Origin of the sequence: Oceanobacillus alkalisoli, assembly GCF_021556485.1 — a bacterium.
Lineage (GTDB): Bacteria > Bacillota > Bacilli > Bacillales > Amphibacillaceae > Oceanobacillus > Oceanobacillus alkalisoli.
The window spans coordinates 1-115,343 of the sequence record NZ_JAKGBW010000006.1 but is presented as its reverse complement, the minus strand read 5'-3'; the positions used below and the strand labels follow the sequence as shown (position 1 = coordinate 115,343).

Here is a 115,343-nt window from a genome sequence, read left to right as displayed (position 1 = left end):
GGTGGCAGTGGGGACTTATTGCTTTAGTAATTTTACTGATTTTCTACGTACTGTATAAGTATCGTTTCAGTATAAAAACGAAGCTCCTAGCCATGAAGCTTAATCATAATCAGAGTCAGAAAGCATTTCAAGAGGCGTATCTACACTTACTTAAAGTTCTGGACCATGAAGGAAATGAAAGGAAAAACGATCAGACATTACGTGAATATGCGAAACGTGTGGATGCCCATTATGGAACAGGTGAAATGCGGACGCTCACAGTCTATTATGAGCGGATGCTTTACCGCAATGAATTCGAACCGGAAAAAATGGACAAATTGAAAAATATTTGGAAAAAGTTGCTGAAAACAATTATCAGGCATTAACAGTCTGTAAATCCCCTACTGTAAATATGAGGAAAACCCGAAAATGTGAAGGTGGGGGAGGGAAGGAACCCCCCTGTATGAAGTTTTACTTTATGGGTTGACCTGAATTCTATTGGTTAGTAAAATGAGAATATTAGATAGCAGACAGGAGCAATCATAATGAAACCAAATGAATTGAATGCAGAAGAGTTTATCGCACAAGAAGTGCAAAAAATTAAAGAGCAAGTTGGGGATCAGAGAGTGCTTTGTGCCTTAAGCGGCGGAGTTGATTCCTCAGTTGCTGCAGCACTTGTGCATAAAGCAATCGGCGACCAGCTGACATGTATCTTCGTCGATCATGGCTTATTGCGTAAAAATGAAGCAGATGAAGTGATGGAAGTTTTCGCAGAAGATTTCCATATGAATATTATTAAAGTCGATGCGAAAGACCGTTTCCTATCTAAATTAGCAGGCGTCACAGATCCTGAACAGAAGCGAAAAATTATTGGAAATGAGTTCATCTATGTATTCGATGATGAAGCTGCGAAATTAAAGAATATCGGTTTCCTTGCCCAAGGAACGGTTTACACCGATATTATGGAAAGCGGCACGGAAGGTTCGAAAACAATCAAGTCTCATCATAACGTTGGCGGTCTGCCGGAAGACATGGAATTCGAATTAATCGAACCGCTTAAAACATTATTCAAACAGCAAGTCCGCGCTGTCGGAACAGCCCTTGGCATCCCAGACCACATCGTTTGGAGACAGCCATTCCCAGGACCAGGACTTGGTATCCGTGTTCTCGGTGAAGTGACGGATGAGAAGCTTGAGATTGTGAGGGAGTCTGATGCAATCTTAAGAGAAGAAATTGCAAAAGCAGGCCTTGACCGTGAAATCTGGCAATATTTTACCGTCCTGCCTAATATCCGCAGTGTCGGGGTGAAAGATGGTGGACGCTCATACGTTCATACGGTCGGCATTCGCGCTGTGAATTCGGTTGATGGTGTGACATCAGACTGGGCGAGAATTCCTTGGGACGTGCTGGAGAAGATTTCGAGTAGAATTGTGACGGAGATAGATGAGGTTAACCGTGTGGTTTATGATGTGACGAGTAAGCCGCCATCGACGATAGAGTGGGAATAATTCACTAGAGGCATTTGAAGTGAAAACGTTGATTTGACTGCATTTCGATGGTACGTAAAATGGATAAAACAATTAGAAATGAATAGGTGCTCCGCCAAGATTCCGCCAGAGGAAACGGAGAAAATTGAGGGATATTGTGTAAAAGCAGTATCTCTTTTTTGTTTTCTAAGATATTTTCAGGTTAATGTGTATAAGCTTTTTACACAGATTAGTTATAAGAAAGTGAAATGGTATATTACTAAATAAATGAGAACACTTAATCGACTTTTTAAGAATTTTCTCCGCCAAAGGGTAGTTTTTTAGTTGTGTCTAAATTTTGGAGTAGTATAGATGATATATAACATTATTGTTCAATTGTAGTGATACAAACAAAGTGAAGAACAGGATCTAGTAGATAGTCATATTGGAGAAATAAAGATAGTATTTTTTATAAAAGTTCTTCTCCATGCTTTGTGAAGTTTTACAAGTATGAATGCAAGGAAAAAAAGAAAATGGAAAAGGATACCAGGATAAAAAGTGTGCATAATAAGTAATTTACCCAATTTTCTTGAGCTTATAATATAAGTCATTATACTTAAAGTAATGAAGCTATCGGAGGAGGGAATATATGCAACAAACAGACTATATTTATTGGTGGAAGACAACAAAGGAAGATGATTTCGAAGAAGTGAAATCAACATTTATGGATTTATTTACTAAGGTTGATTTTTTACCATCTATTTATCATCCTATTTTATATAAATACATTAAAAACTCTCAAATGAAACATTGGAATAATGAGATATATGATTTCTCTAGAAATAAAATAAGAGAAATTGAAGGTGCTATTGGTAAAGAAGCAATGCTATCTACACTATTAAGAAATTTTCAGCTCCTAGTTTACACTTATGAAAGTCTTCTAAATTTAGAAGATAGAATTATATTGATGAATAGGTTTAAAGGAAGTGAAGAACTTAAAGCAAAGATATTTAGTATTAATATATTTAATGAGCTGTTAAATAGTGCCTTCAGTAACACCTTAAAGCTCTTTATTGAATTCCAAAGTATTATTGAAGGGAAAAATTTATACCAAAAGAATCTAACTCCACAAATTCAATGTTTATCTAGTTCCAAAAGAAACTATAGTAAAATTACAGATCTAGCAGATTCAAATATACGTAATGCAATGTCACATGGTGGAGTACGGGTGAGTGGTACCAAAATGATTTTTTCTTATATAGAACATGGAAAGCATTTGCAAAAAGAACTAACTGTTTATGAGTTTAAAGATGCTTTATTGCAATTATTCGATGGTGTTAGCGCTAACTTATTGGCCTGGTTTGAATATCTATGTGAAGAAAATATATCCTATAACGAAATTTACGAAAATGAAAGTGTTCATGAAGATACTTCTTCATTCTTTGAAAGGTTATCTTTATCTACTTTATTAACCACTTGTGATAATGTATGGGAACATGAAATTAATAATCAAAAAACAGAGAGTAAGATTGTGAAAATTGAGTTTTCTGGGATAGATCTAGATATTAATTCTAGGATGTTTATTGGTTTATTTACAGCTGAAAGGATTTTTCAACTAAGAAAATTGGAAACAAAAGATTCAATAATGGTTTCTTTCCATTCCCCTAAAGTTGTAAGTTCCTTTTTCGTAATTGAGTGTTCAGTGGTCAATGATCTATCAAAAGGAATAATAGACATTGAAGAAGCAAGTAGAATTGTGTGGGGTAGTGGAAATATTTTTATGTTTCCAATAAATGATGAGGATAGAAATGAATTTGAAGATTCATTTAGGTATTATCCTGATTTTGAAAATAAGGACTTTTATATTACTGAAATTGAAGATATTAGTAACGAAAGAGAAAAAAGATTAAAGGCAGTTGTATATTTGAAAAGAGCTAAGAGAAAAAGACATGTTCAAAAAGCGGTAGAAGCTATTCTAGATAGATTAAGAACATTAGAGAACCATGGTTTTTCTTCTCATAAGGTTAAGCATGGTAAGATGGAGGCAGATATAATATATCTCACTTTGTATAAAAAAGAGGTTCGCCGAGGTCAGGACAGAGCTTTACTGCCAAATAATGATAATTTTATTGCTCAAGTCCAGTACGATATAAATATGAAGTTTCCTATCCACAATAATTTTATAGATAGATATTTGAAAAAAAGACGTGAAAAAACAATAGAATATAACTGGAATCCAAATTTTTGAAATTGAGTAGCAGAAAAGGCTACACATGAAATATATTTGTGAACTTGATATTTTAATAACTAAAGTGATTAGTGAAAGGGTCAAAGGAAACTGGGAGAAGTACCTAGCAATCCTTGAGGTACTTGTTAATACTTGAAAAGATTTATCAAATGAGGATATTTGGCTTTCAACTTATAGAATGAAGAGCCACTGTAACAAATGCGGTTTTATTATTTTTTATGTATGTTCAATCGACTTTATACATGTCATGGTGTAGTCAAGGTCAAAGGATTAAAATATATAAAGTTAGGGGTGATTGATAAGATGGAGCAAATCAATACTGTTGATGATTATTTAAAAAAGCTGTCGAGGTATGATATTTATAATAATGTCTTTTATAGAGGTCAATTAGAAGTATATAAAAGTATTACATCAAGTATTTCTAGAAATGCAGGATATACAAGTAATGAAAACCTCATCTACGAAGAAGCTATTAATATGAAATCTGTAGAATTTGCTGATTTAATATCGCCGATTGAACGCCTGTCAAAAATGCAACATTATGGTATTCCAACAAGACTCGTAGATTTAACAGTTGACCCATTAATTGCGCTTTTCTTTGCTGTACAAAATTTTGATGACAAATCGCATGGTAATGTATATGTTTTTGTTCAGCCAGAGCATAACCTAAACGATAAAAGGATTAAACTGTTGTCTCTTCTTGCAACATTAGATTCACATAATCTTGATGTAATTAAAAGTTCATATTTAGAATGCTATTCTGAAGAAATAACAGAGGATGAAATATTAGAATTTGCCTCGGAAGGAGCATTTATAAAGTACTCTGATGACCTTCAAAAATCTAATGAAAGGTTATTCTGCCAGAAAGGCTCCTTTGCAATATGTGGTAATGAAACAATTGGAAAGGAAATAAAAAAATCTATATTACCCCTCGATTCAATTGAACCAACAATGGTAATACGGATTCCTTTTGAACATAAACAAGCAGTTAAGAAGGAACTTGATGAAAAATATAATATTAACGAAACTACTATATATCCAGAGTTCCCGTCGGTTGCTGATTACCTGAAGGAGAAATACAGAAAAGCAGATTTTGATCTGGATGGTGCATATAACATTCTTCAAGTGCAAGATGTTTCTCATGCAGGTGCTAGAAGATGTTCTATTGTAGCAGTATTAAATAAAGTTCTGCGTATTGAAGAAGTAAAGCATATTGGAATTCAGATCATTGATCAATACAAAAGGACAAATGATGTTGTATGGGTTTATATTGCAAAGAATGGCGATGACTTTATTATGAAAAACTGGATAATAAGAGGGCAATGGATTAAAGAAACATTAGATCCTAGGTTCAAGCCACTTCTTATTGGGGAAGCAGATGAATTAGGCTATGTATGGCGCTTTGAAAAATCCTATAGTACGCTGGCAGATTATTATGATGAATATGCCTTTGTTGATGATAAAATTCTTTATACTCAAAACATGAAGACATTTGAAGAATTTGAACTCTACTATAAATATATGTTAAGTGCCTTTGAGAGTGGAGATATAAAGGGTTTAGAAGAGTATGCTTTTGATAATGAAATTGTGATTAATAAGCTTTTTCTAAAGTTCGGTGATTATGGGCGCTCAAGAAATGATGAATTTAATAAATACTTGAACAATTTTCAAGAAGTAGCCTTGCATCTAGATAATGTGATTTTGTGGCTAAAAAAGGAAGAATTAAATTCGCGTGCTAAAAAATACCAGATTTCAAATTGTTTTAGGGATGCTAAGTTACATTTTGATAGAATAAAGGATCAAGCAATATATTGGAAAAAGGCCATTGATCTTTCAGATGACGAGTATAATGAAATTGATCCTGAAAAAATAAAAAGAAAAGAATATCAATATAAACAAACAATACCACTAAACCCGAATGGTTTGGATGTTACTTTTAACCTTGATATTTCCTTAAACAGAGACAATACAATGAATATAAGGGGAACGACTAATCTCTTTGATAAGGCATCACTGATGATTTCCTTGAGAAATTCTAATAATTTGCTATTGGCACAGAATAAGTCATTAGTGAAAAATAAACGATTTGATTTTGGTAGACTTGGAAAAGAAGACGTTGGGTTCGATAAAGGAATGTATAGCATAGATATTTCTCTTGCTATTCCTTCAGTGCAAGATAAAGAATTTGTGTTAAAAGCAGGGAGTGAATATGAGAACTTAAAAGGTAAGTATGTTGATAGAACTGGTATGGGCCCAACTGTTAATTATACCGAGAAATTCGAAGTTTGATTGATATTGTGGTGATCAAATGTTAAGTATGAGGAGTTATCACCTTAAGAAAGAAGAGGGAAAAATATTATTTTTCGTTAGTTTAATATAGTAAATGAGGAGAATGTATATAAATTTTTTAGTATCAAAGTAGTAAGAGTAATTTAATAAGTGCGAGAATGAAGAAGTATTGTGTAAAAGCAATATTTCTTTTTTATTTCTTTCTTCTTTCCATGTCATAGTTTATTGCTATGACGTTTTTTTATATTCACTAAAATAATAAGGAGGATTTTCCATGAGAAGATATCGTATCCGCTCTCCCAGTGCTGAAAAATCTTAAACAACTTATTTATTCAAAAAAATTTTTATAGAAAGGAAAATCATTATGGAACTAAAATATGTTATTCCGAACATGGAAAAAACATTTGGTAATTTAGAATATGCTGGAGAAGGTAAGGTGGAACAGCGCCGTATTAATGGGCGCATGACAATATTGTCACGTAGTTATAATTTGTATTCCGATATTCAACGTGCAGATGATATTGAGGTGCTCTTGCCCCAAGAAGCAGGAGAGAAATTCTTTGAACATGAGGAAAAAGTGAAGTTAGTCAATGCTAGAATTACCGCAGAAGGTTATAAAATTGGTGATCGTGGTTTTACAAAATACATTTTACATGCTGATGACATGGTTAGAGCATAGGGAGGAAAAAACATGAGATTAGCAGAAGGAATTGTCATTGATAAAGATAAGACATTCGGATTATTAAAGTTTTCGTCATTACGTCGGGAAGTGTTTTTGCAAAATGAAGATGGTACGGTATCAACAGTAGTAAAAGAACGCACCTATGATTTAAAGTCTCGTGAACAAGGGCGCATGATTCAAGTCAGTATTCCTGCTTCCGTTCCATTAAAAGACTTTGATTATAATGCAGAAGTAGAACTAATTAATCCTGTCGCAGATACAGTCGCAAATGCAACTTTTCGTGGTGCTGATGTGGATTGGTATATCAAGGCAGATGACTTGGTTTTAAAAGGGAAAACAGCGACACCAAGCAATAACAATCAAAAATCTACACCTAACAAAGATAAATAATGAAATTTTACCGAAAAAGAGGGAAACGAATCCGACCAAGTAACGCATCTCTCTTTTTTCAATTTATCTTCTTTGGATTGTTTGGTGTATGGCTCGTTTTCTTTATTCCTTTTCATGTAAAATTTTTACTTTCGACAACGTGGGAACTTGATCCATTTCAAACTCATTTTGTAAGTAGATATGGATTCACTTCATTAATCATTAGTTTGGTAAAGATGGTAATATGTGCTTTTGTTTATTATCGGTATCGTTATAACCATCTAAAACAGTTGATGCATCGACAAAAGCTCGCAAAAATGATTTTAGACAATCAGTGGTATGAAACAAAACAAGTGATGAATGAAGGATTTTTCAAAGATATACCATCTAGTAAGGCGAAAGAAAAAATTAGTCATTTTCCAAAGATGTATTATCGGTATGAAAAAGGTATGATTCATATTCAAGTAGAAATAACGCTTGGTAAATATCAAGAGCCACTGTTAAATTTGGAGAAAAAGTTGGAAAGTGGCTTGTATTGTGAATTAGTATCAAAGGAATTACATGATTCCTATGTAAAATACGTTCTTTTTTATGATATGATTGCGAATCGTATTTCAATTGATGAAGTCATTGCGCAAAACGGTAGTTTAAAGCTCATGAAATCGATGGATTGGGAATATGATAAGCTGCCACATATGTTGATTGCTGGCGGAACAGGTGGTGGAAAAACGTATTTTATTCTTACGTTGATTGAAGCACTGTTAAAAACCAATGCGAAGTTATATATCTTAGATCCGAAAAATGCAGATTTAGCCGATCTAAGTACTGTCATGCCTGATGTATATTATAAAAAGAAAGACATGATGGCAAGTATTGATCAATTTTATGAAGATATGATGGCTCGAAGTGAAGAAATAAAACAGATGGAAGAGTATAAAACAGGGGAAAACTATGCTTATTTGGGCTTAGCTCCTCATTTTTTAGTTTTTGACGAATACGTAGCTTTTATGGAAATGCTTGCTTCTAAAGAAAGTACAGCTGTATTAACGAAACTAAAACAGATTGTGATGTTAGGACGTCAAGCTGGATTCTTTCTTATTCTCGCTTGTCAGCGGCCAGATGCAAAATATTTAGGCGATGGGATCCGTGATCAATTTAATTTTCGTGTTGCTTTAGGAAGAATGTCTGAACTAGGGTATGGCATGATGTTTGGAGTGCGCCCGTATGGGCATGTAATGAATGTGTATTGACAACACACTAGGGTTGAAGATACGAAAAGTTTTACCCTATTAACAACCAACTTATCTGGAATGGAAACTGAACAGGGAGTGTAGCATGTTGGTAAAGCCATAAGTTAGATGAACTATCCATCTAAGACTGAATCGGCAAGTTAAAACTGTGAAAACGAGGATGAAAGCTATACTGCTTGAATGGTAGTCTGTCGGGGGCAATCATCCCTATAACGGAACGATAGATATATACGTTATATCGAAATGGATAGAATCGGTAGAGCCAAAGTCGATTCTATACGTATCTCCATTTCTTCGACCACGGTATAAGTGGCATACAGATGAAACACACATCCGACATTTTACAAAGTCAGTCATTACATGTACTAAACGGGGATTGCCTAAGTCAGAACGCTTGAAACAAGCTATGTGCAATCCTGTAAAACAGGGATAAATTTCAAGAGTAAAATCAAGAAAGATGGCACTGAATATCTGATAAGGTAACGGAGATTCCATAGTAGTCAGAGCTGGGGAAAGCCTAGTACAGGGCGAAGGGAATCAGCTTATTCTGTTTAAAATGACAAAGGAAGGAGCGTGAGGTTTCATGAGAAGTCCTGAAATTATTTTGGACAATCTAATGAAATGTGCAAAGAAAGAAGATTACAAGTTTGAAAGACTCTACCGAAACTTGTACAACCCGAAATTCTATTTAATGGCGTACAGCAAGTTAGCGCCTAATAGTGGAAATTTAACGGAGGGTGTCAATTCAGAAACAATAGATGGATTCAGCATGGAACGGGTTGATAAATTGATTCAGCAATTAAAAAATGAAAAATACCAACCTCACCCTGCTCGAAGGGTCTATATTCCAAAGAAAAATGGAAAGCAACGCCCGTTAGGAATTCCATCTTTCAATGACAAACTAGTACAAGAAGTGATTCGCTTACTATTGGAAGCAATCTATGAGCCGAATTTTCAAACTACTTCACATGGCTTTAGACCGAACCGCAGTTGTCATACAGCACTTACAGAAATATCTACAACATTCACGAGTAGTAGATGGTTTATTGAAGGAGATATCCGTGGTTTCTTCGATAATATAGACCATCAAATAATGATTCGGTTGTTGGAGAAGAAAATCGATGACGATAAGTTCATTCGTTTAATATGGAAATTTCTTAAAGCGGGTTACGTAGAAGACTGGAAGTTTCACAAAACGTATAGTGGAACACCTCAAGGCGGTATCATTTCTCCTGTACTTTCTAACATTTACCTCCATGAATTAGATACGTATATAGAGAAATATAAATCTAAATTTAATATCGGAAAGGTAAAGAAAAAAAGTCTAGAATATAAAAGACTTGAGGGCAGAATGTACTGGTGGAGAAGGAAAATGAAAACGCTAGAACTTCAATCGGATGAGAGAAAACACATTACATTAAAACTCAAAGAAATGAGTAAGCAACTCACTTCTCTCCCCTATTCAGAACCGATGGACCCTAAATATAAACGATTGAAATATGTAAGATACTGTGATGACTTCATTATTGGAATCGTTGGTTCTAAAGAAGACGCACAAACAGTCAAAAATGACTTAGAACAGTTCCTGCGGAAAGAATTAAAAATTGAACTATCAAGAGAAAAGACATTAATTACACACACCAATAAGTTCGCCAAATTTCTAGGATATAACATTACAATTTCAAGAGATCAAACACTTCGTAAAGACTCAAAAGGAGTTAAAAAGCGATACTACTCTTATAATTGTAGGCTCTATACGCCCAAAAACGCTTGGGTCGATAAATTAAAGTCACTAGGTGCATTGCGAATCAAAAAAGACGGTACATGGCAACCAATGCATAGACCTGAATTGTTATATCTTAGCGATTTAGAGATACTAAGTATTTATAATGCGGAGATTCGAGGATTATATAATTATTATGCTCTCTCCTATAATACGAATGTTTTCAATAAGTTTATTTATGTAATGAAATATAGTATGTACAAGACTTTTGCGAACAAATACAAATCCTCTATTAGCAAAATTTTAAAGAAATATAAGAGGAATGGTGTGTTTACAGTTCAATATGAAACGAAAGCAGGAACACAATCGAGAGTACTGTACAATGAAGTTTTTTCACGCAAAAAGTCAATCGAGATTTCCCGTCAAGTAGACAATCTTCCAGAAGTCAATATTTACAGAGGAAGAACAGAATTGACACAGAGACTATTAGCCAATCAATGTGAATGGTGTGGAACGAAACAAGGAAGTATGGAAGTTCACCACATCAAGAAATTAAAAGATTTAAAAGGTAAGGCTAAGTGGGAGAAAAATATGATTGCACGGCGTAGAAAAACTTTAGTATTATGCCATGAATGTCATGTGAAGTTGCACAAAGGACAATTAGATTGAATAAGTGGAAAGCCGTATACATCGAGAGGTGTACGTACGGTTTGGAGGGGAGTATTTGGAAACCTACCATAGTAATATGGCAAGGCGCTGGGTGCTTACCCTACAGCGACGTCCAAAAACAATTTTTCTTAAAACAGATCAAAGGACGTGGCTATGTCGATAAAGGAGATAACGTCATTACCGAATTTTACACACCACTTGTGCCTAAGGATCATGACTTTTTAAATGAGATAGAGAAACTAGCTCCATAAAGGCTGCCCAGTGCGGCGGCGTGCGAAGCGAAAGCTGCTGTGCTGGGCAAAGCCTGCGTGGCGACAGCCACGCTTTACCCCCCGTTTCTAACAGGGGGGTAGAAAAACAATAGAAACTGCTTCAAAAGTCTAAAGACCCTTGTGCATCAAGGGTTTAGGGCATATTACGAAGATGTCAACTTTTATCCTTTAGTTGACATCTTTTTTGTGTTGGGAGGAATGCACATGAATGAAGTACCTTGGTATCAACAATTAAAAGAAAAACGATTGGCATACGGCGTGTCGCAAAATAAATTAGCGGTACATGTAGGAATTTCAAGACAGTATATTAGTGAGATTGAAACAGGAAAAATTACACCGACTCAAACGTTACAACATGCGATGTTCGATATTTTAGAACAATTTAATCCAGAAGCACCTTTGGAAATTTTATTTGATTATGTGCGAATACGTTTTTTAACAACGAACCCAAAGCCTGTTATCGAAGAAATTTTACGGTTGAAAATGGAGTATATGATCCATGAAGATTATGCGTTTTATTCTTACATGGAACAATATGTTTTTGGCGACATTGTTGTCATGGTTTCGCCCGATGAAGATAAAGGTTGTCTGCTAGAACTCAAAGGCAAGGGTTGCCGTCAATTTGAAAACTTTTTATTAACCCAACAGCGTACATGGTTTGATTTTTTCATGGATGTATTTCGAGTAAGTGGAGTATTTAAACGAGTTGACCTAGCGATAAATGATAAGACAGGCAAATTGGATATTCCATTTTTGACGAACAAATGTCGAAATGAAGAATGTATCTCCGTTTTTCGTAGCTTTAAAAGTTATCGTTCTGGCGAATTGGTTCATGGGGAAGAAAAACGAGATATGGGAAATACACTGTATATTGGTTCGTTGAAAAGTGATGTGTATTTTTGTGTGTATGAAAAGGATTATGAACAATACGTGAAACACGGAGCATCACTTGAAGATACAGACATTAAAAATCGTTTTGAAATTCGATTAAAAAATGATCGTGCGTACCATGCGGTTGTTGATTTAATGACGTATGAGGATGCGGGACGAACAGCTTTTTCTATTATTAATCGATATATTCGATTTGTCGATAAAGATGAGAAAAAACGACGAAGTAGTTGGCCAATGAATGCGGAGTGGCAACGTTTTTTAGATTTAGGTGAAAACAGAAAAATTTATTTAACAACAAAACCTGAACCTTACACATTCGATAAAACACTTAGATGGTTGGCTCGACAAGTGGCTCCTACTTGGAAACTGGCAACTAAACTGGATGAAATCAATCAAACAACCGTGATTAAAGATATGTTAGATCAAGCGAAATTAACCAAACGTCATCAACAAATATTGATGCAACAGGCACTTGAAACAGAAGATGTTATTAAATGATAGATCGGAGGTTTCCGTGAAACTATTAAAATACATTTTCATTACTATCATGGGCGGCTTCGTTTTATGGTTTATCGAATGCATGCGGCAAGTGACAAAATATTAGAAGGTGAAAGGAGAAATGTAAGATGAACTTTGGGCAGAATTTGTATAACTGGTTTTTAAGTAATGCGCAGTCTTTAGTGTTAATGGCGATTGTAGTAATCGGCATTTACTTAGGATTTAAGCGTGAGTTTTCTAAACTGATTGGATTTCTAATTGTTGCGTTAATCGCAGTGGGATTAGTCTTTAATGCAAGTGGAGTGAAGGATGTATTGTTGAATCTGTTTAATAGAATTATTGGTATTTAATGTTACCATTATAGTAAGTTAGGGAGGGTTTATATGGACAATCTAGCGAAAGAGAAATTAATAAGAATTTATCAAGGAATATCTAATAAGAAGCCTGAGCATTGTTTAAAATTCCATTATGTTTACAATGGGGTGAATGTGAACCTTTATTTTGATTATTTTGATAAGAAAAGTATGTCATTGAGTTTGATATTGGTAGCGGATAAAGTGTTTTATTTTACACCACTAAATATTCTTAATAAAGGGTTGAATAAAGAATATTTACCAAAAATGCCATTTGAGATATTAAGCAAAATTTTACAAGATGGGAAGTTAGATGATTTTTATAGAAATATGGAAACTCATATTTTGCAGGATAATCCTCATATTAATTATTATTCAAAAGACAAAATATTTACTAATACACTTAAATTTAAAAAGGGTAATATTGATTTACCTTTTTGGAAGACAGTTAGAAGGATAAGAATGCCAGAAAATACACTTATCAATTTGAGTCATAGGGCGGATATATCCATTGAAGTACTTCGAAAAGTACAAAACAACAATCTAACCCTAGTTAGAACAGCGAAGCCAGAAGAAAGACGTGAATTAACATTGATTTTAAGTGAACATAATATTAATTTATAATAGTTTGAGCAAGGCAACCTTCTTTTTAAAAGAAGGCTTTTTTTATGTCTAATTTAATTGAAAGGGTGTGAAAAATCAATGGACATGCAAGTTTATATTGCCAATCTCGGAAAATATAACGAGGGAGAATTGGTTGGGGATTGGTTTACACCACCGATTGATATAGAAGATGTGAAAGAACGAATTGGCTTAAATAGTGAATATGAAGAATACGCCATACATGATTACGAATTACCATTTGATGTTGGCGAATACACCCCAATTTCTGAAATTAACCGATTATGTTCGATGGTAGAAGAATTAGAAGGATCACCAATCTATAATGAGCTATCCGAAATTCAAGGATACTGGTTTGATAGTTTGGAAGAATTGCTGGAACATCAAGAAGATATTATTTGTTATGAAGATTGTGAAGATATGGAAGATGTCGCTCGTTATTATGTAGAAGAAACAGGCGTGCTTGGTGAAGTACCAACTAATTTACAGAATTATATCGATTACCAAGCACTTGGAAGAGATTTAGAAATAAACGGTAATTTCCTCGTTACATCACATGGTGTATTTGAATATCTTGGATAAGTAAATATTAAAAATTATGAAACAGTCTGTGCATGCAGGCTGTTTTCATTTTGAAAGGAGAACCTATGAAAAAGTTAAAAAGTTATACACGTATTTGGTCGGTTGAAAAAGTGATTTATGCGATTAATGATTTTCGTTTGCCCTTCCCAGTCACATTTAATCAAATGTCGTGGTTTGTCCTTTCGCTTCTGTTTGTCATGTTACTAGGTAATCTTCCACCACTCTCATTGATTAATGGGGCGTTATTAAAATATGTGGGAATTCCCGTTGGCTTAACATGGTTTATGAGTCAAAAAACATTTGATGGCAAAAAGCCATATAGCTTTCTGAAATCCGTCATTACTTACTTTTTTCGTTCCAAAGTGACTTATGCAGGGAAACCAATCAAGTTACAACGAGTGAAAGTGAATGAAAGTATTACAGCTGTGAGGAGTGAAGCCCATGCGTTATCCGATTAAATATATGGAAAATAATCTTGTCTTTAACCATGATGGGGAGTGCTTTGCATATTATGAATTACTTCCCTATAATTATTCCTTTTTATCACCAGACGAAAAAATACAAGTACACGATCATTTTCGCCAATTGATTGCACAAAATCAAGACGGAAAAATTCATGCCCTACAAATTAGTACCGCTAGTAGTATTCGTTCTGTTCAAGAGCGAAGTAAAGAATTAGTTACTGGTCGATTAAAAGACGTTGCTTATGCACGAATTGATGATCAAACCGAAGCGCTTGTTTCGATGATTGGGGAACATCAAGTAGACTATCGTTTTTTTATTGGTTTTAAACTGCTCTTGAATGAAGAAGAAGTTAGTATGAAATCCATGGGAAAATCGATTAAAAATTTACTATCTTCCTTTGTTCGTGATGTGAACCATCATTTAATGGGGGATTTTGTTTCCATGCCTCATGATGAAATGAGACGCTTCTCTAAAATGGAGTCTTTACTGCAAAACAAAATTTCAAGACGTTTCAAAATACGTCCTTTAGATAAAAATGATTTTGGTTATTTAATTGAACATCTTCATGGTCAATCAGATACTGCTTATGAGGAATATGACTACGTGCTTCGCCTGAAAAAAATAAAGCATGAAACTTTAGTGAAGCGTTATGACATCATCAAACCCACACGTTGTCTTATTGAAGAAAATCAGCGTTATTTAAAAATTGAACAAGAAGAACAAACAACATATGTTGCTTATTTTACCATCAATTCGATTGTTGGTGATTTGGAGTTTCCATCAGATGAAATCTTTTATTATCAACAACAACAATTCACTTTCCCCATTGATACATCCATGAATGTGGAAATTGTGACGAATAAAAAAGCATTATCGACTGTGCGGAATAAGAAAAAAGAACTGAAAGATTTAGATAATCATGCTTGGGAATCCAACAATGAAACAGGAAGTAATGTGCTAGAAGCGTTGGAACAAGTGAATGAACTAGAAGATGTACTCGATCAAAGTAAGGAGTCGATGTACAAGTTAAGTTTTGTCATTCGAGTTTCTGCCTCTAATTTAGACGAACTCAAACAGCGATGTAATGAGGTGAAAGATTTTTATGACGATTTAAACGTGAAACTTGTTCGCCCATTTGGAGATATGATTGGTTTACACAGTGAGTTTATTCCCGCTAGTAAACGGTATATGAATGATTATATTCAGTACGTTACATCCGACTTTTTAGCGGGGCTTGGATTTGGTGCTACACAAATGCTTGGTGAAACGGAAGGTATCTATATTGGATATAACTTAGATACAGGCCGTAATGTCTATTTGAATCCGAGTTTAGCAAGTCAAGGGGTGAAAGGTTCTGTTACGAATGCGCTTGCCTCCGCATTTCTAGGTTCACTTGGTGGTGGAAAATCATTCTCAAATAATTTGCTCGTTTATTATGCCGTGCTATTTGGCGGACAAGCACTGATCGTTGATCCAAAAGCAGAACGAGGTAATTGGAAAGAAACATTGCCAGAAATGGCACATGAAATTAACGTGGTGAATTTAACAAGTGATGACAAGAATAAGGGGTTACTTGATCCTTATGTCATTATGAAAAAGAAAAAGGATTCGGAAAGTCTTGCGATTGATATTCTTACCTTTCTTACGGGTATCTCTAGTCGTGATGGTGAAAAGTTTCCTGTGTTACGTCGAGCGATTCGTGCGGTCAGTCAACAAGAGGAACGAGGGTTACTTCTTGTCATCCAGGAACTTAGAAGTGATCCGAATCCATTAGCACGTCCCATTGCAGATCATATTGAAAGTTTTACGGATTATGACTTCGCTCACCTTCTGTTTTCGGATGGAACGGTAAAAAATTCGATTAGTTTAGAGAAACAGTTAAACATTATTCAAGTGGCTGATTTAGTATTACCTGATGCGGAAACGAGTTTTGAGGAATATACGACGATGGAACTACTAAGTGTCGCGATGCTGATTGTGATTTCTACCTTTGCATTAGACTTTATCCATTCTGATCGAAGCATATTTAAAATTGTTGATTTGGATGAAGCTTGGTCGTTCCTGCAAGTTGCACAAGGGAAAACACTCTCAAATAAATTGGTTCGTGCAGGACGTGCGATGAATGCTGGTGTATATTTTGTGACGCAAAACGCAGATGATTTAACCGATGAGAAGTTAAAAAATAATATTGGTGTGAAGTTTGCCTTTCGTTCTAGGGATATTAATGAAATTAAAAAAACATTGGAGTTTTTTGGAGTAGACAAGGAAGATGAAGGCAATCAAAGGCGACTTCGGGAGCTAGAAAACGGCCAATGTTTGATCCAAGATTTATATGGATGTGTTGGGATTATTCAAGTCCATCCTGTTTTTGAAGATTTATTTGATGCTTTTGATACTCGGCCACCTACAAATGAGAAAGAGACGAGGTGATCATGTGAAGAAGCGACAATTGAAAAAAGTGATCTTAACGGTAGTACTAATTGGTGCTGCCGTTTTTCTATGTCTTCTATCACTTGGCACTTTTGCACATGCAGCTGGATTAGTCGATGATACGGTATCGGAAGATAACTTGTATTCTATTTATCCATTAGATCATTACCAACTGGATTTTTATGTTGATACAGGTTGGGATTGGCTGCCGTGGAATTGGAATGATGGGATTGGTAAACAGGTCATGTATGGACTTTACACAATTACCAATTTCATTTGGATTATCAGTTTGTATTTGTCAAATGCCACAGGCTACTTAATCCAACAAGCTTACTCTCTTGATTTCATTTCCCAAACAGCAGATGCGATTGGGAAGAATATGCAAACATTAGCGGGGATTACGGCAAGTGGTTTCAGTAGTTCAGGATTTTATGTCGGTTTTTTGCTTCTGTTTATTTTAGTCATTGGGATCTACGTGGCTTATACAGGTCTAATGAAACGAGAAACAACAAAAGCGATTCGAGCGATTATGAATTTTTTAGTCGTGTTTCTGTTATCAGCTTCTTTTATCGCTTACGCACCAACATACATTACAAAAATTAATGATTTTTCTGCTGATATTAGTCAAGCAAGTTTAGACTTAGGAACAAAAATCTTAATGCCAAGCTCTACTAGTCAAGGAAAAGATGGTGTGGATATGATACGAAATAATCTCTTTTCTATTCAAGTAGAACAGCCATGGATGTTGTTACAATTTGATGATTCAGACAAAGAAACAATTGGTGAAGATCGCGTAGACACATTGGTTTCGATTAGTCCAGATGCCAATAACGGAAAAGATCGTGAAGATGCGGTTAAAGCAGAAATTGAAGATCATGACAATAAAAATTTAACGATTACGAAGACCACAACACGTTTAGGCATGGTCTTCTTTTTATTTCTATTTAACATTGGGATTTCCATTTTTGTGTTCCTATTATCGGGCATTATGATTTTCTCGCAAATTCTATTTATTATTTATGCGATGTTTTTACCGATTAGTTTTCTATTATCCATGATTCCAACTTTTGAAAACATGGGGAAACAAGCGATTATGAAGTTATTTAATGTGATTATGCTTCGTGCGGGTATCACGTTAATTATTACAGTTGCATTCAGTATTTCATCCATGCTTTACAGTTTAACAACGAGTTATCCTTTTTTCTTAATTGCCTTTTTGCAGATTGTCACGTTTGCGGGCATTTACATGAAACTTGGTGACATCATGAGTATGTTCAGCTTACAAAGTAATGATTCACAAAATGTTGGCCGTAAAGTGATGCGTCGACCTTATCGCATGTTTAATCGTGGTGGTCGCCGCTTACAACGTAATATTACTCGTACACTTGCAGGTGCAACAGCAGGGGCGACGGCTGGCGCATTAGTTGGTCAGTCTAAAAAAACAAAAGGGAGTTCATCGTCACTTCGCCCATTACAACGACTCACATCTTCACCAAAAAAGAATCAGGAAAAGATGTATGAACAGGCGAATCTAACTTCCTTAAGTCAGAAATTTGGTCAAGTAACTGGGAAAGTACTTGGTGCAAAAAGCCAAGTTCGTGCAAATATCAAACACCGAAAAGAACAATTGGTTGATTTACCAACAAGTACTAAATATGCAGTGATGCAAGGAAAAGAACAATTGAAAAAGCCTGTTCATGATTTTAAAGAAGGTGTTGTGCGAGCGAAAGAACAAAGAGAAAAAGCAGCAATAGAACGCACAGTGAAATATCGACAAACAATTGCAGATAAACGACGAGCATTGGATAAAAAGCGTGCATCTTCTCGTAATCAGTTTACTCATACACGACCAGTTACCCAAAGAGAACCGATTGTGGGCACATTCATACAACAACCAAAAACATCACCAAGTGCACAAGAATATTTAACCCATGGGATGCAGGACCAATTCAAACGGTCGAAGTTGAATAGAAAAATATCAGTTTATAAAGAACGGCCAGAAGTGGAACGTAAACAAAAAGTGATGAAGCATCCAGATAAACCAATCAAAGTAATGATGAAGAGACAGCTTCAGAAACGTTCTATACCTCCAAATAGGAGGGAACGTCAATGAAGGTCATAAGATTAAAAATAATGCTCATAACGTATGGAGTAGGCTTTCTACTCTTTTTTGGATTGTTGGTTTTTGTGGCACTCTTTATTTCTAATGAAGATGATTCATCAGGAGAAAATTATTCGGGTATTGATGGCGGGGGAAGTGTTTCTGTGTCAGCAGATGTATTAAAGCACCGACCAATGGTAGAGAAATATGCAAAAGAATATGGCGTTAGTGAATATGTGTCAACATTACTCGCAATTATGGAGGTGGAAAGTGGTGGAAGGTTAATCGATGTGATGCAATCGAGTGAGTCAATGGGATTACCACCTAATACTTTAGATTCGGAAGAAGCATCTATAGAGCAAGGAGTAAAATATTTTGCGGATTTAATTCAATCAGCAGAATCTAAAGGGGTAGATGGAAATACGGTCATACAAGCGTATAACTATGGCGGTGGTTTCATTGATTATGTCGCACAAAGAGGAAAAAAATATAGTTTTGACTTAGCACAAAGTTTTGCGAAAGAACATTCAGGTGGAAGTAAAACGACTTATACCAACCCAATTGCGGTAAAAAAGAACGGGGGTTGGCGTTATCTTTATGGCAATATGTTTTATGTCGATCTAGTCAACCAGTATTTTCATGTTCCGCAATTTGATGGTGACATTGTACAACTAGTGATGGATGAAGCGTTGAAGTATGAAGGCTATCCTTATGTATTTGGTGGAGATAACCCGAACACTTCTTTTGATTGTAGTGGACTGACGCAGTGGAGTTATCAAAAGGCTGGAATTAATTTACCAAGAACAGCACAACAACAATATGACGTCACCGAACATATTCCTTTATCTGAAGCAAAGCCCGGTGATTTAGTGTTTTTCCATTCAACGTATAATGCTGGAACGTATGTTACCCATGTCGGTATTTATCTTGGAGACAATCAAATGTATAACGCAGGTGATCCGATTGGCTATGCAGATTTAACGACTGCTTATTGGCAAAAACATTTAATTGGAGCAGGGCGCATTAAACAATAGAAAGGGTTGGAATAGATGAAAAACGTTTTTAGAAAAATTAAAAAACAAACAGTGGAAACAAAGTCATCGAAAACAAAAGTAAAAAGTGTTGGAACGCGTAAGAAATCAGTGACTGTTTTGTGGATTGTATTAATCAGTAGCCTTGTCTTTGGGATATATAAGAACTTTACAGCTATTGATCAACATACAGTTCATGAAAAAGAAGTAATTGAAACAAAACTTGTGGACACTAGTGCAATTGAAAGCTTTACGAAAAGCTTCGTGAAGAATTACTATACGTGGCAAAATAATAAAGAATCGATTGAACAACGTGAGGAAAAGTTAAGCCATTATCTAACAGAGGAATTACAAGCTTTAAATAGTGAGACCATACGATTAGATATTCCCACCAGTTCGAGTGTGAGTGATATTGATATTTGGTCGGTGTCACAAGAGAAAGATGATACCTATTCGGTAGTTTATTCAGTAGAGCAAAAAATTGCAGAAGATAAGAATAGCGATAAGGTTCGCTCCACATATCGGATTTTGCTTCATCAGGATAAAGTAGGAAATTTAGTTATTACACAAAATCCTACTTTATGGAGTATACCGAATAAATCAGATTATGAACCACAACAACCTGAGAGTAATGGCACAGTCAACTCTGATACAGCGCAAGAAGTGACAGAGTTTTTGGAGACATTCTTTATGTTTTACCCGACTGCGACAGAGAAAGAGCTTGCTTATTACGTGAAAAACAATGCATTACCAGTAATCGGAAAGGATTATACATTTTCAGAACTTAGTAATCCAGTATTTCAGACAGTAGATCATCAAATAAAAGTATGGGTTGCTGTTAAATATATTGACGAAGTAACGAAATCTGTACAGTTTTCACAATATATACTCACGTTAGAAAAGGATACAAATTGGATGATTGTAGAATAAATATATCAGTTTTATCGATACAGTGTTTTGACGAGAAGTAAGTTTTATACTATTGCAGACTGTCTCAAATATTATGTCCTAGACATAATAACGTTTGATTAGTAGGGTAACCCTTTTTAAGGTAGCCCTACTTTATTTGTTACTTTGAAAAAAGTTTGATAAAAATAATCCTTTAAGATAGTATTTTCGTAAATGGATAATTTTGCATTCATAAGGTACAGATAAAGTCATTGTAGTTTAATTGTACTTTTACACAACAAATCACTGTAAATACCTGTGTAAAAGTACAATAATAAAAATCTTACGAATTGTTCATGTGAAAAATCAACATATCTTATAAATATATTTTGGTTTCACATCTAGAGATACAAAACAAGGGAAATCTAAAGAAGTAAAATATTATTTCAGACGAACAAAAGGTTGGATATGCAGAAGGGCTTTTTCTTTTATGCAAAAGGAATTAAAATTGCAAAGCTGAAAATAGCAGTAATGGATTCGAGCATGGAGCCAAAATTACTATTAAACCAATTCTTATTACGTTTAATTACTTGCTAACCCTGTTTAACTAAATAAAAACAAGGAGAAATATATATGAATATAAGTTCAGGAATTGGAGATCCATATTTTTATGAATGGACTGTTGGATTAGACAAAATCACTTCAATGCTTATACCCGAAGAAGAGATAAAGTCGGTTACTCTTCAAGCTAGTATTGATACGCTAGATGATGTGGTCTGTGAATATTGTGAAAAAATTGAATATATACAAGTGAAACATACGAGGGTTGATGAAAAAATAGGATTTTCTTTTTTACTAACCAGGGACAAAAAATCTGATTCCCTCCTTATGAAAATTGCTAAAAGCTGGATGAAAGAAAAAAGCGAAAGCGATAAAGATTGCTATGCCACTTTGCTTACCAATAGAGAACCTGTTACAAGTGCTACTTCTATAAGTAGAGGGGATGTAAAAATAGGGGTTCCTTCATTTAAAGAATTCTTTACTTGGTTCCAACAAACTAGCAGTTCAATCCAGTCGATAAATACCCTTAGGGAGCGTCTTCCGAATAAGGAATGGGCTAATGTACTTGAAGCTTGGCTTGAGGAAATCGATGTATTCGAGGATGAAAATGAAACAGTTGAATTTATTCAGAAATTCAAAATAGAGATAGAACACCCTAATACTCTAGAACTAGATAAAAAGATATTGGAAAAAATCATAAATATTTTTTCAGTTAGCCAAGAGACCGGTTTAGAGTTATATAAGTCACTCTTTTATTCTTTGAAAAAATGGGCATCTTCAACTAGGGAAAAGGAAAAAATTACTGTAGAAGAAGTGTACTCTAGTTTAGCTATAAAAGAAGAACGGTATCCACAGCATCTTTTATTACCACCAAGTCCTTTTTTTGAGAGTAGAAAAAATTTGATTTCATATATTGAAGAGCGCTCTAAAAATAAGTCACAGAAAATGCTATTTTTGTACGGTAAACCAGGAATTGGGAAAACGAGCTTAGTTAATTTTTTGGCTAATAAGCCTGATACAATTGTAGATTTACGGTACCATGCTTATATCCCAGTAACTCCAGAATACAAATATGTTAATTTGGATTTTGATAAGTCTATTACAGAAGAAATGATGTGGGGTTCGTTATTAAATCAACTACGCGAACTTTTTCGGGGTAAATTGTATAAGTATAAAGTACCTATTAGAAATCAGTTTCTGTCAAAAGAGGAACTTAGAGAGACAGTTCTGCGTTTGGCATCAGAGTTTGGGAAAATCCATAACAAAAATACAGTAATTGTAATTGATGGTATTGACCATGCCGCAAGATCTGGTTCAAAAGAAACTTTTTTAAGATCATTAATTAGTCCTGAAATAGTACCTGATAATATATTTTTTATTCTTTGTGGTCAACCAGCGGAGGATTATGAAGATTATCCAATTTGGCTGAATTCAGCTTCTGAAAGTTTAGACAAAGTCGAGCTAACAGGAATAACTTTAGACGATATAAAAGTTCTTTTGAGAAAAATAAATCCTAATATAGATGATTTTAATTCTGCAGCGAAAATTATATATGAGATTTCGAAAGGTAACACACTTTCGGCAACATTTGCCGCATACGAATCAAAGAATATTAAAGAAAGTACAGCACTATTTACTTATTTGAATGAAAAGAATTTAAGCTCTAACATAATCGAATACTACGATTCTATTTGGAATTCTCTTGATGAAAAAGTATTTAAAAATGGTTACCAAATTAAAGATTTATTAGCAACTCTTTTTTCTATTACAATTGAAAAAGTTTCAATTGATGATATTTTAGAGATTTTTAAAAGTAATGAAATAAGTAAAGTGGAATGGCAACAAATATTAAACTTTTATTCACCACTAGTGATAGAAAATGAAGGTAAATACGCACTTTATCATAATGATATTAGGGTATATTTAAAGAATAAACTTCGGAAAAACTCAAATATTATTACATATGTTGCGGGAAAGATAGCGACTTATTACCTCAATTTCTCTAAGAAAATAGAAATAAAACATCGAGATATTTTCCGGTTACTAGATTTGGCGAATAGGTCTTCCGAAAAACTTGATGTATTTTCAATGGATTATGTTAATGAAGCTATAACACTTGGGCAAGAAATAGATGGTTTACTATATCAATTTAAAGAAGTAGTTCAACAAAGTAAGATAGATTATGATTTTGAAAAAATACAGAACATTTCTTTAACTGCTATATACCTAAACCAATATATAAGGATTATGGATTATTATGAAGACCTAAAGCCAACAATAAAAATACCGAATTTACTGTATTCCGAATATGAAAGAATCAACCTAAATTCAGTTAAAATCAAGGATATAAAAATTGTAGTGGATGATATTAATACTCTTGTGAATGATAACCAATCTTACAGAGCAAAGGCACTTTTTGATAGGTGGTTCGGAGATTTTCAATCAGTAATTACTCATGTTAGCGTTAATGAATTATGGCATCAAGATCAAGGGCTATCACGAGGTACTTCTGATACCTTAACTCAAATTGGCTACTTATCTAAGATCCTGAATAGCAATATCTATATTGACTCTATTGAAATAAAAAACCAAATTAAAAGTCTAATTATATATGGACAATTAGAAGGATTAGCGAATAATACTAACACCACAATACTTCAATTTGCTAGATTTTTTAATAAAAACATACGTAAACTAAGCATTAATCAGCTTGAAGATCTTTTAGATAAATTGTTTCAGAATCAGGAATGGCTTAAACTGTCATATGTGCTTTCGAAAATTAAAAAGAATAAGGATTGGTCGTATAATTCGTTAGATATAAAAATCCTTTTTTTAAACACACTTATAGTGAGAAAAAAAAGTACAGATCCAATTTATAATGATGTTAAATTGAAAGGTTTTAAAGCTCTTAGTAATCAAGACTATCATTATAATAATAAACTTAATATGTACTCCGCCTACTCTTTTATTTTGGGGTATCTTGGGGATTTTGGATCTAAAGAGTTACAAATTAATGAGGGTATCCATGAATACTATTTAAAATATGGTGATGATCGGGGACGACCTTATTTAAAAAGATTAATCAGGATATCTTTTGAACTCGGAAATATTTTCGAGACAAAAAAATATATCGCTTTCTCTGATTTTAGAATATATCTAGATTATTTGTTTGATGAATGTATGACCCCTTTTTTAAATGGAATTTATGGAGTAGCTAATCAACTAAGTAAGTTTATATTTTATCTTATTGAGAATTCAAATGATGGGGTGTTGGAGTCAAAACTTACAAGTTATCTTTTGAATAGAACAAAAGGCTATGATTATCGTTCTAACTATTCAGTGACATTAACATGGGAATATTTAGCCACACGAGGGTATTATAATGAATTAGAAAACTGGTTCGAGTATTGGTTAGGAGTGAAAGGAAGAGCCTGGAACTCATCTCTTCAAGATAGTATTTCAACATATAATCTTTTTTCTGAACTTATGTTGAAATATGAGGTCAATAAAGGGATGGTCGACAAAGCAAGAAAAAGATTATACGAAAATTTGCTTGGTTTTATCGAACATAAAGATGGCGTACTTCACTATCCGTATGAAGTTTTCAAACGTGTTGTTGAAGATGATTTATCATATTGGAGCAGTAAGGGCTTGGATTTATATAATTTGTCTTTGTTAGCTAGTGAGAAGGGAGATAATTTACTTGCGTCCTCTATCGAGGATCTATTTTTTGAATCAGCAATATTATCGGGTTCTCAAGAATTTTATAGATTATTAAATAATGATTTTTTCGAGAAAAAACTCATTACAAAAATAAATCACATTATTTATTTTTTCAAAGAGAATTGGAAAACTTTAGACTTTGAAGAAGAAGATTTACTTGGTTTGTGGTGTTTAATAGAAGCAACATCCAGCAAAATATCTAATAATGATAATGCCCGAAAAATTGAATTTAGTAATCAAATTATAGAGAAGTTATCGAATGATAATGAGAGATTTTTAAAGGAAAGAACGGATGTATTGAAAAAGGTATATATTGAAAATTTATATACTAAAGATGATCCTCCAAAAGGTGTTCTTAAATATTATGAATTACCAATTGATAAACTAGTAAGTGAATTTTTAAATGACGTAGAACAGTTGGAATATAAATCTCATGCATGGGAAAGATTTGAAATTATTGCAAGTAGAATAGGTAACTATAGAACAAAAGATTTTACTAGTTATAGAGATGCACTTTTTTCATTCTTTATTAATAGAGAAAATCATTACAGTTGGGAATCAGATAATGCAAATGTTGCAGCAGAGAGTTTAATCCCTTTACTGTCCCCCCATCAAATAAAGGAAATGTATGCTGATATAATTGATAGCACACTTGTGTCGAGGGAACCTTCATATTGGTTAAGTAGCTTTACCGATGATGTGAATAACTATGTACTTTATATGATAAAAGCCTACTATCCAAATAAATTGATCCCTTTTTTTGAACAGCAAATTTCTATGTTGTCTTCATGGCATAATAGTAATTTTAGGAAAGTGACTTTGCCATCTATAAAAAAAGAAAAAATTTGTTGGTTAGATATATTTGAACAGTTGTTATGGTTATTATTTTCAACCGAGAATATCGAAAGAACTATGAATTCTCTTAATGGAATGTATTATTTTATGAAAAATTTAATTCATCGATTTGATTTTGTAAGACTACCTTCCCAAGGGTCAGTTAAACAAAAGTATTTTATTCTACTTTTATTAGAGAAATTGGCTAGGGAAAAACAGGATATTACTGTAGCAGAGCCCTTTTTAAATTATTGTATAAACGATAGTAAATTATTGAATTTGCGTCTTCAAAGTTCTTTGGTTTTAGCTTATAAAAATCAAGATATGAACAAACTTGAAAATCCTCTAAACAGAAAATCTGTCGAGAAAATTTTAACACAGCCTAAATCAGAATCTATTGAAATTCCATTTTTAATTCAGAGAAATGAAAAATTATTAGGTATGGAATTGGTAAGTGCATATTTGGAATCCTATCTATCACTTGAGAGGGAGTATTTAAAGATAAAGGAAATTGATTTAAGGGAAGACCGAATATTAAAGTTTATGGGTTCTGATAAGGAAGATTTTATCGTTCAAAGATTTTTAAATAATAAATTTGAGCATTTAAATACTTCCATCAGTACACTGTGTCAGCTATGTTTACCTATTGATGAACCAGATATTATTTTATTTAATCCAGCTTACTATGAGGAACTTGATAATTTCTGTAATAACCAGTTGGAGGAGCAATTAATTATTCAAAGCGGAAATAAAATATTAAATGCAAATATTCCAGAGAATGAAGTATTAGTGGCTGGTACAATTTCTTTCTATCCATCAAAAGAAAGTAAAATTATGGCTTTTTCAAAGAAAATAGTTAGTCCATATTATAATTCTGACGAAGAAATTGGGAAAATGTTTGGAGGAAGACAATTTCTAAGAAATTTAGCTGTTACTGAATCAGATTCAAACGAAAATTGTACATTATTTAACTTAACATATGGTTATTGTTATTTTGTTAATGAGTATTACAAAATGTCGCCATCCAATCTGTTTGTTTCGATTCAAGAATGGTTAGGGAAAAAGTATGAAATTCGTTTTGAATTATCATATGGAAAAGGTGAAGAATTTTATATGGATATGGCGACATTTAGGCAGCCAACGATGCAAAGGTGGATCATGAAGAAAGCTGATGTAGAAGAACTGCAAAAAGAATTAGGAATTTTATTAGTGGAAGCTAATGAGATTGGTAATCTTTAAGTTGAGTACTACATGATAAGTATTTCTATGCATAATCTCTGAGATGAGCAAAGAAATACTTATTGGGGTATTTCTGAAAATCCACTTGATTGTTTATATTCTTAGCTTGTGAAAGATGTCTTAATTTTCGAAGTTTGATTGAAAAATTAGAGTAAGGCGTTCTATTAGCTTATTATGTAGTTGTTTTTCAGAAAGAATTTACGAAAGATAACACAGTGAAGTTGTAAATCAAAAATATACTAAAAATATTTCAATACCAGTTGACTACAATAGATGCAATCAGTTTTGTGATATTATGATGTAAGCGGTTACTAAAAAGGATGGATAAATATGCTTAAAATTGAAGAATATATTTCCATGCGAAAAAGAAAAGAGAAAATAAATGAATTCGATTTTACCAAACACTCGGATAACATGGGTAAGATTATTCAGTTCGTCTCTGAATATTTCAATGACTACCTGAATCCAGAAGATTATAATTATGAATTAATTAAGCTTCAACAGACAATTGAAAAATCGAAAAAAACGCTAATAAACCAATACCCAAATACACATGGTTTCATTGAGGAATATTATTTAAATAAGAAAAAAAGAATAGATACTTTTATAAAGAAAGTTTGTGATGCTCAAAAAGACATTGATATTTTCTATAAGGAAAATGAATTTTTAGAGATTGCAAAAGAAGTATCTCATAGATTATCGGACTGCGAACTTTCTGATGATGACTTTTCCAAAGTAGTACTAGCAGTTAAAGATTATTGGAAATATAATATTTCAAAACCAAATCGTTCGGAAATGAAAGGATTAGATAATAATATTGTAAAATGGGTAATGGATTCTTATAGAGAATTCGGGGTTAACATAGCAAGTTATGCTTTTAATATTGCCTGGAAATGGTCGGATAAGTATGTAGAGCATAAATATTCTAGGCAGTATGATGAACATTATTATATTAATAGTTATGATTATCGTTATCAAGACAACCCTTTTGATATAGAAGAAGAGTACGAAAAACATCAAGATAAACCTTTTATGCAGGGGAAGAGAGATTATTTTGAGATGTTGGTGATGTATTCTTGGCTTTTTGATGTTCTGGAGGATACGTCTTATTGGCCAGAATACGAAAAATTATGTGTGAAGACTCGAAATGTGGATTTGAAAACACAACGTAGAGTTTTGGTACCAATAAGTAATGGAAGCCAAAAATATCCGGAAGAAATACAAAGTGGAATAGAGTATATAGAATCAAAAAATGGATTAATAAAAAATAAACAAAAGGATCAATATATAATCTCTATTTTAAATGAAAAAACAACGGATAATATTTGGACAAATAATTCTGTAAAAGCTCAAGTAGTAAATAATATAAAGAAAACAGTTGAAAAATATGGGAAACCAAAACTAATTGAATTTAGATCTCCACTTAAATCTCCGGTTTTTGGTATGAAAGAATTAATAGATAAGTATTTAGAGATTGAAAAGGACTTAAAAACACTAGGGAAAATATCCATTGCTATCAAAACCAATTCTATTCGAACAAGTAAAGAACCAGTGGTTCATGATATGGATGATATCATGGAACTACATCATGTCGTTGAAAAAATGAAATTAAAATTAAAAATAATCATTGACCTTGTAGACACAAATAATCGTAATGTACTAAAAAAAGGAATGGAAGATTTAATTAATTCTCTTGCTTCAAAACCTAAGAGTTTTATAGGATTTCATATAAATAAGATTGATGAATGGGGAAAAATATATGGTTTTACTGAACGAGGTTATAAGATTGATCGCAATTCCTATCCGTCATTTTCGGATTTTATGCTAGGTCTGTCAACAATATTACAAGGTACCACACCTAAACTGTTAATTCCTGAAAAAGTAAAATCGGAAGAAGATCTGGAAAAGCTTGTAGATACTTTATATAAATGTGGATGTGAATTTGAAAGTGGTGTAAACAATGACTGATAATACCCGGAAGTATAACCTTGATAATATAGATAATGAAAAAGAGTTTACTCAGTGGGTAAGGTCGCTAAAATCAATTAAGTCTACAAATTTGCATGCTTTAATTCTTGAATACGATCAAATCGAAAAAAAGAGAGAACAAAATGAAAAATATAGCTATATTGAAGAACTTCCATTTAGTTTGCAATTCGAAGAGAAGCAAAAAGTCAATTATGAGGATATTCAAGATAAAACAATTTTAGACATACATGTTTCTCCTTTAAAAAGAAAATTAGCATATACGTTTGTTAATAGGTTGCTAACAGGCATTGAATTGTTAGGAGGACAAGTTTACGTCGGATATGAAAAGGATTATAATACTGAATTGCAATTACCTTACGTAAGTTGGAAAATACTGCTCTTTGAGAGAAAATTAAGAGGAAACACAGAAGGGACTATGCAACCGATATATAGAAAAAACTATTCAGGATCCTTACAACTTGAATTAATAAATTTAGAAAATAAAAAGAAGTTAATTTTTACTGATGAACAGAAAAGTTTGCTCAATCAGCTTGAAGCGATTTTTTTAGATTTAAGGATAGAATACCTGTTGATACGAGATAAAAAGCGTGAAGAAAGAAGAAAAAGTGAAGCGGAACAAGAATTAATAAGAGCTCGTCATGAAACTGAGAAACTTGCTAAAGAACAAGAAAAATTAAAAGCACAGATTGATGAAAATAGAAATGTTCAAAAAGAAGAGATCTTTGATCATATAGAGTATTTGGAGAAAATCAAAAAAGTAGAAAGATATCTTCACACTTTACAATCAATACCTTGTGATGATGAAGAAAGTAAGAAAATCTTACAAGACTATGTTGAAAAAGTTCAAAGTTTATATAATCTGAACAAATTTACCAACATCATTGAACTGTGGAATTCAAAATTTGGTTAGCATTTTTGAATGATTTTTTATGAAAAAAGAAGATTTATTGATCCTCAAATACAGCATTTAATTATTAGGGATTGTAAACTAAACTGTGCAAGTGAGAGAGCATACGGCTCTTGCTTCGCCGTTTAGTTTTTTTATTGATAAAATAAAACTACATCTTTATGCAAAATATATTTTAAATTATTCGTTTTAATACAGCAACACTAAAAGGATCTTTATTTTACGGCAATTAACCATAAAAAAACCTCCTGTATAATAGTGTCATGCCCTGTTTACATGCAGCTTTCATTACACAAGAGGTTATTCTATTTATCGTGATGGCTCTCCAGTCCGCAAGAGGTGGCTCTTTTTTCCGCAATGACCGGCTCAAAAGTACGCACATGTGGCTCAATTCATCTGCAATATTCAGTTGATAAGTAAACAGGGCGTTCATGTCGCTTTTGATGTTGCGGGCCGCGTGTTGCTTACATCCATCGAGTTAACTGGAATTAGCGAGTAATTACCAATGAGCTCAGTTCCAACATGGTTTATCGCTAGTATATTTCTATACGGCAAAATATTTATACTCAGTACTTAGGCTATTTCTTTCTTACTAATTTTATTCTTCGACGGTAATTCCAGCAGCTTTGAAGTGTCCATAGGCAACGATTTTACTAAATTGTGATGAAACTTCTTCCACAGGAAGGGGCAAATCGTTTTTGATCCACCAAATGATGACCCCCATAAAAGCTGATACGAGATATTCGAGTAGCAATTCTTTCGATATTTTTAAAGTAGATTTCCCATGAGAAGAAGTCCAGCCCTCATTTAACTTATCTTTAATAATCTTCTCCATTTTTGACTGAAACAAATAAATTTTATTCTCTCCAACTAACATCGCTTGATAATAAGAGGTATTATGCGAAATGTGTTCCAATATAGTCTGCATGACGGTCTCAAGTGTAGAAATACTAAAAGGTCTCATGCTGATAGGACATTGAACGATGGCGTTTTTTATTTCCTCCAATAACTCTTCCACACATCTATCTAATAAATCAGGCTTATCTTGGTAATGGAGATAGAAAGTGTTTCGATTGATCATTGCGCGATCGGCAATATCCTGGATCGTTATGGCTTCATAGCCTTTTTCCTGAATAAGTTCATAAAATGCCTTTCGAATCGATTGGTTCGTCCGCAATACCCTTAGATCGGTTTTCTTATTCATTTTTTCGTCCCCTCTCAAAAAAAATTTAGATCGTTAAGCGACAAATTTCTACGAATTGTATGTTATCCATCAAAAACAAAAATATTGGATATTGTATATGGTATTTCCTCTTATTATAATGGGCATTAGATAAATAAACAACATATTGTTCATTATTTATCTAATGCCTATAAATTTGAAGGAGGGGAAATAAAGTAAAAGTTAATAGTTAGGAATTGGTCAATCAGGGATTATACTTATCTAACTTAAATAATGTGAAATTTAATAAATACGGAGGTTTTTGAAATGACAATAAATACTAAAAATGAGCTTGTTCTTAAAGCAATCGCAGTCATAGAAAGTTTAGAGAACGGTAATCCTGAAGCTATTACAGCTTATATTAATCCAGACAAATATATTCAGCACAATCAGTCCTTACTCGATGGTCGTGATGCCATGCTTGGCGCACTTGATCATTTAAAGGAAATAGGTACAAAGGTAAGTGTTAAGCGTGCGTTAGTCGACGGAAATTATGTTGCACTTCATTCTGAATATGATTTTTTCGGCCCCAAAATCGTTTTTGATATATTTCGTTTTGAGAATGGACTGATCATTGAACATTGGGATAATTTGCAAGAAAAGGTAGAAAAGACACCAAGCAATCATACGATGATTGATGGACCGACCACAATTAAGGATATAGACAAGACTGATGTAAACAAAGAATATGTTAAAAGTTTTGTGGAGAATATCTTAATTGGGAAGAACCTAGATCTGCTTACCTCTTACTTTGATGGGGATAACTACATTCAGCATAGTCCACATATTGCAGATGGCCTTTCCGGTCTTCACGCTGCAATGCAGGAGCTCGAGGAGAAAGGTATTAAATTTCAATACACTCAAGTTCATCAGATTATCGGACAAGGTGATTTTGTTCTTGTGGTGAGTGAAGGTATATTTAATGGTCAACAAACTGCTTTCTATGATTTGTTCCGCGTAGAGGATGGAAAAATCGCCGAGCATTGGGACGTAATCGAAACCATATTGCCGGAAGAGGAGCGAAAAAATTCGAACAGTAGATTTTGAAGTTTGTCTAGCGGAATCGCAGAAAAACATCGCCACATTAAATGACGGCGATGTTTTTCGTATCACAGACATATCTGAGCGATAAATTAATCATCAAAGAAATAAAAGAGCGTTGCTTCAACAATGCTTAACTAAAGAAATGAGGTGTCTCTTAATGCAAACCAATCATAGAATTCAAAGGAATAATGAAGAGTTGTTATTAGGCGTTCTTGTCTTTACGCTCATTATCGCCGTCATGAATTTAACCATGTTTAATGTTGTACTTCCAGATATCAGTAAACAGTTTCAGCTTTCACTATCACAAGCAGGCTGGATCGTCACGAGTTATATGATTGTCTATGCAATTGGTTCGGTAACTTATGGAAAATTGTCAGACACATATAGTTTAAAGAATTTGTTGACCTTTGGTCTATTAATTTTTGCAATTGGATCAGTTGTTGGTTTGGTGGCTATTAAATTTTGGATGCTTATTGTGGGACGAATTGTACAGGCAGCTGGTGCATCGGTCATTCCTGCGATTTCAATGATCGTTCCGGTCCGTTACTTTTCACCCGAAAAGCGTGGACGTGCTTTGGGTACCGTTGCAATCGGGTTCGCGCTAGGTTCGGCATTAGGTCCGATTATTGCCGGGGTGACAAGCAGTACGTGGAACTGGAGAGTTTTATTTGTTGTTTCCCTTCTATCGTTGCTGACGTTGCCAATGTATCGTAAATATTTAAATGATGAAAAGCGGAGTGCCGGCAAAATGGATTTTATCGGCGGAACACTTTTGGCAGGTACAGTAGCCACCCTGTTACTGGCTTTAACAAATGGGAATATATGGTTTGTTACGACTGGGACCATTTTCTTTATTTTGTTCTTATTACGTATTTTCTACGCTTCAGCGCCATTTATAGATCCGGCTATATTTCGAAACAAATCGTTTTCATTCAGTCTTATCATTGCTTTCGTAATGATTGGAGTTAGCTTTGCTATTCCATTTATTACACCTCAGTTACTCTCTTCTATAAACCAATTGTCAGCGGCTTTCATTGGAATTGTTATGTCGCCGGCAGCCCTTGTGGCTGCATTATTGGGACGGAGGGGAGGACAGTTGGCTGATGAAAAGGGAAATCCGTTTCTTGTGTATACTGCAGCAACACTTCTTATTATCGGTTTTATCTGTTTGTCTTCAGTCGTCGGCATGTCGCCAGTCCTTATTGCAATCTTTCTTATTTTTGCTGTCTTAGGTCAGTCGTTCATGCTAATCGCTATGTCGAACACTGTTTCACAAACGCTATCAAGAAAATATGCGGGAGTAGGGATGGGGTTGTTTACCATGATCACTTTTATTTCAGCAGCTGTATCAACAGCTGCGATCGGCAAGGTACTTGATTTTGGCACATCGGCCATTCGCTTAAATCCGCTAAATCAAAATAGCGCTTCTTTTATATATAGCAACATTTTTCTAGCACTAGCCATTCTAGTTGTTGTGACGGTCACATTTTATTATGTACAATTTGGGCGTAAAAAGGCTAAGGTCAAAAAATTCTTAAGGGAGAAAGTTGAATAAACAAAAATAAGAGCCACTTCAGAGTAAGGAGTGGCCCATTCATCTATGTTGATAAATATCTTTTTGTAGTTCGATGATGTTTTGTGTTTTGATACTGTACAGTGAATCGTACCACAAGTAGGTTAATTCAATTCTCAATAATCACGAGGGCTCACCAACCCACCATTAAAATGGTTATCTCTTTGGAATTAATAATCTATATAAATGCTAATATACAAGCAGCAATATTGAAAATTAAATACTTCAAAATCCGTTGTTGCCCTACTAAAAGCAAGATTAGATAGGTGAATTAAGCTCATTTTATTTAACGAAAAAGCAAAAAAAGAGTATGTTTTCGTGTTTGTTTATACATATTCTGATTTAAAAGGACTTATAGTTCTAGAGATTATTACGGTTGCAATCTATTTACATAATAAATTATCTGATAACATCCAATTTTTTCTCAACTGACTTAAAACTAGTTGAGCTTTTTTTCATTTACGTCAATATTTTTTCGAAAAAATTGCTTCTATTTTCGGCATTTAGAAAAAGCGCTTGTTGAGGGCTATGAAGGGGGAAATCATCACTCGCCTTTGCGGTTGCGAAGGGAGGTGAACAAATGGAACCTACTCGTACCCAATGGCAAGTGCGATGTGCTTTTAATGGCTTTTGTAAAAAGGTGTTGAAGAATGAAGCAATTAATGCCTATAACCAAAGGCGGCAACGACAGTCACAAGAAGTGACCTTTTCCGATCTCACGCCACAGGAAGAAAATCAACTCTATACTTTAGACCAGCATTATGAAGGTGAGGAAACACAAGGTTTTCAAGTAGCAGGAAAGAGAATTACTCCTAAACTTCTTGCCAAAGCGATGCATACCTTGCCAGATGAGAAGCGAACCGCCGTCCTACTATACTACTTCTTTAACATGTCTGATGTGGAAATCAGCCAACTACTCAATATTCCACGCAGCACCGTGCAGTATAGGCGGACAAGCTCTTTTGAACTGTTAAAACAGTTTTTGGAGGTGCATGCAGATGAATGGGATGGCTAATACCAACACAGAAAACAACGAGTGTGGCTTGTTGCCGTATCCAATTATTTTAGCTGCAAACAAGGGTGAACCAGAAGCAATGAAAATAGTTGTCCAGCATTATGGAAGTTACGTGGCAAGTCTATCTATGCGCAAGCTTCGTGATGAGCGTGGAAACACTTATTGGGGCATAGATGAGGATGTACGTGATCGCTTGCACTCAAAGCTCATGCAGTCCGTTTTGGCTTTCAAAGTTTGAGTAGAAAAATAGTTGTCATTCCCCTTTCACTATATTATTTTCTTCATTTTAATTTTGTTCATTGACAAAGAAAGCACGGAAGATAACACCGTGCAGTATAAACAAAAATCAGATACGTTCTGTTGATGATAAGCCACCTGACAAGTACGCCAAGACTTCCAAAACGAACGAGCGAAACATACTTTGTTTAATGCAATCGTGGTGGATTGCTGGCGATAACCCATCAGCAGGATAGTGATACTCCCCTATCGTCATTGTTCGAGCGTTGGAAGCGTCGCAGGCAATGAGTAGGGCTGGAAGCAATACTTGCAGGGGTGAAATTCCCGTGGAGCTGTACCAACAGCCGTCTGATTTTTTATTACTAGTTAAGTAAGTTAAAGAATCGTTGTTTCTAGTATGTATTCCTCTGTTAGTGGAAGGGAGGTATATGTTAATGAAGGAACTGATTACAAAAGATGATTTAATTCAACTTGGATATCCGAAATATACTTCGATACGAATTATTAGACAAGCCAAACAAATCATGGTACAAAAAGGGTATCCATTTTATAATAATAAACGCTTAGGGCGTGTACCAAAAATGACAGTCGAATCGATTCTAGGTTGTGAACTAGAATTGGAGGAAGACAGTCATGGCTAAAACCAAATATGTAGGGGTTTATATTGATAACAATGGACAATATTTTTATGAAACGGAGTTAGGAACGGATCGCATTACTGGAAAGCGGCTTCGAAAAAAAGGACGTACGAACCAACAAGGACGAAAGTTTACTTCTGCTTTGCAAGCATATAAAGAACTGGTACGAGTGAAAAATGAATACCATCAAGTAAATGGCTATGGAAATTACCATATGACTTATGGTCAGTTCATGAATACCGTGTATATTCCCGCATATGAAACGGAAGTAGAAGAAAGTACCTTTTATGTTCGTAAACGAACGTTAGAAAGTATGAGAGACCGTTTTGCAAATATTGAGCTTCGTTCTTTAGCAGTAGAAGATGTCCAACGTTATCGAACCTGGTTACTTTCTGATAAAGGAGCTGGGTATTCTCAGGCATATGCAAGTTTGGTATTTGGTATGTTTCGTAAAAGTCTAGATATGGCAGTTGATATGCAATATCTAGAAGTGAATGTTTCTAAAAAAGTGAAAGCAATCGCCAAAGGAAAAGCAGTTGTTCCTTATTGGACAAAAACAGAATTTGAGAAGGTTATCTCGGCTATTTGTCTGGATGATTTTTATGAACATTTATGTTTTGTGATGTTGTGGACGTATTTCATGACAGGGATACGTGTTAGTGAAGGAACAGCCTTATGGTGGGATGATGTGGATTTTAAAAACAAACGACTTCGTGTCCATCATTCCTTGTATTTACGAAATAAAAGCAATTGGACACGAAAAGATTATACAAAAACAGAGGATGGCAAACGGATTATCTCTTTGGATGAAGATACGATACAAGTGTTGCAAGAATGGAAACAACGACAATCAAAAATAGGGATTAATGATTTTGTTTTTAGTTATGATGGAACACCAATGATTAAATCGACGCTTGCAAGAATCATTCAACGTTATGCAAAGCTCGCAAACGTTCATCGTATCCAAGCCAAAGGGCTCCGACATTCGCATGCTTCCTATCTGATTAATGAATTTAACGTTTCAGTTTTGATTTTATCAAAGCGGATGGGACATTCCAGTCCAGAAATTACGTTAAAGCATTATTCACATATGTGGTCAGGGGTGGATGAACTGATTGCGGAAGAGATGACAGGCAACATTAACATACAGACCGCAAAAAAATCAGGTGTATCATTTAATGGTAATCAAGCAGTAAAAAAATAAGTTCCGCCAGAATCCCCGCCAAAACAATTTGAAGATGCGATAAACGTTGTTATAACAGCGTTTTGTCGTCACCTGCAAACTTGGAGTGGGAGTAGTAGAAGGAGAGCTGAAACCCCTTTGTTTATAAGGGTTTCGGCTCTTTACTCTATATTCATCGCATTGTTATTGCATTATTTGTTTCTAATCCTTTACGTAGGTAACGAGCAGTGAACTGATTTTTAGGTGAAGTATCTTCATTTTGTGTTGCTGTTTGGTAAGACATAATACCTTCTAATTTATGGGCTACCTCAAAGTTACTGTTAGGATACAAATGTCCGTAAGTGACGAGTGTCGTTTCAATATCTTCATGCCCTAGACGGTCTTTAATGATTAATGGGTTTTCACCCATGCTAATAAGCAATGAAGCATGAGAGTGTCTTAAAGCATGTAATCTAATTCGATGAACCCCAGCTTTTTTTGAAAAACGTGTAATGGCATTCGCCAACGTATGTTTTTGTGTAGGAACACCATTATAGCTCATCACATAATTGGTTTGAATGACAGCTTGCTGCACGTTCTGCCATTCACGGAAGTTAAAGTATCCCCGTCTAATGCAATTTGGCGCACACTAGCCTTTGTTTTTGGTTCTACAAAAGAGTAATTATCTAAATTCTTATAGTAAAGTGTTTTATCAATAGATAACACGCCAGAATCAAAGTCAATATCTTCCCATTGAATTGCAGTGGCTTCTCCAATCCGCATCCCAGTCATAAATAAAAACCACAATGAGATAAATAAAAAGTGTTGATAGTAGTCTTCCTTATAAAAAAGAGAGATGACTTTTTCAAATTCTTCTTTGGTCCAAAAATCTATTTTTGTCTTTGTCTTTTTTACATTTCCAACAATTTTAGATGGATTACTTTCAGCTAAACCTAAAACAACCGCTCGATCCATCGCCATGGAAAATAACCCTTGAACATTTCTAATATAAGAAGAACGATACTTCTTTTTAGATAATGCTAATTGCCATTTTTGCACATGAATCGGGGTAATTTCGGTAGTGATTAAACTATTAAAAAAAGTGAAATGTTTTCTGACGGCCGGTAATCGATTTTCGTACGTTCTTTCTTTTACTTGTGTTTTATACCAAGGTAAAAAAATATCTTCAATAAACTGTTGGAACAGAATGTCATCTTGCTTTTCTTCTAATTCATCTGATTTTGTAAGCAGTAACCTCGAATATTCTTCCCTTGCTTCTTTTTTAGTTTTAAAACCACTACGGTATTTCTGAATTTGCTTGCCAGTGATCGGGTGATACCCTAAATTAGCACGAAAATAATATGTTCCGTTCTTTGCCTTTTTGACGATATCTTTAGTCATGATTTCACTCCTTACGCAATTAGTGCAAGAAGTACAAATCACACATCTAAAGTTATCCCTAATACTTCTTCAACAGCTTCTTTAGGAACACGATCTAACTTTTTAGATTGATAATACGCATGTCCTTTTGAAATCATTAGTTTTTTACATTCTCTAATGATATCAGCTGAAAAAGAGGGACCATAACCTAGTGCTATCAAGTCTTTTTTAGTGACTGTGACCATATGAACTCCTTTCCATAGACTAGGATATGCTATTTGATATCTGTCTATTATTATATCGCTTCTATAAAACTAATTCTAATACGTTGCGTGAATTTGGCTCTTGCACTAAAATAAAAAGGATTTAATGTCATAACTTGATAGTTACTTTAACCTATCTTGCTAAATTGAATATCAAAAATCAGACGGCTGCTGGTGCAGCTCCACGGGAATTTCACCCCTGCAAGTATTTCTTCCAGCCCTACTCATAGCTTGCGACGGTTCAAACGCTCGAACCATGACGATAGGGGAGTATCATTATCCTAACTGATGGGTTATCGCCAGCAATCCACCACGATTACATTAGACTCATAGATTATCGCTCGTTTCTAACGAAAGTCATGGCGTATGAATCAATTGGCTCATCATCAGTAGAACGTATCTGATTTTTTGCTTATACTGCACGGCGTAATCTTCCGTGCTTTCTTTGTCAAAGAACAAATATATGATGAATGAAAGGGAAAACCTAACCATTCTGTATTCAAATTTTGAAAGTTAAAACAGATTGCATAAGCTTCGCTCGTAAGCGTTCGCGTGTATCTTCATCGATGCCTCAATAAGTGTTTCCTTGTTCATCACGGAGCTTACGCATGGATAAACTTGTCATATAGCTTCTATAATGTAGAACAACTACTTTCATTGCTTCTAGCTCACCCTTATTTGCAGCTAAAATGATTGGATACGGCAAAAAGCCACGCTCATTGATTTCCGTATTAGTATTAATCATCCCATTCATCTGCATGCTCCTCCAAAAAACGTCTTGATGATTTCCCCTTTCATTACCTTCAACAAGTTTTTTTGTAAAATGCCAAAAATCAGAGAAAAAGTTTTTAAAAAACAATAACCCAACTGAATATTAACAGTTAGGTAGAATCATTTTTAATATTAAATATTAAGGACCAAAACAAGAAATACTTTAAATGTCAAACTCTATTTTATTACAATTCACATAAAAACTGATCGAACATAATAATGAATAATACAAAATAAAGTTTTTTAAATCGTGGTATTAATAGAACAATTTTTGAAAAAATCGATCAAAATATAATAAAAACCTGGTTATAGCTATTTTCAATTAATGCACTTACTATTGGCTATATTATTTAATATTTCTTAAGCCTTACGATAAACATTATTCTACTTGAACACCTTTAATTTGATACTATTTTCCGATTAACCAATTTCTTTAACCCCACCATTATACTTATAAATGATAATAATTTCTGATTTTTGGAAAGTGGATGATGACCTTCGTATATTTCCCATCTTCTGAATGAATGGAAAGGTCATGTCCTAATTTAAGAGCCATTTCTTTTGCAAGGTAGAGACCTAAACCGGTAGATTTGGCATGACTTCTCCCAATAAATCCTGTAAATCCTTTTTCAAATACTCGGCTGATATCCTCTGGCTTAATTCCAATGCCTGTATCTTGAATCTGTAGCCGCTTTTCTTTTCGATCTTCCTCAAATTGTACGGAGATTTCCCCGCCTTCACCTGTATATTTTAAAGAATTTGAAAAAACTTGATCCATAATAAAACCAAGCCATTTACTGTCGGTATGGACAACCTGTTCAATATTGTTCATATGAAAACGAATTTGCTTGTTAATAAAAGATTTGGCATATTTCTTTACACTGTTTTTAGCGACTTGATCCAACACTACCTCGGAAATAAAATAATCTTTGGAAAAAGAATCAATGCGAGAATAATAAAGAGCCTGCTCTACGTAATTTTCTATTCTATCCAACTCATCTTCAAACTTGTCCACAAGGTATTCAACAGTTCTTCCATTACTGTTTTCCATAAGCAAGCGACCTGCCGCAATCGGAACCTTGACTTCATGAATCCAAGATGTAATAAAGTCTTTATGATCCATTTTTTCGTTATACAACTTTTGTAATTGATCGCCATGCACACTATTTACTTTTTTTAATAACTCAAGATATAACAATTGTTCATCGTTTCGCGGTTTAGGCAGAGTTGCGAGAAATTCTTCATGGTTACTTTCAATCAAATCATTTAATTCCCGATAAAATTCTCTATTGTAATAGTATTCGATGATTACGTATATAGCTACAATAAAAAAGATAACCATATTGATATAGACGATATTACTTACAGCGTTTCTGGAATCTGTGCTCACAATCATCATCAAAGAAACAAAGAACATAATGATCATGTTTAATATAAAGAAATTCCGTTTATCTTTTAAGTAATGAAAGAAATTCATTGAATTATATAACCTTGTCCTTTCTTAGTTGTAATAAAGTGTTCTTTTCCAAGCTCAACAAGTTTTTTACGCAGGCGAGCAATATTAACCGTCAATGTATTTTCGTCCACGAAATTTTCATTCTTCCAAAGGCTACGCATTATTTTCGTACGACTGACGATGATTCCTTTATTTTTCATAAGAATTTTTAAAATATGAAATTCTGTTTTCGTGAGCTCCGATTTTCGATCTCCATGTAAGATCTCTCCGTTTTCAAGATTTAATATAATTCCATCATGTTCCATTGTCTGAGACTGTGTTTCCATATAGGAATACGTTCTGCGGAGGAGTGCATTAATTTTTGCAATCAATACATCCATATGGAAAGGTTTTTGAATATAATCATCTCCTCCCATGTTCATCGACATCACTATATCCATTGGTGTATCACGGGAAGAGAGAAAGATCATAGGGACCTTTGAAATTTCTCTGATTTTACTACACCAGTAAAATCCGTCAAACGATGGCAAATTGATATCCATGATGACTAGGTGAGGATCATGATTAAGAAATACCTGCATGATTTGGTCAAAGTCTTCAATCTTAACGGTTTCAAAACCCCACTTTTCTAATGTTTCCCCTACCATATCACGAATGGTCAAATCATCTTCCACAATCATGATTTTCATTCCTCTTCCCTCCAAACAATCATCCTTCTGTAACATCATATTAATTGAATATCGACCAATATACAAAGAAAACATAATGTTTAAAGATACTTTTTATCAATGTGACGAAAATGTAAGGTTACGAGATCAAGCTGTAAGTTTATATTAAGGTTTCCTATTGTACAATTAAATTGTAGAAAAAACAGCTCTGAATGGAGGATTTATATATGAATATTGTAGTCGAAGCAAAACAAATAAAAAAAGTCTATGGTGCAAAGGGAAATATATTTTCAGCTTTGGAGGATATAGACTTAACGGTCATGGAAGGTGAATTCGTCGGTATTATGGGACCCTCGGGTGCTGGTAAATCAACTTTACTAAATATATTGGCAACTATTGACGACCCGACTACGGGTAACATCGTGGTTGACGGAATCAATTTGACAAAGATGAATGAAGAACAATTATCTGCCTTTCGCCGTGACAAACTTGGTTTCCTTTTCCAAGACTATAATTTATTAGATACTTTAACTGTGAAAGAAAATATTATCTTGCCGTTAGCCTTGGCAAAATTGAACATTAAAGAATTGGAACGAAGAGCAGATGAAGTGGCAGATAAATTTGGAATTCGCGACATTTTAAATAAGTACCCGTATCAAATTTCTGGTGGACAAAAGCAACGCACGGCAGCTTCTCGAGCGATTATTTCAAAGCCAAGCCTAATATTGGCAGATGAACCAACAGGTGCGTTGGATTCGAAATCAGCAACAGACTTGTTAGAAAGTTTAAAGGATCTAAATGAACAAGACAAGGCAACCATTTTAATGGTTACCCATGATGCTTATGCGGCAAGTTATTGTAATCGCGTCCTATTTATTAAAGACGGTAAAATCTTCACAGAACTTGTGAAAGGGAAAAGATCCCGCAAAGAATTTTTCAACAAGGTGTTGGATGTTCTATCCGCACTGGGGGGTGGAGCAAATGACGTTATTTAGTTTAGCAAGGAAAAATATTAAAGGTAATTTCAATAATTATTTTGTCTATTTTGTTACGCTCGTATTCAGCATGGTTATTTATTATACGTTCACTTCCTTGCAATATAGCGAAAAAATTCAGGAAAGCATTGAATTGTCGGATACAATGAGTTTCATGTTTGGGGTATCATCAATTATCTTAATTTTATTCGTCGCAATCTTTATTTTGTACTCCAATTCATTCTTCACAAGAAAAAGGAAGAAAGAAGTCGGATTGTACGCCATACTTGGTTTACGCAAGAAAACCATTGCAAAAATGTTGTTTTATGAAAATTTGGTTATAGGAATCATTGCATTAGTCATTGGAATTATTCTTGGAACCTTACTTTCCAAATTATTTGCAATGATTTTAATAAAACTTATGGGTTCAATTACCGATGTAGACTTCGGTATTTCCTTCCTAGCGATTACCCAAACGGTCATAGTCTTTATGGTCATTATTTTATTCACTTCCGTTCAAGGTTACCGTTTGATTTATCGTTTTAAATTAATCGAATTATTCTATGCTGAGAAAAAAGGAGAACAAATTCCAAAGGTTTCACTTATTTCGGCTGTTATCGGAGTTTTATTGCTTGTAGTTAGTTACTGGCTGATATTAAAGCCATTTCCTGACGAATTTACTACGGAATATTTAATAAAAAATTATGGTATTGCCTTTGTTGCTCTCTTCATTGGAACCCATTTATTTTTCCGATCTGTAACAGTCTATTTATTAAGATTATCACAAAGAAATAAATCACGTTATTACAGAGGAACTAGAATAATTGAAACATCTCGCTTACTGTTTCGTATTAGAGGGAATGCGCGTACCTTTACAGTCATTGCATTGTTGAGTTCTGCAACGATCTGTTTCTTAGGTGCAACTTACAGTGGTTATTACAGCAACGAAAAAAGAACTGAGGAAGTTGTTCCATTCAGCTATTCGCATTTGTCAAAAGGTCCAGAATTTGATTCCCAGGTGGAGAGCATAATAAAAGCAGATCATCGACATCCAATAAAAGCCCAACTAGACATACCCGTCATTCAGGTAAAAGGAATACTCTCATTTCAACTGGATTATGACATAAATCCTGTGCAATTAATCTCAGAAAGTACATTTAATAAAGCAGCGAATGCTTTAAATAAGGATGAAACAGTCTCACTATCAAGAAATAAAGCAGCAGTAATCCAGCCAAGGTTTACTGAATATACGAAGTCGGTTTTTAAAGGAGAAAATATAACGATTCAATTGCCTCAAGAAAGCAGCAAACTGCCATTTGTTCATATGGTTGAAAGTAATGTGCTACCTTTCGATTATCCCGATTTCTTTCTCGTAGTCAGTAACGAAATGTTTGCTGAGATAGCCAAAAAAGAGGCTCCATTAACTTATAAAGTGTATGAAGTGGAAAATGAAGTAACGGCACAAGCCACATCAAAGAAAGTAAATAAACTGGTTGGAAACGATTTTCAAGTTTCTTCATCATTTTATACGGAGTATAAGCAAGGTAAAGAAGGAAACGCAATTACTCTCTTTATTTTTGGTTTTTTGGGGCTAGTATTTTTAGCAGCAACTGGAAGTATCATTTATTTCAAACAGTTAACAGAAGCGAATGAAGCAAAAGGACACTATGAAATCCTTCGTAAAATCGGTGTCAGTAGAAAGGATATACGTAAATCCATCAAAAAGCAGTCATTATTTGTGTTCGGATTGCCACTAACCGTAGGAATATTGCACAGTTGTGTGACATTGTACTTTACCAGCAACTTTATGTCTAATCTCATTGGAATCAATCTCATTGTCCCTATTCTAACGGCTATAGTCTTTTTTGTTATCATCTATGCAGTCTATTACGTATTAACCGTTAATACGTACAATCGCATTGTAAATAAATAAGAGCGAAACATCTCTCGAATGTTCGGTTCGAGAGGTGTTTTGTCATGTATTCCTTTGTTAAAAAAATCCTCATTACTCTGGAATCTAGACCGATTATATTGTTGAAGTTCAAATTGAACATCCTTAAATCTTCTAACAACAAAAAAATCGAATGATTGGAAATATGATAACTCCCATACAAAATGTATCGCCAATAGAAACACAATTAAGCCTGTACTATCAAAAATGATGCCATATTTTTTCATTAATTTATTTTGAACCATGTAATATTCTTTCTCGGTAATTATTTACGGGTTAGCAGTTGTTTTAACAGCAATTTGCATACCATAAGTAATCAAGTTCTGTTTCAAAAAGCACCCCCCCTTTTAATTAATCAATTAAAATCAGACGGCTGTTGGTACAGCTCCACGGGAATTTCACCCCTGCAAGTATTTCTTCCAGCACTATTCATAGCTTGCGACGCTTTGAACGCTCGAACCATGACGATAAAGGAGTATCATTATCCAATCTGATGAGTTATCGCCAACAATCTACCACGACTGTTTTAGACTCATAGATAATCGCTCGTTTCTATCGAAAGTCATGGCGTATGAGTCAAGTGGCTCACCATCAGAAGAATGTATCTGATTTTTTGTTTATACTGCGCGGCGTTATCTTCCGTGCTTTCTTTGTCAAAGAACAATATATATGAAAGGGAAAACCTAACCATACAACTAACAATGTACAAAAACGATTGGATAAGAATGTACAGTTTTGATTATAGTGCTTTAAAAACTTTATATGGAGAAGTGGACATGATAGCCTGATAGCTATGCCAGACTCTGTAGGGCCTGGCTTCCTGGCATGTCAATCATGTCCACAGGGGCTCCATGTAAAGTTCGCATATTGATTGACAAATCATTAAAAGTCATTTCTGTACATCATTTTACAATCAAAAGTGTACATATTTAAAACATCATTTATGGTTATCGTCGTATCCTCTTTTTTCTTTAAAACTCACCATCCCTAAAGAATCTTTGACACAAAGGGAATCTGCCTAATTATATAACCTAACAAGAAGCAAAGTGGTATCGTGATCAGAATCATAGCTAGAAACATGAAGGATGGTGGAAAGTGGATGACCTTCAATCCAGCAATAACAATAGCGATAATCGGTATATGAATGATGTAAATCACGAAGGAATGGGTTGACAAGAAGCTCCAACCTTTTCCTTGATGAAAAACTCTTCTCCGAAAGAATATGATTAATCCGAGAATGATGCCAACACAAAATAGAGCTTCCCAAAGAGAATAAACCAAAGATGTCCAGTTCCAGCCGCCAGAAAACTGTAATCCGTCTACCCCAAATATCAAGACTAAGGGAAGGAGAAGAATCGATGCTCCAATTGCAATTCCAAAACCCGCTCTACCCATAGAATCAGGAGTATTTCGAAACCAATTGCGTTGGTAAGCGATGATGCCTAAAATGAATAGCCCGACATATTGTGGGAGATCATAGCCGCTTGCTGTAAAAAGTCCAACAAATGATTGAACCCCGGGAGATCCACCGGGTAAATCAAGAGCAGGGACCCACAGTCTTATAATGAAGTATCCTACTGCTAATATCATGACAAAGACTGTAAACATCCTGTAGGTGGGTGGCGTACTCTGACGAACTACTGATAGCTTATTTTTACTCATAAACTTCGCCCAGACTGCGTATAAACAAACGAATACGAAAAGTAGCTCGACGTACCACATCGGGCCATAGGTTAAATTTGAAAAATAGGTTTGCCATGTAAATGGCTCCTGGTTAAGCATATAGACTTCAATTGATTGAACTTGGCTAAGAATGAGAACGTAGAAGATAAACGGGACTAGGAACCGGAAGAATCTATCTTTGATAAATCGGGTCGCTCCATTACGTTCAAAAGATGAAGGAACAAAATATCCGGAAATAAGAAAAAACGTCCCCATGAAAAAAGTCTGATTAAAAGCAAGGAATAGAAGGCCTATAACAACCCCAATAGACCCTTGTGATAATACTTCGTTATAGATGGAAAAATACACTAAATGATGTAGCACTACTAACATTGTAAGAGCTGCCCTTAGGTTATCAATAAAGTATAACCGACCTTCCTTTTGGAGAGACGAGCTCCCTATATGTCTTGAATTCATAATAATTTTCATGTTCCCCCTACCCCCCTATTAATATTTAAAAATATATCTCAACGGAGCATCCGCCAAGCTGGACGGCTATGTATAATCCGTCCTATTTGCTCTATATTTTAATTTTCTCCTTTAGTTGTTCCGCCTATTTTCCAAGAGGCTAAACTTATGACCCCACCAACTACAATAAAAATAATGTTCATAACAATTTCAAATCCCTGAAACGCATCAATATAATTTACCAAAAACCAACTTTTTCCACCATTAGTCAAATGATTGATTAATCCGCCTACTCCCTGTATAACGAAAAGTAGACCAAGTCCACTGATAATTTCTTTCATGATGAACACCTCATTAATAATTTTTTAATTTAATATGCCTCTAAGACCGATATTAAAAAAACCGCACCTACTACTCCTATCGCTACCAAGAGTGAGGAAATCGGAGCTTCATTTAATTTTGATCTAATTTTATTTAGAAATAGTTGCAGTCTTTCTTTAAACATAATATTAACCCCTAACAAAAAAAGAGAAGGAAGCACCATTACAAGATTGTAGCCAATTATAATAAAGATAGAAGAGGAAGGCTCAATTGTTAGGTGATTCATTAACAAAATTGAATAAAAGTAAGGCAAAGCAGTTACAAATTCAATTAGAAAAACAATGATACCTAACATGATCATCCCTTTCATCGTTGTTTTTTGGGGTATAAATGAAATTAAACGTTTTTTTGTATTATCATTTGGTTTACAGAAGCTAATTAGAGCCATAACTGCTCCAAAAAGGAGATAAAACCAATTGATAAAGTCAAATTCAGATAATTTTCCGATTCCTTTCAATAGTGAATCTCCACCAAAGTATAGTAATAAGCCCACCAGAAGATAGCCAAACTGCGTAATAAACAAAAAAACAAGCAAACGAGAAGATAATTGATTAGGCTGTGTCAATAATAAATAGGCTGTTACAGCAAATACACCAGGACTTAATATATCAATTAATGCGCAAATAGAAATAATTAGCAAAGCTATCGATGTGTCTATTGTTGAAGAAGGCATTAATGCTTCAATACTTTCGATCAAATATAGAGTCCCTCCTTTTTATATGTTATAATTTAAATAACACAGTGTGCTAAAATTATAATAACACACTGTGTTAAGGAAAGGAAGTGATTTTTTATGCCAAGGATTGTTGATCATGAAAAAAAGAGGAAGTCAATTGCTGAGGTCGCTTGGAATATTATTAAGAAAGAGGGAATCGAAAAGGCATCTATAAGAAGAGTTGCTATTGAAGCAGGCATGTCTGCTGGAGCGTTAAGACATTATTTTTCAACTAAGGATGAAATGTTATTATTTATCATGGATTATTACCTGGAAGAAGGGAAAAAACGTTCTCAAAGTAAAAGTTGGTCAGACAATCCATTGCAGGCAGTCGCAGAAGTTTTATTGGAGCTTGTACCAATTGATGAAGAAAAGAAAATCGAAACGAGCGTTTGGTTGATCCTTGCACTTCAGTCACTTACAAGTGATACATTAAAAGAAAAAAAAGATGAAATGACTAACGGTATGTATGAATTAGCAAATTCAATGATTGAGATATTAGTTCTACAAGGGATTTTATCTGATTCAACTAATGTAAAATTAGAAAAAAGTAGGCTAGCGGCATTAATTGATGGATTGTCCATTCATGCTCTGTTAAGACCTGATGTCTACACTCCAGAAAAGGTGAAGGAAGTAATCCGTTATCATTTAGAAACACTCTGCGATGAAAGTAAATTGAGTTAATTGATAATGTATCTGAAGTTATAGTCCATTTGGGTTATAACGAGATGCACTTCAAAGGGGCATTTTGTGAACAGTTGCATGAAGTAGGCTTTAGTATATTACAGCTTTTCCTTCCATTACAGGCATAGCCGTCATATTTTTAGTAAAAATACAGTTCACGGATAAGCTTGTAACTTAATGAATTTCATAATACGTATTTAATGCTTCACCATCACCATATGTAGTTGAGTTGGTTCGTTCCCAACTACATATGGTGATGGAAAAGCCGACTTTGGTAATTATGAAATTCATTCAACTAAGTTAAAAATAAATAATTTTAGAATGGCAGTAAATTAGATGGAAAATTCACATTTTTAATCATAGGTTTAAAAAATACCTGGTTAAGTCCCATCTATGATCAGATGCGAGAACATCTCCTGAAAAAGGATATTTTGCATGCGGATGAGACGAGCCTTCAGGTCTTTTCGGAACCCGATCGGCCAGCCACTTCCAAATCTTATATGTGGCTTTATCGTACAGGTCGGATGAGTCCTGCAATCATCTTGTATGATTACCAGCGTACTCGTGCAGCCAAACATCCTTCCCGATTTCTGAAGGATTTCCAGGGATATATCCAAGTGGATGGCTATGCAGGTTACAATGGTATAGCTTTCGTTACCCTGGTTGGTTGTTTGGCGCATGCCAGACGTAAATTCACGGAAGCCCTTCAGGCTCTTCCTGAATCGGCGAAAACAACCCACGTTAAGGCGAAGGAAGGTCTAGCATTCTGTAACCAACTTTTCGCTATTGAATGTGAATTGAAGGACGCCAGTCCTGAAGAACGCTATAAAGAACGCTTAGAACGCAGCCAGCCCATTTTGGATGCTTTTTCAGCATGGCTCCGTGAACAACCCCCCGGGTATTGCCGAAATATTCATAGTCATATCTCGAGACTAAAGGATTCAAGGGCTACATAATTTATTAAATACAATAAAAGTAACGGAACCATTATTGGTTAGCTATGGGGGAAAACCATTCAGTAACTACAATGCTTTCAAATGGAATTATTGATAAATCTCTCTATTGCCCCTTAATATCTTGGCATCGTATATGTAACAGACGGGTACAAAAACGGAATAAAGTATAATCTCCAAAATTCCATTATCGTACAAGCTTGTGGTATATGGCTTATGGGGTTCCGGGCGAAGAAAGTTCATGTGAAATAGACCCATTGATGTCCTTACATTCTCTTTGATTCAGCTTCCATCTTCTATTTGAATAATTGTATTCAAGTTCCACATACTACTGACAAGAAGTGCGGTAAAGAGGGTGTGCAGGGATGCGACTTAAAAGAAATAACTCCAAAAAGTCTTTGATCAATCAGGAAAATCTCTCCATAGAGAACATCAAACTTCAATTAAATCATACTAGCGATTTAAAGGAACGGGAAATACATAGTGATAAGCAAACCTATATAATCCTTTACATCAATTCATTAGTTGACCAGGAAAAGTTTGAATCAAAGATAATTAAACCCCTTACAAAAATGGAGAACAACGATATTTCAAATGAACTATATAGCCAGGAAATCAGCACTACTAAAAGTAATAAAACAGCCATCAACGGATTATTAGACGGATATTGTCTGCTAATGGAAAAAGGCGGCAGTAGTGAGGGATTCCTCCTAAAGGCTAACGCATCAACCGATAGAGAAGTTGCAGAGCCTGTCGTAGAAAAAACAATCCTTGGGGCAAAAGTAGGTTTTGTGGAAAGCTTAGATAAAAACGTCTTTTTACTCCGTGCTGTAACGAAATCACCCGATTTCACAGTTAAAAATTATACATTGGGTTCCTCAACAACAACGAATGTATCGCTGATTTATTTGGATCATATGACAGATCCGGAAATCGTCAAAAAGGTCGATCAACGTATAAAAAGTATTACACTTGATTCCATTCGATCAGTAGGAGATATTCAGGATTGCATTGAAGATCACACCGTTACTCCATTTCCCCAGCTTTTACTTACGGAACGGCCAGATAAAGCTTCCGCAAATTTAAAGGACGGGAGGGTTGCTTTAATTTTAGACGGGAGTCCTTCCGTAATTATCTTGCCAGCGACATTTATGACATTCTTTCAAACACCGGATGACTATATTACTCGTTGGTGGTTAGGTTCATTTTTTAGATTTATCCGTCTATTCAGCTATATCATTGCACTTATCCTGCCGGCATCCTATGTTGCTTTCGTTTCATTCCATTATGAAGTAATTCCTTTGGAGCTTGTTTATTCGTTACAGTCTTCGTTGAGTTATGTACCATTTCGGCCATTTATAGAGTTGATGATTATGCAGCTTTCCTTTGAGTTGTTAAGAGAAGCGTCCATTCGACTGCCACCTTCTGTTGCCACGACTTTTGGAATTGTTGGAGGGCTAGTCGTAGGAACAGCAATGGTTGAAGCAGGGATTGTTTCCTATGGTGGGCTTATAGTTGTTGCCTTAACATCCGTTGCATCATTTGTTCAGCCAAACATAGAAATGAGCAGCTCGATTCGTGTCTTAGGATTTCCTTTAATGCTATTGGCATCTATATTTGGCTTTTCTGGTATCGTCATCGGAGTGTTATGTGTGTTAATTCACTTGTCACGCCTTACTTCATTCGGTTTTCCATACTTTTCACCGTTTGTTCCGTTGAATATAAAGGATTTCAAAGATACGATTCTTCGTGTTCCTTCATGGATGATGTATAAACAGCCTAAAGATTCCCCCCATTTCAAGCGGGAAATACAATCAAGGAAGTGGAAACAAGATGAAAGTGAAGGGCCGTATTAGTTCTGTACATTTATTTTACGTGCTGGTGCAATCGGTGATAGGGGTAGGCTTGTTATCATTACCTCACCAAACGCATCAAAAAGCGGGCAGTGACGGATGGATTTCTATTTTAATTACCGGATTTTTTATTCACCTAATTGTACTGATGATTTGGTTGCTATGCAGAAAGTTCCCGAATCTTACTTTATTTGATTTTTCTAAAGTAATCTTGGGGAAAACGGTTGGAACGGTATTAAATTTTTTGTTTATTATGTATCTGCTGACCATCATTTGTTATATCTTCATTATATACACAGATACTTTAAAACGATGGATACTCCCTGAAACTCCTGGATGGATTTTACTTTTGATATTATTCGTTCTGCTTATATACGGGAGTATTTGTTCAATAAGAAATATGTTATCTTTGTTTTCTTTCCTATTCTTGTTCAACCTGCTTTTATTCTGCATTACATTTTTTGTTTATAAGGATCCATCTTTGGATGTCCGCTATCTCTTCCCTATTGGTTCTAATGGTGGCTGGAATATTCTTAGAAGTACAGAGGATACCTTTGTATCTTTCATAGGGTTTGAAACGTTACTCATTTATTTCGCTTTTATGAAGCAGTCTAAAAGTATTTCGGCACTGAAAGGGGCATTTTCGGCAATATTTTTTATTACAACTTTTTTAATGTATATCGTAATGATAAGCACGGTGATGCTTAGTCCAGAAGAAATGAAAATCACACAGGAACCGGTTCTATACATACTGAGTGCAGTGGAGATAAGAGTGCTAAGCCGATTAGATTTAATATTTCTCTCTTTCTGGGGTCTGGTAGTTTTTACTACTATTATCAGCTACTCCTTTTCAGCAAGTTTGGGGATAAGTAATTTATTCCGTATTAAACATAAGTTTGCTGTGATGCTAGCTGGAACATTCGTGTTTATCGTTTCAATCATATTTTATTATATGGAGATCACCTTAATTGAAGAATGGTTAAAGCATATAAGTTTAATTTTCGCCGTTATTATCCCTGTCTTACTGCTTTTCATAACAATTATTTTCAAAAGAGAGGCGGCATCGACCTATGAGGAAAAGGAAAACTGAGCTCGTCTTGCTCTTCTTTATTCTTCCATTACTAGCTGGGTGCTGGGATGAAAGACTGCTAAAGAATACCCGTACGGTGTATTTATCAGGTTTTGACCTAGTGGAGGAGGGGGATTATCAAATAACTTCAATTCTTAGAGATATGAATATTAGTGAGTCAAGCAGGGGGGAAATATCTATATCGAATAAACTGGTAACCGGAAATGGAAGTTCCATAAAAGAGGCAAGCGTGACAATTGACAGGAGCGTAGCCGGTAATTACGATCCAGCAAAAGGAAGAGTTTTAATCTTAGGAATCGACGTTGCCAAAGGTGATATTTATAATGTGCTGGATGCTCTTTACCGGGACCCGAGGGTGGATTTAAACGCCAAAATTGCTGTGACAGATAACAGTGCAAATGAGATAATCACCCATTTATCCAAAAATGAAGTTGAAAAAGGGGAGTACTTATACGAATTGATTCACAGCAGTGAAATCAATTCGAAAATTCAGGATATAACACTACGATCGATTCGCACCTATTTGTTTGATGAAGGAAAAGATTTCATGCTTCCTTATTTGAGCAAGGACGAGTCGGACGATGAAGTCAAAATAAATGGGGCTGCTCTTTTTCATAACAACAGCTTTACCGGACAGTTTCTTTCCCCTGCTGAAAGTACTTTTCTATTGTTGTTTATGGGAAAACAATCTAAAAAGGCACTTTTAACAGAAAGGTTGGACGAAGAAGCTAGCGTATCCGTCAGCTATAATGTAAAAAACGTATCAAGAGAACTTAAGCTGAAAAAAGAGGAAAAAGTACATGCTGATATTATGCTGCAATTGGATGTGGAGATTGTTGACTATCCTCCAAACCATTTATATAAGCAAGAAGTGATCGATTCTTTGGAAAGTCAATTATCCATGATTCTTACTGAAAAAGCGGATACTCTGTTTAAAAAACTTGCAGAGAATCAAAGTGACGTACTTGGATTAGGCAGAGAACTCGTTGCCTTTCATCCCTCTATCTGGAAAGAAATAAAGGGAGAAAATTATTATGAGCATATCCTTGTTCATCCAAAGGTAAAAGTCAATATTAGAAATGGTAAAATCATGTTCTGATTTCTTAACTGAAAATCTACAGGGCAAGTTCACAACTTATATTATTTACTGTTCTTAATAAGTGGGAGGGAAAGACCGTACAGCCTTTAGAATTCTATTGGAATCAATAAAATCCAAGACATGATGGTACAACAAACTAAAACTTAAATCGGAGGAAAAATCTTTGGAAGAAGTTAATATTGGTTTACTGACGATTAAAGTCATCGTGGGTTTTGCCACTTTATTTTTTATCATTATCATAACGGGCAGAACATCCATCTATCAGTTAACCCCGTTTCACTTAGTTTTTGTTCTAGGACTAGGACATTTTTTAGGAAGTTCCATTTATGAGGATAAGATAGGGGTTTTTTATTTTTTATATGCCGTCGGATTGTGGACGTTTCTTATGTTGGGAGTAGAGTTTATGACTCTCAAAATTAAATCGACTCGTTCTCTCCTACTAGGCAATCCTAACATAATCATTCGAGATGGTATTATAGACAGAAAGTTACTTACAAAGAACAGACTGGATGTAAATCAAGTATTGAGTCTACTCCGTCAAAATAATGTCTTTTCAGTTCGCGAAGTCAAATACGGGATATTAGAAGCTAATGGGCAAATAAGTATATTATTGAAATCCAGGTATCAAATACCAGACAAGCAAGCTCTACGTCTTATAGAAACTCCAGTACATCTCCCAACATCGTTAATTATAGATGGGGAAGTTTTATGGGACAATGTGCATGAACTCGGATTTGATCAACAGTGGTTAAATGAGCAGTTGACTACCAATGGATATGATTATGTAAAGCGTATACTCTACGCAGATTGGCGAGAGGGTGAAGGCATACATGTAAGTCCTAAATAAAACGAGGTTTTTTATAATCATAATCAATTTAATGAATTTCATAATAAGGATTTACCGCTCCTTCGCCACAACATGTAGTTGCGTAGAAGCTTTCTTAATTACATGATGTGGCGAAGAAGCCGTTTTTGGTAATTATGAAATTCATTCAATTGTTAACAATTACAGTTGAATTCAATTCAATATATGGTAACCAGTTTCCTTCTCCATTCCTAAAAGGTATAACAAGGAACCAAAGAGTAAAACTCATAGTAAGTCATAAAATAAAAGGAGAATTAATCATATGACACCTTACGAGGGTTTGAATAAAAATTATATATCTGGAAAATGGCGTGATGGTAAAGGGGAAACCACTTATAAAGTGAAAAACCCCTATAATGACGAAGTTCTGCAAGAAATAAAAACAGCGAGTAAGGAAGATGTTGACGAAGCTTATCAATCCGCTGAACAGACCAAAAACGAATGGTTAAATTATAATCCATTTGAAAGATCTTCCATTATGGAAAAGGCAGTGCAGATTGTTGAAGCTAGAAGAGAAGAGTTTGTTGGACATTTGATTAGGGAAGGTGGTTCATCACATCTAAAGGCCAACGTCGAAATTGACTTTGTCATCGCAATTATGAGGGAAGCTGCTTCTTTTCCACTTAGAATGAATGGGGAGATTGTGCCTTCCCTTGTTCCAGGAAAGGAAAATAGAATTTACCGAAAGCCTTTAGGGGTAGTTGGAGTAATCGGGCCATTCAACTTTCCAATGTATCTTGCAATGCGTTCAGTTGCACCTGCACTGGCTGTCGGTAACGGGGTCGTATTGAAACCTGATGAGCAAACAGCGGTAACCGGCGGAATATTACTTGCAAAAGTATTTGAAGAGGCGGGATTGCCGAAAGGAATATTTAACGTTGTTGTTCCAAAATTAGAAGAAATAGGCGATGCATTTGTGGAACATCCAATTCCACGGTTAATTTCGTTTACTGGGTCCACGCCGGCAGGGAGGCATATTGGTGAAATTTGTGGAAGAAATATTAAGAAAGTTGCACTCGAGTTGGGAGGAAACAACCCGCTTGTCGTGCTTGGTGATGCGCAAGTAGAAGGTGCGGTAAATTCTGCACTATTCGGTAAATTTATGCATAATGGACAAATATGTATGGCTATTAATCGAATCATAGTTCATCAAGATTTATATGAGGAATTTATTGAGAGGTTTGTGGAAAAGACGAAAAAAATTAAGGTGGGCGACCCAAGCGAAAAGGATAATTTAATCGGTCCATTGATCAATCGAAAAGCAATTGATCGGATACTTGAACAAATTGAAATGGCTAAGAAACAAGGAGCTAAAGTTGTACTGGAAGGAAAAGTGGAAGGCAATGTCATGCATCCTTATATATTAACTGGTACCAATGAGGTGGCGACAGCTAAAAACGAAATGTTTGGCCCAGTTGCTACTATTATCTCTGCAGAAAGTGATGAAGAAGCAATCCGTATTGCAAATGATACCCCATTTGGTCTAAGTGGGGCAATTCATTCGGGTTCCCCAGAAAGAGGGGTAGAAGCAGCGAAACAGATTACTTCCGGCATGGTTCATGTGAATGACCAAAGTGTAAACGATGAGCCGTTGATTGCCTTCGGAGGCGAGAAAGATTCTGGACTGGGTCGCTTTGGAGGGGAATGGTCATTAGAAGAGTTTACTACCGTCCAATGGGTTTCTGTACAAACTGAAGAGAGGGAAAGTCCTTTTCATACGAATTATCTCGAATAAAATAATTTTAGAGACAGAGGGGTTATAAAATTCGAAGCGTTCTATCTCATCGATCCCCCTTTACGCTATCTGATTTTAATAATCGTAAATAGAAAGGCTATTTATCATTAAACCGCATTTGATTAAGTTCCACACTTAAATCAATTGCGGTTTTTATTTTAATGAATTTCATAATACGTATTTAATGCTTCACCATTATCATATGTAGTTGAGTTGGTTCGTTCCAACTACATATGATGATGGAAAAGCCGACTTTGGTAATTATGAAATTCAATCATTTATTAAAATATTGGAGTCAAGGAAAAAGAAGATGGATTATCAAAATTTAAAGGGTACTCAAGATTTTTTTACCGAATGCGGAGGGAGTAAGAAGAACATTAGAAGACGTTTTTATTCCATACGGTTGCAAACCTCCGGCAACATTTTCCTGAAACCCCAACTGCAATCGTTGCAAGACTCCGTAATAAAGAACTTGAAATTAAGGCTCCCTATGGATTAAAGGATTTGTTTGAAATGAAGGTGAGACCTACATATAGGATAAAGATTTTTATTCAATATATGATGAACGTATTAAGAAGAAAAAATGTGAAGAAATATGGAGAAGTTTATCTATAGAACTTTAAAATTAAATATATATGCTCTTATTCAACTATAGGGTGCGATAGTTCAAGAAGGATTATCGCCTTTTTTGTATGTGCCAGGCATGGCAACTATCTAGGTGGTGAAAGTCCACTGTGGGGGTACATATCGACCAACCACTAGAGAAGCGCAAGGTACTTATCGTGAGGTAAGGGCTGAAGGAAGCGCGTATCAAAAGCTTGACTTGACGAATAGAAATCTAATACAAAGGCTCGATAGGTGGACGAGGCTCCACAACAAGCCAAAATCCTAAAGATGTGCGTAACCCTATAGAGTAGATTAGACGAGTAAAAGCGGAAAGATAGATGCCTTACCCTGGGAGGTCTCACGGACGGCTCAGGAGTCCCCTATTAAGAAAGCCGCCAACAGAGTGCTTGCCTCCATTACAACATTTATCGAGAAGAAATTAGGACTCATCGTGAATGCCGAAAAGAGTCGCATCTCCCGCCCTAGTAATACGAAATTCTTGGGGTTTGGTTTCTACTATGATTCAAACAAGGGCTTAAAGAAACAATCAAATAGGGGACCTAAAAAAGAATTAAGTATCGATCAAATTGTAGATGCTGCAGTCGCTATTGCTGATAAAGAAGGACTTTCATCTGTATCGATGAATCGAGTTGCATCTTCTCTTGGATTGACACCAATGTACTTTACCGATATATTCCTAGCAAAGATGATTTACTTATCCTGATGCAAAATAGTGTTTGTGATATTCCTAATCCAATTCATGAGGGAGACCCAGATTGGCGTGAACCAATGGTTGCTTTATAAAATCTACGCAGATTATTCGAATTTTTATATGGAATACACAAAAAATTTTTTGCTGAAATTTACACAGGTTGCATTAATCAGCAGATTCGCACGCGGTCCGAGAATTAGCGCACGATAATCGTACATACTTGCACGCCCCTTGGTAATCGCGCACGATCCTCGTGCAAACTCGCACACCACCCGATAATCTGGCACGATAACCACGCAACCTCGCTCGCCGCCCCAGAATCCCACACCATAACCGTACGAACTCGCATGCTCATTCAAGAATCCCGCACAAACTAAGCATGCGATTTATTTCATTCAACTGATATAGTAAAAGAATAATACGTCAGATGGTCTATTGACAGGAGGAAACGTAAAGATATATTATTTAAATAATTACGGGGAAATTACAAGTATATGCATTTTACCTACAAAAATTTAATAATTGGAGGAGATTCCCTATGAAACACACTAGGCTTTTAACCTTGTTTTCTATCATATTGCTCTTGTTGATAACAGGGTGTTCGCAAGACAACGATAATGTGTCAGAAACTGCAACTGCACAACCAACAGAGGCTGAGGAAGAAACAACAGCTGATAACGATTCAAATGGCTCGGAGAATGCAGAAGAATCTAATGATCTCTATCATGAAATCGGAGAACCATTCGTCATGACCACATACTATTCGGATGCAGATGCAGAAGTAACTGTCAATAAAGTATGGACAGAACCTGCTCAGGATCATTCAGAATTTGTGGAGCAACGAGTCTCTTCACCGGATGAAAATACGAATGTTACGTTTATTGATTATACTGTGACAAATTTAAGTGATGAAGAAATTGGGTTGCCCGATCTGTTGCCCGAATATACAGCAGCCAATACAGAAGTGGATGTATCTTATCCGGAAAACGACCAGTTTGCAGATGAATTTGAATCCTTCGATTATGCACTTGAGCCCAACGAAACACTGGATTTAGTAGGTGCGGTCGTCACGGAGAAAAATGATGAATATACATCGGCATTTTTATGGAACATTACACAAGATATACCTGAAGTTGTATTTTTCACTCCGCAATCAGAACAGGAGAGTAAAATTGGTATATATGAAATGGGAGAGCCAATTTATTTACTAGATTATGAAGATAATGGAAGCCTCCAGGTTACGATCGATGATGTGAGCATTGAAGAAAATCCTGACCTTGAACAAGGGAATGTGGATTTAAGTGATATGTCAGCGCTAGTACTAGACATAACGATTGAAAATACAATCGATGAAATTCAAACCATTGAACAAGCTCTGCCAAAGCCTGTTGTAGATGGAGAAGCAGTGATACATACATTTAATGTTAACATCGATGGAAATTGGATAGATTTATACGATTTGGAAGGGAAATTAGAAAAAGGGGACTCGATAACAGGTAAAGCTTATATTAGTGTGGAAAAAGACAAGATCGACGATGTCCAATTGTATTATTTCCATCCGGAACTCCTTTTATTTCCTGATTATTCTAAAGTGCTGAACTATAATATTTGATCATTCGCTACCAAATTATGAGTTTTTCTTGGTTATTTGATGAACGAGAAGGAAGATTTTTCCGTATAGTGTAATCTTTTTTACCTGAACAGACAGAAATGTGTGAATGACGCTTGGTGCTTTGGTTAATGACTAAATGAATGACTGGATAACCACCTTAAGAAAGGACACAATTTAGTTCTGACAGTCATGCAACCACCAAGAATAGCTAAGTAATTGGTAAAGTATATAAAGATCGAAGAATACGATAATAAATGGTAAGAGGATCAATATCTTTCTTTGTATGGAGATAAAAGAAGGGGCAGATTGTGATTACGGAAGAAATTCTTTCCACCCTAATTGTGGTTGTTGGTTTTGTTGGTATTATTTTTATTGTTTATATTTTAAGCAAAATTCCTGGTGCTGGTCTTATCTTTGGCTTACTGCGAAGACTCTTCGTGTTATTATGGGGTGTCGTTGTTCTAGCTCTAACCTTCTTTATGTTTTTCATGGTTGGTTATATGGCGATCGTATATTTCACTTTTACTGGAAGTGAAGAGGGGATTCTTTATCAAGGAGAGCCGATAAATTTTCTTCTTGATGATGGCAGGAGAGAATCGGTATTTTTTACTCTGCTATATGCGGGATTTTGTCTTGTGTCAGTATATATTACTTCTTTTTTTGTGATGCTTGGTTGGAAAGTTACTCGTATAAGAAGCAGATTTAATGCTGAAATTATTTTAGTTATGATGCTTCTTTTGGTGTTTACTGTATTTCCGATGGTTGTCGAAGAAATACTGCCAGACATTGAAGTGGGGCGTTTTGGAAGATATGTACTTGGGATTTTACCGCTCGTGATGTATGTTGAAGGGCAAATAAAAAGATCCAGGGAACGATCAGACACACGTTATCTTTCTTCCAAGGAAAGGTTTTATCGGAATTTAAGTGAAGAAAAATCGAATAGAACAAGAAAATAATAGGACACATTCACTGCATGCTTTGTTGAGTAATTCAAAGGGAGTGGAAATGGGCAAATCTATATAAAAGAAACATCATATACACATTTCTTCATACTATATCCTGGAGGTGAAGAAATGGCGAGAGTAGCTTATCGGGAAGCGGACGTTGATTTAATGGCAAGGATGATGAGAGCGGAAGCTGAGGGTGAAGGCGTTCAAGGAATGTTGTATGTCGGAAATGTAATTGTGAACCGTGCAGTAGCAAATTGTTTAGACTTTATTGATGTTAGAACGATTGAAGATGTAATATTTCAAGTCCAAGGGGGAAATTTCTCTTTTGAAGCTGTTCAGAAGGGCAATGTGTTTTATCAGGGAGCAAGAGATAAGGAGAGGAGATTAGCAAGACGAAATTTAGAATCATGGCGGGATCATCCCGCGAAATTTGCTTTGTGGTACTTTAATCCATATGCTCCGTGTCCGCCAACATGGTACGGTCAGCCTTTTACGGGTCAATTCAAACTGCATTGTTTTTATGAACCACAGCCAGGAACATGTGAAAGTGTTTATATGAGGTAGGAGTTTATGGGCATTGATTCATCTTGAAATCAACTGTGTGCCTGTTATGTACCAACGTACTTGAAACTAGTAATTTTTACACAGCCAGCTTTGTTTTGGTGTACCTTTAATCCATGAATCATAAAAGGGAACTTTCTGTTTAGCAGGAGTTCCCTATTTAAGTGGAGATTTACGTAGCAGTATTCCGATGGGGAACCGAGAGCGTTATCGCTTTTAGAGAGTATGCGCATAAAGGGCAAGTGCCAGGCGTGAAAAAAGCAAGCTGGTAATAAGAGCACCTGACTTTTTGATGATTGGTTACCATTTATTTTTTATTTAAAGCTTATTGAAGTCCGATAACTTAGCTGTTATTCGGACTCTTTTTGTATTTTTAGCAGTAAAAAAGCAGGAGGCAAGCTCTGTCAACGCACCTAGAGTAGATAAAATAAGCAAAAATGAAAAGGGTAGCCACAAAATACCACAAGAGGAAAAGGAGAAATAGAAGAGATATAGTATAAAAACAGGGTCTCATTTTTTTATTTCTTTGCACATACGAATGAATTTCATAATTACCAAAGTCGGCTTTTTCATCACCATATGTAGTTGGGAACGAGCCAACTCAACTACATATGGATGGTGATGCATTAAATACGTATTATGAAATTCATTAATAGTGATAAGAAAATAAAGCTTCAATCAAATTCGTAAAAATGTTCAATATTTGTTACGATCAAATGGAAAGTATTTGTAATGTTTAAAGATAGAAGGAAAGTGGTAACGTTGGTGAGGCAGAAGGATCTTTTCATGGCTTTTTTTCGGGCGGGCATGCTCGGCTATGGTGGTGGCTTGTCGGCCATTCCGCTGATGCAAAGGGAAGTGGTTACGAAATTTAAATGGATGACGGATGAAGAATTTGCAGACGTATTGGCACTTGCCAACACGTTGCCGGGGCCTGTTAATACGAAAATTGCCGGGTATGTCGGCTGGAGGATTGATCGATGGCGCGGGATGCTGAATGCACTCCTTGCGACAATTTTACCGACATTGGTTTTAATGATCTTATTATTAACAGTTTTAAACGCTTATAAAGATCTTCCATGGGTCCAAGGAATGACGAAAGCTGTTATTCCGGTTGCTGGTGTGATGATTGGTGTGTTGGCTTGGGATTTTATTAAGTTCTCCCAGCGAACAATGGGGTGGCTGCCAACCATTATGCTAACAATCATCAGTTTAGTCGTTATGGAAATGCTCGGTATTCATCCAGCCATATTAATATTGGTTCTCATTATTTCTGCATTGCTTTCCAGAGGAAAAAAAGAAAGGCGAGTTGATGAGAATTGATATATTGGGAAATTTTTAAAGCTAATTTTATCGCGAATATATTAGGCTATGGTGGGGGGCCAGCGACCATACCATTATTGGAACATGAAGTGGTTCATAAATATGAATGGTTTACGGTAACTGAATTTAGTGAAATGGTGGCATTGGGAAATGGTTTGCCAGGTCCGATTGCGACAAAGCTTTCAGGCTATATCGGTTATGAAATGGGTGGTGTGTTAGGCTCTTTTATCGGTGTCTTTGCAGCCGTTGCACCATCGATGATTTTAATGATTGCTTTGTTAGGCTTATTATTAAAGTTTAAAGATTCCCCGAAAGTGAAGCGATTGACACAATATATTCGCCCGACCATTGCTGTTTTGTTAGGTGTGATGACCTTCAACTTTTTCATGAATGCTTATGAGACATCGGGAATTTATCATACAATCATCATTGCAGTTTTAAGTTTTCTTGCCCTTGAGCGATTTAGGGTTAGTCCTGTATTTGTTGTTTTGGGAGCCCTTGTCTATGGAGCAGTTTTCATCGCGTAAGTTATAACGGAGAAAGTTATCGATATACTGTACGGAGAAAAGAGGAATAAGAATGAAAGTCCGGAAATTTTTATTACTTTTTATCATGATTTTCCTAGCTGCTTGTGGTGACAATATAGAAACAAATATGTCTGAACCGATGGTGGACTTTGAATTCGTGACACAAGACGGGAAAATGTTACATTCGGATGAACTTCAAGACGAGTGGTGGGTAGCTAATTTCATGTACACGAATTGTCGGACGGTTTGTCCAAGAACAACAGCGAATCTGGCTGAAGTACAAGGGAAATTGAAAGAGGATGGTCTAAGTCCGCAAATTGTTTCCTTTAGTGTTGATCCAGCATACGATACACCTGAAGTATTGAAAGAATATGCCGCAGGGTATGATGCAGACTTAGAGACATGGAGCTTTTTAACTGGCTATGATTTTGAAACGATTCAAGAAATATCGGAGCATACATTTAAAGCTGTACTTGAAGAAGGAGTTATTGGGCAAAGGGCTCATGGAGTCGGATTTTACTTGATTGATCCTAAGGGAAACATTGTAAAAAAATATGATGGAACAAGCACGGTTGAGCTTGACGAACTTGTTAAAGATTTAAAGTCCGTATTATAGAAAAATTATAGTCTTAGCCGACCTAACTGCATTGTTTTATATAAAAACACCTCCGAATCGTGTACGTTTCGCACGAGTGATTCGAAGGAGTTTTTTAATTACATAGGAGATAATGAATTTCATAATACGTATTTAATGCATCACCATATGTAGTTGAGTTGGTTCGTTCCCAACTACATACGGTGATGGCAAAGCCGACTTTGGTAATGATGAAATTCATTCAGGAGACTATAAATAGTTAAAATACTGTAAGTAACTATTAGTTACTGGCACGAGCCACGTCCGCTCTGCGCCCAGCAACTATCAAACTTCACACTCCTCCAATCGATAAAGAAGACTTAGCCGTTCGGTCTTTGTGAGGCTTAGGCGCACTTATACCCTTGTGGTGAAAGTCGACATCGGCTCATAACGAAAGGAGGGCCGTTTAAATTCGGGCTAAAGCCCAACTCATGTCTCCCCCTAAAGGGACATGTTTCCTTTATCTAATAGGAGGTTCGATTAAGTTCGCCCCTTCCTGGGGCAACATCGAACTACCTCTCATCCTGGGAGGCACAGTTTGTACGTCGCTGCGACTACTGGATGTGCTAGTGCAGGTGTTGCGAAGACGATCGCGTTTTTAACCTGCAAGGGCGCTTCCGCCTTTGTTCAATAAGTAATTAAGCTTGTTTATCCGATGTTTCTTCCCTAACTTCTAAGTCGCTTGTGTCTTCCTCTTTCTTTTCGTCTTCACTCACCAATTCGTTAGCCGAGGTTTTAAACTCTTTGAGCGTTTCTCCGGCTGCTTTTCCAATTTCAGGCAGTTTCTTTGGACCGAAAATAATTAGAGCTAGTACAACAATAAGAATCAAGCCTGGAATACCAATATTAGCTATACCCATAATATTCACCTACTTTTCTTTTAAGCCATTTTATGTGTCTTCGTTTTCTTTTCGGCAAGTAATCCACCTTTTTTGAGGTATTCCTCTACACCTTCCGCAGCACGATAAGCTAAAGCGCCGATTGTTCCGGTCGGGTGATAATCGGAGAAGTGTGGAAACGCGGATCCGCCTGTGACAAACAGGTTTTCCATATCCCACATTTGCAAGTAATTATTGACTGCAGAAGTTTCCGGATCGGCACCCATCGCTACTCCACCAGCATAATGCCCACCGCTGTAGATATGGTCAAATTTTTCTGGCACTTCATCTTCATCAATAATATCTGCGCCCATTTCTTCCATAATCTTTTTAGTTACTTCGATGCCGTACTTCGCAATATTAATATCTTGGTCCGTTAACTTATTTGTTATACGCAGTAACGGATCTCCAAAAGCATCTTTATAAGTCGGATCTAAGCTTGTATAGTTGTGCCACCATGGCATAACCCCTGGTACAAACCAAACATGCAGCATACTGTTTGCATATTTGACAGAGTTGTTTTTGAACTCGGCACCCCAGCTAGGCGTATCACTTGGAACAGCAAGACTCTGAATTGGTCCCAATCCATACTGTCTGATTTCTGGGTGTCCGCCATGCAAGAAGTTTTTACCCTCGATATCAATATGTTCCACAGTAAAGTCTCTTAATGTTGCACCAAGCGCACCTGCTCCTCCGTACATATTGAATTTCTTGTCATTGAAAAAGCCTCGAACCCCAAGGAACGTATTATTGAATTGGCCGACGAAGTTTCTTCCAATTACACCTTCTCTTGTTTCCGGATTATAAGGTTTACCAATTTCAGAGAGTAGTAATAAACGTGTATTTGTAAAGGTGAATCCCCCTAAAACGACTACATCTGCCGGCTGTTCGTATTCCAGTCCCGTTTTCATATCTACATATATCACACCAGTGGCTTTTTCACCATTATGTACCACACGACGGGCATAGGAATGAGGACGAAGCTCGTAGTTCCCTGTTTTTTGCGCTGTCGGAATAACAGTTACGACAGGATCCGATTTTGCTCCGAAATCACACCCGTAATGCGAGCAGAAGGAACAAAATTGACATTGGCTCAGTTTTTCTCCATCCGGGTTTTCATACGCTTCACTCATATTACCTGCGGGAATCATATATGGATGGTATCCGAGATTCTCTGCTGCCTCTTTAAATAAGTTGATTGCAGGCGAGCTTTTGAGTGGCGGGTTTGGGTAAGGATTCGAACGAGGTGGTGCTAATGGATCGTCTTCTCCTGATGTCCCAGCTGTTTTTTCGAAGCGGTCATAGTACTTTTCAAATTCATCATAGGTGATACCCCAGTCTTGCAAGGTCATTCCCTCTGGAATCTTGTCTTCCCCATATTTTTCAACCGTCTTACTGTACACTTCAAAGTCAAATGGATTATTACGGAACGTACAGCCTGCCCAGTGTGCACTGCCTCCACCTACATCATTACCAACCATCATTTCACCTTGTGTTCGGACTGGCTGAGCTTCTTCGTCCATTTCACTGCGAGAAGTAATTGTTTCCTTTGATAAATCCTGCATCATATCATAACGCTGTGTAAATCTAAGTTCATCTTTACTTCCCAAATAGTCATTGACTGATTTTTCTTTTCCTCGTTCCAGTCCAACAACTTTATAGCCAGCTTTGGCAAGCTCGGCGGATACAATACCACCTGACCAACCAGTACCAACTACTACAACATCTACTTTATCCAGCTTTATTGCCATGAAATCTTCCTCCTGTTTTGTTTACGCTTATGATTGTTGATAGTCTTTCAAACCGAGCGGATCCATTTTGATAAATTCTTCTTCTTCAATAATATCGATGAAGCCTGGACGTGGACCTGGATATTCTACCATTCTCCAGCCATCCATGTTTTTATTTCCGCCATAGAGTGGATCGGCAAAGGCACCTTCGATCGTCATTTTTCGAAGTATGCTAAAGAATTGCTGCGAACTTACACCAGTCAATTCAACTTCTCCATTATCGAATGATTGTAAGATCTCGTCTTGCTGCTCTCCGTCGATGTTAACGAAATTTTCACCGAACTGTTCTTCACTTACCGCATCAATTTTCCTCAGGCCTTCGATGATGATTTGCCCTCTGTTTAGTGGTGTTTCATAACGCATCACATCTTCAGAATCACCATTGACCTTAAATGGATTTTGCATATACTCTTTCGCATTCGTTCCCCATGAGCCTGCTAATTGCTTATCAATGAAATATGGCACGCCTAGCGCAACTGCCCCTGGTCCATTGTCATCTTCCGGATAGATACGCTCTACTGCAGCTCTTAGAATTACAAAGTCTTCAAAGCGGTCAAAAAATATACGCGCTTCTTGGAAATCCTCGGCTGATTCTACTGCAGGCTGCGATGACTCTGATTCTTCTTTTAGAAACGGATTCGATAATATCCCTCCGAGGATAGATCCACCTACTATACCACCAGTAAATATCCCAGCATTTTTCATAAATATCCTGCGATTCATTGTTTTTTTATTATTAGCGTTTTCATTAGCCAAGATAGTACCCCCTTCAAATGTATATATGTACTTAAAAAACAACGTACGATTTAAGATTATACGCTTATATAACTCTAATGTCTATCAACTTTATTATACCCAAGTTTGTAGGTAATATAACATTTTCACAGTCAAATTTATGCAATACTAAAATATTACTAATGGTGAGAGAAGAATCCCGCGAAAATTGCTATTGCTTTCATCATTCTTTAACATTAGATACGTACGATAAGAGTGAAAAGAGTACATTTGTGGTTAAACTATCTTACTATAATGATATCTTGATACTAATAGGAGGAGTTTATGTTGCGTTATGTAATTATCGGAGGTGTCGCTGCTGGTATGAGTGCGGCAATGGAAATAATCCGCACCGATGACTCGGCACAGGTGACGGTTCTTGAACGTGGTGATGACTACTCATACGGACAGTGCGGTTTGCCTTATGTTATAAGTGGTGTCGTTCCATCTGTAGAAGCCGTCGTTGCACGAACCGCTGAAGCGTTCAGGGAAAAGTATAAGATCGATGCCCGAGTGAATACGGAGGTAACGAATATAGATGCCGAACAACAAATCGTTTATGGAACGGATGCAAAAGCAAACAAAGATTTTCAATTAAATTATGATCGGCTGCTGATCGCATCAGGTTCCGACCCACTCGTTCCGGAATGGAAGGGCATGGAACTGGAGGGGATCCATACATTAAAAACAATAACCGATACAGAAGCGATTCTGAAAGATTTAGACGAGAATATAAAACACGTTACGATTGTCGGTGGTGGCTACATTGGTTTGGAAGTAGCGGAGAGCTTCAGAAGCCTTGGGAAAGAAGTCACCCTTATCCAACGCGGTAAACAAATTGCATCGATATTTGATCAAGACATGGCTGAACTGATTCAGGAAGAAGCTAGAGAAAATGGGATTCAGCTTGTACTTGGCGAATCGGTTGAAGCATTTGCAGGTGACGAGCGGGTTGAAACGGTGATCACGGACAAACAAGCACATCATACAGATCTTGTTTTACTAGGAATGGGCGTTAGACCCAATACGGGATTTTTAAAAAATACAAACCTTCAGATGACGAGGCAAGGAGCAATCCATGTTAATGCTTATATGGAAACCAACCTTGAACATATTTATGCTGCTGGTGATTGTGCGACACAGTACCATATCGTGAAACGGCTGGATGACCATATTCCGCTCGGGACGACATCAAATAAACAAGGCCGAATTGCCGGAGCCAATATGGCCGGGAATCCGTTACCTTTCAAAGGAATTGTCGGGACATCCATCATTAAGTTTTTTGGTTTAACGTTAGGTCGTACAGGTATAACCGAAAAAGAGGCAAGCAGACTTCGTATTCCCTATGAGGTGCTGACAAGGAAGGCAAACTCGCATGCAGGCTATTATCCTGGCGGAGAAATCTTGCATCTGAAATTGCTGTATCATGGCAAAACGAATGAACTGCTTGGAGGACAGATTATCGGTAAAGAGGGCGTTGATAAACGTATCGATGTACTTGCCACTGCGCTTTACAATCAGATGACGATCCAGCAACTGGCTGATTTAGACCTTAGTTATGCACCTCCATATAACGGGGTATGGGATCCGCTTCAACAAATGGCAAGGAAGACATTTTAAAATATTGGAACAAAAGGGAACAATGAGCAGGTTTATTTTGCTCGCTATTCTTTTTTTAACTTGTTAGAAGGCCTTGAGCGAATTTGTCCCGCTGTAACCGTCCGTAACATTCCTCAAGAATTCAGGTTATGTCGAGAAAGGTTAGGTGGGAAGAAACGTGAGCTAACACCTCAGATTCGTTCAACCAGCAATCAGTGGGGTAAGTACCGTCGACTAGAAACGCGATTCGTTTCGCAACGCTGATACTAGCACCTCCTGTGCTCCCGAAAACCTCACGGATTGAAGTTTCACGTTATGAAAATACACCGTTTTCATCATTCTTTCACATTGGGTAAGTACGATAAGAATGGATAGCGGTTGTATAGAGGTAAGCAAGTTTTAATGAATATGATCGATACGGATATTGACATAAATGGAGGTATACGTATGAAAAAGAGATTGATTATGAGCGCTGCTTTTCTTTTAGTAGCTTGGAAACTATAAAATAAAAATGCTGTGGATAACTAAAGTTGCTAGCACTAGCCACGTCCGCTCTGCGTCCAGCGACTAGCAGATCTTTTGGTGGGACGAGCAATGCGCAGTCCCAAACTTCACACTCTTCCAATCGATAAAGAAGACTTAGCCGTTTGGTTTGTATGAGGCTTAGTCGCCGAAAGTCAACATCAACTCAAGAAAAAGGGAAGGCCGACTAAGAACGGGCTAACGCCCAACTCACGTCTACCCCTAAAGGGGCATGTTTCTGTTATCTCATTCCAGTAAAGGGGAAGTTCGATTAAGTTCGCCCCGTCTTAGGGCAACATCGAACGACCTCCCTTCCTGAGAGGCATAGTTTGTACGTTGCTGCGACTACTGGATGTGCTAGTGCAGGTGTTGCGAAGACGATCGCGTTTTTAACATGCAAGGGCGCTTGCGCCTTTGTTCCATGAATATTTTTCATTATTAGTTCAAAACTAATCTGAGATCTTCGACAATCAGATCCATCTCGTTATTATCTACTCCGCTATATCTTTTGATAATCTCGCCATCTGGGTTAACAAGAAAGAAGCTTGTCCCGTGGGTCACTTGATCATCGCCAGGAGCCGCTTGCTCGACGACAGATCGAAATGAATTCATGGATAATTCTTTAATCGTTTCAAAGTCGTATCCGGTTAAAAAAGACCAATTGCTGAAATCGGCATCATATTCTTTGGCATACTCTATAAGTACTTCAGGACTATCATAATCAGGGTCGACACTAAAGGAAACAAGTTGAACATCTAAATCCTCTTCCTTTAATTTAGATTGTAAGTCTGCCATATTGGTTGTCATTGGAAGACAAACAGTCGTACAATTTGTAAAGATAAAATCTGCAATCCACCACTCGCCTCTAAGATCGTCAAGGCTTAACGTTTCGTTAGCTTGTGTAGTGAAGCTAAAGTCCGCTACTTCTCCTTCCATATTCGGTTCTATCTCTTCGCCGCACGCTGCTAGCAGGACTACAGCACAAAATATTAAAACAGCAAATAATTTTTTCACGTTATGAATTCTCCTTTTTTCAATTTAATATAAATGGCTATGTCTAAAAAAATCAGAGGTACTTTTTTTACCTTCAAATTAACCTTACTTTACTATAGCAAATCTATATGAAAATTTGATGTTAGTTGTTTGAGATTCACAATGTTGTAATATTATTTTATATAAATAACTTCATTTTTGCATTTTTTTTGGAAAATTGCTCAAAAAAGATAGGACTTGTCCTGTTTCACAAACTTGATTTTTCAAAAATGGAAAAAATCAAGTTTAGTTAAATTAATGAATTTCATAATACGTATTTAATGCTTCACCATCACCATATGTAGTTGAGTTGGTTCGTTCCCAACTACATATGGTGATGGAGAAGCCGACTTTGGTAATGATGAAATTCATTCATATAGTTAATGGATGAAGTGATTTAGTATGTCGATATACGTTATCATTAAATGAATCTACACTGAACGGTTATATCTTGAAATGCGCTTGGCGAGTTGAGAGGATGAGGAGGATCGCAAATGGAGCGGAAAGTGAAGGAGCTAACCTTGCTATTGTTATATTTAACATCGTGGAAAGAGGAAGAACTACAAGAACTATTCGGAGAAACGAGAAGGAGTTGGAAAGGATATCCCTTTGATATTCTTGATGAACTTACTGACGAAGATTTCATTCGTGGAAGTAAGCGCTCCAAATCGGTCTATTTAACGAAGGCAGGGATCAAAGAAGCGAAAGAGATAGCGAAGAAGTATCAAATTCAAGATATTTAAAATGAAAGTGAATATTGAATTATTATCAGAGAGGTGAGACAGATGATGATCCAATGTACGAAAGCTTTACTTGAGAAGTTAGGTATAAAGGGAGATGAATTAGTTACACCAGAAGGTCATGAACATTTTCCGAATAGCTTTATGGCGTGGCACGCCAATTTTGTCAGTATTAACAGAAGAAAAGCGATTATTTTAATGAACAACGAAACGAGATATCCAGTCGTAATATACCGACCGGTTAAAAAGGACTTTTCTAATGCAAGAGGCTTAATTCTTGAAGCAATTACGGAAGTTTTACGTATCGAAGGTGTCAGTCAAACTATCATTAACGCTTATATTCATAAAGCAGGTGAAATTTCTTTTTCCAAAACAGCTAATAGAAGCATGGTGGCAAAGCTGAATAATACGGTACGGGAAATTGAATTTATGTCAGAATATTTGAATGAAGATACGAAAATTCAAAAATATATAAGCCTCTTAGCGGGAAGGCAGATCCAAAAGATCAATGATTCGGATGAATATGGTTATCCTGTAGAAAAAATGCTAAATTGTTTAGGGGCTGTTTATGAATTAGATAACGATAAATGTATACCTGTATTGGATCATGAGCGCTATCAACTGAAAATACAAATCGATTTAGGCAGTCATGACGTTTGGAGAAGGGTTACCGTGCCATCGACGTTTTCATTTAGACATCTTCATAATATAATCCAAACGGTCTTTGATTGGCAAAATTACCATTTACATGAATTTACAGTGGATATGGAGGGAAATAAGCCAATTAAAATAATAATGGACGATCATCCGGAAACGCTGGAATTTTTAGATCATGGGGAATTTGATATTCTGCAAGAACGGTTTGTTTCATTGGAGGAAATTTTTTCGAAACATAATAAAGTCATATATGAATATGACTTTGGAGATTCGTGGTACCATCATATAACACTGGAAAAAACGGAAAGGTCTCATGACTTTAGAGCGACATACCTAGATGGAAATGGGGAAAGACCACCAGAAGATGTGGGTGGCTTATTTGGATATGAAGAATATTTGGAAGTCATAGTGAATGAAAATGATCCAAGGAATAAGGAAATGATGATTTGGGCAGAAAGTCAAAAAGAAAGAAAGTTGAATTCCGAGCAAATAAATAATCGGCTGACTCGAGTGTTCCATAAATATTATTATTCACCGCATTTTATTTGACACATATTTTTGTAACAATGGTAAGGAGTGAATAACAAAGAAAGTTAGTATTCTCAGGGATGAAAATGAAGTTGAGGTTTCAGAAGTAGCTAAGCGGCATTTTGTTGAATTAGAAAACTGTCCTATCGCATCGAAATACCTGTCACCTATGCCAAAAGTCCAATACAAAATGAAATCATCCAATCCCCAATCCTTACCATCAGATTGGAGGTTGAAGATAACTCCATCTCTATTTTTGGATAAAGCAATTGTGGCCGTTAAACTGATGGAGATGCTGTATAAGAAACAATTGTTAGTTTCTCTTTATCATGATCCATCTGAATCAAATATTTCATACAAATCTAATGTCAATTCAGGCAAAATATGAACAGAAATCGTATCTTCTTCCGTTAAGACACCCTGGAATTCATAGTGTGCAGAAACTAAAAGGTGCACTTCCACTGCTTGATTAATTGGGTCAACAAGCCAATATTCCTTGACTCCTGCTTTTTCATAAAGCCGATACTTGTTCCAGTGATCCATCTTAATAGGAGAAGGAGAAAGTACTTCAATAATCAAGTCTGGCGCCCCATTACAACCTTTATCATCAAGGTTACCTTTGTCACACACAACAGATAGGTCCGGCTGAACGACATTATCAATATCCGCATCATGTTTGTTTTCCGCAAATAGTTGAACATCAAAAAGAGCAAAGTAAACTTCACATTCAGTATCTTGCAGGAAATTAGAGAAAGCTGCTGATAAATTCCTAAGAAGTTTGACTTGGGGCTGGACAACAGGAGCAGTAGCAATGGGGATTGCGTTACTCAGAATTGTTGATCCTGATTTGAAAAGTAATACACTCAATGACTTTGGCTTAGCATTTATTGTAATTGGCTCAGTAGAGTTAATGCGTATTACCTTCTCACCAGTGATGGTTGTGAACTCACAATCATGGCTCTTTATCACAATAACACTAGGTTTTACGATTCTAATTACGATCCTTGCAATTAAAAAAGGATGGTTTAAAATTAGATTAGACAGCAATGTAAATGAAGTGAATAGAAAAAGTGGATAAATAGAAGAACAGGTGTATTTCTGCATAAGGAATACACCTGTTTAATCGCTATTCTAATTGTAAAGCGGAATAAAAAAGGGAGCGTGACCGTCATATGAAGAAAAAAGTAATCATTTATGACCGAATAGAAGAACCGGTACTTAGCACATTAAAAGAAGAATTTGATGTACAGATATTCAAAGAACAAGATGCTCATAAAGATCCTGATTTTTTACCGTTTCTCCAAGAAACAGAGGGCATTATTGGATTGGACTTTCCTGGGAAAAGTGATGTGTTAGATCAAGCGCCAAATTTAAAAATCATTAGTAACGTGTCTGTCGGATACAATAATTTAGATACCAAGGAATTAACGAAACGAAATATCATGGGAACAAACACGCCAGACGTATTAACAGACACGGTGGCTGATATGGCGATGGGCTTAATGCTTTCGACCGCGAGAAGAATGCCTGAGCTCGATCAATACGTGAAACAGGGACGCTGGAAAGAAGCTGTTACAACAGAGTTATTCGGCGCAGATGTTCATCATAAAACGCTCGGAATTATCGGAATGGGACGGATTGGTAAAGCTATTGCACAACGAGCTCATTTAGGGTTTAATATGGATATACTCTATCATAGCCGCACGCCGAAACCAGATGCAGAGGAACAATTTAATGCACTGCATATGAATCTTGAAAATCTGCTCAGGAGTTCGGATTATGTATGTCTCATCACCCCTTTAACAGATGAAACAAAGGGAATGATTGGCGAAAAGGAATTCCAAATCATGAAGCCATCCGCAATTTTTATTAATGTTTCCCGAGGAAGTACGGTGGTGGAAGCGGATCTCATTGAGGCACTGAAAAATGAAGAGATTGCAGCGGCTGGATTAGACGTATACGTAGAAGAACCTGTGGATCCTGACAACGAATTATTAAAAATGGATAATGTTGTCACGCTGCCGCATATAGGTTCAGCTACATTAGAAACGGAAATTAAAATGGCAGAGCTAGCTGCTAAAAATTTAAGAGCGGGATTGAACGGTGAAAAACCAGGAAATCTTGTCAATCCAGAGGTATGGAAGAAGGAGTAAGGAAATGGCAGAGCAACTGAGATTAAGAGCTTATGAAGAAGATGACATTCATTTTTTACACAAGTTAGTGAATGATCCCGAAATTATGTCCTATTGGTTTGAGGAAGCTTATTACTCAAAGGCTAGATTACGTGAAATCTTTGAAAAAGAGCAGCAAAATAACAGTGCACGAAGCTTTATTTTAACGAACGGTGAGAAAGCGATTGGCCTTGTTCAATTATTTGATATCGATTATATACATCGCCATGCTGAATATGCAATCATGATTGATCCCGCTGCTCAAGGAAATGGTTATGCAGCCAAAGCTACGAATTTAGCATCTGATTATGCGTTTAAAGTATTGAATTTGCACAAGCTATTTTTATATGTGGATGAAGTAAATGAAAAAGCTGTGCATGTTTATAAAAAATGTGGCTATAAATATGTAGCTACGTTAGAAGAAGCGTTCTTTGTTAATGGAAGTTATCATAACGCTGTCTTGATGAATATTTTTAAGCGGGATTATCTTGGGTCTACATGAACCGATGCGTAAGTAACGAATGAAGTGCGGGCAATTAGACCATAGTGCGAATCTTGTAGGATGCTTATTGAAACAGTTGATATTCAGATTGTAACTGTAGCATTATCTAAGAAAAAATCTAGTTTTTTGAAACAGAGTTATTGTGTAAAACAATAGCTCTTTTTTATAGATTATTATCTATTAAGGATGCTAAAAAATTTTGAGTATGAGGTGGTTATATGCAAATAAGAAGAGCGGATTCGAAAGATGCAACCGGTATCGCAAAAGTACATGTAGATAGTTGGAGGGCGACTTATAAAGGTATTATTCCAGAAGACTTCTTGAATAATCTTTCGTACGAACACCGAACAGAATATGGAAGAAAAACATTGCAAGGGAAGACAATCATGTAGTAGTTGCAGAGAATAACGAAGGCCAAATTATCGGGTTGCAGATGCTTGGAAAAGAGAAAACAATACAGTAGAGCATGCAAGTGATCTAACTTCGATCTATTCGCTTGAAGAATATCAGGGGAAAGGAATAGGAAGGAAATTTCTTCATGAACTGTTTTTGCACTTTAAACGATTAAGCATTGAGAAAGTTTTTGTCGAAGTACTAGAGGAAAATAAAACTCGGTATTTTTATGAATATTTTGGTGCTAAGTTAGTTGAAACGAAACAGATTAAACTTGCTGGAAAAGCTCTGAATGAGTTGATATATGTATGGGATGATGTGGACAAGGTGATGGAGAAAATAAATACCTAATGAAAAGCAGATCTCAAGTAGTTCTTCAAACGAGCCTTATTTTGAAACTTCTGCAAGCTCCTAATCGTAATGATACGAGGGAGGGATAAGTATGAAACTTTTATTTTTTGTTCTACTGTTTGGATTCATTTTATTTTTAAACCTCGGACTTTATTTGCCATCTTTAATGTCAGTTGATGAGGAAGACATAGGGAAAAATGTAAGTCGTTTAAAGAAACATAAATGGTTTCAAGAATTGTTGAGTGATAAAGGATTTAAACAACTAATTATCCACGATAAAGATGTACGTAAAGTTATTGGAAAGTTCAATGATAAGAAGATTGATAAGGAGTTTTTTCAGAATAGATATCGAAAAAAATTAGAAAACATTTTACAGCAAAAGCTAAATGATAATTTAGCCTAAGAGGTGGGACCAGTGAGTATAAGGATAAATAACGAACTTGAAATGAGACCATTAACAGAAGCAGACTTGAAGCCTTTATGGGAATTGACATATAAAGAGTCAAATCCGGAATGGAAGAAATGGGATGCCCCTTATTATGACCACGTGGCGTTAACATATAATGCTTTTCTAAAAGAAATGGGTCCATCTCTTATTCAACAGGATAATCGCTGGGGGCTGTTTGTCAAAGGGAAATTGATTGGAACGGCATCTTATTATTGGGAACATAAGCCTTCAAATTGGCTTGAAACTGGCATTGGTATTTATAACCCGGAATATTGGAACGGTGGACATGGTACCATCTTTTTTAAAACATGGATTGATCATTTGTTCAACACAATGCCTTTAGTCAGAGTGGGCTTTGCTACATGGTCCGGGAACCAGCGTATGATGCGGTTAGGCGAGAAACTGGGAATGAGTTTGGAAGGGAGACTAAGAAAATGCCGGTTTTACAATGGCATATACTACGACTCTATTCGAATGGGAATATTAAGAGAAGAATGGGAGCAGCTAGAGGTTTTAAAACGGTCAGAATAAAAATAAGATTGTTAGTATCACAGTAGGCTTAAAGGCTGGATACAACGTTCTAATCGAGTAGAAACGAAGTATTTGAACAGTTATCTTGCTTGGTTTCAGGCCCTTGAACTATTAAACTTTTCATATATATGTTGAACTTAAGTTTTTCACTTCTGTATAGGAGCGGGTCCATCTATTAGAAAGTTATGTTGCTTAAATTCGCTTTTGTCCGATAGAACCCACCTACGAGACATTTTTCATGGATATATAGTTGATTGTGTCTCATAGAGCTCCCCTATGAGATAGTTTTTACGGATATATAGCCGATTGTGTCCGATAGAACCCACCTACGAGACATTTTTCATGGATATATAGCTGATTGTGTCTCATAGAGCTCCCCTATGAGATAGTTTTTACGGATATATAGCCGATTGTGTCCGATAGAACTCACCTACGAGACATTTTTCATGGATATATAGTTGATTGTGTTTAATTGTGTTCTCCTACTAGGTCATAATTACAAGGAAAACATGTGATAAAATATTTAGTTCAACTTTCATAGCAATTTCATTCCTTCGAGGTGATAAAATGTATTTTTCGTCAAAAAAAGACTTATGGATGACAATTATTATTTGGTTGTCTGCAATTTTTTTATTGTTCCAATAGTTTTCTATCCAGATTTTGGAGTTTGGATGACCCCTAATTTCTTAAACAAGCAATGTCTAATGTGGATTTGGCTCAAGACTGGATATACTATCAAAAATAATATAAGGATTGATGAAGTTCATAGTATTAGGGAAACTAAAAACCCATTTACAGCTCCTGCACTTTCTATAAATAGGGTTGAAATTAATTATGGAAAGTGAATGAATTTCATAATTACCAGAGTCGGCTTTTCCATCACCGTATGTAGTTGGGAACGAATCAACTCAACTACATATGGTGATGGTGAAGCATTAAATACGCATTATGAAATTCATTAAAGTATGAAACAATTCAATTTCCCCTAAAGAAATAAATTTAATGAATTAAATGATTTTTTAGATCGTATTCTCGAATATGGAAATTATACGGCACACCTATCGATCCAAGAAATTAAACAACGGAACTCGGCGAGTGCCAATTGTTTTTTAAAAAAAGTATGATATCTAAAGCATCATCACAAATTGATTTTTAAAGAAGCTATAGTTAACCAGATATCTAAAGCTCGAGACAAAGCATAATTTCTCACGGGCTTTTTCTTTTGCTTCTATATTTGTATGGATTAGGATTGGTGATTTAACGGAATCCTCAAATGATTGCTTACTTTATTTTCATCTATCTTAGACATTGATTACTAAATCTCTTGCTTGAACAATATAATATTTTCATCAAACTTTCATATATAATGTGTACGCTTGGAATTAAGAATGCTGAGATAAAGGAGCTAAGCCATTGGCGCAAATAAGTAAATTGATACCTATAGGGGTTTTTGCTCTCGCTATTGTAGCGGGGTTTTTATTCTTTTATTTAACGAGTAACTTATCGAAAAAGAATAAAAAAATACATATCGAACAAATGATTTCGGAGCTGATAAATGTTGTTATCTTCATTTGGGTCGGGAAAATTTTAACGAACCTTAAGCTGTTCATACAAGACCCATTAGCAGTGCTTGCTTACCCTAGCGACTCTAAAGCATTTTATCTTGCTATTTTAATCAGCGGGATTATCCTGTTTATAAAAGTGAAGAGGGGAAAAATAAATGCTGTCCCATTTATGAAATCATTTATTCCCGTGATTTTAGTCGCTTCTTTTGTATATGAATTCATTTATCTCGTTTGGCTTCAAACTGGTGGTACAATTGGATATTTTATTTTAATCACATTGCTTCTCATCTTCTATTATATTGCACATGATCAATTGCCTGAAAAGCTGCTGTTTATCATGTTATTAGTTGTTTGGTCTGTTGGAGTGTTTATTCTTTATTCGATACAACCATTTGTTACCGTGTTTGGTTATCTAATAGCACCTTGGTTTGTTTGGGTATTTTTTACAATAAATATAGTTATTATTTTAAGAAAGAGGGATCGTCATGGGCGGAATTGAAGCAGATACATTATTGATTGCGGGCACGTTTCTTGCGATTGGAGCAGGGGCGTTATCATTTTTATCCCCTTGTGTACTTCCGATTTTTCCAGCGTACATGTCATACATAACTGGAATTAGTGTGAAAGAGTTGCAAGAAGGCAAAAATGCGAAAATCAGAAAGGAAATTCTTAGTCATTCCCTAATCTTCCTTATTGCCGTGTCACTTGTCTTTATTAGTCTTGGTGCAAGTGCATCTTTCCTTGGGCAGTGGGTACAAGGTTTATTAATAGGGGATTCAGGGTTATTTATTCAGCGGATTGCGGGTACCCTAATTATATTCATGGGATTATTCGTCGGCGGCTGGGTTACAATTCCAACCTTGATGAAGGAAAAACGGTTTCAGTATACGAAAAAGCGGGTGAACTACCTCGGGACATTTTTAATTGGACTCGGATTTGCAGCGGGATGGACACCATGTATTGGGCCGATTTTCGGTTCCATTTTGCTGCTTGCGGCTAGTAATCCGGGGCAAGGTATTTTTTATACGGTCATGTATGTAGTTGGCTTTTCTTTGCCGTTTCTTGTCTTAAGCTTTTTCCTCGGTTCCACGAAATGGATTGTGCGCCATAGTGGAGTCATTATGAAATTCGGTGCTGTCGTCATGATTCTTATGGGGCTCGTCCTTTTCTTAGGGTGGATGCCGCAAATTACTGGTTTCCTGCTTGATTTCGTTGATGATACATGGTTATCAAGGTTAGGATAACATTAGGAGGCTTTTGGGATGAAGAAGTTAATTCTTATCATTGTATTTGTTCTTATGTTTGGCTGGGCGGTCTATGAGTTTGTTGGAGACTCCGATTCAGCAGCTATAGAAGAGGTAGAGAACACGTCTACAGCGGAAACAAGCGCCGAAGAAGGTGCGAGTGTATCGAGCAATATAGAAGTCGATGAGAGTAGCGGTAAGGAAGGATTGGATCTTGGTGATATGGCTCCTGACGTTAAGCTGAAGACATTGGAAGGGGAAGAGGTACAACTATCCGATTTCCGCGGGGAGCGTGTCATGCTGAATTTCTGGGGTACTTGGTGCCCGCCTTGCCGAGCAGAGATGCCAGATATGGAGAAATTCCATCAGAATACAGACATAAAGATTGTTGCAGTAAATTTAATTGAAACAGAGACGAGTCTTGATGATGTACATGAATTTATCGATGATTTTGGGCTCACCTTCTCGGTTTATACCGATGAAGGGAATGCTGCAACGGAAGCGTATCGCATTCAGCCGATTCCGACATCCTATTTAATCAACTCGGATGGAACGATTCATAATAAAGCTTTTGGTGCATTGAATTATGAATTGATGATTCAAGAGTTTGAAAAGATGAAATAATGTTCTATTTCTCATACAATGTGATAGAGGTGCCATATGATGAAACAGAATATATTAGTTGTTGAAGATGATGAAATGATCCGGAGGCTTGTAAAGATTTACTTGGAGAAAGCCGGATATGACGTATTGGAAGCAGCGGATGGTGAGGAAGCACAAGAAGTCTTTTTGACTCACCGTCCTTGCTTGATTATTCTTGATTTAATGTTGCCGAAGCTTAGTGGTGAAGAATTTTGTAAATGGGTGAAAGAGCGGGCGGGATATGAGGTTTCTGTTATCATGCTCTCTGCAAAAACGAAGGTGGAAGACCGGATTAATGGTCTGAAGATTGGTGCGGATGACTATTTGCCAAAACCGTTTGACCCAGATGAATTAATCGCGCATGTGGAAGCAGTTCTCCGCCGGACAGGCCAGTTTTGTCAAAAATTAATTTACGATGGATTATGTATTAAACCGCGAAAAGGAGAAGTCTTGTTATATGATGATGAACTCCATTTAACGAAACATGAATTTAATCTTCTTTATTACTTTATGGAAAATCCGAATGTCGTCTTATCGAGAGAAAAGCTGATTGATCAATTATATCCGAACGTGGATAAGACGGTATTGGATCGGACGATTGATGCGCATATTAAGAAGTTAAGAAGTAAAATTGAAGTCAATCCGTCAACTCCAACACGAATTCAAACGGTTCGAGGAATGGGGTATAAATTTGTCCATGAATAAAAAGAAGACATCCTTGTTACCGAAAAATTTTCTCTTTCGCTTAACTTTCATCAATATTTTTATCGTATCTATATTTATTGCTTTAAGCAGCTGGGCAGTCTACAATACGGCTTGTTTCCTTGTGGATAGTATGGGGACAATGACTGGAACGAATCAGACGAAATTCAATAAAACGCTTTATTATTATTTATGGATTTTCAGTTTAATCGCAATGATTACGGGGAGCATTGCCCATTTTTATTTAACGAAACGATTAATTCATCCGTTGAAGAGACTGATTGAATCAACGAAAAGTATGAAGAAAGGGAATTACCCGGAACCGATCGAGGTTACCTCAAGTGATGAAATAGGTCAGCTGACAAGTAACTTTAATGGCCTAGCTCATCAGTTGAAAAAGAATCATGAACAGCGGCAGAAATTAGTGATGGATTTATCACACGAGGTACGGACACCGCTTGCGAACTTAAACGGCTATTTATATGCGTTAAAAAATGGAGTAATTGAAGGCGACCCTGCTTTATATGAATCTCTTTATCAAGAATCAGAACGGCTGACAAAGATGATCACACAACTGGAGACGTTAAAGGAATGGGATTATATTTCCGAACAATCATTCTTTGAAAAAGAAATGGCTCCTATTGGCAAATTACTTCATGAAACGGTTAAAATGTTTGAATGGCAGTTGAAAGAGAAACAGATTGCAGTAGAAATCGATGCTGAAGATGCGGACTTATTAGTAGATAAAGAGGGAGTTTTGCAAGCAATTAGTAACTTGACTGAGAATGCGATTCGCTTTTATTCTGGCGAAGGTATCATTTCGATTAAAGGAGAAAGGTTAGCGAACGAATACTATATTGCGATTACTGGTCCAAGTTATCCGATTACGGAAAAAGAGGGAGAGAAGCTCTTTGAACGATTTTACCGAGTAGATCCTTCGCGAAGCCGTGATACGGGAGGTTCAGGCCTTGGCCTAAGTATTACGAAGGAAATTATTGAACAGCATAAAGGCGACATTGGTTGGAAGACTGATGAGGCTAAAAATACATTCTGGTTTACATTGCCTTTAGAAACTGCGTGCACTAGCAGGTAACTTGATAAAATGAAATATAGTGGGTACCATTATTTATACTTTAACTTTTGCATGCGCCTATAAACGCTCAACATATTCCTGTGCAGCCTCAGCAGCAATACTGCCATCTCCCGTAGCTGTGACAATTTGCCGAAGTGTTTTTTCGCGAATGTCTCCAGCAGCAAACAACCTTCTCATTTGCAAAAGCACGTTCTTGCAGGATTTTCTGTGCACGAAGTTCATCACGTCGGTGGACGATCATTACTTTCGAAGCGAATCTTGTTAAATACATTCCTTCTTCAACCGCAGAGTCTCCCCCGCCGATAACGACGAGCTCTTTATCTTTAAAGAAAGCACCATCTCATATGTCGTAATTATGATGCTACCGGTATTTTTAGTCACGGATCAAATACCTTTTTATAATAGTATTATAGATTACCTGTTTAATAATAAGTCCGCACTGTGAGAAAGTGCCGGGCACTTGTTTAATGAACATAGATAAATTGTATGAACTCCACCTCATATACTGGTGGTTTTTTTGTTTCAACCGCTAGCTCGCTCAACATTTGCAGAAAGGCGAGTATGTACCTTATAATGAATGACGGATTAAAAATCCCGTGGTTCGAGACCATCCCACGCTAAAAAACTAAGGGAGAGATGAAAATGAAAATAAGGACACTTGTTGTAAATGCGCTCGTTGCAGCGTTGTATATTGCGGTGTCTGTACTTGTTGTGCCTTTTGGTTTTACTCAGATTCAGTTTAGGATCTCGGAAATGTTCAACCACCTCATTGTCTTTGATAAGCGCTATTTCTTTGGAATAGTCGTCGGTGTCTTCCTTTATAACTATTTATTTTCACCGTTGGGCTGGTTTGATCTCGTGTTTGGTGTTGCACACTCGGCCATTTCACTTGGCATCATTGTGCTGCTCGGCAGATACATTAAAAACATATGGATATTACTCGCTGCAAATACAGCTGTTTTCTCCTTTAATATGTTTATTATTGCCTTCGAGCTAAATCTGGCACTTGAATTTCCATTCGCCATTACATGGTTTACAACAGCTGTCAGTGAGTTCATTGTTTTAGCTGTAGCGATTCCGATTATTTATGCTCTAAATAAACGGCTGAAATTTGATCAACTGATGAATCATAATAGACTGGCTCGTTAGCACAGAAGGCCGCAGTTTTTATGCTGCGGCTTTAGTTATATGAATGAATTTCATAATTACCAAAGTCGGCTTTCCCATCACCAAATGTAGTTGGGAACGAATCAACTACATTTGGTGATGCATTAAATACGTATTATGAAATTCATTAATATATAGGAAACTGTAAAAATGTTGTGGATAACTTAGATATTCAGGGTTAGCCACGTCCACTCTGTGCACAGCAACTAGCAAATCTTTTGATGGCACGAGCAATCTACAGTCCCAAACTTCACACTCCTCCAATCGATAAAGAAGACTCGGCCATTCGGTCTTTGTGAGGCTTAGTCGCTCTTATATCCTTGCGCCTTTGTTTATTAGAAAGACGTTATTCAGACGACATTTATACGACTTAATAACTGAACCTTTAAAAATATCTACAATTAATATAGTATTATATCAATAGACGACAAAAATTTTGAAAGTAGGGAAAGAATATGCGTTTTGAAACAAAAGCAATTCATGTAGGGCGAGGAATTGACCCGTTGACAGGGGCAGTTACAAGTCCGCTTCACTTATCTACTACATATGAACGAGCTGCAGATGGCTCGTATACAAATGATTTCATGTATAGCCGCGGTGATAATCCGAATCGGCGTGCGCTGGAAGAGTGCCTGACTTCGCTTGAAAATGGCTATGATTGTGTCACTTATGCTTCTGGGATGGCGGCAATTTCTTCTTTAATCGAAGCACTCCCAGAAGATTTACCACGCCGGATTGTGATGCCGGATGATATGTATTTTGGTATTCGGGCACTCATATCGGAGACGGATATTGGAAGGAGGTTTGATATAGTCGTCGTTGATATGACGGATCTTGCAGAAGTGGAAAAGGAAATTCACTCTGCACCAACTGGTCTCGTCTGGATGGAGACACCATCTAACCCACTTGTGAAAATAGTCGATATCGAAGCAATTACGAAAATTGCACAAAAAAGAGGGGCTTACACGGTCGTTGATAATACATGGCCGACTCCAGCACTACAGCGTCCGCTGACGTTTGGAGTAGACTTTTCCCTTCATTCCGTTACGAAATATATTGGCGGTCATAGTGATTTAATGGTTGGCGCGATAGTAGCTAAATCTGATAGCCCTTATTTAAAAAATTTACGTGCTTGGCAGCATGAAAAAGGTGCTGTCCCTTCGCCATTTGATTGCTGGCTCGCTCTGCGCGGTGTGCAGTCCTTATCACCCCGGATGAATGTACACTGTGCGAATGCTCTAGAACTATCGAAGTTTCTTGAGGCACATCCGAAAGTTGAAGCAGTCCATTACCCTGGTCTTCCTAGTCATGCAGGGCATAAGGTAGCTGCGAAACAAATGAGTTCATTCGGTGGGATGTTATCATTCCAAGTAAAAGGCGGAGAGGAAGAAGCAATGGGAGTCGCTGCGAAGGTGAAAATATTCACCCGTGCAACAAGTTTAGGTGGGACACACAGTCTCATTGAACATCGTGCCTCTGTTGAAAAAGATAGAACAATGGCTCCCCTGAATTTATTGCGTGTGTCTGTTGGAATCGAAAATATAGAAGATCTGAAAGAAGATTTAACACAGGCATTAGAATAATTACGTGAAGAATCGTAGGTAGTATGGAGGCAGCAATACATGGGTCTAGATTCAGAGAAAATAGAAAGAAATGCGAAAATTAGTTTTTTATTAGTTGCAGGAATTATGCTATTTGCTTCTAACTTGCGTGTCCCGATCACATCAATTGGCTCCCTTGTACCCGTTATCCGCGATAATTTAGAAGTGAGTAGTTCGATTATGGGTTCCATTTCAACATTGCCACTGCTCGCATTTGCATTTGTTTCTCCTTTTGTACCTAAATTAGCGAACCGGATCGGCATGGAGAAGACGATATTTTTAGCGATGATGCTATTAGGTCTTGGGATTGTTGTGCGGTCTGCTAATGGAATCAGTACATTATTTATTGGAACCGCGTTGATTGGTATTACGATTGCATTTGGAAATGTGTTGCTTCCAGGTTTAATAAAAATGCGCTTTCCATTTAAAGTAGGCTTAATGACCGGTCTTTATACGATATTCATGAATATATTTGGTGCACTAGCTTCTGGAGTTAGTGTACCTTTATCGAATATTGAAGGTTTTGGCTGGAGAGTTTCATTAGGAATATGGGTCACATTAATCCTGATTGCTATCATTTTTTGGTATCCGCAAGTAAGAAATCCACAGCCTCAACCTGAATTAAAGCTTGAACAGAAGAAAGCAAAAATGTGGACTTCTGCTACTGCTTGGTATGTAACGATTTTCATGGGTTTTCAATCATTGATGTACTTTACCCCGCTAACCTGGCTGCCTGATATTTTGCAGTCTCACGGATTTTCGCTCAGCCAGGCAGGCTTGATGATTTCGGTGATGTTGTTAGGCCTTATTCCAGTGAACTTTATCATCCCGGTGCTCGCAGACCGGATGAAGAATCAAAAATTATTAGGAGCGTTTACGGGGATCGTTTTCTTCCTTGGTTCAGCAGGATTATTTAGCAGCAATCTTAGTATTCTTATTATTTCCGCTCTACTAATTGGAGTTGGATGTGGAAGTGGCTATAGCTTATCGATGATGTTCTTTACATTACGAACTAAAAATGGTTACGAAGCTTCTGATTTATCCGGGATGGCCCAATCGATTGGCTATCTTATCGCAGCGACCGGGCCAATTGCATTCGGCGGATTTTATGATGTAACGGGCAGCTGGACGGCGCCGATTATCATACTAATGGCGATTGGAATAATTATTGTGATAACGGGAGTGCTCGCAGGCCGGGATATCGTTATTGACAGTTATTAATGGAGGTAACAGGATGCTGAAAGAACAAGTCGATATTGCCGTACCGACAGCTTTTTTTGAAGATGAATCATTAGATTTGGAAGGAACGATCAACCATATTAGAAATCTTGATGGACAAAGAGTTAAATCTGTACTAGAATTCAGCACAACAGGAGAACAGCATAGTCTAAGCAGCAAGGAGAAGCATAGCTTGAGGTCATGTTAAATGAGACTCAAGCTATTTCTATTTAAAAAAACAAATTCCGGGTACTCTATAATAGAAGCTATTTTAAGCTCGGAAAGCAGTATAATCTTTTGATTAATTTAACAGTTGACTTGTAGGACGTCCAATCATATACTTGGGTTGTAGGACAACTGAAAGGGTTTTCTTAAGTGATGTTATTCATGTGGATTATATGAATGGAATGGAGCAATTGAAAAATCATCTATATAATGAAAAGGAAGGTGCTTTAAAGTGAGAATGGTGGATGTTCTTGAAAAGAAACGTGATGGTTATGAATTAACAAAAGAGGAAATTAACTTTGTAATTGAAGGGTATACGAATGGTGAAGTCCCGGATTATCAAATGTCAGCATTCTTAATGGCTGTTTATTTCCAGGATATGACAACAGAAGAGCGGGTAAATTTAACGAAAGCGATGGTTGAATCTGGAGATCAAGTTGATTTATCAGAAATTGATGGTGTGAAAGTCGATAAGCACTCTACTGGAGGGGTAGGAGATACAACAACATTAATTCTTGCCCCTCTTGTAGCTGCTGTAGGTGTCCCGGTTCCGAAAATGTCTGGTCGTGGTCTTGGTCATACCGGTGGCACGGTTGATAAGCTGGAATCCATTGCAGGATTTCAGGTTGAAATCGACCCGAAAACGTTCATTAAACTTGCGAATAAAAACAAAGTCGCCGTTGTCGGCCAAAGCGGTAACTTAACACCTGCTGATAAAAAAATTTATAGCTTGCGGGATGTAACGGCTACGGTAAATGCAATTCCCTTAATCGCAAGTTCGATTATGAGTAAGAAAATCGCTTCCGGTGCAGATGCAATTGTCTTGGATGTGAAGACAGGCTCTGGTGCTTTCATGAAGACATTGGAAGATTCCAAGGAATTGGCTCATGCGATGGTGCAAATCGGAAATGGTGCTGGAAGAGAAACGATCGGTGTTATTTCAGATATGAACCAGCCGTTAGGTTTTGCAGTTGGTAATGCGCTTGAAGTCAAAGAAGCGATTGATACTTTAAGAGGAGAAGGACCAGTTGATTTACATGAACTCTGTCTTGAGCTTGGTAGCCGTATGGTTTATCTCGGGAAGAAAGCAGATTCCATCGAACAAGCGAAAGAAATGCTTGAAGAAGCAATCAAGTCCGGAAAAGCGATTGAAACATTTAAAACAATGATTGCGGCACAAGGCGGGGATGCATCGATTGTCGATGAACCGGAAAAACTACCTAAAAGCTCTTACACTTTTGAAGCGGAAGCGAAGGAAGATGGATTTGTCTCGGAAATCATTGCAAACGAAATTGGGATTGCAGCAAGTTTACTTGGAGCAGGACGCTTAACGAAGGAATCCGAAATCGACTTAGCAGTTGGTCTGGTATTGAATAAAAAGATCGGTGATGAAGTGAAGAAAGGTGAGTCCCTTGTAACGATTCATAGTAACCAGGAAGATGTAGCGGAAGTAATGGAGAAGATTTACGATTCTTATTCCGTTTCAAAAGAAAAGGTTGAAAAGAACCAGCTAATTTATGATATCATTTACGAATAAAAAATAGAGTTAACCAACAGATAAACATAAAGGAGTGACCGATAATGAAACATGCATTTAAGCGGGTATTTATAGTTGTGATGGATTCCGTTGGTATCGGAGAAGCGCCGGATGCTGAAAAATATAATGATGTAGGAGCGGACACTCTCGGTCATATTGCCGAGCATATGAATGGAATTCATATGCCGAATATGGCGAAATTAGGGTTAGGTAACATCCGTTCTTTTAAAGGTATTGAACCTGCAGAAAATCCACTTGCCCATTACACAAAAATGGAAGAAGCATCTGCTGGAAAAGATACGATGACGGGACACTGGGAGATTATGGGCCTTTACATTGATACCCCGTTCCGGACGTTTCCGGACGGTTTCCCAGATGAAATCATTCAAAAGATAGAAGAGAAATCCGGTCGGAAAGTGATTGCAAATAAACCAGCGTCAGGAACGGAAATCATTGAAGAACTAGGGAAAGAACATATGGAAACAGGGGCGCTGATCGTCTACACATCAGCAGACTCTGTGTTGCAAATCGCGGCACATGAAGACATTGTCCCGCTGGAAGAGTTATATGAAATCTGTAAGTATGCTCGTGAGGTGCTAAATGATCCGGAGTATATGGTCGGTCGTGTGATTGCCCGTCCATTCATCGGTGAAGCAGGCAGCTTCGAGCGGACAGCAAACCGTCATGACTATGCTTTAAAACCATTCGGACGAACAGTCATGAGCGAATTGAAAGATGCGAATTATGACGTGCTGGCGATTGGTAAAATTTCTGACATTTTTGATGGAGAAGGTGTAACCGAATCGATCCGGACTGTCTCTAATATGGATGGTATGGATAAATTACTCGAAACGATGGATATGGACTTTACTGGCTTGAGCTTTTTGAACTTGGTTGACTTTGATGCGAAGTTCGGTCATCGCCGCGACCCTCAAGGATATGGTGAGGCATTGGAAGAATATGACGCGCGACTTCCGGAAGTCTTTGATAAATTAAGGGAAGATGATTTACTGATCATTACAGCAGACCATGGCAATGATCCTGTTCATCATGGAACAGACCATACGCGGGAGTATGTCCCGTTAATCGTTTACCATAAAGGAATAACAGCAGGAAAAGAATTACAAGTACGGGGGACGTTTGCTGATATTGGTGAGACAGTTGCGGATAACTTCCAAGTTAAAAGCCCTGAATATGGGAAGAGCTTTTTAGACGATATAAAGTGAGGTGGAGAGACATGAATAAAGAATCGATTGTAAAAGCGGTACATGTTATTGAAGAAAAATTAACAAAACGCCCGGAGATTGGGCTCATTCTCGGATCTGGCCTTGGTGTTCTCGCAGATGAGATTAAAGATCCAGTGAATATCTCATACGCAGATATTCCAGGGTTTCCGGTCTCGACGGTAGTAGGTCATGCCGGGCAGCTTGTCATTGGCGAACTCGAAGGGAAAACGGTGCTCGCCATGCAAGGGCGTTTCCATTTTTATGAAGGTTATGGGTTAGATGAAGTGACATTCCCTGTGCGCGTGATGAAGCAGATCGGTATCGATAAAGTCATTGTCACGAACGCTGCAGGTGGGGTGAATGCAGATTTTGAAGCGGGCGATTTAATGCTGATTACCGATCACATTAATAATGTTGGAATAAATCCGCTAATTGGTCCGAATGATGAAGACTTAGGAGTTCGTTTCCCGGATATGTCTACTGCTTATGCCTCTGATTATCAACAACTGGCAGAGCAGGTCGCCCGGGATTTAGACATTAACCTGCAAAAGGGCGTTTACGTCTGGAACAGTGGACCGAGTTATGAAACACCAGCAGAAATTCGCATGCTGCAAAAAGTAGGCGGAGACGCGGTAGGGATGTCGACGGTTCCAGAAGTAATTGTAGCCCAACATAGTGGAATGAAAGTACTTGGGTTATCCTGTATTTCAAATATGGCTGCAGGTATCTTAGATCAACCTTTATCTCATGAAGAAGTAATTGAAACGACTGAAAAAGTGAGAGAGGATTTCCTTAAACTCGTTAAAGGAATCGTGAACAAATTACCAGGTGAATGAATTTCATAATTACCAAAGCATTAAATACGTATTATGAAATTAATTAAGGTACGAAAATTTAAGAAGAGGTGGAAGAGATGACGAACAATATAGCAAAAATGATTGACCATACATTACTGAAAGCAGATTCCGTGAAGGATCAGATCGTAACACTTTGTAAGGAAGCTAGGGAGTATAACTTTTTCTCAGTGTGTGTCAATCCAACTTGGGTGAAAGAGGCAGCGAAGCAATTAGAAGGATCAGATGTTGAAGTCTGCACGGTTATCGGCTTCCCATTAGGTGCCAGTACACCGGAAACAAAAGCATTTGAAACTAAAGATGCAATTGCAGATGGAGCGACCGAAGTAGATATGGTTATTAATATCGGCGAATTAAAAGCAGGAAACGATAAAGCAGTAGAAAATGACATCCATTCGGTTGTAAATGCCGCAAAAGGTAAAGCGCTAGTCAAAGTAATTATTGAAACGAGTCTCCTTACAGACGAAGAAAAGGTTCGTGCTTGCGAGCTTTCTGTTAAAGCAGGCGCAGATTACGTAAAAACTTCAACTGGATTTTCTACTGGAGGAGCAACCTTGGAAGATGTGAAACTCATGCGTGAAACAGTGGGACCGGATATTGGCGTGAAAGCCTCCGGTGGTGTGCGTGATAAAGAAGATGCACACGCAATGATTGAAGCCGGTGCTAGTCGAATCGGTGCAAGTTCCGGAATTAAAATAGTCACGGAATAAGCGAATAGAAGAACAGACTGGGCGGGTCGAGGGATTTTAAAAAGGAAGTAGACAGATTGAAAGAAAGATTAAATCGAATAACTGGAGTTTATGATAAAGGATCAAACGTAAAAACTGAGATTCTGGCAGGTCTGATTTCATTCTTTGCGATTGTTTACATTATTGTGGTGAATGCGACGATACTTTCGGATGCTGGGATTCCGATTGAAGGTGCGGTCTGGGCGACGATTTTAACGTCGATGTTCGGCTGTTTCATTGTCGGGTTTGGTGCGAATGTACCTCTAATTCTCGTGCCGGGTATGGGTTTGAACGCGATGTTCACGTATACGTTCGTCCATGCCATGGGGTTAACGTGGCAAGAAGCATTGGCGGTTGTATTTGTAGCAGGGCTTGTTTTTGTTCTCATATCATTTACACGATTAGCGACGATACTTGCTCAGTCGATTCCAGGGACGTTAAAAGAGGCTATTACGGTTGGTTTAGGACTGTTCCTTGCACTTATTGGTTTAGAGAAGAGCCATATTATAGTGCACGGTGAACATTCCATCATTGCGCTTGGTGATATCGGGAGCCTCGAAGTGTTGGCATTTGTGCTTACATTTATTATAGCGCTTGGATTATTTCTCCGTAGCATGCCGGGACATTTTCTTATCACCATCTTTGTCGGTACAATGATTGCTTGGATGTTTGGTCTGATTGATTTTAATCAGGCAGAGGGGGCTGATTTATCCTTAGCTGATTACGCAGGTGTTTTCAATGCGATGTCTTTTGATGGAATCAGGTCCCTTACATTTTGGATTGCTGTATTTTCCCTGACGATGGTCCTTGTGTTTGAAAATATTGGTCTCGTAGGTGGCCAACTGAAACAAGCAAAAAGGGATGAACAATATACGCCGGCGATTCGTTCGATTTCCATATCGTCTATGTTGAGTGGACTATTTGGTACGAGTCCGACTGTGTCCACAGTTGAAGGGACCGCTGGGATTGCGGCAGGTGGTAGGACGGGTATTACTTCTATAGTTACCGGCCTACTGTTTCTTGTGGCATCCCTTTTTATCCCGGTTATCAAGTTAATTCCAAGTACAGCGATATCGCCAATTCTCATTATTATTGGTGGGCTGATGGTGCTCAATATTAAAAACATCAACTTTAAAGATTTGTCAGATGCATTTCCAGCATTCATCATTATAATGATGATCCCATTCACATACAGTATCGCAGATGGAATCGCATTTGGATTCATTGCCTATCCAATAGCAAAAATTGCTGTAGGGAAACGCAAAGAAGTATCCATGCCGTTATACATCATTACCCTGTTGTTCATTATTAATTTTGTATTACAGGCGATATAATGGAACAAAGGCGGAAGCGCCCTTGCAGGTTAAAAACGCGATCGTCTTCGCAACACCTGCACTAGCACATCCTGTAGTCGCAGCAACGTACAAACTGTGCCTCCAGGATGGGAGGTAGTTCGATGTTGCCCCAGGAAGGGGCGAACTTAATCGAACCTCCTTTTTACCGGAAGGAAGATAAAGGAAACATGCCCCTTTAGGGGGAGACGTGAGTTGGGCTTTAGCCCGAATTTAAACGGCCCTCCTTTCGTTATGAGCCGATGTTGACTTTCACCACAAGGGTATAAGTGCGACTAAGCCTCACAAAGACCGAACGGCTAAGTCTTCTTTATCGATTGGAGGAGTGTGAAGTTTGATAGTTGCTGGGCGCAGAGCGGACGTGGCTCGTGCTAGCCATTTTAGTTATCCAACTCCCCCCTTTATTTTAATTATCGGACTTTGTTAATTGTATTGAAAGCGTTCTGACCATGCTATACAATATGAAAATGGAGAGGAGAGCGCTCACGTGAAAAGTCACTATCAGAAACCCCGTTACTTGATTGTCATCGAACAAATCAGAGAAAAGATAAATAATGGTGAATTAGAGCCTGGGGAACAGTTACCATCCGAAACAGCGTTAGCAAAGGCACTAGGTGTATCAAGAAACACATTACGGGAAGCATTACGAATACTCGAGGAAGAAAATATTGTTATTCGTAAACATGGGATTGGAACATTCGTTAATCGGGTACCTGTTTTTCAAGGTGGTATTGAAGAACTATTCAGTATTACCGAATTGATCGAAAGAGAAGGAAAAATTCCAGGAACAGAGATTTTGTTTACTGGTTACGTTGAGCCGCATCGGGATGATGTCGAAGAACTAGAATTAGAAGAGGACGAGCAGGTATTCTTAGTGAAGCGTGTTCGAACAGCGGATGAAGTCCCTTTGGTTTATTGTATTGATAAAGTTCCGGATAGTATTCTTCATAAAAGGTATAAACTAAGAGAAGAATCAATTTTCAACTCATTAAGAGATGCTGGCATTGTGATTAATCACGCCGAATCTAAGATTAATACGATCGCCTATCACGACGAAATATCAAAAATCATGAATTGTGACCAACATACGCCGCTACTCGTGTTGCGACAAGTGCATTTTGATGAGTTGAACCGTCCCGTACTTTATTCGATTAACTATTTTCGTTCCGACCAAATTACATTTAACGTATTAAGGAAAAGGATATAAACGAGCGGCTTTTTAAATAAGCATGGTATGCTTCCAGAACTCTGGAAGCAAAATTTAGCAGTTTACTTGTAGGACGTCCAATCATGCACAGATAAATGACAAAAGTTAGAATAAATTTTTATATTATGTAAGCTGTTTCAATGAAACGGCAAAATAAAGGAGGAAAAATAATGGACATTATCCTTGGTATCGTAGGGATTGCCGTTATCCTTGGCTTAGCATATCTTGTTTCCAATGATAAGAAGAACATTAATTTAAAAGGTATCGGAATTATGCTGGCCTTACAGCTGCTTATTACGTGGTTCATGTTCGCGACTGAAATTGGGGCCATTATTATTAATGGTATTTCTGCTGTCTTTAATAAGCTGATTGAATTCGGACATGAAGGGATTGGATTCGTTCTTGGTGGATTTGAACTCCAAGAAGGTGGCGTCTTCTTCTTCAACGTACTATTACTTATTGTATTCTTTGCCACACTTCTTTCCGTTTTAAACTATTTAAAAATATTACCAACGATTATTAAATGGGTCGGTGGCTTGGTATCTAAGATTACCGGGATTCCAAAAATTGAATCCTTTAACGGAGTAAACAGTATCTTTTTCGGACAATCAGAAGCTTTACTTGCAATTAAAACCCAGTTTCATCATTTAACGAGTAATCGACTCTATATGGTTAGTGCTTCTGCAATGAGTTCGGTATCAGCTTCCATTGTTGGAGCATATATTCAAATCTTGCCGGCAGAGTATATTCTTGTATCTTTACCACTTAATATGTTTGGTGGCTTAATCATTGCATCGATTATTGCTCCAATTAATGTTCCGAAAGAAGAAGATGTGGTGGATGTTCAAGATGTCAGTACAGATAAGAGTGTATTTGAAGCAATGGGAAATGGTGCACTCGACGGTGGTAAAATTGCTTTAATCGTTGCCGCTAACCTGATTGCATTTATCGCAGCATTGGAATTAGTCAACTGGTTAATTCAATTTGTTTTAGCAGGTGTTACACTCCAACAAATCTTAGGATATATCCTTGCGCCGCTATCCTTCTTAATGGGAATTGCGCCAAGTGAAATTATTGAAGCGGGTTCCATTATGGGAACGAAGATTGTTACAAATGAATTCGTTGCGATGCTTGAATTCCAGCCATTAATGGAAACTATGTCTGAGAAAACGATTGGGATCGTCAGTGTTTTCCTAACGAGCTTTGCTAACTTCTCATCCATTGGAATTATTGCTGGAACAGTGAAAGGGATTGACGGGGAAAAGGCAAGTGTTGTTTCCGGATTCGGTATGAAGCTTCTATTTGGTTCTATTCTTGTTTCGATTCTTTCAGCTACAATTGCAGGTCTTTTCCTATAATTGTATTAGATAAAATATTCTAAATCAGCTAGAAATCATCGGTAAAAAGATGACTTCCAGCTGATTTTTATTTTCTTTTCTTCATAACGTAAACTGAACCCCGTCAAGAGGGGCTAGGTAGCTTAGGAAAATAATCCCTCACTTACCTGCTAAAGTGCATGAGGGATTATTTTTTACTCAAACATTCTTTTTATTAAATCGAAAAGCTCTGGAGTAGAGGAAACCGTACTCGTTGCGATATTATCCTCTCGTTTTTCATTTCTTGGGTTAAACCAAATCGAATTCCAGCCTGCTTCCCGAGCGCCAATAATATCATTCGGATAACTGTCTCCAATATACCAAGTTGTTGCTTTATCAAGTTGGAATCTCTCTTCCGCCAGTTGAAAGATTCCTTTGTCTGGTTTAGCAATGCCTTCTTCCCCGGAAACGAAAATCTTTTCTGGTGTAAAATACGTTTCTAAACCAAGATTTTTTATTTTATTACGCTGATGGAATTTTGGTCCATTCGTTATGATGATGCTTAAAACTTCTTTCTCAATTAGAAAATCCAAAATTTCGGTAATTAAGGGATAAACTACAATTGCTTGCTGATACTGTTCATACGTTTTTTGAAAAACAATCGCTTGTTCCTCGTTAACCTCCAATCCTAATTGTTGAAGTGTTTCTTTAATCCGGAAAATATGCGATTGTTCCAATGTCCAAATTTGATTCTTCTCTTTAACGAAAGCTATTTCACCATTTATCTGAAATATCTCATGGAACTTCCAAAAATCGATTCGGTTGTCTTGGATAAATCCTTGGAAGGCTTTCTTGAGCGGTTGTGCTCGGTCATAGAGCGTGTCATCTAAATCAAAAGCTAATGTATAAATTCAAATTCTCTCCTTCAATTCTAGACAAGTTTATTTGTTAATCTCCCAATGTTTTCAATCGTTACTTCCATTTCATCCCCGGCTTGCAGCCATGTTTGATTTTCTGGTGCGTATCCTAAAATAACGCCTTCTGGAGTACCAGAGAAGATAACATCCCCTGGTTTTAGTGTCATATATCGGGAAATATAACTAATTAAGGTTGCACAATTGAAAATCATTTGTTCCGTGTTGCTGGATTGTCTAACCTCACCATTGATTTTACACTCAATATTCAGTTTTGTCGGGTCAAGCGCATCACTTGTAACGAGATAAGGCCCAATTGGAGCAAACCCGTCAAGCGTTTTTCCGAGCATCCATTGTCCCGTCTTCATTTGCAAGTCCCGAGCAGATACGTCATTTCCGACACTATATCCATATACATAGGACAGTGCCTCAGCTTCCGTAACGTTGCGGGCTTCTTTTCCAATTACAATAACAAGCTCTGCTTCATAGTCATATTTTTCAGCAGATTTAGGTAAGGGAATCGTTTGTTTATGCCCGGTCAGTGCATTATTAAATTTACTGAAGAGCACAGGAGATTCTGGTATTGCCATATCTGCTTCTTCTGCATGAGAAATGTAGTTTAATCCGACACATAAGATTTTTTCCGGGTTGAGAACGACAGAGTCGAAGGAAACATCCTCTTCATGTAAGAAAAAGGATTGTTTACTTGTTTCAAGAGCGGCAATAACACGGGCTAGTTGTTTTTCTCCTTCTTTTCCAGAACGAATTAATTCATCGATCGTTTGTGGAAGTGGCAAGCTATTTAGCATGGCGGCTCCACTTAAATTAAAAAGTCCTTCTTCTGTTTTAAGGCTGAGCACTCGTTTGTTGTTTTTAATTACATGGCCTAGTTTCATTGTTATATTTCCTCCTTTGTTCGGTTTATGTAAAACTTTCATAATTAAATGGTAACATTTTTGGTAAGAATTTAAGAGAGGGAAATGCGAAACGCCTCATTATATACTTAATTTTTGCATTAATAAACTTTATAAAGAGGACGACTAATCAAGTTCCGTTGCTGATTTAGCATAATTATGATAAAATTATGCTAAAATAATGGTGGGGTGATAACATGCCATATATTAGACCAGTATCGGATTTACGAAATAATTTTTCTGAAATTTCAAGGGTTGTGCACGAGTCGTCGGAACCAATCTTTTTGACAAAACATGGTTATGGAGACATGGTTGTGATGAGTATGGAAGCATATGAAAAAAAAATATTTGAAAGTGAAGTATATTTTAAGTTAAGAGAGGCAGAGTTACAAGCTAAGTCAACGGAAAAACGATATCCACATGAAGAAGTGTTTTCAGATTTAAGGTCTAAACTTGCTAAAAAGGTTAGCGAAGATGTATGATTTGAAATATTTGCCCCTTGCATTAGGTGATATAGAATATATAATTAATTATATTTCTGATCATCTTCAAGCTCCACAGGCTGCTCTCGATTTACTGGATACTTTAGATGAATCTATATTTAGGCTCAAACAATTACCTTATTCCTGTAAGGTATATCAGCCTGTAAGAGAAATGGAAAACGAATATAGGATTTTATTAGTTAAGAATTACGCCGTTTTTTATACAGTTACTGAAGAAACGGTTGAAATTCACAGAGTTGTATATGCAAAAATGGATTTGACAAAAGTAATAAAGTAATTGTTGGTTTAAGCGGAAAAGACCTGGAAATCCTATGAATAAAGGGGATTTACAGATATCTTCTTTTATCTCACACTAATCATCCAGCAACTTTTTGGGCTCTTCCTAAACTTTTAGGCCACTTCTATCCCTAGACATCCTGCTGACTATTCATCTTTTTTCACCGAATACCTGATCCATAATGTACCACGCTCCAGCTCTATAACGGATTCGAGTTTAAAAGCGGTTGGTTTAATACTGGAATATGGCTCCTTCGCAACAAAGAAGCGATTACCTTTGGATGAGCATTTGCGATAGGAGCAAGAATCATGCTCACTTCATCAACAAGTCCATTTTGGATGAAAGATCAATTGATCGTTATGGAAAGTGAAGAAATGCAGGCGATACTCGTTTAACAGAAGAAGAATTGCATGTCATCAATGAAATTTTAAATAAGTAGGGAATAGATAAGGGTTGTCTTACGAATATAGTAGGCAACCCTATTTATATTAGATAGCTTTTTTCGAGACTTGTTTGGTCTCATCATCCTGTTCTTTAAAGATAAAATAAAGTGCACCAATCATTAAGATGATTCCTGCTAAACGCTTCATGCTGAATGGGGTGAGATCACTGGCAAACCAACTGAAATGATCAATCATCATACTCGCTGCCAACTGGCCGATAACGATTGTCGTGGTCGTAGCTGTAACGCCGATTTTGAGAGACGAAAAAGCCAATACAAAAACAAAGATGAGACCGAATATGGCGCAGATCCATTGCCAGGGAGGTGCTTCCGTGAGCTTGAATATGTTTCCTTCGCCTAGAACAATAACGACAATGCTTAAGAAAATACTTCAGGTGAAAAAGGAGAGGTATGTACTTTCTATCGATCCTATTTTTTTGCCTAAATATCCATTAAGTGCAGCTTGCAGACTTACAAATATACCGCCTATTAAAGGTAGTAAAACGGTCATTCTATTCACCTTCCTATACAATTAGAAATAAGGAGCCAGCTAATAAAATAATAGAGATGAACCGATTACGATTAAATTTAATTGTGGGCGCACCAAGCCAGCCGTGGTGGTCGATCACAATATTGGGTATAGGGTATGTCGTCAGCTGTCTTTTGTCAATTCGTATACATTTCTATTTCTCATCTTATTTATTCATTGAGTTGTTTTCAGAAATATCCTACAATATGGAGTATTAAATTTGAATTTAACGAAATGCAGGAGGGATTGGAAAATGGAAAGCATTATCCATTTGAAAAATGTGATTTGGAGAAGAAATAGACAAGAAATATTGAAGAATATCAATTGGAAAGTGAATCCAGGCGAACATTGGTGTATTTTAGGATTGAATGGTTCAGGGAAGACTTCAATATTAAATGTTGTAACAGGATATGATTATCCGACAGCAGGAGCCGTTTCCGTTCTTGGAAATGAATTTGGTAAGACGAATATCCCTGAATTAAGGAAACGAATCGGTTATGTCAGTAATTCACTTGGGCAATTTTCCCAAAGCTTGAACAGGGAAAAAGTCGAAAATATCGTCGTAAGCGGGAAGTTTGCTTCTATCGGATTATATGAAGAAGTGCAGCGAAAGGACTGGGAAAAAGCGGATGAATTACTGTCCACTTTGCGTTTAAGTTACGTTAGCGGGAAACACTATCAAGATCTATCCCAAGGAGAACAGAGACGTGTGTTAATCGCTCGGGCATTGATGGCTGATCCTGAGATTTTAATTTTAGATGAGCCATGTTCCGGGCTTGATGTATTATCGAGGGAAGAAGTGCTGGATCTCATGAATGATATTAATAAGAGGGATTGTCATTTACTTTATGTGACACATCATATTGAAGAAATAGTGGAAGCAATTTCTCATGTTTTGCTTGTCCGTGATGGTGAATTTGTTGCAGCTGGGCCAAAACAAGAAGTGCTTACCGATGAATTATTATCAGAAACATTTAAAATTCCTGTCACGGTTCGCTGGGAAGATGAGCGTCCATGGTTGACCATTCCGAAAATCAAAGAGCATGGAGTGAATTAGTAATCCCGCATAAATGAATGTTTTGGTTGTATGAGGTTACGATGAATCCGTTTCATCCTTTAAAATATATGTTTTTGCCGGAATTTGCGATTTGAGTATGTTGGCAAGTAACGGTAAGCTTTTAACTTGTACGTTGTTTCTCGTAGTAAACAAATTTTAAATAGGAGAAACGAAACTAACTTAAGGGGTGTTAATTTGGATTTCAAGAAGTTGAAACATGCAGGTTTAATTTTAGGGATTCTAATCACATTGCTGCTTGCAGCATGTGGTGATTCAGAGGAAGGTGCGGGTACAGATGATGGTACCGCAGACAGTAACGGGGATGTTGATTATGGAGAAGCGGTCGATTACACGATTACAGGTATTGAACCAGGAGCAGGTATCTCTGTTACGACAGAGGCTGCGATTGAAGAATATGATAATCTGCAAGGCTGGAATGTAGCATTATCATCAACCGGTGCAATGATGACAGAACTGGATAATGCAATCCGCAATGAAGAGCCGATTGTTATTACCGGATGGAACCCGCATTGGATGTTTGCGGCACACCCAGATATGAAATACTTGGAAGATCCGCTAGAAGTTTATGGTGGAGAAGAGAGTATTCATTCGATGAGTAGACTCGGGTTTGAAGAAGACCAACCAGAAGCTTACAAGATGATTGATCAGTTTGAATGGAATGTGGAAGATATGGAAGAAATTATGTATAAAGCGGAAGAAACCGGTGAGGATATCGATCAAATTGCTGCACAATGGGTAGAAGATAACGCAGATAGAGTTTCGGCTTGGTCTGAAGGCGTGGAAGATGTCGATGGTGTAGAAGTTTCGCTCGTATCCACACCGTGGGATTCTGAACGTGCATCTTCAGGAGTTTTAAAAGCAGCTATGGAACAGAAAGGTTTTGAGGTAGAGGTAACGGAAGTGGATGTTGCCATTGTATTCGAATCCCTGGCAACAGGAGATGCAGATGCTACATTAGCGGCATGGTTACCTCTCACGCACAGTGAATTCCATGAATCATATAAAGATGATATTGTAGATATGGGAGCGAACCTAGTCGGCGCAAAAATTGGTCTTGTTGTACCAAAGTATATGGATGTCGACTCTATTGAGGATCTAAGCCCTAATAACTAATCTAACGTTTAAAAGATCAGGACTGGCTATTTTATGTCGTCCTGGTCTTTTTTTGGCAGATAAGAAAGTATAAATCCTTTCTTACTGCATAAGTGCAACTAAGGCATTCGCCTAAAGACTTGGCGAATGCCAAGTTTTCTGTTTCACACCAAATTACGACAAATACGAATGTTAATCTCTGAATCTAAAATAACATTCGGGTTCTGTTGACAAAGAGTGACAGTGAGAGTAGAATGGTTTTATAATTAAATGCAATTGCGTATAATTTCGGGAATATGGCCCAAAGTTTCTACCAAACCACCGTAAACGGTTTGACTACGCAGGATGTTTAATGAAGCTTCCATTGGCTATCATTATTCTATTCTTGTTGTTTTGGTAGACGCTCCTTATCCGAGCGTTTTTTTGTTTTTATTACGCATTAACGGTCTGTAATACCTCCCACTGAATGAAGTTTTACTCTATTAGACTCATTATTTATTAAAGGAGAAGGGGATAGTTCGAGCTAGATTTCCGTTCGCAACGCATTTTTCAATTTAGGAGGAAAAATGGAATGAAAAAGTATTTTCAGTTTGAAGAGCTCGGCACAAGCTACAAAACAGAATCCATTGCCGGACTGACAACATTCCTGGCAATGGCTTATATTCTTTTTGTGAACCCAGCAACGCTTTCAGCTGCAGGAATGCCTGAAGGAGCTGTGTTTACTGCAACAGCAGTCGCCGCTGCAGTAGGGACACTAACAATGGGTGTGCTTGGGAAATATCCTGTCGCGCTTGCACCGGGAATGGGTCTGAACGCATTCTTCGCATATACCGTTGTTTTACAATATGGAATACCTTGGGAAACTGCTCTAGCAGGAGTTCTCGTATCTGGAGTCATTTTTATCTTCTTATCTTTATCTGGTTTAAGAGAAATTATTATTAATGCAATCCCTGCAAACTTAAAACTTGCGGTAGGTGCAGGTATTGGCTTATACATTGCTTTTATCGGTTTATCAAGTGCCGGAATTGTGGTTGCGAATGAAGCGACCCTCGTTGGTCTAGGAAACTTAAGGGATCCGAATGTGCTGCTTACGATTTTCGGTCTGATTGCGGCCGTTGTTTTACTTACAAGAGGTGTTAAAGCGGGAATTTTTTACGGAATGATTCTGACGGCAATTGTTGGGATGATCTTCGGTTTAATACCTGTCCCACAAGGGATTGGTGACATTGTTGGGAGTGTGCCGAGCTTAGCACCTACATTTGGTCAAGCATTCATTAATTTCGGCGATATCTTCACAATTGAAATGCTTATCGTTATTTTAACGTTCTTATTCGTTGATTTCTTTGACACAGCGGGCACATTAGTTGCAGTTGCAACACAAGCTGGACTAGTGAAAGACAATAAACTTCCGCGTGCGGGTAGAGCTTTACTTGCAGACTCAGCAGCAACAGTCGTGGGTGCGGTTGTCGGGACATCAACAACGACGTCTTACGTGGAATCTACAGCCGGTGTTGGTGCGGGTGGACGAACTGGTTTTACATCTGTCGTAACAGCAGGACTTTTCCTGTTGGCTTTATTCTTCTCTCCGCTCCTTGCAATCGTAACAAGTGCAGTTACTGCTCCCGCATTAGTCATTGTCGGAGTCATGATGGCGTCACAGCTTAAGAATATTGAGTGGGACCGGTTTGAAGTTGCTGTTCCTTCCTTCTTTATTGTGCTGATGATGTCTCTCACCTATAGTATTGCAACAGGTATTGCGATTGGTTTCATATTCTATCCGATTACGATGATTGTGAAGGGAAAAGCGAAAGAAATTCACCCGATCATGTACGGATTATTCGTTACCTTTATTTTATATTTTATTTTCCTAAGTTAATAGTATTTAATGAATTTCATAATACGTATTTAATGCTTCACCATCACCATATGTAGTTGAGTTGGCTTGATCCCCAACTGCATATGGTGGCGGAGGAGCCGAGTTTGGTAATTATGAAATTCATTCTATTGAGAAAGGTCGGACCTCCAGCAGGTTCGGCTTTTTTTGGATATGTAATAATTACGAATGAAAGATGATACAATATAATGTAGGGGGGAGCGATGATGAAACCTTTAATTGGTGTAGTGCCTGGAATGGAATTAAATGAGAAACATTATAAAATAACGAAGAATAATATGCTCGCAATTGAACAAGCGGGAGGTATCCCTCTTGTGCTATCTTATTTAACAAATTCAGCTATGATAGATGAAGTGATAGAACGGATTGACGGACTGTTTTTAACCGGTGGGGATGATGTTGATCCGATTTATTTTGATGAGGAACCACATTTGCATCTTGGTCCGTTTATCCCAGAGCGCGATGCATTTGAAATGAAAATTACGCGGGAAATATTAGCGAAAGATAAACCGATACTTGGAGTGTGTAAGGGCGCGCAAATGTTGAACCTTGCAGCTGACGGAGATATGTATCAGGATATTCACAGGCAGCTAAAGGGTGAGTTGATCCAACATAGTCAAAAAGCTGCCAATTATGCGCCGATTCATACGGTCGAATTAATGAAAGGCTCTTTGATTCATCGCTTGGCCGGAGAGAAAACGATTCGGGTGAATAGCTATCATCATCAGGCCAATCGTAAGCCTGGTAAACATTTCATCATTAGTGGGAAAGCGCGTGACGGTGTTGCTGAAGTAGTGGAAAGTACGGTTCATCGCTTTGCATTAGGCGTTCAGTGGCATCCGGAACATATGAAAGATGTCGTGTCGAAAAAAATATTTCGTGGATTTGTTGCAGTGTGTGAAGAGGGAAAAGGAGAAGGAGCAAAGGCTTGAGAAAAATGAAATTCCCAAGCCTTGGCTTTAATTTTTAGTTGCAATGTTCCAGTGTGTTTCGATAAATTCATCTCGTCCAGATTCGGCCCGGTCTTTTTCGTATGCTTCTTTTTCTTTCATATAGAAATCTTGATGGTATTCTTCTGCTGGATAAAAATGAGCCGCCGGAAGGATTTCGGTGACAATTGGTTTCTTAAAGATTCCGCTTGCCGCTAGCTTTTCTTTTGATGCTTCAGCTTTTTTTTGTTGCTCAGGAGTCGTGTGAAAAATTGCTGCCCGGTATTGGCTACCGCGATCATGGAATTGGCCACCTGAATCCGTTGGGTCGATTTGCTTCCAATATAAATCAAGAATGGTGTCATAGCTTATTTTCTCAGGGTCGAATGTGATTTCAACTGCTTCATAATGGCCAGTTTCCCCTGTTTTTACTTGTTCATAGGTTGGATTATCTATTTGTCCACCCGTATAACCGGAGACAACTTCATGAACACCATCCCACGAGTCAAACGGTTTTACCATGCACCAGAAGCAGCCTCCTGCAAATATTGCTTTTTCAATAGCCATATCTTTGCCTCCAAGTCTTTCGGTTTCTTTCTAACATTCTTTCATATAGAATAAAATTAATAATATCATGGAAAAGCAGGTGAAACAATGGAAGAGCCACATCTACATAAATTGTTTATCGGGAAAGTGAAACGGGTAGGTAAAGAAAATGCGGAAAATCCGTTGGAAAGACCATGGGAGACAGGGATATTTAAAGGAGAAACAAAAGAGCCGACCTGGCTTAGTGAAACTGGTTTCATTGGGGATGAAGTTGGTGATAAGAAGAATCATGGCGGACCGGAGAAGGCTGTTTTTTGCTACCCGATCAAGCATTATACGTATTGGCAGGAGAAATATGACCATGAAGCACTCGTGATGGGTGGCATGGGGGAAAACTTTGCAGTGCTTGAAATGGATGAGTTCAGTGTATGCATTGGTGATACGTACAAGGTCGGGGATGCGGTCATTCAAGTTTCACAGCCAAGGCAGCCATGCTGGAGACCCGCGCGCCGTTTTCAAATTCTAGATCTTGCTCTTCAAATTCAGAACACAGGAAGGACAGGCTGGTATTTTCGTGTGCTTGAAGAAGGGAATGTTGAAGCGGATAGTCCCATCGACTTGATGGAGCGCCCTTATCCGCAGTGGTCTGTTCAAGCTGCCAATGAAGTGATGCATTTTAATAAAGATGATTTAAGACTTGCTGATGAACTTTCAACTTGCGAGTTGCTGGCTGAGAACTGGGTGAATCGTTTAAGAAAGCGACTGCGCGGACAAGAATCGGGAATTGAGCGACGTGTTTTTGGCCCGAATAAGGAATAGGTTGGGAGTGGTAAGATATGGAGATATTGTTGAATGAATTGAAACTAGATGCCCAGAATGTTAAAGAAGATATGAGGGAAGATAAAGATAAGGTACGGAAATTTATCGCATTTGACTTTAAAGTCCATAGTGACGCCTATCATGATGTAACGACGGAACTATATAAAAATGATTTTCTAGTCCGGGTGCCAGAGATGGATCTTGAGTTTCAAGCAGTGATTCATAACTATTCGACTTCCGTTACAGATTTATATGTGCAAGATGCGGTTGGGGATTTTAAATTGGAACTAATTGAAAAATAATACGATAGAATAGATGTTTTCCGAGGGGGAATGGCGATGCTTGAAAATGCGTTAATCATGGTGGCAATTATTTTTCTAATCAATGTCGTCTATGTATCCATGTTTACGGTGCGGATGATTTTTACATTAAAAGGCAAGCGATATATAGCGGCGTTAGTAGGTATGGTCGAAGTTGTCATCTATGTCATCGGATTGGGATTGGTGCTTGATAACTTGAATGAGATCCAGAACTTGATTGCTTATGCGCTCGGTTTTGGACTTGGTGTCATTATCGGATCGATGATTGAAGAAAAGCTCGCACTTGGATATATCGTTGTAAATGTAACTTCCTCCAATCCAGATATTAAGTTCACCCAACAGATTAGAGAAAAAGGGTTTGGTGTCACGAGCTGGTATGCTTATGGGATGGAAGGGGACCGTTTGGCGATGCAAATCTTGACGCCGAGAAAGTATGAACTATCCTTATATGAACTTATTCAAGGGATTGATCCAAAAGCATTCATCATCTCTTATGAACCGAAACAAATTCATGGCGGATTCTGGGTTAAACAAGTTAAGAAAAGTAAGATTCAGAAGCACCATGAAGAGCTTGTGGAAGAACATGAGAAGGAGAAAAAGGAAGAATGAGGCTATATACACTATGATATCTGCGAAGTGGCAGCTATCATAGTGTTTTTTATTGTTTGTTGTTTTCCGGTAAAGTGAAACTTCATTCAGTGGGGGAATTATAAACCGTTCATGTGTAATAAAAATAATATAAAAGATTTATGGGAAAGTAATATTTAATTAACTGAATGAATTTCATAATTACCAAAGTCGGCTTTCCCATCACCATATGTAGTTGGGAACGAACCAACTACATATGGTGATGGTGATACATTAAATACGTTTTATGAAATTCATTAAACTTCCCATTCAATCAAAATAAATGCAGCATTGGGAGATTGGGAGAATAAAACCCCAGTGTTTTAGCCGCATGCCTTGTCAAGCTAAGAGTACTTGATTAATTTGGACTGTTCCATCAATTATGAGTTCCAAAAGTTGAGCAAGTTAGTAAAGTGGGACAAAGGCTCTGACCCCATGTCTCAGAAAATAAGCAAAACCCGAACGTTAATAGATAAAGCTAATTTATCGTTCGATTTCTGTTGATTTTTGTTTGTTATTTTGATATGCTTAACGCAGAAAAAGTGAATAAAAAACCTCATATATTTCATGGAGAATATGGCTCCGAAGTTTCTACCCTTGACCGTAAATCCAAGGACTATGAGGGAAGGTGGATCATTATGTAAAATAATGATGAATGTTATCTGTTCGAAAGTCTATCATCTTCTCTTATATGTGGAGAATTGGATAGACTTTTTTTAATCTTGATAGAAAGTAGGGGGTTTCATGGCTTTAGTAGGTGTAATCATGGGAAGTATCTCCGATTGGGAAACGTTGGAACATACATGCAACGTACTTGAAGAATTAGAAATTCCGTATGAAAAAGAAGTGATTTCAGCACACCGAACTCCGGATGATATGTTTGAATATGCAAAAAATGCCCGGAAGCGCGGACTGAAAGTAATTATCGCTGGAGCGGGTGGAGCGGCACATTTACCAGGGATGGTAGCCTCGCAAACGAATCTTCCGGTTATCGGCATACCGGTTCAGTCGAAAGCGCTAAACGGACTGGATTCCTTACTATCGATTGTGCAAATGCCTGGTGGCGTACCGACTGCGACTGTAGCGATAGGAAAAGCCGGAGCAACGAATGCGGGAATTCTAGCGGCGCAGATTATCGGAGCATTTGATGGAGAAACAGCGGAAAGATTAGAAGATTATCGGAACGGAATGAAAGAAAAAGTAGCGGAAATGAGGGAAGACCTTGCAGACAAATAAAGTGATCCTACCACCGAAAACAATCGGAATTATTGGCGGCGGACAGCTCGGTCGCATGATGGCAATCGCGGCCCGCTATATGGGCTATAAAATCGCTGTCCTAGACCCGACACCAGATTGTCCGACAGCCCAAGTGGCAGACACACAAATTACGGCAGCGTATGATGACATGAATGCCATCAAAGAACTGACAAAAATTAGTGATGTCATTACGTATGAATTTGAAAATGTTGATTTAGAAGCAGCGACGTATATTGAATCCCTTGGTAAATTACCTCAAGGTGCCCTCGCACTTGAAGTTACACAGAACAGAGAGAAAGAAAAAACAATAATGAAAGACCTTGGTCTTCCGGTACCGGATTTTTCCATCGTAAGGAATGGAGAAGAAGCTAAAGCTGCTTTAGAAACGGTGAATCTTCCGGCTGTTATTAAGACATGCCGTGGCGGTTACGACGGAAAAGGCCAGCTGAAAATCGAGACGGAAGCGGATAAAGAAGAAGCAATCCGATTCGCTAAAGAACAGAAGCATTGCATCATTGAAGAGTGGATTTCCTTTGATAAAGAGATTTCTGTCGTGTTCTCTCGTACTGCAACTGGTGAGATAAAGTATTTCCCGATTTCTGAGAATGAGCATCGCGACCATATTTTATATAAAACGACCGTGCCGGCTGCAGTGAGTGAGGCGGTTCAAGACAAGGCCTATCACGCGGCGAGACTGCTCGGGGAGAAGATGGAAATCGTCGGAACCTTTGCAATCGAGATGTTTGTGAACGGGGAAGATATCTACTTAAATGAAATGGCACCAAGACCACATAACTCTGGTCATTACAGCATTGAAGCATGCAATGTGTCCCAGTTCGATCAACATGTACTTGCAATTTGCGGGCTCCCGTTAAAGGATATCGAACTATTACAGCCGGCAGTGATGGTGAACGTGCTCGGTGAACATGTCGAAGGATTACTCGAACATATGCAAGAAAGTTCGGCCGGTCATAGTCATTTATATGGTAAAGCTGATGTGAAAGAAAAGCGGAAGATGGGTCATATCACGTTTGTCGCCAAAGATGAGCAGGCAGTATTGAGCCAAGTTGCGGCTTATCAAAACGAGAAGCAGTAAATTTCCAAACACGGAGGGAAAAGGAATGAGCAATAATTCAATTACAAACGAGCAAATTGAAACGGAAAAAATTTATCAAGAAATGGGGCTGACTGATGAAGAGTTCCAACTTGTAAAAGAGAAAATGCAACGACTTCCGAATTATACGGAAACCGGAATTTTTTCCGTTATGTGGTCAGAGCATTGCAGCTACAAAACATCAACACCATTATTAAAAAAATTCCCGACAAAAGGCGAACATGTCCTTCAAGGTCCTGGTGAAGGGGCGGGCGTTGTTGATATTGGTGATGAGCAGGCGGTTGTCTTTAAAATCGAAAGCCATAACAGCCCTTCTTACGTTGAACCATTCGAGGGTTCGGCTACAGGGGTAGGCGGAATTTTACGTGATGTATTTTCGATGGGGGCTAAGCCGATCGCTGCACTCAATTCCTTGCGTTTTGGAAAGTTAGATCAGGACCGGACCAAATGGTTATTCTCTGAAGCAGTTCGCGGGATTGCGAATTACGGAAATACGACTCGAGTTCCAACAGTTGGCGGGGAAGTTCAATTCGATGAAAGCTATGAAGAGAATCCGCTTGTCAATGCGATGGTCGTCGGACTAGTCAACCATCAGGACGTACAAAAGGGAGTAGCATCAGGTGTTGGTAATACCGTCATTTATGCTGGTGGAAAGACTGGAAGGGACGGAATTCATGGTGCCACATTCTCCTCTGACGTTGTAGGGGCGGAAGAAGATCATACGTCAGCCGTAGCGATCGGTGACCCGCATATGGGGAAAAAACTGATCGAAGCTTGTCTGGAAGTCATTCATTCCGATGCGCTTGTCGGAATCCAGGATATGGGAGCAGCGGGCCTCACATCTTCAGCAAGTGAAATGGCCAGTAAAGCAGGAACTGGAATGGAACTCGTTCTAGATCACGTCCCGCAGCGGGAAGAAAATATGGATGCGTACGAAATGATGTTATCGGAATCCCAAGAGCGCATGCTGCTTGTTGTGGAACAGGGCCGGGAACAGGAAATCCTCGACATCTTCCAGAAACATGATGTAGAAGCAGTTGCCATCGGTGAAGTACTTGAAGAAGAAGTTTTCCGAATTAAACATAAAGGTGAAATTTATGCGGAAATCCCAGTTGCGGCATTGACAGATGACGCACCTGTATATGAGATGCCTTCGAAAGAACCGGAAAAATATCGTGCCTTACAAGCGCAGAAAGTTGCAATTCCAGCTGACTTGAACCACAGTGAAATGCTTCGGACTTTATTACAGCAGCCGACGATTGCAAGTAAGGAATGGGCATATAAGCAGTACGATTCTGAAGCGCAAGGGAACACGATTGCAGGACCGGGCCTTGATGCAGCAGTTGTGAAGATTGACGGAACGGATAAAGCAATTGCAATTACAACAGACTGTAACTCCCGTTATCTCTACTTAGATCCGAAAGTGGGCGGACAAATTGCGGTTGCTGAAGCCAGCCGAAACATTATCTGTACCGGTGCGAAGCCACTTGCGATTACGGACGGGTTAAACTACGGAGACCCGACAAAGCCTGAGAATTTCTGGCAGATGGAACAGAGTATCGATGGTATCCGGGAAGCTTGTCTAGCACTCGAGACGCCGGTTATTAGCGGAAACGTCTCCCTTTACAATGAGTCAAAAGGTGAAGCAATCATGCCGACACCAATTATCGGAATGGTCGGTTTACTGGAAGATACGAAATATTTAACGCCAAATACGTTCCAAGCAGCAGGAGACATAATCTATCTGATCGGGGAAACGAAAGCAGAGTTCGGCGGAAGTGAACTGCAGAACGTTTTAGAAGGTGCGTACGCAGGTAAAGCTCCTGAAATAAACTTAGAGACTGAAACAGCAAGACAGAAACAGATTTTAGAAGCAATTCGTGCAGGGGTTGTAGCATCAGCTCACGATATTTCAGAAGGTGGATTTGCTGTTGCACTTGCGGAATCAGCATTTACGGATGAAGGATTAGGGGTATCTGCCCGTCTGGAAGGGGACGTGACAGCTGCATTATTCAGTGAAACCCAGTCGCGCTTTATTCTCTCTGTTAAAGAAGAAAACAAAGAAAAATTTGAAGAAATTGTCCGTGACGTAACTGAAATCGGAACAGTCACAGCTGACGGGACTTTTGAAATTCAAGTAAACGGCCAAGCAATCATAAAAGAAAATGTAGACCAACTCAATACGCTCTGGAAAGAAGCAATCCCGGCGCTATTGAAATCTAGAAGCTAAAAGAGGAATCACATTATGTTTGGAATTTGGGGACATACCCATGCTGCTGAGCTTTCCTATTATGGACTGCATGCTCAGCAGCATCGGGGACAAGAAGGGGCAGGCGTCGTTGTCAGTGATGGAGAAGAACTGAAGCTTCATAAGGGGTTAGGACTTGTCAATGACGTATTTAAGCATGCCAATTTTCAGGAATTTACAGGGAAAGCAGCAATCGCCCATATCCGTTATTCGAAACACGGAGATAAAAATCGGGCGGTCGATAGTGTCGAGCCACTTGTCTTTCACTCACGTTCAACGAGTATAGCGATTGCCCATAGCGGCAACATTGTCAATGGTGAAAAACTGCGCGAGGAACTGGAAGATAACGGGAGCATTCTGCAGACCGCAACGGATTCAGAACTCCTCGCCCATCTAATTAAACGTTGTAAACAAAAGTCGAATGAAACAGCGATTATCGAAGCTCTCCAGCAGTTGGAAGGAGCTTATACATTTTTAATTATGGATCAAGATTATATGTATGTTGCAACCGATCCTCATGGCATCCGTCCCCTATCGATTGGAAGACTAGGGGAAGCTTATGTTGTAGCTTCAGAAACGAGTGCTTTTGATATCATCGGGGCGACCTTTGAACGGGAAGTTTTGCCTGGTGAATTGCTTGTCATTGGTGATGAAGGATTGAAGTCTGTACGATTTGCCATGCGGGAACAGCGGCGTCTCTGTGCGATGGAATATGTCTATTTGTCCAGGCCGGATAGTGATTTAAATCAGGTGAACGTCCATGCTTCAAGGAAACGAATGGGGATGGAGCTCGCGAAAGAAGCACCAGTGGAAGCTGATGTTGTGACAGGGGTGCCGGATTCCAGTATCTCGGCAGCGATTGGATATGCAGAGCAAATCGGCCTGCCGTATGAAATGGGAATTATTAAAAATCGTTATATCGGTCGGACATTCATTCAGCCATCCCAGGAGCTAAGGGAGCAAGGGGTGAAGATGAAGCTTTCACCGGTACGCGGAATTGTCGACGGGAAGCGGGTTGTCATGATCGATGATTCGATTGTACGTGGAACAACGTCTAAGCATATCGTAAGGCTGTTAAAAGAAGCAGGGGCTAAGGAAGTGCATGTCCGTATTGCTTCACCTGCGATACAGAACCCTTGTTATTATGGAATTGATATGTCGACGAGAGAAGAATTGATTGCCGCCAACAACTCGCTTGAGGAAATAGCTGAGCTGATTGAAGCAGACAGCATCGAGTATCTCTCGGTCAAAGGCATGAAGCAAGCAATCGTTCGGGAAAGATCAATTCATCAAGGGATTTGCCATGCCTGTATGACAGGGGAATATCCGGTGCCAATTTTAGACAAAAGAGAAGATCCATCTTAAATAGGTTGTTCAAAAAGTCCGGTAAAAATGACACTTCGTGAAAGGGAGGTTCTACTAAGACCGTTCACGTCCTGTGGACAACGTAGAACTCACCACTTCCTGTGGAAGCTCGTTGGCTCGTTTTTCCGCTCCTTATGTACCTACTAACGTACATTCCGGTGCCGGGAGCTTTCGCCGCCTCGAATTTCGACGCACAGGATGTGCTAGTGTCGGCGTTGCAACAAGACGTTGCTTATTTAGCCGACCTCGATCCTTTTTATCCTCCTTTTTGAACACACACTTAAATAATGAATAAGGAAGTGTAATCATGTCAGATGTATATAAGAAAGCAGGCGTCGATGTGGAAGCCGGCTATGAAGCGGTAGAACGGATGAAGAAGCATATTAAGAAAACAACACGCCCGGAAGTGCTCGGCGGAATCGGTGCATTTGCAGGATTATTTGACCTATCGAAGTTTTCCTTTAATGAACCGGTTATGGTTTCCGGAACAGATGGTGTCGGGACAAAATTAAAGCTTGCCTTTGAAATGGATAAGCATGATACGGTAGGAATTGATCTTGTTGCGATGTGTGCGAACGATATCGTTGCTCAAGGTGCAGAACCATTATTTTTCCTTGACTATATTGCATGCGGAAAGAATAATCCGGAAAAAATCGAACAGATCGTAGCTGGTGTTGCGAACGGTTGTGTTGATGCTGGAGCTGCATTGATTGGCGGGGAGACAGCGGAAATGCCGGGAATGTACAACGATGAGGAATACGACCTTGCAGGCTTTGTTGTCGGAATTGCGGAAAAATCAAAGCTTGTTACCGGTGATCAGATTGCTGAAAGCGATGTGCTCATTGGGCTCCCGTCCAGCGGAATCCACTCTAACGGCTATTCGTTAGTGCGCAAAATTGTCGCGGATCTTGATTTTGCTCAAACATATGAAGGTCTTTCAAACCCACTAGGTGAAGTGCTTTTAACACCAACGAAAATTTATGCAAAACCAGTTGCAAAAGTGCTGGAAAAGCTGACGGTTAAAGGGATTTCTCATATTACCGGTGGAGGATTTTATGAAAACCTGCCACGAATGCTACCAGCCGGCTTAGGAGTGGATGTGAAACAAGGCAGCTGGGACATCCCGGAAATCTTCCCATTCTTAGAACAAAAAGGTGCTATTCCAGAGAAAGAAATGTACGGTATATTTAATATGGGGGTCGGCATGGTGCTTGTTATGGAAGAGAAGGATGCGGAAGCTGCAGTTGCAATTTTACAAGAAGCCGGAGAAGAGGCCTCTGTTATCGGTAACGTAACCGGTGAAGAAGGAGTGCAATTTTCCTCATGAGTAAGGTGAAGGCAGCTGTATTCGCATCTGGTACGGGGAGCAATTTCCAGGCGATGCTGGATGAGGACGATTTTCCGTGTGAAATTGTTCTCCTCGTCAGTGATCAAGAGCAAGCAGGAGTTTTAAAGAAAGCAATGCAGCACGGTATTGAAACATTTGTCTTCTCTGCAAAGGATTATGAAAGCAAGGAAGCATATGAAGCGGAAATAGCAGAGCAGCTAAAACGGAAGGGGATCGAATGGGTTTTCTTGGCGGGTTATATGCGGCTCATTGGTCCGACACTTCTTCAGGCATATGAAGGGAAAATTGTAAACATTCATCCATCTTACTTACCCGCCTTTCCGGGGAAAGATGCAATCGGGCAGGCTTTTGAAGCAGGGGTTCGGCAGACGGGGGTAACCGTCCATTTCATTGATGAAGGGATGGATACCGGACCGATCATCCGTCAAGAAGCTGTTTCAATTTTAGCAAATGATACGAAAGAAACATTACAAAAACGGATTCAAAAAGTGGAGCACCGTTTATATCCGCAAGTCATTAGAGAGTTAATACAGAAGTGAGGGATTTTCATGGGAAAAAGAGCGTTAATCAGTGTCTCTGATAAAACAAATATTACAGATTTTGCAAAGGAATTAGAAAAACTTGAGGTTGAAATTATTTCAACTGGGGGTACGTTACAAGCGCTTAACAGTGCAGGAGTAAAAGCTATCGCAATTGATAAAGTGACAGGATATCCGGAAATTATGGATGGCAGGGTGAAGACATTACATCCGAAAGTACATGGTGGGCTACTTGGAAAACGATCCAACACGGAGCACATGAAGGAAATGGAAGAGAACGAAATTGAGCCGATCGATATTGTCGTCGTCAACCTCTACCCATTCAAAGAAACATTACAGAAACCGGTCGTGTCAAAGGAAGAAATCATTGAGAACATCGATATCGGCGGTCCGACGATGCTTCGTTCCGCAGCGAAAAATTTTGAGGATGTACTTGTTGTCGTCGACCCGGAAGATTATCCGCGGGTGCTTGATGCTTTGCAGGAGGACGATACATCGAACGAACTTCGCCAGCACTTAGCGGCAAAAGTTTTCCGTCATACAGCAAATTATGATGCAATGATTGCAGGTTATTTTGCGGGAGAAACAGGGGAAGAGTTCCCGGAAACTTATACCGTTACATATGAAAAAGTTCAAGATTTACGCTACGGGGAAAATCCGCACCAGAAAGCAGCTTTTTACCGTGCACCGCTAGCTAAGGGGATTAGTCTTGCTGGAGCGAAACAGCTACACGGAAAAGAGCTTTCTTACAACAATATTCAGGATGCGAATGCAGCACTTGAGATTATTGGGGAGTATGAGAATGCAGCAGCAGTTGCGGTAAAACATATGAACCCGTGTGGAATTGGAGTTGCTGCTAATCTGCATGATGCATACGAACTAGCGTATGATGCGGATCCGATTTCGATTTTCGGTGGAATTGTTGCACTTAACCGCGAAGTCGATCAAAGAACAGCGGCAAGTTTAAGTGAAATATTCCTTGAAATCATTGTAGCGCCAAGCTTTTCAAAAGAAGCGCTGGATATTCTGACAGAAAAGAAAAATATTCGCTTGCTTGAAGTGGATATGTCAGAGAATAAAGAAGTGACCCACAAGCTGACAAGTGTTGGAGGCGGTGTGCTTATTCAACATCAAGATACTGGGCAAGTTACAGCAGACGAGCTCAAAGTTGTAACGAAAAAGCAACCGACAGAACAAGAAATTGCTGATTTGCTATTTGCTTGGAAAGCAGTGAAACATGTGAAGTCGAACGCGATTGTGCTCGCGAAAGATAACCAGACAATCGGAATTGGAGCAGGTCAAATGAACCGAGTAGGATCTGCGAAAATTGCAATTGAACAAGCAGGAGAGAAGGCGAGCGGATCGGTGCTTGCGTCTGACGCATTTTTCCCAATGCCGGACACGGTGGAAAATGCGATTAAAGCAGGGATAACAGCAATCATTCAACCGGGCGGATCGAAACGTGACCAGGATTCGATTGATGTCTGTGATGAGTACGGTATCGCCATGGTTTATACAAATATGCGTCATTTCAAACATTAATTGAATTTCGGGAATAGAGGAGAGTAGCGATGAACGTATTAGTTGTTGGCCGTGGTGGCCGTGAACATAGCATTGTTACAAAGCTAAAGGAAAGCGAGCAGGTTACAAACATTTTTGCAGCACCGGGTAACGCGGGAATGGCAGGAACCGCTGCATGCGTGGCCATTGATGAGATGGATATTGCCGGGCTTGTAGCTTTTGCGAAAGAAAAGAAATGTGACCTTACTGTCGTTGGTCCGGAAAATCCGTTGAACGCGGGGATTGCCGATGCCTTCCAGGAAGCTGGCTTAAAGATCTTTGCTCCGACAGAAGCGGCAGCTCTTCTAGAAGGCAGTAAAAGTTTTGCAAAAGAGTTTATGAAGAAATATGATGTGCCGACTGCCGATTATGCTGTTTTCAATGATGTGGACGAGGCGAAAGCATATATTAAGGAAAAAGGCGCGCCGATTGTGGTAAAAGCAGATGGTCTTGCTGCTGGAAAAGGCGTTATTGTTGCGCTGACGGAAGCAGAGGCGGTTCAGGCGGTTGATGAAATGCTAGTATCAAAAGCCTTTGCAGAAGCTGGTGCGACTGTCGTTATTGAAGAGTTCCTTGATGGGAAAGAATTTTCTCTCATGGCTTTCGTAAAAGAAGATAAGGTGTTCCCGATGGTGACAGCGCGCGACCATAAGCGTGCGTTTGACGGAGATGCCGGACCGAATACAGGAGGAATGGGGGCGTTTGCTCCGGCTGACGATGTGACAGAGAAAGATCTAGACTTCGCGATGGAGCATATTTTACTCCGGACGGCAAAAGGGATGATTGCAGAGGATCGTCCTTTTACGGGGATTCTATACGCAGGTCTCATTATGACGCAGGAGGGACCGAGAGTTATTGAATTCAATACGAGATTCGGTGACCCGGAAACACAGGTCGTTCTGCCGTTATTGAAAAATGATTTATACCAAGTATTCATGGATGTGATTGATGGTGTGGATCCTGAGCTTGTGTGGGAAGAAAAAGCTTGCCTCGGTGTTGTTGTAGCCTCTGAAGGCTACCCGGGTGCCTATACGAAAGGCATTGCTTTACCAGCCTTGCCAGATGGAAAAAATCCATTTACCGTCCATGCCGGCACGACGCTGGAAAATGGTCAGCTTGTTTCAGATGGTGGGCGTGTGCTTCTCGTTGGAGCTGTTGCGGATACGCGAGACGGTGCGGCAGACCTCGTCTATGAATCAATGGGTGCACTCAAAGATTCAAAGGACTTCTTCTATCGTAAGGACATTGGTAAACTATAAACGAACTGGGACAAGGGATCTGTGATATGCTCCCTTTATAGTAGACAGAGAAATAATAAAAGATCTCTACTACTATAAAGGGAGTTTTTATTATGTCTGAGAAAGTAATGAAACACACATTGGATGAAAGGGTTCAAGCTGTATTGTGCGTGCTAGAGGGGGAGCTGCCTGATAGTATTGTTGCAAGAAAATACAATGTTAGCGACACTACCATTCATGCTTGGATGCGCAAATATCAACTACATGGTGTAGAGGGCTTAAAAGAATCAACGAGCCCGAAAACGTACCCTAAAGAATTGAAGATGCAAGCAGTCGAGTTTTACTTGAACCAT

The 115,343-nt window shown here is 37.7% G+C and carries 101 protein-coding genes, 8 pseudogenes and 3 riboswitches (1 of these 112 running past the window's edge); of the genes and pseudogenes, 89 read left to right on the top strand and 20 right to left on the bottom strand.

What is annotated here, in order from left to right; genetic code table 11:
- The 21 genes and pseudogenes from LZD48_RS08050 to LZD48_RS07950 all read left to right on the top strand — a co-directional run.
- On the top strand, positions 1–365 hold the 3' portion of the coding sequence (locus tag LZD48_RS08050) for a transglutaminase TgpA family protein (protein WP_235762208.1). The gene continues 1,828 nt to the left of window position 1, outside the view; only the last 365 of its 2,193 coding nucleotides appear in the window; the start codon falls outside the window, past its left edge; it ends in the stop codon at positions 363–365.
- Between the two features lie 159 nt (positions 366–524).
- The gene (guaA, locus tag LZD48_RS08045) at positions 525–1,487 is read left to right on the top strand and encodes a glutamine-hydrolyzing GMP synthase (protein WP_255770933.1); all 963 of its coding nucleotides are present in this window, start codon (positions 525–527) and stop codon (positions 1,485–1,487) included.
- A 607-nt stretch (positions 1,488–2,094) separates the two neighbouring features.
- Positions 2,095–3,693 (top strand): hypothetical protein, encoded by a 1,599-nt coding sequence (locus LZD48_RS08040; RefSeq protein WP_235762207.1) that lies wholly within the window; start codon positions 2,095–2,097, stop codon positions 3,691–3,693.
- Between the two features lie 303 nt (positions 3,694–3,996).
- Positions 3,997–5,982: an FRG domain-containing protein gene (locus LZD48_RS08035; protein WP_235762206.1), complete on the top strand. Its 1,986-nt coding sequence runs from the start codon at positions 3,997–3,999 to the stop codon at positions 5,980–5,982.
- A 364-nt stretch (positions 5,983–6,346) separates the two neighbouring features.
- Positions 6,347–6,661 carry a YdcP family protein gene (locus LZD48_RS08030; RefSeq protein WP_235762205.1) on the top strand — a complete coding sequence of 105 codons (315 nt, stop codon included), beginning with the start codon at positions 6,347–6,349 and terminating at the stop codon, positions 6,659–6,661.
- Between the two features lie 12 nt (positions 6,662–6,673).
- Positions 6,674–7,054: a YdcP family protein gene (locus LZD48_RS08025; protein ID WP_235762204.1), complete on the top strand. Its 381-nt coding sequence runs from the start codon at positions 6,674–6,676 to the stop codon at positions 7,052–7,054.
- Positions 7,054–8,247, top strand: a pseudogene (locus tag LZD48_RS08020) (FtsK/SpoIIIE domain-containing protein); the annotation flags it as partial. The gene LZD48_RS08025 and the pseudogene LZD48_RS08020, both read left to right, overlap by 1 nt.
- Positions 8,248–8,866: 619 nt before the next feature.
- A complete protein-coding gene (locus tag LZD48_RS08015) occupies positions 8,867–10,675 on the top strand; it encodes a reverse transcriptase domain-containing protein (protein ID WP_235762203.1) in 1,809 nt (602 codons plus the stop codon).
- Positions 10,676–10,758: 83 nt separating this feature from the next.
- Positions 10,759–10,926: pseudogene (locus LZD48_RS08010) on the top strand (ATP-binding protein); the annotation flags it as partial.
- 210 nt (positions 10,927–11,136) lie between these two features.
- Positions 11,137–12,336 carry a MobT family relaxase gene (mobT, locus tag LZD48_RS08005; protein WP_235762300.1) on the top strand — a complete coding sequence of 400 codons (1,200 nt, stop codon included), beginning with the start codon at positions 11,137–11,139 and terminating at the stop codon, positions 12,334–12,336.
- Positions 12,337–12,464: 128 nt separating this feature from the next.
- A complete protein-coding gene (locus LZD48_RS08000) occupies positions 12,465–12,686 on the top strand; it encodes a hypothetical protein (protein WP_235762202.1) in 222 nt (73 codons plus the stop codon).
- Positions 12,687–12,719: 33 nt separating this feature from the next.
- On the top strand, positions 12,720–13,313 hold the full coding sequence (locus LZD48_RS07995; protein WP_235762201.1) for a hypothetical protein: 594 nt from the start codon (positions 12,720–12,722) through the stop codon (positions 13,311–13,313).
- Positions 13,314–13,391: 78 nt separating this feature from the next.
- Positions 13,392–13,892, top strand: coding sequence for an antirestriction protein ArdA (locus tag LZD48_RS07990; protein WP_235762200.1), 501 nt, complete (start codon positions 13,392–13,394; stop codon positions 13,890–13,892).
- A gap of 65 nt (positions 13,893–13,957) precedes the next feature.
- The gene (locus LZD48_RS07985) at positions 13,958–14,350 is read left to right on the top strand and encodes a conjugal transfer protein (protein ID WP_235762199.1); all 393 of its coding nucleotides are present in this window, start codon (positions 13,958–13,960) and stop codon (positions 14,348–14,350) included.
- Positions 14,334–16,787, top strand: a complete 2,454-nt coding sequence (gene tcpF, locus LZD48_RS07980) for a conjugal transfer ATPase TcpF (RefSeq protein ID WP_235762198.1) — start codon at positions 14,334–14,336, stop codon at positions 16,785–16,787. Before LZD48_RS07985 ends, tcpF begins: the two co-directional genes overlap by 17 nt.
- Positions 16,768–18,900, top strand: a complete 2,133-nt coding sequence (locus LZD48_RS07975) for a CD3337/EF1877 family mobilome membrane protein (protein ID WP_235762197.1) — start codon at positions 16,768–16,770, stop codon at positions 18,898–18,900. Before tcpF ends, LZD48_RS07975 begins: the two co-directional genes overlap by 20 nt.
- A 5-nt stretch (positions 18,901–18,905) precedes the next feature.
- Positions 18,906–19,922, top strand: a complete 1,017-nt coding sequence (locus LZD48_RS07970) for a bifunctional lytic transglycosylase/C40 family peptidase (protein WP_235762299.1) — start codon at positions 18,906–18,908, stop codon at positions 19,920–19,922.
- A 15-nt stretch (positions 19,923–19,937) separates the two neighbouring features.
- Positions 19,938–20,849, top strand: a complete 912-nt coding sequence (locus LZD48_RS07965; protein WP_235762196.1) for a conjugal transfer protein — start codon at positions 19,938–19,940, stop codon at positions 20,847–20,849.
- A 591-nt stretch (positions 20,850–21,440) separates the two neighbouring features.
- A complete protein-coding gene (locus tag LZD48_RS07960) occupies positions 21,441–27,164 on the top strand; it encodes a P-loop domain-containing protein (RefSeq protein WP_235762195.1) in 5,724 nt (1,907 codons plus the stop codon).
- A gap of 330 nt (positions 27,165–27,494) precedes the next feature.
- Positions 27,495–29,132, top strand: coding sequence for a hypothetical protein (locus LZD48_RS07955; protein ID WP_235762194.1), 1,638 nt, complete (start codon positions 27,495–27,497; stop codon positions 29,130–29,132).
- The gene (locus LZD48_RS07950) at positions 29,125–30,063 is read left to right on the top strand and encodes a hypothetical protein (RefSeq protein ID WP_235762193.1); all 939 of its coding nucleotides are present in this window, start codon (positions 29,125–29,127) and stop codon (positions 30,061–30,063) included. The genes LZD48_RS07955 and LZD48_RS07950 overlap by 8 nt, the downstream gene beginning before the upstream one ends.
- Before the next feature lie 595 nt (positions 30,064–30,658).
- On the opposite strand, the gene LZD48_RS07945 is transcribed toward LZD48_RS07950, so the two are convergent.
- Complete coding sequence (locus LZD48_RS07945; RefSeq protein ID WP_235762192.1) at positions 30,659–31,264, bottom strand: TetR/AcrR family transcriptional regulator; 606 nt, start codon at positions 31,262–31,264, stop codon at positions 30,659–30,661.
- A gap of 285 nt (positions 31,265–31,549) precedes the next feature.
- Here LZD48_RS07945 and LZD48_RS07940 point away from each other — a divergent pair, with 285 nt between their 5' ends.
- The 6 genes from LZD48_RS07940 (at position 31,550) to LZD48_RS07915 (ending at position 36,993) form a co-directional block, all read left to right on the top strand.
- The gene (locus LZD48_RS07940) at positions 31,550–32,329 is read left to right on the top strand and encodes a nuclear transport factor 2 family protein (RefSeq protein ID WP_235762191.1); all 780 of its coding nucleotides are present in this window, start codon (positions 31,550–31,552) and stop codon (positions 32,327–32,329) included.
- A gap of 154 nt (positions 32,330–32,483) precedes the next feature.
- The gene (locus LZD48_RS07935) at positions 32,484–33,881 is read left to right on the top strand and encodes an MFS transporter (RefSeq protein WP_235762190.1); all 1,398 of its coding nucleotides are present in this window, start codon (positions 32,484–32,486) and stop codon (positions 33,879–33,881) included.
- Positions 33,882–34,479: 598 nt separating this feature from the next.
- Entirely contained in the window at positions 34,480–34,914 is a 435-nt protein-coding gene (locus LZD48_RS07930; protein ID WP_235762189.1) for an RNA polymerase sigma factor, read from the top strand.
- Positions 34,898–35,152: a helix-turn-helix domain-containing protein gene (locus LZD48_RS07925; RefSeq protein ID WP_235762188.1), complete on the top strand. Its 255-nt coding sequence runs from the start codon at positions 34,898–34,900 to the stop codon at positions 35,150–35,152. The genes LZD48_RS07930 and LZD48_RS07925 overlap by 17 nt, the downstream gene beginning before the upstream one ends.
- Before the next feature lie 433 nt (positions 35,153–35,585).
- Complete coding sequence (locus LZD48_RS07920; protein WP_077604216.1) at positions 35,586–35,792, top strand: DUF3173 domain-containing protein; 207 nt, start codon at positions 35,586–35,588, stop codon at positions 35,790–35,792.
- Positions 35,785–36,993, top strand: a complete 1,209-nt coding sequence (locus LZD48_RS07915) for a tyrosine-type recombinase/integrase (RefSeq protein ID WP_235762187.1) — start codon at positions 35,785–35,787, stop codon at positions 36,991–36,993. Before LZD48_RS07920 ends, LZD48_RS07915 begins: the two co-directional genes overlap by 8 nt.
- Positions 36,994–37,144: 151 nt before the next feature.
- Here the strand turns inward: LZD48_RS07915 and LZD48_RS07910 are convergent.
- From LZD48_RS07910 to LZD48_RS07890, 5 genes and pseudogenes are all read right to left on the bottom strand, one after another.
- A pseudogene (locus tag LZD48_RS07910) lies at positions 37,145–38,352 on the bottom strand (site-specific integrase).
- Between the two features lie 38 nt (positions 38,353–38,390).
- Entirely contained in the window at positions 38,391–38,576 is a 186-nt protein-coding gene (locus LZD48_RS07905) for a DUF3173 domain-containing protein (protein WP_017795842.1), read from the bottom strand.
- A gap of 589 nt (positions 38,577–39,165) precedes the next feature.
- Complete coding sequence (locus tag LZD48_RS07900) at positions 39,166–39,348, bottom strand: helix-turn-helix domain-containing protein (RefSeq protein WP_107589062.1); 183 nt, start codon at positions 39,346–39,348, stop codon at positions 39,166–39,168.
- Between the two features lie 468 nt (positions 39,349–39,816).
- Positions 39,817–40,842, bottom strand: coding sequence for a sensor histidine kinase (locus LZD48_RS07895; protein ID WP_235762186.1), 1,026 nt, complete (start codon positions 40,840–40,842; stop codon positions 39,817–39,819).
- Positions 40,839–41,510, bottom strand: a complete 672-nt coding sequence (locus LZD48_RS07890) for a response regulator transcription factor (protein WP_235762185.1) — start codon at positions 41,508–41,510, stop codon at positions 40,839–40,841. Before LZD48_RS07890 ends, LZD48_RS07895 begins: the two co-directional genes overlap by 4 nt.
- Before the next feature lie 206 nt (positions 41,511–41,716).
- Here LZD48_RS07890 and drcA point away from each other — a divergent pair, with 206 nt between their 5' ends.
- Together drcA and drcB are read left to right on the top strand one after the other, a co-directional pair.
- Positions 41,717–42,484, top strand: a complete 768-nt coding sequence (gene drcA / locus LZD48_RS07885; RefSeq protein ID WP_235762184.1) for a daptomycin efflux ABC transporter ATP-binding protein DrcA — start codon at positions 41,717–41,719, stop codon at positions 42,482–42,484.
- Positions 42,471–44,396, top strand: coding sequence for a daptomycin efflux ABC transporter permease DrcB (gene drcB / locus LZD48_RS07880; protein WP_235762183.1), 1,926 nt, complete (start codon positions 42,471–42,473; stop codon positions 44,394–44,396). The genes drcA and drcB overlap by 14 nt, the downstream gene beginning before the upstream one ends.
- Positions 44,397–45,401: 1,005 nt before the next feature.
- Here the strand turns inward: drcB and LZD48_RS07875 are convergent.
- The 3 genes and pseudogenes from LZD48_RS07875 to LZD48_RS07865 form a co-directional block, all read right to left on the bottom strand.
- Positions 45,402–46,553, bottom strand: a complete 1,152-nt coding sequence (locus LZD48_RS07875) for an acyltransferase family protein (protein ID WP_255770956.1) — start codon at positions 46,551–46,553, stop codon at positions 45,402–45,404.
- A gap of 110 nt (positions 46,554–46,663) precedes the next feature.
- On the bottom strand, positions 46,664–46,885 hold the full coding sequence (locus tag LZD48_RS07870) for a hypothetical protein (protein ID WP_235762181.1): 222 nt from the start codon (positions 46,883–46,885) through the stop codon (positions 46,664–46,666).
- A gap of 24 nt (positions 46,886–46,909) precedes the next feature.
- Positions 46,910–47,622, bottom strand: a pseudogene (locus LZD48_RS07865) (GAP family protein).
- Between the two features lie 96 nt (positions 47,623–47,718).
- Between LZD48_RS07865 and LZD48_RS07860 the strand changes: the two are divergent.
- The 16 genes and pseudogenes from LZD48_RS07860 (at position 47,719) to LZD48_RS07780 (ending at position 62,826) form a co-directional block, all read left to right on the top strand.
- Positions 47,719–48,324 (top strand): TetR/AcrR family transcriptional regulator, encoded by a 606-nt coding sequence (locus tag LZD48_RS07860; RefSeq protein WP_235762180.1) that lies wholly within the window; start codon positions 47,719–47,721, stop codon positions 48,322–48,324.
- Positions 48,325–48,701: 377 nt separating this feature from the next.
- A pseudogene (gene tnpC / locus LZD48_RS07855) lies at positions 48,702–49,234 on the top strand (IS66 family transposase); the annotation flags it as partial.
- Between the two features lie 408 nt (positions 49,235–49,642).
- Entirely contained in the window at positions 49,643–51,133 is a 1,491-nt protein-coding gene (locus tag LZD48_RS07850) for a spore germination protein (protein ID WP_235762179.1), read from the top strand.
- A complete protein-coding gene (locus LZD48_RS07845; protein WP_235762178.1) occupies positions 51,111–52,220 on the top strand; it encodes a GerAB/ArcD/ProY family transporter in 1,110 nt (369 codons plus the stop codon). Before LZD48_RS07850 ends, LZD48_RS07845 begins: the two co-directional genes overlap by 23 nt.
- Positions 52,201–53,319 (top strand): Ger(x)C family spore germination protein, encoded by a 1,119-nt coding sequence (locus LZD48_RS07840; RefSeq protein ID WP_235762177.1) that lies wholly within the window; start codon positions 52,201–52,203, stop codon positions 53,317–53,319. Before LZD48_RS07845 ends, LZD48_RS07840 begins: the two co-directional genes overlap by 20 nt.
- A 163-nt stretch (positions 53,320–53,482) precedes the next feature.
- Positions 53,483–54,166 (top strand): DUF421 domain-containing protein, encoded by a 684-nt coding sequence (locus LZD48_RS07835; protein WP_235762176.1) that lies wholly within the window; start codon positions 53,483–53,485, stop codon positions 54,164–54,166.
- Between the two features lie 280 nt (positions 54,167–54,446).
- The gene (locus LZD48_RS07830; RefSeq protein WP_235762175.1) at positions 54,447–55,919 is read left to right on the top strand and encodes an aldehyde dehydrogenase family protein; all 1,473 of its coding nucleotides are present in this window, start codon (positions 54,447–54,449) and stop codon (positions 55,917–55,919) included.
- Positions 55,920–56,363: 444 nt separating this feature from the next.
- Entirely contained in the window at positions 56,364–56,534 is a 171-nt protein-coding gene (locus tag LZD48_RS07825) for a nucleotidyltransferase family protein (RefSeq protein ID WP_438822752.1), read from the top strand.
- A gap of 394 nt (positions 56,535–56,928) precedes the next feature.
- Positions 56,929–57,249, top strand: a complete 321-nt coding sequence (locus tag LZD48_RS19205) for a hypothetical protein (protein ID WP_438822750.1) — start codon at positions 56,929–56,931, stop codon at positions 57,247–57,249.
- A gap of 526 nt (positions 57,250–57,775) precedes the next feature.
- Positions 57,776–58,849: a hypothetical protein gene (locus LZD48_RS07810; protein WP_235762174.1), complete on the top strand. Its 1,074-nt coding sequence runs from the start codon at positions 57,776–57,778 to the stop codon at positions 58,847–58,849.
- 308 nt (positions 58,850–59,157) lie between these two features.
- Entirely contained in the window at positions 59,158–59,805 is a 648-nt protein-coding gene (locus LZD48_RS07805) for a hypothetical protein (RefSeq protein ID WP_235762173.1), read from the top strand.
- A 117-nt stretch (positions 59,806–59,922) separates the two neighbouring features.
- A complete protein-coding gene (locus LZD48_RS07800; protein ID WP_235762172.1) occupies positions 59,923–60,363 on the top strand; it encodes a cell wall hydrolase in 441 nt (146 codons plus the stop codon).
- A 200-nt stretch (positions 60,364–60,563) separates the two neighbouring features.
- Positions 60,564–60,632 (top strand): annotated as a pseudogene (locus LZD48_RS07795) (30S ribosomal protein S14); the annotation flags it as partial.
- Positions 60,633–61,125: 493 nt separating this feature from the next.
- Positions 61,126–61,683, top strand: a complete 558-nt coding sequence (locus LZD48_RS07790; protein ID WP_235762297.1) for a chromate transporter — start codon at positions 61,126–61,128, stop codon at positions 61,681–61,683.
- Complete coding sequence (locus LZD48_RS07785; RefSeq protein WP_235762171.1) at positions 61,680–62,210, top strand: chromate transporter; 531 nt, start codon at positions 61,680–61,682, stop codon at positions 62,208–62,210. The genes LZD48_RS07790 and LZD48_RS07785 overlap by 4 nt, the downstream gene beginning before the upstream one ends.
- A 52-nt stretch (positions 62,211–62,262) precedes the next feature.
- Positions 62,263–62,826 (top strand): SCO family protein, encoded by a 564-nt coding sequence (locus LZD48_RS07780; protein WP_235762170.1) that lies wholly within the window; start codon positions 62,263–62,265, stop codon positions 62,824–62,826.
- A gap of 94 nt (positions 62,827–62,920) precedes the next feature.
- Here LZD48_RS07780 and LZD48_RS18755 read toward each other — a convergent pair whose 3' ends face one another.
- The 4 genes from LZD48_RS18755 to LZD48_RS07765 form a co-directional block, all read right to left on the bottom strand.
- Positions 62,921–63,046, bottom strand: a complete 126-nt coding sequence (locus tag LZD48_RS18755; RefSeq protein WP_255770907.1) for a hypothetical protein — start codon at positions 63,044–63,046, stop codon at positions 62,921–62,923.
- A gap of 436 nt (positions 63,047–63,482) precedes the next feature.
- Positions 63,483–63,704 carry a twin-arginine translocase TatA/TatE family subunit gene (locus tag LZD48_RS07775; protein WP_235762169.1) on the bottom strand — a complete coding sequence of 74 codons (222 nt, stop codon included), beginning with the start codon at positions 63,702–63,704 and terminating at the stop codon, positions 63,483–63,485.
- A 20-nt stretch (positions 63,705–63,724) separates the two neighbouring features.
- Positions 63,725–65,473, bottom strand: coding sequence for a GMC family oxidoreductase (locus tag LZD48_RS07770; protein ID WP_235762168.1), 1,749 nt, complete (start codon positions 65,471–65,473; stop codon positions 63,725–63,727).
- 27 nt (positions 65,474–65,500) lie between these two features.
- Entirely contained in the window at positions 65,501–66,268 is a 768-nt protein-coding gene (locus LZD48_RS07765; protein WP_235762167.1) for a gluconate 2-dehydrogenase subunit 3 family protein, read from the bottom strand.
- Between the two features lie 306 nt (positions 66,269–66,574).
- Between LZD48_RS07765 and LZD48_RS07760 the strand changes: the two genes are divergently transcribed.
- Positions 66,575–67,906 (top strand): CoA-disulfide reductase, encoded by a 1,332-nt coding sequence (locus LZD48_RS07760; RefSeq protein ID WP_235762296.1) that lies wholly within the window; start codon positions 66,575–66,577, stop codon positions 67,904–67,906.
- Between the two features lie 939 nt (positions 67,907–68,845).
- On the opposite strand, the gene LZD48_RS07755 is transcribed toward LZD48_RS07760, so the two are convergent.
- Complete coding sequence (locus LZD48_RS07755; protein ID WP_235762166.1) at positions 68,846–69,421, bottom strand: SCO family protein; 576 nt, start codon at positions 69,419–69,421, stop codon at positions 68,846–68,848.
- 512 nt (positions 69,422–69,933) lie between these two features.
- On the opposite strand from LZD48_RS07755, the gene LZD48_RS07750 reads away from it, so the two are divergent.
- Positions 69,934–70,182: a DUF6429 family protein gene (locus LZD48_RS07750; protein ID WP_235762165.1), complete on the top strand. Its 249-nt coding sequence runs from the start codon at positions 69,934–69,936 to the stop codon at positions 70,180–70,182.
- A gap of 42 nt (positions 70,183–70,224) precedes the next feature.
- Positions 70,225–71,385 carry a plasmid pRiA4b ORF-3 family protein gene (locus LZD48_RS07745; RefSeq protein ID WP_235762164.1) on the top strand — a complete coding sequence of 387 codons (1,161 nt, stop codon included), beginning with the start codon at positions 70,225–70,227 and terminating at the stop codon, positions 71,383–71,385.
- Positions 71,386–71,691: 306 nt separating this feature from the next.
- Here LZD48_RS07745 and LZD48_RS07740 read toward each other — a convergent pair whose 3' ends face one another.
- Positions 71,692–72,468, bottom strand: coding sequence for a Uma2 family endonuclease (locus LZD48_RS07740; protein ID WP_235762163.1), 777 nt, complete (start codon positions 72,466–72,468; stop codon positions 71,692–71,694).
- A gap of 68 nt (positions 72,469–72,536) precedes the next feature.
- Between LZD48_RS07740 and LZD48_RS07735 the strand changes: the two genes are divergently transcribed.
- From LZD48_RS07735 to LZD48_RS07685, 12 genes are all read left to right on the top strand, one after another.
- On the top strand, positions 72,537–73,517 hold the full coding sequence (locus LZD48_RS07735; RefSeq protein ID WP_235762162.1) for a 2-hydroxyacid dehydrogenase: 981 nt from the start codon (positions 72,537–72,539) through the stop codon (positions 73,515–73,517).
- A gap of 4 nt (positions 73,518–73,521) precedes the next feature.
- Positions 73,522–74,037: a GNAT family N-acetyltransferase gene (locus tag LZD48_RS07730; RefSeq protein ID WP_235762161.1), complete on the top strand. Its 516-nt coding sequence runs from the start codon at positions 73,522–73,524 to the stop codon at positions 74,035–74,037.
- A 218-nt stretch (positions 74,038–74,255) separates the two neighbouring features.
- Positions 74,256–74,429 carry a hypothetical protein gene (locus LZD48_RS18900; protein WP_310739799.1) on the top strand — a complete coding sequence of 58 codons (174 nt, stop codon included), beginning with the start codon at positions 74,256–74,258 and terminating at the stop codon, positions 74,427–74,429.
- 94 nt (positions 74,430–74,523) lie between these two features.
- Positions 74,524–74,781: a GNAT family N-acetyltransferase gene (locus LZD48_RS18870; protein WP_310739801.1), complete on the top strand. Its 258-nt coding sequence runs from the start codon at positions 74,524–74,526 to the stop codon at positions 74,779–74,781.
- Positions 74,782–74,872: 91 nt separating this feature from the next.
- Positions 74,873–75,184 carry a hypothetical protein gene (locus LZD48_RS07720; protein WP_235762160.1) on the top strand — a complete coding sequence of 104 codons (312 nt, stop codon included), beginning with the start codon at positions 74,873–74,875 and terminating at the stop codon, positions 75,182–75,184.
- A gap of 42 nt (positions 75,185–75,226) precedes the next feature.
- Entirely contained in the window at positions 75,227–75,760 is a 534-nt protein-coding gene (locus tag LZD48_RS07715; protein WP_255770954.1) for a GNAT family N-acetyltransferase, read from the top strand.
- Between the two features lie 593 nt (positions 75,761–76,353).
- A complete protein-coding gene (locus LZD48_RS19035; protein ID WP_369010254.1) occupies positions 76,354–76,605 on the top strand; it encodes a PH domain-containing protein in 252 nt (83 codons plus the stop codon).
- A 568-nt stretch (positions 76,606–77,173) separates the two neighbouring features.
- The gene (locus tag LZD48_RS07705; RefSeq protein ID WP_235762159.1) at positions 77,174–77,824 is read left to right on the top strand and encodes a hypothetical protein; all 651 of its coding nucleotides are present in this window, start codon (positions 77,174–77,176) and stop codon (positions 77,822–77,824) included.
- Entirely contained in the window at positions 77,811–78,569 is a 759-nt protein-coding gene (locus LZD48_RS07700; RefSeq protein WP_235762158.1) for a cytochrome c biogenesis protein CcdA, read from the top strand. The genes LZD48_RS07705 and LZD48_RS07700 overlap by 14 nt, the downstream gene beginning before the upstream one ends.
- A gap of 18 nt (positions 78,570–78,587) precedes the next feature.
- Positions 78,588–79,193, top strand: a complete 606-nt coding sequence (locus tag LZD48_RS07695) for a redoxin domain-containing protein (protein ID WP_235762157.1) — start codon at positions 78,588–78,590, stop codon at positions 79,191–79,193.
- A 39-nt stretch (positions 79,194–79,232) separates the two neighbouring features.
- A complete protein-coding gene (locus LZD48_RS07690; protein WP_235762156.1) occupies positions 79,233–79,916 on the top strand; it encodes a response regulator transcription factor in 684 nt (227 codons plus the stop codon).
- The gene (locus tag LZD48_RS07685) at positions 79,909–81,006 is read left to right on the top strand and encodes a HAMP domain-containing sensor histidine kinase (protein ID WP_235762155.1); all 1,098 of its coding nucleotides are present in this window, start codon (positions 79,909–79,911) and stop codon (positions 81,004–81,006) included. The genes LZD48_RS07690 and LZD48_RS07685 overlap by 8 nt, the downstream gene beginning before the upstream one ends.
- 57 nt (positions 81,007–81,063) lie before the next feature.
- Here the strand turns inward: LZD48_RS07685 and LZD48_RS07680 are convergent.
- Positions 81,064–81,346 (bottom strand): annotated as a pseudogene (locus LZD48_RS07680) (NAD-binding protein); the annotation flags it as partial.
- Positions 81,347–81,596: 250 nt separating this feature from the next.
- Positions 81,597–81,641: riboswitch (PreQ1 riboswitch) on the top strand.
- Between the two features lie 7 nt (positions 81,642–81,648).
- Between LZD48_RS07680 and LZD48_RS07675 the strand changes: the two are divergent.
- The 11 genes from LZD48_RS07675 to LZD48_RS07625 all read left to right on the top strand — a co-directional run bounded on the left by LZD48_RS07675 (position 81,649) and on the right by LZD48_RS07625 (position 93,479).
- Positions 81,649–82,155: a QueT transporter family protein gene (locus LZD48_RS07675; RefSeq protein ID WP_235762154.1), complete on the top strand. Its 507-nt coding sequence runs from the start codon at positions 81,649–81,651 to the stop codon at positions 82,153–82,155.
- A gap of 473 nt (positions 82,156–82,628) precedes the next feature.
- Complete coding sequence (locus tag LZD48_RS07670; protein ID WP_235762153.1) at positions 82,629–83,756, top strand: trans-sulfuration enzyme family protein; 1,128 nt, start codon at positions 82,629–82,631, stop codon at positions 83,754–83,756.
- Between the two features lie 39 nt (positions 83,757–83,795).
- On the top strand, positions 83,796–84,995 hold the full coding sequence (locus LZD48_RS07665) for a CynX/NimT family MFS transporter (protein WP_235762152.1): 1,200 nt from the start codon (positions 83,796–83,798) through the stop codon (positions 84,993–84,995).
- 13 nt (positions 84,996–85,008) lie between these two features.
- A complete protein-coding gene (locus LZD48_RS07660; protein WP_235762151.1) occupies positions 85,009–85,200 on the top strand; it encodes a hypothetical protein in 192 nt (63 codons plus the stop codon).
- 249 nt (positions 85,201–85,449) lie between these two features.
- The gene (locus tag LZD48_RS07655; protein ID WP_235762150.1) at positions 85,450–86,754 is read left to right on the top strand and encodes a pyrimidine-nucleoside phosphorylase; all 1,305 of its coding nucleotides are present in this window, start codon (positions 85,450–85,452) and stop codon (positions 86,752–86,754) included.
- A gap of 44 nt (positions 86,755–86,798) precedes the next feature.
- Positions 86,799–87,980 (top strand): phosphopentomutase, encoded by a 1,182-nt coding sequence (gene deoB, locus LZD48_RS07650; protein WP_235762149.1) that lies wholly within the window; start codon positions 86,799–86,801, stop codon positions 87,978–87,980.
- 11 nt (positions 87,981–87,991) lie between these two features.
- Entirely contained in the window at positions 87,992–88,816 is an 825-nt protein-coding gene (locus tag LZD48_RS07645; protein ID WP_235762148.1) for a purine-nucleoside phosphorylase, read from the top strand.
- 77 nt (positions 88,817–88,893) lie between these two features.
- Complete coding sequence (gene deoC / locus LZD48_RS07640) at positions 88,894–89,544, top strand: deoxyribose-phosphate aldolase (protein WP_235762147.1); 651 nt, start codon at positions 88,894–88,896, stop codon at positions 89,542–89,544.
- A 56-nt stretch (positions 89,545–89,600) separates the two neighbouring features.
- Positions 89,601–90,896: an NCS2 family permease gene (locus LZD48_RS07635; protein ID WP_235762146.1), complete on the top strand. Its 1,296-nt coding sequence runs from the start codon at positions 89,601–89,603 to the stop codon at positions 90,894–90,896.
- A 505-nt stretch (positions 90,897–91,401) separates the two neighbouring features.
- Positions 91,402–92,121, top strand: a complete 720-nt coding sequence (locus LZD48_RS07630; RefSeq protein WP_310739798.1) for a GntR family transcriptional regulator — start codon at positions 91,402–91,404, stop codon at positions 92,119–92,121.
- Positions 92,122–92,291: 170 nt separating this feature from the next.
- The gene (locus LZD48_RS07625; protein WP_235762145.1) at positions 92,292–93,479 is read left to right on the top strand and encodes a NupC/NupG family nucleoside CNT transporter; all 1,188 of its coding nucleotides are present in this window, start codon (positions 92,292–92,294) and stop codon (positions 93,477–93,479) included.
- A gap of 173 nt (positions 93,480–93,652) precedes the next feature.
- Here the strand turns inward: LZD48_RS07625 and LZD48_RS07620 are convergent, their stop codons facing one another.
- Positions 93,653–94,348 (bottom strand): HAD family hydrolase, encoded by a 696-nt coding sequence (locus LZD48_RS07620; RefSeq protein WP_235762293.1) that lies wholly within the window; start codon positions 94,346–94,348, stop codon positions 93,653–93,655.
- Positions 94,349–94,368: 20 nt separating this feature from the next.
- Positions 94,369–95,247: a fumarylacetoacetate hydrolase family protein gene (locus LZD48_RS07615; RefSeq protein WP_235762144.1), complete on the bottom strand. Its 879-nt coding sequence runs from the start codon at positions 95,245–95,247 to the stop codon at positions 94,369–94,371.
- Positions 95,248–95,462: 215 nt separating this feature from the next.
- Here LZD48_RS07615 and LZD48_RS07610 point away from each other — a divergent pair, with 215 nt between their 5' ends.
- On the top strand, positions 95,463–95,747 hold the full coding sequence (locus LZD48_RS07610) for a type II toxin-antitoxin system Phd/YefM family antitoxin (protein ID WP_235762143.1): 285 nt from the start codon (positions 95,463–95,465) through the stop codon (positions 95,745–95,747).
- Complete coding sequence (locus LZD48_RS07605) at positions 95,740–96,045, top strand: type II toxin-antitoxin system RelE/ParE family toxin (protein WP_235762142.1); 306 nt, start codon at positions 95,740–95,742, stop codon at positions 96,043–96,045. The genes LZD48_RS07610 and LZD48_RS07605 overlap by 8 nt, the downstream gene beginning before the upstream one ends.
- Positions 96,046–96,533: 488 nt before the next feature.
- Here LZD48_RS07605 and LZD48_RS07600 read toward each other — a convergent pair.
- Positions 96,534–96,998, bottom strand: a pseudogene (locus LZD48_RS07600) (DMT family transporter).
- Between the two features lie 271 nt (positions 96,999–97,269).
- Between LZD48_RS07600 and LZD48_RS07595 the strand changes: the two are divergent.
- From LZD48_RS07595 to LZD48_RS07580, 4 genes are all read left to right on the top strand, one after another.
- Positions 97,270–98,073, top strand: coding sequence for an ABC transporter ATP-binding protein (locus LZD48_RS07595; protein WP_235762141.1), 804 nt, complete (start codon positions 97,270–97,272; stop codon positions 98,071–98,073).
- A 195-nt stretch (positions 98,074–98,268) separates the two neighbouring features.
- Positions 98,269–99,207: a glycine betaine ABC transporter substrate-binding protein gene (locus LZD48_RS07590; protein ID WP_235762140.1), complete on the top strand. Its 939-nt coding sequence runs from the start codon at positions 98,269–98,271 to the stop codon at positions 99,205–99,207.
- A gap of 237 nt (positions 99,208–99,444) precedes the next feature.
- A riboswitch (purine riboswitch) is annotated at positions 99,445–99,545 on the top strand.
- A gap of 212 nt (positions 99,546–99,757) precedes the next feature.
- Positions 99,758–101,062, top strand: coding sequence for an NCS2 family permease (locus LZD48_RS07585; protein WP_235762139.1), 1,305 nt, complete (start codon positions 99,758–99,760; stop codon positions 101,060–101,062).
- Positions 101,063–101,286: 224 nt separating this feature from the next.
- Entirely contained in the window at positions 101,287–102,012 is a 726-nt protein-coding gene (locus LZD48_RS07580) for a gamma-glutamyl-gamma-aminobutyrate hydrolase family protein (RefSeq protein WP_235762138.1), read from the top strand.
- A 27-nt stretch (positions 102,013–102,039) separates the two neighbouring features.
- Here LZD48_RS07580 and msrA read toward each other — a convergent pair whose 3' ends face one another.
- Entirely contained in the window at positions 102,040–102,576 is a 537-nt protein-coding gene (gene msrA / locus LZD48_RS07575) for a peptide-methionine (S)-S-oxide reductase MsrA (RefSeq protein WP_235762137.1), read from the bottom strand.
- Between the two features lie 87 nt (positions 102,577–102,663).
- On the opposite strand from msrA, the gene LZD48_RS07570 reads away from it, so the two are divergent.
- The 12 genes from LZD48_RS07570 to LZD48_RS07515 form a co-directional block, all read left to right on the top strand.
- Positions 102,664–103,374 (top strand): MOSC domain-containing protein, encoded by a 711-nt coding sequence (locus tag LZD48_RS07570; RefSeq protein ID WP_235762136.1) that lies wholly within the window; start codon positions 102,664–102,666, stop codon positions 103,372–103,374.
- A 17-nt stretch (positions 103,375–103,391) separates the two neighbouring features.
- The gene (locus LZD48_RS07565; protein ID WP_235762135.1) at positions 103,392–103,676 is read left to right on the top strand and encodes a DUF3219 family protein; all 285 of its coding nucleotides are present in this window, start codon (positions 103,392–103,394) and stop codon (positions 103,674–103,676) included.
- A gap of 36 nt (positions 103,677–103,712) precedes the next feature.
- Positions 103,713–104,303 carry a DUF2179 domain-containing protein gene (locus LZD48_RS07560; RefSeq protein WP_235762134.1) on the top strand — a complete coding sequence of 197 codons (591 nt, stop codon included), beginning with the start codon at positions 103,713–103,715 and terminating at the stop codon, positions 104,301–104,303.
- Positions 104,304–104,857: 554 nt separating this feature from the next.
- A riboswitch (purine riboswitch) is annotated at positions 104,858–104,960 on the top strand.
- Positions 104,961–105,065: 105 nt separating this feature from the next.
- On the top strand, positions 105,066–105,557 hold the full coding sequence (purE, locus tag LZD48_RS07555; RefSeq protein ID WP_235762133.1) for a 5-(carboxyamino)imidazole ribonucleotide mutase: 492 nt from the start codon (positions 105,066–105,068) through the stop codon (positions 105,555–105,557).
- Positions 105,544–106,674: a 5-(carboxyamino)imidazole ribonucleotide synthase gene (gene purK, locus LZD48_RS07550; protein ID WP_235762132.1), complete on the top strand. Its 1,131-nt coding sequence runs from the start codon at positions 105,544–105,546 to the stop codon at positions 106,672–106,674. The genes purE and purK overlap by 14 nt, the downstream gene beginning before the upstream one ends.
- Positions 106,675–106,699: 25 nt before the next feature.
- Positions 106,700–108,922, top strand: a complete 2,223-nt coding sequence (gene purL / locus LZD48_RS07545) for a phosphoribosylformylglycinamidine synthase subunit PurL (RefSeq protein WP_235762131.1) — start codon at positions 106,700–106,702, stop codon at positions 108,920–108,922.
- A 15-nt stretch (positions 108,923–108,937) separates the two neighbouring features.
- Complete coding sequence (purF, locus tag LZD48_RS07540; RefSeq protein WP_235762130.1) at positions 108,938–110,305, top strand: amidophosphoribosyltransferase; 1,368 nt, start codon at positions 108,938–108,940, stop codon at positions 110,303–110,305.
- 307 nt (positions 110,306–110,612) lie between these two features.
- The gene (gene purM / locus LZD48_RS07535; RefSeq protein ID WP_235762129.1) at positions 110,613–111,632 is read left to right on the top strand and encodes a phosphoribosylformylglycinamidine cyclo-ligase; all 1,020 of its coding nucleotides are present in this window, start codon (positions 110,613–110,615) and stop codon (positions 111,630–111,632) included.
- A complete protein-coding gene (gene purN, locus LZD48_RS07530) occupies positions 111,629–112,192 on the top strand; it encodes a phosphoribosylglycinamide formyltransferase (protein ID WP_235762128.1) in 564 nt (187 codons plus the stop codon). The genes purM and purN overlap by 4 nt, the downstream gene beginning before the upstream one ends.
- A 9-nt stretch (positions 112,193–112,201) precedes the next feature.
- Positions 112,202–113,734, top strand: coding sequence for a bifunctional phosphoribosylaminoimidazolecarboxamide formyltransferase/IMP cyclohydrolase (gene purH, locus LZD48_RS07525; RefSeq protein WP_235762127.1), 1,533 nt, complete (start codon positions 112,202–112,204; stop codon positions 113,732–113,734).
- A 29-nt stretch (positions 113,735–113,763) separates the two neighbouring features.
- Positions 113,764–115,011, top strand: a complete 1,248-nt coding sequence (gene purD / locus LZD48_RS07520; RefSeq protein WP_235762126.1) for a phosphoribosylamine--glycine ligase — start codon at positions 113,764–113,766, stop codon at positions 115,009–115,011.
- A gap of 92 nt (positions 115,012–115,103) precedes the next feature.
- Positions 115,104–115,343: helix-turn-helix domain-containing protein (locus LZD48_RS07515; RefSeq protein WP_235762125.1), on the top strand; the 240-nt coding region annotated here is incomplete at its 3' end.

What these genes read in the sequence shown, in the direction of transcription:
- guaA (WP_255770933.1), top strand. Translation starts at nt 525, where the DNA reads ATGAAACCAAATGAATTGAATGCAGAAGAGTTTATCGCACAAGAAGTG.
- LZD48_RS08040 (WP_235762207.1), top strand. Translation starts at nt 2,095, where the DNA reads ATGCAACAAACAGACTATATTTATTGGTGGAAGACAACAAAGGAAGAT.
- LZD48_RS08035 (WP_235762206.1), top strand. Translation starts at nt 3,997, where the DNA reads ATGGAGCAAATCAATACTGTTGATGATTATTTAAAAAAGCTGTCGAGG.
- LZD48_RS08030 (WP_235762205.1), top strand. Translation starts at nt 6,347, where the DNA reads ATGGAACTAAAATATGTTATTCCGAACATGGAAAAAACATTTGGTAAT.
- LZD48_RS08025 (WP_235762204.1), top strand. Translation starts at nt 6,674, where the DNA reads ATGAGATTAGCAGAAGGAATTGTCATTGATAAAGATAAGACATTCGGA.
- LZD48_RS08015 (WP_235762203.1), top strand. Translation starts at nt 8,867, where the DNA reads ATGAGAAGTCCTGAAATTATTTTGGACAATCTAATGAAATGTGCAAAG.
- LZD48_RS08000 (WP_235762202.1), top strand. Translation starts at nt 12,465, where the DNA reads ATGAACTTTGGGCAGAATTTGTATAACTGGTTTTTAAGTAATGCGCAG.
- LZD48_RS07995 (WP_235762201.1), top strand. Translation starts at nt 12,720, where the DNA reads ATGGACAATCTAGCGAAAGAGAAATTAATAAGAATTTATCAAGGAATA.
- LZD48_RS07990 (WP_235762200.1), top strand. Translation starts at nt 13,392, where the DNA reads ATGGACATGCAAGTTTATATTGCCAATCTCGGAAAATATAACGAGGGA.
- LZD48_RS07985 (WP_235762199.1), top strand. Translation starts at nt 13,958, where the DNA reads ATGAAAAAGTTAAAAAGTTATACACGTATTTGGTCGGTTGAAAAAGTG.
- tcpF (WP_235762198.1), top strand. Translation starts at nt 14,334, where the DNA reads ATGCGTTATCCGATTAAATATATGGAAAATAATCTTGTCTTTAACCAT.
- LZD48_RS07975 (WP_235762197.1), top strand. Translation starts at nt 16,768, where the DNA reads ATGAGAAAGAGACGAGGTGATCATGTGAAGAAGCGACAATTGAAAAAA.
- LZD48_RS07965 (WP_235762196.1), top strand. Translation starts at nt 19,938, where the DNA reads ATGAAAAACGTTTTTAGAAAAATTAAAAAACAAACAGTGGAAACAAAG.
- LZD48_RS07960 (WP_235762195.1), top strand. Translation starts at nt 21,441, where the DNA reads ATGAATATAAGTTCAGGAATTGGAGATCCATATTTTTATGAATGGACT.
- LZD48_RS07955 (WP_235762194.1), top strand. Translation starts at nt 27,495, where the DNA reads ATGCTTAAAATTGAAGAATATATTTCCATGCGAAAAAGAAAAGAGAAA.
- LZD48_RS07950 (WP_235762193.1), top strand. Translation starts at nt 29,125, where the DNA reads ATGACTGATAATACCCGGAAGTATAACCTTGATAATATAGATAATGAA.
- LZD48_RS07945 (WP_235762192.1), bottom strand. Translation starts at nt 31,264, where the DNA reads ATGAATAAGAAAACCGATCTAAGGGTATTGCGGACGAACCAATCGATT.
- LZD48_RS07940 (WP_235762191.1), top strand. Translation starts at nt 31,550, where the DNA reads ATGACAATAAATACTAAAAATGAGCTTGTTCTTAAAGCAATCGCAGTC.
- LZD48_RS07935 (WP_235762190.1), top strand. Translation starts at nt 32,484, where the DNA reads ATGCAAACCAATCATAGAATTCAAAGGAATAATGAAGAGTTGTTATTA.
- LZD48_RS07930 (WP_235762189.1), top strand. Translation starts at nt 34,480, where the DNA reads ATGGAACCTACTCGTACCCAATGGCAAGTGCGATGTGCTTTTAATGGC.
- LZD48_RS07925 (WP_235762188.1), top strand. Translation starts at nt 34,898, where the DNA reads ATGAATGGGATGGCTAATACCAACACAGAAAACAACGAGTGTGGCTTG.
- LZD48_RS07920 (WP_077604216.1), top strand. Translation starts at nt 35,586, where the DNA reads ATGAAGGAACTGATTACAAAAGATGATTTAATTCAACTTGGATATCCG.
- LZD48_RS07915 (WP_235762187.1), top strand. Translation starts at nt 35,785, where the DNA reads ATGGCTAAAACCAAATATGTAGGGGTTTATATTGATAACAATGGACAA.
- LZD48_RS07905 (WP_017795842.1), bottom strand. Translation starts at nt 38,576, where the DNA reads ATGGTCACAGTCACTAAAAAAGACTTGATAGCACTAGGTTATGGTCCC.
- LZD48_RS07900 (WP_107589062.1), bottom strand. Translation starts at nt 39,348, where the DNA reads ATGAATGGGATGATTAATACTAATACGGAAATCAATGAGCGTGGCTTT.
- LZD48_RS07895 (WP_235762186.1), bottom strand. Translation starts at nt 40,842, where the DNA reads ATGAATTTCTTTCATTACTTAAAAGATAAACGGAATTTCTTTATATTA.
- LZD48_RS07890 (WP_235762185.1), bottom strand. Translation starts at nt 41,510, where the DNA reads ATGAAAATCATGATTGTGGAAGATGATTTGACCATTCGTGATATGGTA.
- drcA (WP_235762184.1), top strand. Translation starts at nt 41,717, where the DNA reads ATGAATATTGTAGTCGAAGCAAAACAAATAAAAAAAGTCTATGGTGCA.
- drcB (WP_235762183.1), top strand. Translation starts at nt 42,471, where the DNA reads ATGACGTTATTTAGTTTAGCAAGGAAAAATATTAAAGGTAATTTCAAT.
- LZD48_RS07875 (WP_255770956.1), bottom strand. Translation starts at nt 46,553, where the DNA reads ATGAATTCAAGACATATAGGGAGCTCGTCTCTCCAAAAGGAAGGTCGG.
- LZD48_RS07870 (WP_235762181.1), bottom strand. Translation starts at nt 46,885, where the DNA reads ATGAAAGAAATTATCAGTGGACTTGGTCTACTTTTCGTTATACAGGGA.
- LZD48_RS07860 (WP_235762180.1), top strand. Translation starts at nt 47,719, where the DNA reads ATGCCAAGGATTGTTGATCATGAAAAAAAGAGGAAGTCAATTGCTGAG.
- LZD48_RS07850 (WP_235762179.1), top strand. Translation starts at nt 49,643, where the DNA reads ATGCGACTTAAAAGAAATAACTCCAAAAAGTCTTTGATCAATCAGGAA.
- LZD48_RS07845 (WP_235762178.1), top strand. Translation starts at nt 51,111, where the DNA reads ATGAAAGTGAAGGGCCGTATTAGTTCTGTACATTTATTTTACGTGCTG.
- LZD48_RS07840 (WP_235762177.1), top strand. Translation starts at nt 52,201, where the DNA reads ATGAGGAAAAGGAAAACTGAGCTCGTCTTGCTCTTCTTTATTCTTCCA.
- LZD48_RS07830 (WP_235762175.1), top strand. Translation starts at nt 54,447, where the DNA reads ATGACACCTTACGAGGGTTTGAATAAAAATTATATATCTGGAAAATGG.
- LZD48_RS07810 (WP_235762174.1), top strand. Translation starts at nt 57,776, where the DNA reads ATGAAACACACTAGGCTTTTAACCTTGTTTTCTATCATATTGCTCTTG.
- LZD48_RS07800 (WP_235762172.1), top strand. Translation starts at nt 59,923, where the DNA reads ATGGCGAGAGTAGCTTATCGGGAAGCGGACGTTGATTTAATGGCAAGG.
- LZD48_RS07780 (WP_235762170.1), top strand. Translation starts at nt 62,263, where the DNA reads ATGAAAGTCCGGAAATTTTTATTACTTTTTATCATGATTTTCCTAGCT.
- LZD48_RS18755 (WP_255770907.1), bottom strand. Translation starts at nt 63,046, where the DNA reads ATGAATTTCATCATTACCAAAGTCGGCTTTGCCATCACCGTATGTAGT.
- LZD48_RS07775 (WP_235762169.1), bottom strand. Translation starts at nt 63,704, where the DNA reads ATGGGTATAGCTAATATTGGTATTCCAGGCTTGATTCTTATTGTTGTA.
- LZD48_RS07770 (WP_235762168.1), bottom strand. Translation starts at nt 65,473, where the DNA reads ATGGCAATAAAGCTGGATAAAGTAGATGTTGTAGTAGTTGGTACTGGT.
- LZD48_RS07750 (WP_235762165.1), top strand. Translation starts at nt 69,934, where the DNA reads ATGGAGCGGAAAGTGAAGGAGCTAACCTTGCTATTGTTATATTTAACA.
- LZD48_RS07745 (WP_235762164.1), top strand. Translation starts at nt 70,225, where the DNA reads ATGATGATCCAATGTACGAAAGCTTTACTTGAGAAGTTAGGTATAAAG.
- LZD48_RS07740 (WP_235762163.1), bottom strand. Translation starts at nt 72,468, where the DNA reads ATGCAGAAATACACCTGTTCTTCTATTTATCCACTTTTTCTATTCACT.
- LZD48_RS07735 (WP_235762162.1), top strand. Translation starts at nt 72,537, where the DNA reads ATGAAGAAAAAAGTAATCATTTATGACCGAATAGAAGAACCGGTACTT.
- LZD48_RS07730 (WP_235762161.1), top strand. Translation starts at nt 73,522, where the DNA reads ATGGCAGAGCAACTGAGATTAAGAGCTTATGAAGAAGATGACATTCAT.
- LZD48_RS18900 (WP_310739799.1), top strand. Translation starts at nt 74,256, where the DNA reads ATGCAAATAAGAAGAGCGGATTCGAAAGATGCAACCGGTATCGCAAAA.
- LZD48_RS07720 (WP_235762160.1), top strand. Translation starts at nt 74,873, where the DNA reads ATGAAACTTTTATTTTTTGTTCTACTGTTTGGATTCATTTTATTTTTA.
- LZD48_RS07715 (WP_255770954.1), top strand. Translation starts at nt 75,227, where the DNA reads ATGAGACCATTAACAGAAGCAGACTTGAAGCCTTTATGGGAATTGACA.
- LZD48_RS19035 (WP_369010254.1), top strand. Translation starts at nt 76,354, where the DNA reads ATGGATGACAATTATTATTTGGTTGTCTGCAATTTTTTTATTGTTCCA.
- LZD48_RS07700 (WP_235762158.1), top strand. Translation starts at nt 77,811, where the DNA reads ATGGGCGGAATTGAAGCAGATACATTATTGATTGCGGGCACGTTTCTT.
- LZD48_RS07695 (WP_235762157.1), top strand. Translation starts at nt 78,588, where the DNA reads ATGAAGAAGTTAATTCTTATCATTGTATTTGTTCTTATGTTTGGCTGG.
- LZD48_RS07690 (WP_235762156.1), top strand. Translation starts at nt 79,233, where the DNA reads ATGAAACAGAATATATTAGTTGTTGAAGATGATGAAATGATCCGGAGG.
- LZD48_RS07685 (WP_235762155.1), top strand. Translation starts at nt 79,909, where the DNA reads ATGAATAAAAAGAAGACATCCTTGTTACCGAAAAATTTTCTCTTTCGC.
- LZD48_RS07675 (WP_235762154.1), top strand. Translation starts at nt 81,649, where the DNA reads ATGAAAATAAGGACACTTGTTGTAAATGCGCTCGTTGCAGCGTTGTAT.
- LZD48_RS07670 (WP_235762153.1), top strand. Translation starts at nt 82,629, where the DNA reads ATGCGTTTTGAAACAAAAGCAATTCATGTAGGGCGAGGAATTGACCCG.
- LZD48_RS07665 (WP_235762152.1), top strand. Translation starts at nt 83,796, where the DNA reads ATGGGTCTAGATTCAGAGAAAATAGAAAGAAATGCGAAAATTAGTTTT.
- LZD48_RS07660 (WP_235762151.1), top strand. Translation starts at nt 85,009, where the DNA reads ATGCTGAAAGAACAAGTCGATATTGCCGTACCGACAGCTTTTTTTGAA.
- deoB (WP_235762149.1), top strand. Translation starts at nt 86,799, where the DNA reads ATGAAACATGCATTTAAGCGGGTATTTATAGTTGTGATGGATTCCGTT.
- LZD48_RS07645 (WP_235762148.1), top strand. Translation starts at nt 87,992, where the DNA reads ATGAATAAAGAATCGATTGTAAAAGCGGTACATGTTATTGAAGAAAAA.
- deoC (WP_235762147.1), top strand. Translation starts at nt 88,894, where the DNA reads ATGACGAACAATATAGCAAAAATGATTGACCATACATTACTGAAAGCA.
- LZD48_RS07625 (WP_235762145.1), top strand. Translation starts at nt 92,292, where the DNA reads ATGGACATTATCCTTGGTATCGTAGGGATTGCCGTTATCCTTGGCTTA.
- LZD48_RS07615 (WP_235762144.1), bottom strand. Translation starts at nt 95,247, where the DNA reads ATGAAACTAGGCCATGTAATTAAAAACAACAAACGAGTGCTCAGCCTT.
- LZD48_RS07610 (WP_235762143.1), top strand. Translation starts at nt 95,463, where the DNA reads ATGCCATATATTAGACCAGTATCGGATTTACGAAATAATTTTTCTGAA.
- LZD48_RS07605 (WP_235762142.1), top strand. Translation starts at nt 95,740, where the DNA reads ATGTATGATTTGAAATATTTGCCCCTTGCATTAGGTGATATAGAATAT.
- LZD48_RS07595 (WP_235762141.1), top strand. Translation starts at nt 97,270, where the DNA reads ATGGAAAGCATTATCCATTTGAAAAATGTGATTTGGAGAAGAAATAGA.
- LZD48_RS07585 (WP_235762139.1), top strand. Translation starts at nt 99,758, where the DNA reads ATGAAAAAGTATTTTCAGTTTGAAGAGCTCGGCACAAGCTACAAAACA.
- LZD48_RS07580 (WP_235762138.1), top strand. Translation starts at nt 101,287, where the DNA reads ATGAAACCTTTAATTGGTGTAGTGCCTGGAATGGAATTAAATGAGAAA.
- msrA (WP_235762137.1), bottom strand. Translation starts at nt 102,576, where the DNA reads ATGGCTATTGAAAAAGCAATATTTGCAGGAGGCTGCTTCTGGTGCATG.
- LZD48_RS07570 (WP_235762136.1), top strand. Translation starts at nt 102,664, where the DNA reads ATGGAAGAGCCACATCTACATAAATTGTTTATCGGGAAAGTGAAACGG.
- LZD48_RS07565 (WP_235762135.1), top strand. Translation starts at nt 103,392, where the DNA reads ATGGAGATATTGTTGAATGAATTGAAACTAGATGCCCAGAATGTTAAA.
- LZD48_RS07560 (WP_235762134.1), top strand. Translation starts at nt 103,713, where the DNA reads ATGCTTGAAAATGCGTTAATCATGGTGGCAATTATTTTTCTAATCAAT.
- purE (WP_235762133.1), top strand. Translation starts at nt 105,066, where the DNA reads ATGGCTTTAGTAGGTGTAATCATGGGAAGTATCTCCGATTGGGAAACG.
- purL (WP_235762131.1), top strand. Translation starts at nt 106,700, where the DNA reads ATGAGCAATAATTCAATTACAAACGAGCAAATTGAAACGGAAAAAATT.
- purF (WP_235762130.1), top strand. Translation starts at nt 108,938, where the DNA reads ATGTTTGGAATTTGGGGACATACCCATGCTGCTGAGCTTTCCTATTAT.
- purM (WP_235762129.1), top strand. Translation starts at nt 110,613, where the DNA reads ATGTCAGATGTATATAAGAAAGCAGGCGTCGATGTGGAAGCCGGCTAT.
- purN (WP_235762128.1), top strand. Translation starts at nt 111,629, where the DNA reads ATGAGTAAGGTGAAGGCAGCTGTATTCGCATCTGGTACGGGGAGCAAT.
- purH (WP_235762127.1), top strand. Translation starts at nt 112,202, where the DNA reads ATGGGAAAAAGAGCGTTAATCAGTGTCTCTGATAAAACAAATATTACA.
- purD (WP_235762126.1), top strand. Translation starts at nt 113,764, where the DNA reads ATGAACGTATTAGTTGTTGGCCGTGGTGGCCGTGAACATAGCATTGTT.